At 49.9% G+C, this 115,343-nt stretch carries 92 protein-coding genes and 1 CRISPR repeat array (1 of these 93 running past the window's edge); of the genes, 61 read left to right on the top strand and 31 right to left on the bottom strand.

Going from position 1 to position 115,343, the window contains the following annotated elements; genetic code table 11:
• A protein-coding gene (locus tag GILYN3_RS09530) for an AGE family epimerase/isomerase (RefSeq protein WP_049722765.1) crosses the window boundary here: on the top strand, positions 1 to 182 show its 3' end. Its footprint begins 985 nt before the window's first position; 182 of the gene's 1,167 nt are visible here — the last part of the coding sequence; the start codon falls outside the window, past its left edge; it ends in the stop codon at positions 180 to 182.
• A 19-nt stretch (positions 183 to 201) separates the two neighbouring features.
• Here GILYN3_RS09530 and GILYN3_RS09525 read toward each other — a convergent pair whose 3' ends face one another.
• Complete coding sequence (locus GILYN3_RS09525; RefSeq protein WP_049723896.1) at positions 202 to 1,200, bottom strand: LacI family DNA-binding transcriptional regulator; 999 nt, start codon at positions 1,198 to 1,200, stop codon at positions 202 to 204.
• A 329-nt stretch (positions 1,201 to 1,529) separates the two neighbouring features.
• Between GILYN3_RS09525 and GILYN3_RS09520 the strand changes: the two genes are divergently transcribed.
• The 4 genes from GILYN3_RS09520 to GILYN3_RS09505 all read left to right on the top strand — a co-directional run bounded on the left by GILYN3_RS09520 (position 1,530) and on the right by GILYN3_RS09505 (position 7,397).
• Complete coding sequence (locus GILYN3_RS09520; RefSeq protein WP_049722764.1) at positions 1,530 to 3,383, top strand: sodium:solute symporter family protein; 1,854 nt, start codon at positions 1,530 to 1,532, stop codon at positions 3,381 to 3,383.
• Between the two features lie 101 nt (positions 3,384 to 3,484).
• Positions 3,485 to 4,666, top strand: a complete 1,182-nt coding sequence (gene mgp130 / locus GILYN3_RS09515) for a 4-O-beta-d-mannosyl-d-glucose phosphorylase Mgp130 (protein ID WP_049722763.1) — start codon at positions 3,485 to 3,487, stop codon at positions 4,664 to 4,666.
• Positions 4,663 to 5,916 (top strand): AGE family epimerase/isomerase, encoded by a 1,254-nt coding sequence (locus GILYN3_RS09510; protein ID WP_232305559.1) that lies wholly within the window; start codon positions 4,663 to 4,665, stop codon positions 5,914 to 5,916. The genes mgp130 and GILYN3_RS09510 overlap by 4 nt, the downstream gene beginning before the upstream one ends.
• 218 nt (positions 5,917 to 6,134) lie before the next feature.
• A complete protein-coding gene (locus tag GILYN3_RS09505; RefSeq protein WP_232305558.1) occupies positions 6,135 to 7,397 on the top strand; it encodes a glycoside hydrolase 5 family protein in 1,263 nt (420 codons plus the stop codon).
• 311 nt (positions 7,398 to 7,708) lie between these two features.
• Here GILYN3_RS09505 and GILYN3_RS09500 read toward each other — a convergent pair whose 3' ends face one another.
• Complete coding sequence (locus GILYN3_RS09500) at positions 7,709 to 9,094, bottom strand: polysaccharide lyase domain-containing protein (protein WP_198147341.1); 1,386 nt, start codon at positions 9,092 to 9,094, stop codon at positions 7,709 to 7,711.
• 536 nt (positions 9,095 to 9,630) lie between these two features.
• Between GILYN3_RS09500 and GILYN3_RS09495 the strand changes: the two genes are divergently transcribed.
• From GILYN3_RS09495 to GILYN3_RS09485, 3 genes are all read left to right on the top strand, one after another.
• The gene (locus GILYN3_RS09495; protein WP_049722760.1) at positions 9,631 to 11,373 is read left to right on the top strand and encodes a DUF1631 family protein; all 1,743 of its coding nucleotides are present in this window, start codon (positions 9,631 to 9,633) and stop codon (positions 11,371 to 11,373) included.
• Between the two features lie 19 nt (positions 11,374 to 11,392).
• A complete protein-coding gene (locus GILYN3_RS09490) occupies positions 11,393 to 11,758 on the top strand; it encodes a PilZ domain-containing protein (protein ID WP_049722759.1) in 366 nt (121 codons plus the stop codon).
• A 184-nt stretch (positions 11,759 to 11,942) separates the two neighbouring features.
• Positions 11,943 to 13,487: an MFS transporter gene (locus GILYN3_RS09485; protein WP_198147340.1), complete on the top strand. Its 1,545-nt coding sequence runs from the start codon at positions 11,943 to 11,945 to the stop codon at positions 13,485 to 13,487.
• A 98-nt stretch (positions 13,488 to 13,585) separates the two neighbouring features.
• Here the strand turns inward: GILYN3_RS09485 and GILYN3_RS09480 are convergent, their stop codons facing one another.
• Positions 13,586 to 14,113 carry a hypothetical protein gene (locus GILYN3_RS09480; protein ID WP_049722758.1) on the bottom strand — a complete coding sequence of 176 codons (528 nt, stop codon included), beginning with the start codon at positions 14,111 to 14,113 and terminating at the stop codon, positions 13,586 to 13,588.
• A 322-nt stretch (positions 14,114 to 14,435) separates the two neighbouring features.
• Here GILYN3_RS09480 and GILYN3_RS09475 point away from each other — a divergent pair, with 322 nt between their 5' ends.
• The 6 genes from GILYN3_RS09475 to GILYN3_RS09450 all read left to right on the top strand — a co-directional run bounded on the left by GILYN3_RS09475 (position 14,436) and on the right by GILYN3_RS09450 (position 22,220).
• Entirely contained in the window at positions 14,436 to 15,446 is a 1,011-nt protein-coding gene (locus tag GILYN3_RS09475; RefSeq protein WP_049722757.1) for a LacI family DNA-binding transcriptional regulator, read from the top strand.
• 248 nt (positions 15,447 to 15,694) lie between these two features.
• A complete protein-coding gene (manD, locus tag GILYN3_RS09470) occupies positions 15,695 to 16,912 on the top strand; it encodes a D-mannonate dehydratase ManD (protein WP_049722756.1) in 1,218 nt (405 codons plus the stop codon).
• A gap of 40 nt (positions 16,913 to 16,952) precedes the next feature.
• Positions 16,953 to 18,092 carry a Gfo/Idh/MocA family protein gene (locus GILYN3_RS09465; RefSeq protein ID WP_049722755.1) on the top strand — a complete coding sequence of 380 codons (1,140 nt, stop codon included), beginning with the start codon at positions 16,953 to 16,955 and terminating at the stop codon, positions 18,090 to 18,092.
• An 11-nt stretch (positions 18,093 to 18,103) separates the two neighbouring features.
• Positions 18,104 to 19,873, top strand: a complete 1,770-nt coding sequence (locus tag GILYN3_RS09460; RefSeq protein WP_049722754.1) for a sodium:solute symporter family transporter — start codon at positions 18,104 to 18,106, stop codon at positions 19,871 to 19,873.
• 136 nt (positions 19,874 to 20,009) lie between these two features.
• A complete protein-coding gene (locus GILYN3_RS09455) occupies positions 20,010 to 21,350 on the top strand; it encodes an MATE family efflux transporter (RefSeq protein WP_049722753.1) in 1,341 nt (446 codons plus the stop codon).
• A 27-nt stretch (positions 21,351 to 21,377) separates the two neighbouring features.
• Complete coding sequence (locus GILYN3_RS09450; protein WP_049722752.1) at positions 21,378 to 22,220, top strand: hypothetical protein; 843 nt, start codon at positions 21,378 to 21,380, stop codon at positions 22,218 to 22,220.
• Positions 22,221 to 22,274: 54 nt separating this feature from the next.
• Here GILYN3_RS09450 and GILYN3_RS09445 read toward each other — a convergent pair whose 3' ends face one another.
• The 5 genes from GILYN3_RS09445 to GILYN3_RS09425 all read right to left on the bottom strand — a co-directional run bounded on the left by GILYN3_RS09445 (position 22,275) and on the right by GILYN3_RS09425 (position 25,731).
• Entirely contained in the window at positions 22,275 to 22,859 is a 585-nt protein-coding gene (locus GILYN3_RS09445; protein WP_049722751.1) for a DUF1287 domain-containing protein, read from the bottom strand.
• 136 nt (positions 22,860 to 22,995) lie between these two features.
• Entirely contained in the window at positions 22,996 to 23,400 is a 405-nt protein-coding gene (locus GILYN3_RS09440; RefSeq protein WP_049722750.1) for a VOC family protein, read from the bottom strand.
• Between the two features lie 86 nt (positions 23,401 to 23,486).
• The gene (locus GILYN3_RS09435) at positions 23,487 to 24,461 is read right to left on the bottom strand and encodes a CobW family GTP-binding protein (protein ID WP_049722749.1); all 975 of its coding nucleotides are present in this window, start codon (positions 24,459 to 24,461) and stop codon (positions 23,487 to 23,489) included.
• A gap of 99 nt (positions 24,462 to 24,560) precedes the next feature.
• Positions 24,561 to 25,049, bottom strand: coding sequence for a rhodanese-like domain-containing protein (locus tag GILYN3_RS09430; protein ID WP_049722748.1), 489 nt, complete (start codon positions 25,047 to 25,049; stop codon positions 24,561 to 24,563).
• A gap of 133 nt (positions 25,050 to 25,182) precedes the next feature.
• The gene (locus GILYN3_RS09425) at positions 25,183 to 25,731 is read right to left on the bottom strand and encodes an RNA methyltransferase (protein ID WP_084005326.1); all 549 of its coding nucleotides are present in this window, start codon (positions 25,729 to 25,731) and stop codon (positions 25,183 to 25,185) included.
• Between the two features lie 485 nt (positions 25,732 to 26,216).
• Between GILYN3_RS09425 and GILYN3_RS09420 the strand changes: the two genes are divergently transcribed.
• From GILYN3_RS09420 to dnaB, 12 genes are all read left to right on the top strand, one after another.
• On the top strand, positions 26,217 to 28,547 hold the full coding sequence (locus GILYN3_RS09420; RefSeq protein WP_232305557.1) for a TonB-dependent receptor: 2,331 nt from the start codon (positions 26,217 to 26,219) through the stop codon (positions 28,545 to 28,547).
• Between the two features lie 27 nt (positions 28,548 to 28,574).
• Positions 28,575 to 29,933 (top strand): hypothetical protein, encoded by a 1,359-nt coding sequence (locus tag GILYN3_RS09415; protein WP_049722746.1) that lies wholly within the window; start codon positions 28,575 to 28,577, stop codon positions 29,931 to 29,933.
• A 318-nt stretch (positions 29,934 to 30,251) separates the two neighbouring features.
• A complete protein-coding gene (locus tag GILYN3_RS09410; RefSeq protein ID WP_049722745.1) occupies positions 30,252 to 32,021 on the top strand; it encodes a DUF1631 family protein in 1,770 nt (589 codons plus the stop codon).
• A gap of 85 nt (positions 32,022 to 32,106) precedes the next feature.
• Positions 32,107 to 32,601 (top strand): DUF4870 domain-containing protein, encoded by a 495-nt coding sequence (locus tag GILYN3_RS09405; protein WP_049722744.1) that lies wholly within the window; start codon positions 32,107 to 32,109, stop codon positions 32,599 to 32,601.
• Positions 32,602 to 32,856: 255 nt separating this feature from the next.
• Positions 32,857 to 34,122 (top strand): serine hydroxymethyltransferase, encoded by a 1,266-nt coding sequence (glyA, locus tag GILYN3_RS09400; RefSeq protein WP_049722743.1) that lies wholly within the window; start codon positions 32,857 to 32,859, stop codon positions 34,120 to 34,122.
• A gap of 311 nt (positions 34,123 to 34,433) precedes the next feature.
• Positions 34,434 to 35,504 (top strand): hypothetical protein, encoded by a 1,071-nt coding sequence (locus GILYN3_RS09395; protein ID WP_157484911.1) that lies wholly within the window; start codon positions 34,434 to 34,436, stop codon positions 35,502 to 35,504.
• Complete coding sequence (locus GILYN3_RS09390) at positions 35,501 to 37,264, top strand: hypothetical protein (protein ID WP_049722741.1); 1,764 nt, start codon at positions 35,501 to 35,503, stop codon at positions 37,262 to 37,264. Before GILYN3_RS09395 ends, GILYN3_RS09390 begins: the two co-directional genes overlap by 4 nt.
• Positions 37,265 to 37,476: 212 nt before the next feature.
• Positions 37,477 to 37,926 carry a 30S ribosomal protein S6 gene (gene rpsF / locus GILYN3_RS09385; protein WP_049722740.1) on the top strand — a complete coding sequence of 150 codons (450 nt, stop codon included), beginning with the start codon at positions 37,477 to 37,479 and terminating at the stop codon, positions 37,924 to 37,926.
• 3 nt (positions 37,927 to 37,929) lie between these two features.
• On the top strand, positions 37,930 to 38,157 hold the full coding sequence (gene rpsR / locus GILYN3_RS09380) for a 30S ribosomal protein S18 (protein WP_049722739.1): 228 nt from the start codon (positions 37,930 to 37,932) through the stop codon (positions 38,155 to 38,157).
• Positions 38,158 to 38,190: 33 nt separating this feature from the next.
• The gene (locus GILYN3_RS09375; RefSeq protein WP_049722738.1) at positions 38,191 to 39,012 is read left to right on the top strand and encodes a YybS family protein; all 822 of its coding nucleotides are present in this window, start codon (positions 38,191 to 38,193) and stop codon (positions 39,010 to 39,012) included.
• Positions 39,013 to 39,047: 35 nt separating this feature from the next.
• Positions 39,048 to 39,494, top strand: coding sequence for a 50S ribosomal protein L9 (gene rplI / locus GILYN3_RS09370; RefSeq protein ID WP_049722737.1), 447 nt, complete (start codon positions 39,048 to 39,050; stop codon positions 39,492 to 39,494).
• Positions 39,495 to 39,640: 146 nt separating this feature from the next.
• Positions 39,641 to 41,041, top strand: a complete 1,401-nt coding sequence (gene dnaB / locus GILYN3_RS09365) for a replicative DNA helicase (protein ID WP_049722736.1) — start codon at positions 39,641 to 39,643, stop codon at positions 41,039 to 41,041.
• 244 nt (positions 41,042 to 41,285) lie between these two features.
• On the opposite strand, the gene GILYN3_RS09360 is transcribed toward dnaB, so the two are convergent.
• Positions 41,286 to 42,632: a Fic family protein gene (locus tag GILYN3_RS09360; RefSeq protein WP_049722735.1), complete on the bottom strand. Its 1,347-nt coding sequence runs from the start codon at positions 42,630 to 42,632 to the stop codon at positions 41,286 to 41,288.
• Between the two features lie 302 nt (positions 42,633 to 42,934).
• Between GILYN3_RS09360 and GILYN3_RS09355 the strand changes: the two genes are divergently transcribed.
• From GILYN3_RS09355 to dmeF, 7 genes are all read left to right on the top strand, one after another.
• A complete protein-coding gene (locus GILYN3_RS09355; RefSeq protein WP_049722734.1) occupies positions 42,935 to 43,522 on the top strand; it encodes an MOSC domain-containing protein in 588 nt (195 codons plus the stop codon).
• A gap of 99 nt (positions 43,523 to 43,621) precedes the next feature.
• Positions 43,622 to 44,482, top strand: a complete 861-nt coding sequence (gene panC, locus GILYN3_RS09350) for a pantoate--beta-alanine ligase (RefSeq protein ID WP_049722733.1) — start codon at positions 43,622 to 43,624, stop codon at positions 44,480 to 44,482.
• Between the two features lie 58 nt (positions 44,483 to 44,540).
• The gene (gene panD / locus GILYN3_RS09345; RefSeq protein WP_049722732.1) at positions 44,541 to 44,921 is read left to right on the top strand and encodes an aspartate 1-decarboxylase; all 381 of its coding nucleotides are present in this window, start codon (positions 44,541 to 44,543) and stop codon (positions 44,919 to 44,921) included.
• Between the two features lie 236 nt (positions 44,922 to 45,157).
• The gene (gene acs / locus GILYN3_RS09340; RefSeq protein ID WP_049722731.1) at positions 45,158 to 47,092 is read left to right on the top strand and encodes an acetate--CoA ligase; all 1,935 of its coding nucleotides are present in this window, start codon (positions 45,158 to 45,160) and stop codon (positions 47,090 to 47,092) included.
• A 101-nt stretch (positions 47,093 to 47,193) separates the two neighbouring features.
• On the top strand, positions 47,194 to 47,766 hold the full coding sequence (gene smrA, locus GILYN3_RS09335) for a DNA endonuclease SmrA (protein ID WP_049722730.1): 573 nt from the start codon (positions 47,194 to 47,196) through the stop codon (positions 47,764 to 47,766).
• A gap of 56 nt (positions 47,767 to 47,822) precedes the next feature.
• On the top strand, positions 47,823 to 48,032 hold the full coding sequence (locus tag GILYN3_RS09330; protein ID WP_049722729.1) for a DUF1418 family protein: 210 nt from the start codon (positions 47,823 to 47,825) through the stop codon (positions 48,030 to 48,032).
• Positions 48,033 to 48,036: 4 nt separating this feature from the next.
• Positions 48,037 to 48,942 (top strand): CDF family Co(II)/Ni(II) efflux transporter DmeF, encoded by a 906-nt coding sequence (dmeF, locus tag GILYN3_RS09325; RefSeq protein WP_049722728.1) that lies wholly within the window; start codon positions 48,037 to 48,039, stop codon positions 48,940 to 48,942.
• A 71-nt stretch (positions 48,943 to 49,013) separates the two neighbouring features.
• On the opposite strand, the gene GILYN3_RS09320 is transcribed toward dmeF, so the two are convergent.
• Complete coding sequence (locus GILYN3_RS09320; protein WP_049722727.1) at positions 49,014 to 49,928, bottom strand: bile acid:sodium symporter family protein; 915 nt, start codon at positions 49,926 to 49,928, stop codon at positions 49,014 to 49,016.
• A 394-nt stretch (positions 49,929 to 50,322) separates the two neighbouring features.
• Here GILYN3_RS09320 and GILYN3_RS09315 point away from each other — a divergent pair, with 394 nt between their 5' ends.
• The 10 genes from GILYN3_RS09315 to cas2e all read left to right on the top strand — a co-directional run bounded on the left by GILYN3_RS09315 (position 50,323) and on the right by cas2e (position 60,705).
• Entirely contained in the window at positions 50,323 to 51,150 is an 828-nt protein-coding gene (locus GILYN3_RS09315) for a helix-turn-helix transcriptional regulator (RefSeq protein ID WP_049722726.1), read from the top strand.
• 129 nt (positions 51,151 to 51,279) lie between these two features.
• The gene (locus tag GILYN3_RS09310; RefSeq protein WP_049722725.1) at positions 51,280 to 53,961 is read left to right on the top strand and encodes a CRISPR-associated helicase/endonuclease Cas3; all 2,682 of its coding nucleotides are present in this window, start codon (positions 51,280 to 51,282) and stop codon (positions 53,959 to 53,961) included.
• Between the two features lie 13 nt (positions 53,962 to 53,974).
• Positions 53,975 to 55,570 (top strand): type I-E CRISPR-associated protein Cse1/CasA, encoded by a 1,596-nt coding sequence (casA, locus tag GILYN3_RS09305; RefSeq protein WP_198147339.1) that lies wholly within the window; start codon positions 53,975 to 53,977, stop codon positions 55,568 to 55,570.
• Positions 55,567 to 56,148, top strand: a complete 582-nt coding sequence (casB, locus tag GILYN3_RS09300; protein WP_049722723.1) for a type I-E CRISPR-associated protein Cse2/CasB — start codon at positions 55,567 to 55,569, stop codon at positions 56,146 to 56,148. The genes casA and casB overlap by 4 nt, the downstream gene beginning before the upstream one ends.
• A gap of 25 nt (positions 56,149 to 56,173) precedes the next feature.
• Positions 56,174 to 57,211, top strand: coding sequence for a type I-E CRISPR-associated protein Cas7/Cse4/CasC (cas7e, locus tag GILYN3_RS09295; RefSeq protein ID WP_049722722.1), 1,038 nt, complete (start codon positions 56,174 to 56,176; stop codon positions 57,209 to 57,211).
• An 8-nt stretch (positions 57,212 to 57,219) separates the two neighbouring features.
• On the top strand, positions 57,220 to 57,948 hold the full coding sequence (cas5e, locus tag GILYN3_RS09290) for a type I-E CRISPR-associated protein Cas5/CasD (RefSeq protein ID WP_049722721.1): 729 nt from the start codon (positions 57,220 to 57,222) through the stop codon (positions 57,946 to 57,948).
• On the top strand, positions 57,948 to 58,631 hold the full coding sequence (gene cas6e / locus GILYN3_RS09285) for a type I-E CRISPR-associated protein Cas6/Cse3/CasE (RefSeq protein WP_049722720.1): 684 nt from the start codon (positions 57,948 to 57,950) through the stop codon (positions 58,629 to 58,631). The genes cas5e and cas6e overlap by 1 nt, the downstream gene beginning before the upstream one ends.
• A 25-nt stretch (positions 58,632 to 58,656) precedes the next feature.
• Complete coding sequence (locus GILYN3_RS09280; protein ID WP_049722719.1) at positions 58,657 to 59,490, top strand: KilA-N domain-containing protein; 834 nt, start codon at positions 58,657 to 58,659, stop codon at positions 59,488 to 59,490.
• Positions 59,480 to 60,406 carry a type I-E CRISPR-associated endonuclease Cas1e gene (cas1e, locus tag GILYN3_RS09275; RefSeq protein ID WP_049722718.1) on the top strand — a complete coding sequence of 309 codons (927 nt, stop codon included), beginning with the start codon at positions 59,480 to 59,482 and terminating at the stop codon, positions 60,404 to 60,406. Before GILYN3_RS09280 ends, cas1e begins: the two co-directional genes overlap by 11 nt.
• A gap of 2 nt (positions 60,407 to 60,408) precedes the next feature.
• A complete protein-coding gene (cas2e, locus tag GILYN3_RS09270) occupies positions 60,409 to 60,705 on the top strand; it encodes a type I-E CRISPR-associated endoribonuclease Cas2e (RefSeq protein WP_049722717.1) in 297 nt (98 codons plus the stop codon).
• A gap of 57 nt (positions 60,706 to 60,762) precedes the next feature.
• A CRISPR array of direct repeats spans positions 60,763 to 62,744; the repeat unit is 29 nt; unit sequence CCGTTCCCCGCAGGCGCGGGGATTAACCG.
• A 328-nt stretch (positions 62,745 to 63,072) separates the two neighbouring features.
• Here the strand turns inward: cas2e and GILYN3_RS09265 are convergent.
• Positions 63,073 to 63,624 carry a hypothetical protein gene (locus GILYN3_RS09265; protein ID WP_049722716.1) on the bottom strand — a complete coding sequence of 184 codons (552 nt, stop codon included), beginning with the start codon at positions 63,622 to 63,624 and terminating at the stop codon, positions 63,073 to 63,075.
• Positions 63,625 to 63,846: 222 nt separating this feature from the next.
• On the opposite strand from GILYN3_RS09265, the gene GILYN3_RS09260 reads away from it, so the two are divergent.
• The gene (locus tag GILYN3_RS09260; RefSeq protein WP_049722715.1) at positions 63,847 to 64,380 is read left to right on the top strand and encodes a hypothetical protein; all 534 of its coding nucleotides are present in this window, start codon (positions 63,847 to 63,849) and stop codon (positions 64,378 to 64,380) included.
• A 71-nt stretch (positions 64,381 to 64,451) separates the two neighbouring features.
• Here the strand turns inward: GILYN3_RS09260 and GILYN3_RS09255 are convergent, their stop codons facing one another.
• The 7 genes from GILYN3_RS09255 to GILYN3_RS09225 form a co-directional block, all read right to left on the bottom strand.
• The gene (locus tag GILYN3_RS09255) at positions 64,452 to 65,504 is read right to left on the bottom strand and encodes an aldo/keto reductase (protein ID WP_049722714.1); all 1,053 of its coding nucleotides are present in this window, start codon (positions 65,502 to 65,504) and stop codon (positions 64,452 to 64,454) included.
• Positions 65,505 to 65,559: 55 nt separating this feature from the next.
• Entirely contained in the window at positions 65,560 to 65,868 is a 309-nt protein-coding gene (locus tag GILYN3_RS09250; protein WP_049722713.1) for a DUF2288 domain-containing protein, read from the bottom strand.
• Positions 65,869 to 65,884: 16 nt separating this feature from the next.
• On the bottom strand, positions 65,885 to 66,793 hold the full coding sequence (locus tag GILYN3_RS09245) for a hydroxymethylglutaryl-CoA lyase (protein WP_049722712.1): 909 nt from the start codon (positions 66,791 to 66,793) through the stop codon (positions 65,885 to 65,887).
• Entirely contained in the window at positions 66,793 to 67,398 is a 606-nt protein-coding gene (locus GILYN3_RS09240; RefSeq protein WP_269745933.1) for a flavin prenyltransferase UbiX, read from the bottom strand. Before GILYN3_RS09240 ends, GILYN3_RS09245 begins: the two co-directional genes overlap by 1 nt.
• Before the next feature lie 41 nt (positions 67,399 to 67,439).
• Positions 67,440 to 68,801, bottom strand: coding sequence for a UDP-N-acetylmuramate:L-alanyl-gamma-D-glutamyl-meso-diaminopimelate ligase (mpl, locus tag GILYN3_RS09235; protein WP_049722711.1), 1,362 nt, complete (start codon positions 68,799 to 68,801; stop codon positions 67,440 to 67,442).
• A gap of 119 nt (positions 68,802 to 68,920) precedes the next feature.
• Positions 68,921 to 70,636 (bottom strand): GNAT family N-acyltransferase, encoded by a 1,716-nt coding sequence (locus GILYN3_RS09230; RefSeq protein ID WP_049722710.1) that lies wholly within the window; start codon positions 70,634 to 70,636, stop codon positions 68,921 to 68,923.
• Between the two features lie 105 nt (positions 70,637 to 70,741).
• Positions 70,742 to 71,875: a hypothetical protein gene (locus tag GILYN3_RS09225; RefSeq protein WP_049722709.1), complete on the bottom strand. Its 1,134-nt coding sequence runs from the start codon at positions 71,873 to 71,875 to the stop codon at positions 70,742 to 70,744.
• Positions 71,876 to 71,976: 101 nt separating this feature from the next.
• Between GILYN3_RS09225 and serB the strand changes: the two genes are divergently transcribed.
• Positions 71,977 to 73,194, top strand: coding sequence for a phosphoserine phosphatase SerB (serB, locus tag GILYN3_RS09220; protein WP_049722708.1), 1,218 nt, complete (start codon positions 71,977 to 71,979; stop codon positions 73,192 to 73,194).
• 58 nt (positions 73,195 to 73,252) lie between these two features.
• Here serB and GILYN3_RS09215 read toward each other — a convergent pair whose 3' ends face one another.
• The 5 genes from GILYN3_RS09215 to ubiE form a co-directional block, all read right to left on the bottom strand.
• The gene (locus tag GILYN3_RS09215) at positions 73,253 to 73,663 is read right to left on the bottom strand and encodes a hypothetical protein (RefSeq protein ID WP_049722707.1); all 411 of its coding nucleotides are present in this window, start codon (positions 73,661 to 73,663) and stop codon (positions 73,253 to 73,255) included.
• 12 nt (positions 73,664 to 73,675) lie between these two features.
• On the bottom strand, positions 73,676 to 75,376 hold the full coding sequence (locus tag GILYN3_RS09210; RefSeq protein ID WP_084005322.1) for a S41 family peptidase: 1,701 nt from the start codon (positions 75,374 to 75,376) through the stop codon (positions 73,676 to 73,678).
• A gap of 85 nt (positions 75,377 to 75,461) precedes the next feature.
• Positions 75,462 to 77,111, bottom strand: a complete 1,650-nt coding sequence (ubiB, locus tag GILYN3_RS09205; protein ID WP_049722706.1) for a ubiquinone biosynthesis regulatory protein kinase UbiB — start codon at positions 77,109 to 77,111, stop codon at positions 75,462 to 75,464.
• The gene (locus tag GILYN3_RS09200) at positions 77,111 to 77,737 is read right to left on the bottom strand and encodes a ubiquinone biosynthesis accessory factor UbiJ (protein ID WP_049722705.1); all 627 of its coding nucleotides are present in this window, start codon (positions 77,735 to 77,737) and stop codon (positions 77,111 to 77,113) included. The genes ubiB and GILYN3_RS09200 overlap by 1 nt, the downstream gene beginning before the upstream one ends.
• The gene (gene ubiE, locus GILYN3_RS09195; protein ID WP_049722704.1) at positions 77,737 to 78,486 is read right to left on the bottom strand and encodes a bifunctional demethylmenaquinone methyltransferase/2-methoxy-6-polyprenyl-1,4-benzoquinol methylase UbiE; all 750 of its coding nucleotides are present in this window, start codon (positions 78,484 to 78,486) and stop codon (positions 77,737 to 77,739) included. The genes GILYN3_RS09200 and ubiE overlap by 1 nt, the downstream gene beginning before the upstream one ends.
• 335 nt (positions 78,487 to 78,821) lie before the next feature.
• Between ubiE and GILYN3_RS09190 the strand changes: the two genes are divergently transcribed.
• The 4 genes from GILYN3_RS09190 (at position 78,822) to GILYN3_RS09175 (ending at position 85,538) form a co-directional block, all read left to right on the top strand.
• Positions 78,822 to 79,667 (top strand): sugar phosphate isomerase/epimerase family protein, encoded by an 846-nt coding sequence (locus tag GILYN3_RS09190; RefSeq protein WP_049722703.1) that lies wholly within the window; start codon positions 78,822 to 78,824, stop codon positions 79,665 to 79,667.
• A gap of 120 nt (positions 79,668 to 79,787) precedes the next feature.
• Positions 79,788 to 81,518, top strand: coding sequence for an autotransporter assembly complex protein TamA (locus tag GILYN3_RS09185; protein WP_157484910.1), 1,731 nt, complete (start codon positions 79,788 to 79,790; stop codon positions 81,516 to 81,518).
• Positions 81,515 to 85,165 carry a translocation/assembly module TamB domain-containing protein gene (locus tag GILYN3_RS09180; RefSeq protein ID WP_049722701.1) on the top strand — a complete coding sequence of 1,217 codons (3,651 nt, stop codon included), beginning with the start codon at positions 81,515 to 81,517 and terminating at the stop codon, positions 85,163 to 85,165. The genes GILYN3_RS09185 and GILYN3_RS09180 overlap by 4 nt, the downstream gene beginning before the upstream one ends.
• A gap of 163 nt (positions 85,166 to 85,328) precedes the next feature.
• Positions 85,329 to 85,538 (top strand): DUF2061 domain-containing protein, encoded by a 210-nt coding sequence (locus GILYN3_RS09175; RefSeq protein ID WP_049722700.1) that lies wholly within the window; start codon positions 85,329 to 85,331, stop codon positions 85,536 to 85,538.
• 20 nt (positions 85,539 to 85,558) lie between these two features.
• Here the strand turns inward: GILYN3_RS09175 and tatC are convergent, their stop codons facing one another.
• From tatC to GILYN3_RS09140, 7 genes are read right to left on the bottom strand one after another with little or no spacing between them, the layout of a single operon-like run.
• Entirely contained in the window at positions 85,559 to 86,365 is an 807-nt protein-coding gene (gene tatC, locus GILYN3_RS09170; protein ID WP_049722699.1) for a twin-arginine translocase subunit TatC, read from the bottom strand.
• The gene (tatB, locus tag GILYN3_RS09165; protein WP_084005320.1) at positions 86,362 to 86,763 is read right to left on the bottom strand and encodes a Sec-independent protein translocase protein TatB; all 402 of its coding nucleotides are present in this window, start codon (positions 86,761 to 86,763) and stop codon (positions 86,362 to 86,364) included. The genes tatC and tatB overlap by 4 nt, the downstream gene beginning before the upstream one ends.
• Positions 86,764 to 86,777: 14 nt before the next feature.
• The gene (gene tatA, locus GILYN3_RS09160; protein ID WP_198147338.1) at positions 86,778 to 87,032 is read right to left on the bottom strand and encodes a twin-arginine translocase TatA/TatE family subunit; all 255 of its coding nucleotides are present in this window, start codon (positions 87,030 to 87,032) and stop codon (positions 86,778 to 86,780) included.
• A gap of 20 nt (positions 87,033 to 87,052) precedes the next feature.
• Positions 87,053 to 87,388, bottom strand: coding sequence for a phosphoribosyl-ATP diphosphatase (locus tag GILYN3_RS09155; protein WP_049722697.1), 336 nt, complete (start codon positions 87,386 to 87,388; stop codon positions 87,053 to 87,055).
• 47 nt (positions 87,389 to 87,435) lie between these two features.
• Complete coding sequence (gene hisI / locus GILYN3_RS09150; RefSeq protein WP_084005318.1) at positions 87,436 to 87,834, bottom strand: phosphoribosyl-AMP cyclohydrolase; 399 nt, start codon at positions 87,832 to 87,834, stop codon at positions 87,436 to 87,438.
• 2 nt (positions 87,835 to 87,836) lie between these two features.
• Complete coding sequence (locus GILYN3_RS09145; RefSeq protein ID WP_049722696.1) at positions 87,837 to 88,676, bottom strand: aldo/keto reductase; 840 nt, start codon at positions 88,674 to 88,676, stop codon at positions 87,837 to 87,839.
• Entirely contained in the window at positions 88,669 to 89,904 is a 1,236-nt protein-coding gene (locus tag GILYN3_RS09140) for an FAD-dependent oxidoreductase (protein WP_049722695.1), read from the bottom strand. The genes GILYN3_RS09145 and GILYN3_RS09140 overlap by 8 nt, the downstream gene beginning before the upstream one ends.
• Positions 89,905 to 90,118: 214 nt before the next feature.
• On the opposite strand from GILYN3_RS09140, the gene GILYN3_RS09135 reads away from it, so the two are divergent.
• From GILYN3_RS09135 to waaA, 4 genes are all read left to right on the top strand, one after another.
• Positions 90,119 to 91,825 (top strand): NHL repeat-containing protein, encoded by a 1,707-nt coding sequence (locus GILYN3_RS09135; protein WP_049722694.1) that lies wholly within the window; start codon positions 90,119 to 90,121, stop codon positions 91,823 to 91,825.
• A gap of 156 nt (positions 91,826 to 91,981) precedes the next feature.
• Positions 91,982 to 92,347 carry a hypothetical protein gene (locus tag GILYN3_RS09130; RefSeq protein ID WP_157484909.1) on the top strand — a complete coding sequence of 122 codons (366 nt, stop codon included), beginning with the start codon at positions 91,982 to 91,984 and terminating at the stop codon, positions 92,345 to 92,347.
• Positions 92,348 to 92,410: 63 nt separating this feature from the next.
• Positions 92,411 to 92,992, top strand: coding sequence for a CBS domain-containing protein (locus tag GILYN3_RS09125; protein WP_049722692.1), 582 nt, complete (start codon positions 92,411 to 92,413; stop codon positions 92,990 to 92,992).
• A 108-nt stretch (positions 92,993 to 93,100) separates the two neighbouring features.
• Positions 93,101 to 94,390, top strand: coding sequence for a lipid IV(A) 3-deoxy-D-manno-octulosonic acid transferase (waaA, locus tag GILYN3_RS09120; RefSeq protein ID WP_232305556.1), 1,290 nt, complete (start codon positions 93,101 to 93,103; stop codon positions 94,388 to 94,390).
• Between the two features lie 116 nt (positions 94,391 to 94,506).
• Here waaA and GILYN3_RS09115 read toward each other — a convergent pair whose 3' ends face one another.
• A complete protein-coding gene (locus tag GILYN3_RS09115; RefSeq protein WP_049722691.1) occupies positions 94,507 to 95,880 on the bottom strand; it encodes a TolC family outer membrane protein in 1,374 nt (457 codons plus the stop codon).
• A 588-nt stretch (positions 95,881 to 96,468) separates the two neighbouring features.
• Here GILYN3_RS09115 and GILYN3_RS09105 point away from each other — a divergent pair.
• From GILYN3_RS09105 to tnpB, 8 genes are all read left to right on the top strand, one after another.
• On the top strand, positions 96,469 to 97,143 hold the full coding sequence (locus tag GILYN3_RS09105; RefSeq protein ID WP_232305555.1) for an NUDIX domain-containing protein: 675 nt from the start codon (positions 96,469 to 96,471) through the stop codon (positions 97,141 to 97,143).
• Positions 97,143 to 97,607 carry a DUF1249 domain-containing protein gene (locus GILYN3_RS09100; protein WP_049722689.1) on the top strand — a complete coding sequence of 155 codons (465 nt, stop codon included), beginning with the start codon at positions 97,143 to 97,145 and terminating at the stop codon, positions 97,605 to 97,607. Before GILYN3_RS09105 ends, GILYN3_RS09100 begins: the two co-directional genes overlap by 1 nt.
• A 220-nt stretch (positions 97,608 to 97,827) precedes the next feature.
• Positions 97,828 to 98,652, top strand: a complete 825-nt coding sequence (gene cpdA / locus GILYN3_RS09095) for a 3',5'-cyclic-AMP phosphodiesterase (RefSeq protein WP_049722688.1) — start codon at positions 97,828 to 97,830, stop codon at positions 98,650 to 98,652.
• A 39-nt stretch (positions 98,653 to 98,691) separates the two neighbouring features.
• Positions 98,692 to 99,282 (top strand): YqiA/YcfP family alpha/beta fold hydrolase, encoded by a 591-nt coding sequence (locus GILYN3_RS09090; RefSeq protein ID WP_049722687.1) that lies wholly within the window; start codon positions 98,692 to 98,694, stop codon positions 99,280 to 99,282.
• A 72-nt stretch (positions 99,283 to 99,354) separates the two neighbouring features.
• Positions 99,355 to 101,244: a DNA topoisomerase IV subunit B gene (parE, locus tag GILYN3_RS09085; protein ID WP_049722686.1), complete on the top strand. Its 1,890-nt coding sequence runs from the start codon at positions 99,355 to 99,357 to the stop codon at positions 101,242 to 101,244.
• Positions 101,245 to 101,590: 346 nt separating this feature from the next.
• Positions 101,591 to 113,971, top strand: a complete 12,381-nt coding sequence (locus GILYN3_RS09080) for a choice-of-anchor A family protein (RefSeq protein WP_049722685.1) — start codon at positions 101,591 to 101,593, stop codon at positions 113,969 to 113,971.
• Between the two features lie 617 nt (positions 113,972 to 114,588).
• Positions 114,589 to 114,879: an IS66 family insertion sequence element accessory protein TnpA gene (gene tnpA, locus GILYN3_RS09070; protein ID WP_049721475.1), complete on the top strand. Its 291-nt coding sequence runs from the start codon at positions 114,589 to 114,591 to the stop codon at positions 114,877 to 114,879.
• Positions 114,876 to 115,232 carry an IS66 family insertion sequence element accessory protein TnpB gene (gene tnpB, locus GILYN3_RS09065; RefSeq protein WP_049721474.1) on the top strand — a complete coding sequence of 119 codons (357 nt, stop codon included), beginning with the start codon at positions 114,876 to 114,878 and terminating at the stop codon, positions 115,230 to 115,232. Before tnpA ends, tnpB begins: the two co-directional genes overlap by 4 nt.
• The last annotated feature ends 111 nt before the right edge of the window (positions 115,233 to 115,343 follow it).

The following is a 115,343-nucleotide window of genomic DNA, read 5'->3' as shown; positions in this document are numbered from 1 at the left end:
TGGATACATTGTTTCGTTATTATTTGTGTGCCACTACACTCGGCAGCTACGTTGATCAGCGGGGCAAGAGCGATGAAGTGGTGGTCGCTGAGGCGCCGGCTAGTACTTTGTACCATCTGATCGTCTTGGCGCAAGAGTTGTTGCGCTATTGCAATGAGCTACCTGAGCAAGCTGAGCAATAAACATTTCACTGTGCCGCGATTAGTCTCTGTGCGGCACAGCTGTACTTTTGCGAATAACAAACTCAGCCGGCAGTACATTCTCCTCTTGGGCGAGCTCTTCGCCTTCTATCAGTCGCAATAGCATATCCATGGCCAACTTGCCGATTTCTTCGGCGGGCTGGGTTACTGTGGTTAGACTTGGGTCGCAGTAACGGGCGTAACTAATATCGTCAAAGCCGGTAATCGAAATATCTTCTGGTACCCGTAGCCCGTGTTGTTTAAATGTTTGGATGGCGCCTATGGCCATTTCGTCATTCATGCAAAATATAGCGGTGGGTTTGTCTTGCATCGCACAAAACTGCTTAGCGCTGTTAAGGCCCGACCAAATGGTAAAGTCGCCCTCGGCCAGAAGAGACTTATCATATTTTATTCCTGCGTTTTCAAGACTTTCGAGATAACCTGCCAGCCGGTCGGTGGTGTGTGGGTTGTCTTTTAGGCCCGACATAACTCCGATACGGCGATGCCCTAAAGAGATTAAATAATCCACTACGGCTCGCGCGGCGCCGCGGTTGTCGATGCGCACTCTCGGCCCTCGGGTCGATTCACAGCCACAAGCATTAACGCAGACGACTCCAGTGGGCATCTCGTGATGTTTAATGGCGTCGTCGGGGCGTAACTGAATAACACCGTCTGCAAGGCGGGTTTCTACTCGGCGAACGTATTCTTTCTCGCGCTCAATCATGCCACGAGTATCGCCCAGCAACACCGCATAGCCTTTTTGTTGCGCGCGATCTTCTATACTGCGAATCACTTGCGCAAAAAATGGGTTGGTAATGTCCGGTACCAGTACGACAACGGTATAGCTTTTAGCCGAGCGAAAGCTGCGCGCTAGCATGTTAGGTCGATAGCCAACTTTGTTAATGGCTGTGTGAACCTTATTAAGGCTTGTTTGCGAGACTTTATCTGGGTCGCTGAGGGCGCGAGATACGGTGGCTACAGACACTCCCGCTTCGCGTGCTACATCTCTGATATTGGACATAAAAAGTAAGGCTTTTATAAAGGGTAAGGTTGTGTGAATAGTAGCATACCGTTGGTGGTCGCTTAAGGGCACCTTTAAGTGGCTTAATGTGCTGGTATTATTCTCTGTAATCGGTTACATTTGGCGCTACTTTGTGACAAAGTGATCGCAATGCCAAATTGCAGCACGTTCGGGCAGCCGGTTGTTGCGTTGATAACGCACTGGCAGTATCGATGTTAGGGCATGTTTATATGTCGGAGCCGGACCATCGGTGTCTCGCCCCAGAAGCTGTACAGCCTGAAACTACACGCGCAGAAGTATCATCAGCGCAATAATAATTGGACGCACTCATGCAGTTAGCAATCGTAGATGTGGTGGTGATCGCAGCATACCTGTTTGCCACAGTGTTTATCGGCTTTTGGATTTCCAGTCGTGCCTCAAAAAATATGCGCAGCTATTTTTTAGGTGGCAACAAGCTTAAGTGGTACACATTAGGGTTATCCAATGCCTCTGGCATGTTCGATATTAGCGGCACTATGTGGATGGTGTACCTACTGTTTGTATACGGCTTAAGCAGTATTTATATTCCTTGGCTTTGGCCAGTCTTTAATCAAATCTTTTTAATGGTGTTTTTGTCCGTGTGGCTGCGTCGCTCGGGGGTGATGACCGGTGCTGAGTGGATTACTTTCCGCTTTGGCGATACCACCGGCGCGCGCTTGTCGCACCTTATTGTAGTGTTGTTCGCATTGGTTAATGTCGTGGGCTTTTTGGCTTATGGTTTTATCGGCATTGGTAAATTTGCCTCGGTATTTTTACCTTGGCAGTTAGCCGCCGATCCTGATACCAATGATATTTACTATGGCTTAATTATTACCGCTTTAACGACGGTTTATGTGGTTAAAGGCGGTATGTTTAGCGTGGTGTTCACCGAGGTTTTGCAGTTTTTTATTATGACAGTGGCCTGTATTGCAGTGGGGATTATTGCAATGCAGCAGGTATCCCCCGAGATGTTGGCAAAGGTGGTACCAGATAACTGGGACAAAGTGACCTTTGGTTGGAATCTCGATATGGATTGGTCGGGTACGCTTGAGTCTGCCAATGCCAAAATTGCTGCCGACGGTTACGAGCCATTCACTATCTTTTTTATGTTGATGCTGCTCTCGGGCATAGCAAAAAGCTTAATGGGCCCGCCGCCTAACTATGATATGCAGCGGGTGCTGTCAGCACGTTCGCCTACTGACGCGGCAAAAATGAGTGGCTTTGTTAATGTGGCACTACTGTTTCCGCGCTATATGTTGATTGCTGGTTTAACCATATTGGCATTAGTGTTTTTTATGGATGACATGCGGGCGATGGGGCCAGATGTCGACTTTGAGCAAATCTTGCCGTTTGCGATGAAAGAGTTTGTTCCGTCGGGGCTGCTCGGATTGTTAATTGCCGGTTTGCTCGCCGCGTTTATGTCTACCTTTGCCGCCACAACTAATGCTGCACCAGCTTATGTGGTTAACGACATTTATAAACGTTACTTCAAACCTAATGGCAGTGACAAAAGCTACGTTAAAGTCAGCTATATAGTGTCGGTGTTGTTTGTCGCTCTTGGGGTTGTTATCGGATTGTTCGTGCCCTCACTTAACGCCATTATATTGTGGATAGTTAGCGCATTTTATGGTGCTTATACCGCGTCTAATTTACTTAAATGGTTTTGGTGGCGCTTTAACGGCGTTGGGTATTTTTGTGGCATGGCAATGGGTGTAGTTATTTTGCTGATTATTCAAATCCTACAATGGACGTTAGATTGGCAAGTCATGCAGGTATACGCCTTCCCGTTTATTTTTGTCGGTTGCTTTATTGCTTGTGTGGTGGGCTCTCTGCTGAGTCGGGCCGACGATATGGAGGTATTAAAAACCTTTTACATCAAGGTTCGGCCCTGGGGTGTGTGGGGGCCGGTTTATCGTGAAGCACTGAAAGATCATCCCGAACTACAGCGTAATACTGATCTGGCTCGTGATGTTGGCAATTTGATCGTTGGTATTGTTTGGCAAACCTCTATGGTTGCAGCATCGATATTTATGGTAATTCAACACTGGCCGGAGTTTAGCGTTTCGGTGGCTGTGTTTGCGACAACTAGTTTATGGTTGTGGCGTTTTTGGTGGTGCAAGTTGGAAGACTACCCTGCGGATACGCCAGCGAAATATATCGATTAAGGTTTGGTGTTGATCGATATTTTTAGGTAAATGTTGTAGCCGGTTATGCTCCTTGTGCCGTTGTTACAATAATAAATAGATTGAATTTTAGGATAGATATTATGAGTGACTTTCGTGTTCGCGCCCAACAACTGCTGCAAAAGCATGAAGCGCTAATTACGCGTGCCAATTGCGCGATAGAACCTGGTAACGGCGTGTACTCCCGCTACCAAAATCCCATTTTAACGGCGGAACACACACCTATTTTTTGGCGTTATGATCTAAATGAGGAGAGCAACCCACGTTTAATGGAGCGCCTAGGGGTTAATGCCGCGTTTAATTCTGGGGCGCTGTACTGGAACGGTAAGTACATTTTGGCGGTGCGTATCGAAGGCGATGATCGGAAAAGTTTTTTTGCTATAGCTGAGAGTGATAACGGCGTGGATGGCTTTCGTTTTTGGGACTATCCCATTACTCTGCCCGAAACCGATCGTCCCGATACCAATGTGTATGACATGCGTTTGACGCAGCACGAAGATGGTTATATTTATGGTTTATTTTGTACCGAACGAAAAGATGAAGATCAGCCCAATGACTTATCGGCGGCCGAAGCTCAGTGTGGTATCGCTCGCACCAAAGATTTAGTGACGTGGGAGCGGCTGCCGGATTTGATCACCTACTCTGGTCAGCAACGTAACGTGGTGTTGCACCCCGAGTTTGTCGATGGCAAATATGCCATGTATACCCGACCACAAGATGGTTTTATTAGTGTTGGTGCTGGTGGCGGTATTGGCTGGGGTTTGAGTGAGTCGATGGACGGCGCCGAGATTAAAGACGAGGTGATTGTTGACGGTAAGGCTTACCACACCATTAAAGAGGTTAAAAATGGCCAGGGTCCAGCGCCCATAAAAACCTCCCATGGTTGGTTGCATATGGCTCACGGCGTGCGCAATACGGCCGCAGGTTTACGTTATGTGTTGTATATGTTTATGACTGAGCTTGAGCGCCCTTGGGTCGTCACTCATCGTCCAGGCGGTCATTTCATTGCGCCAAAAGGTAATGAGCGTGTTGGTGATGTATCTAACGTGGTGTTTGCTAACGGCTGGATTGTTAATGAAAAAAATGAAGTATTTATATATTACGCCTCATCGGATACCCGTATGCATGTTGCCACGTCAAGTGTTGATAAGCTAATCGATTACTGTGTGAATACACCGGAGGACGGTTTTCGTTCGGCTGCCTCGGTGCAGACTAGAAATACATTGATTGCGGCTAATTTGAATATTCTGGATTCGCTTAAATGAGTCAAACCGTCGGCACGCATAACGAAACTCATATGGCCGTATCACCTGATCGGGATACGGCTGTTCATTCAGCGTTAGCTAAGGTATTTAATAAACAACTGGATGATATAGCTCAGTGGTGGTTGAGCTATGCACAAGATCAGGCCCAAGGAGGTTTTTACGGTGAAGTGAGTGATGACAACATTGCCCGTACTGATGCAGATAAAGGCATAGTGCTTAATACTCGAATTCTTTGGTTTTTTTCCGAGGCGGCAGTTTTTACTGGCAATATGGATTACCGAGCGATCGCCGATCGGGCGTATCAATATTTATGTGAATATTTTTTCGATCGAGAATATGGTGGGTTTTACTGGTCGTTGTCTCCTGGCGGTGAAGTTGAACAAAGTAAAAAGCAAGTGTATGCGCAAGCGTTTTCTATTTATGCTTTGTCGGCATATTACGAGTTAAGCAAAAATTCGTCGGCACTAAAGATGGCGCTAGATTGTTTTACTTTGATTGAAGAAAACTGTATCGATACTGAAGGTGAGGGTTATTATGAGGCCTACACTCGAGAGTGGGGCAAGATAGAAGATGTTCGCTTAAGTGAAAAAGATCTTAATTACCCTAAAACCATGAATACCCATCTTCATGTGCTTGAGGCCTATACCAAGCTTTACCAAGTGCACCCAGATAAAAAAGTGGCGCAGGCGCTCGCTTACGGCATTGATTTGTTTGATAAATATATGATCGATCACGACAGTTACCACTTGCATATGTTCTTAGATGACAGTTGGCAAGATCACTCTCCCGGAATAACCTATGGTCACGACATAGAGTGCAGTTGGTTGCTGTGTAAGGCGTTAAAAGTGTTGGATGATCCCTCGCGTAATGAGCGTTTACTTCCGGTTATCATAAAGCTCGCCAAAACCTGTCAGCGTGAAGCCATAGGTGAGCATGGCGAGGTTATCGATGCCTATAGCTGGGTCACGGAAAGCTATCATGAAGAGCGAGTTTGGTGGGTTCAGGCCGAGGCATTAGTGGGTTTTTTAAGTGCTTATAAACTCAGCGGCGATGAAAGTTTTTTAAATACAGCACAAGATATTTGGTCGTTTATAGATACTTATCAAATCGATCACGATAAAGGTGAATGGCGCTGGCGCTCGACACTGGATGCACCCGATGGATCTCGTAACTATAAGGCCGGTTTTTGGAAGGGCCCTTATCATAATGGTCGAGCGATGATAGAAGCTGCCAAACTGCTCGGCGGTTAATATGGGCTGGGTTGTCAATTAAAGTCATCAAAAAATATATTCACTAATATCCCACGCATAAATAACAATAGAAAATAATCTAACCAATACCAGCCGCTAGATTCAATAGCCGCTAAGTTTATAGAAAGGTACTTATGATGCAGAAAATAATACTGAAGCACTTGATGCTGTTGGCGGCTGCTCTGTTCTCCGTATTCGTCGCGAGCTGCTCGCAATCAGTGTCAAATAGTACACACGATAACGATGAGTTTGTCCGTGTTGATGGGCAGAATTTTTACCTGGGTGACAAACCCTATCGATATGTGGGTGCCAATATGTGGTATGGCGCGTATTTAGGTTCGCCGGGCGAAACAGGTGATCGTGAACGCTTGACACGTGAGCTAGATGTGTTGCTTGAGCATGGCATTACGAATTTACGTATCTTGGCCGCCTCAGAAACTAGCGATCTTATGCGGGCAGTGCGACCTGCCGTTGTCAAAAACACTCAAGGAGATCTTGATAGCGAGTTGCTGTTAGGATTGGATTTTTTGTTGGCTGAAATGGCTAAGCGCGATATGAAAGCGGTATTGTACTTAAATAATTTTTGGCAATGGTCTGGTGGTATGTCGCAATACGTTGCATGGTTTACCGGCACGGAAGTTCTGGACCCTGATGTGACAGGTAAGTGGAACCCTTTTATGGAAAACTCTGCTCGCTTTTATCGTATTGAGCAAGCGCAGCAGTTGTATCGTAAAGTGATTCGTTCGGTTATCACGCGAACTAATAGTATTACCGGGATGCCTTACAATGATGACCCGACCATTATGTCCTGGCAGTTGGCAAATGAGCCTCGGCCAGGTAGCGATGCCGACGGCCGAGTTAACTTTGAAGCATTTGAGCGTTGGGTTGATGTAACGGCCGGTTATGTTAAATCACTGGCGCCCCGTCAGTTGGTAAGTACAGGCAATGAAGGTGCAATGGGAACCCTCGGCGATGCAGAGCTGTTTGAGCGCTCACACTCCAGTCCCAATATCGATTATTTAACTTTTCATATGTGGATTAAAAACTGGAATTGGTTTGATATAACCAAACCAGAAGCAACTTATGATTCTGCAGTGGCTACCGCTAAGCATTATATGAGCCAGCATGTTGAGATCGCACAGCGTTTGGGTAAGCCGATAGTATTAGAGGAGTTTGGGGTTGAGCGCGATAACGGTGTGTTTGACCACAAAACTCCCGTTGCTTATCGCGATCGTTTTTATGCAATGGTTTATAGCGTTATAGAAGATAACACCGCGGCAGGTGGCCCCTTTGTAGGTTCAAATTTTTGGGCGTGGGGCGGCTTTGGTAAAACCGATCGTGCAGATTATATGTGGCAAAAAGGGGATGATTTTTTTGGCGATCCACCGCAAGAAGCACAGGGCTTAAACTCGGTATTTTCTGATGATGAAACCACGCTTAAAGTTATCGCTAAACATGCCGAGCGCTTACAGGCTCTGTAATTATGGTTATTAATAAACTATTAATCTGAGTATGTGGGTTGTTATACAATTAACAATTATGCATTGTTTAAAGAAATCGAGTCTGTTGGTTAAAAGTTTTAATAATATCGATTTTTCTTACAGTAATTTTGGATGTGTTTAACGTGGGTTTCAATTATCTATTTCGTCTTTAGGTTGCTGATATTAATTTTTTAGGTTGAAGGTTTCATGATTAAAATGTCGGGGGTCTTGTTTGAGCGAATGAGTTTCATTTTTTATTTGTCACAAAGCTGAGGTGAATATTAAATTCCTCAGCTTTGTTAGTTGTGTTTTTAGTAGGCCCGGATTTTTAATACATTGCAGTCATTATTGCTGTTAATGCTAAGTGAGCTACCTGAAAGGTTATTGGTAGAGGCGTAGTTTGAGGTGACCGTAAGATTTCCGTTGCCATCGATAGAGCTTACCGTGCCTCGAAAGTCACAGTGAGAATTCTCGTCACTATCCCATAGCTGCAAAGTATTGCCTTGTAGTGGTTGGTCAAAGCTAACACAGTGTCCAGAACCCAGAGTCACCTCTGTTCGGCTATCAAACGGTACAGTTACACAGTTATTATTACCATTACTTGCGCTTGAAGAGCTGCTACTGCTAGATGAGGAGGAACTGCTGGAGGGCGTACTGCTAGAGCTAGATGAACTGCTGCTAGATTGCGTTGGGGTTCCACCACAGCCGCCGTCGAGTTCGTCAAAGCATGGGTAGGGGCCTTCGTTGGGCTGTTCGATGGATTGGTTTAATGAGTAGTCAATATTACGGCTTTGGTACTCTTTCCAGACTAACGTTGAGCCACCATCGGCTCGGTAATTATTTGAGATATGAATCATCGGCTCTTGCGCACGAAAGGTTCCGGCGGAAAAAGGTAAGTTAAAGGTATTGTCGTACACATTAGATTGTTGGTGTTCACGAAAAGTGTAAATAGCGTGAGTGATGTTATTGTCGTTGCGGTAATCCATCTCATTATTGCGCACAATGACATCGGTGCCTTTTAAGTCGACAAAGCTGTCTGCATGAGGGAATGCCGAGGTGCCGACAATACCCCTAGCATCGACGTAGTTGTACTCTATAACGGTGCCCGTAGTGCCCGCTTTAATATCGAATGCTTCAGCGGTTACCTGTGGTCCAATGCTGCAGCCGCCAATACGGTTGTAATTACTGTTGTCAGGTGTGGTGGTTTCGTTGCCCTTGTTTGTTCCTATGTAAATTCCTTCGCCAGTGCCTGCTTTTCCTTCACGCTTGCCAGTATCGTGTATATAACAATTGCTCAATCGGTTGTAAGAACTGCTGATACGAAAATGAACAGCTTCTTGGCCTAGATTATACACCTCGATATTATCGATTTTATTGTGATTGGCTGACTCTAGTACGATCCCTTTTTGTGAGTTGCTAAATTTTAAATCTTTAATAATCCAGTGGTCGCCTTCTAGTAAAAAGACATAGCCATCGTTTATATCATTGCCTTTTAATATTTGCTTGTTGTTTTTGGTGGCGCTACGCAGTGTGATGGGATCGTTTTCGGTGCCGTTTTGACTGCTATAAAAGTGAGCTCGACTTTCACCGCTGGTACTTCTGTCGCCGGTATAGGTGCCAGGGTAAACAACAATTTCGTCACCTTGGTTCGCCGTCTTTAAAGCATTTTGTAGATCAGTGGCGTTATGAACTGACACTGTTGCCGCATAAGAGAAGCTTGTAGTTATAAAATAAAAGCCAGCGGCGGATATTAACTTAGAGGGTATTGTTCGTAGTGCTTTTGAAAAAGTCATAAAGTTATTCCTGTGTAAGGGCGTAAAGTGGACTCCACCGCCGTTGGCGGGAGTGTTGCAATCGGGGCGAAGCTTGAAGCTCACCTATGCTTTTCATTGTGTTGATCTGGTCATTTGGTAAGGCCATACGACCATTCCGGCTAAAATAATAGTCTTTAGGTGCAAAAATTCATAATTTTGGTAAGGAGGAAATACCAAAATGTGAGATTTTACAGAAAGAATTGTATAAAATGTGAACTGAGTCCGCGGTAATGCCTCATTCGGCCTATATTGCTGAAGGGTAGCGAATAGTTGCAGGCCAGTTAGAATTGAGTTTGTATTAAAGGCAATGGCTGTATGTTTACACGGGGAATGTGTGTATGTTTAAAGGTGCACTCACCCACTTAGAGTACAGGTTATGCTTTTACTGGGTGCGATGGTTATGAGGGTAGCTCGATAAAATGGAAAATGATGGACTTCAATTCAGTGCGGTTAGAAAGCTGTTTGGCCTTGATTCGCTAACAGTGCCGGCTACTGTGGCCGACATCAGTGCGCTGGGAGAGGAGTTTTATCGTGCCGATGATAGCTGGATAGTCTATAGAGAGTTACCTTTTGCAAAAAAAGCTGGGTTGTCGGGCTATTATGCGGCGTGGTTGTGGCGAGCATTGAGCGATAATGTTTTGTGCGATCCCAAGTTGGAAGACGCACGTATCGCCATAGTTGGCGCGATAGTTTCTTATGTCGCAAGCAACGATGCGCTGAGTCTTGCCGCAGTGCAAAAAAATCGTAAAGCGTTTGATCAGTGTTTTTTTCATTTGCGTACTTGGTATCCAGATTTAGGTCCCGTTGGGCGAAAATTTACCGAGCGGCTCGATGTTTTGGTTGACGCTTTACAGGGCGGTGTTGAACAGTGGGATGCCGCACTGGCAACATTTAACCTCGGGTGTGGTAAAGAACTTGATCGAGCCGCAATGCTGGCTAAGCGTATGCAGGCGTCAGAGCTGGGCGAAATAAAAATAGCTCATGCGGAGCAGCGCGTTACGCAGATATACAATGATGTGGTGGCATTGCACCCGCTGCCAGAGTCTACCTTAGACCTGATTGATAATATTGTGCTGCCTAATTTGCAGTACTTATTAATCAACGAATCTGAGCAGGCACCCGATTGGAGTTATTGGGTGCGTATTTTGCGCTTGATTGTTTGGTCCGTTAATCCCGATAAATCCTCCGAAGATCGTCAAGCCTTTTTTAATAAAGGGCCGGTGTTACTTGCCCAGCTAGAGGACGGCGCTGTTAATAAAGCGTGCTCAGACAATGTTTATCGCGATTACGTCGATGAATTTTCCTCTCATATTATTACCTTACTAAAAGGTCAGGCAATTGAAACCGTAACGGCACCCAAGAGGAGAGTGTCGGCAGAGGTAGAGTCCCTTAGCCAATTGCAAAGCGGTGGTGTCGAGCATCATTTCTCGGCTGGAGATTGGCTTGGGTTTGATAACGGTGACACGTTGATACGCTGTCAATTTCTAATGCAGGCGCCGGGTACCGATACTTTATTGTTTGTTAATCGTGCCGGCCATAAAGTATTGCAAAAAACGGTCGAGCAAATGTCGGCTTGCTTTGATGCGGGTATCGCCGAAGAAATCCCTAAAGTCCCTGCGTTATCGGCGGCTCTGTCGGCTGTTAATGCACGTATGGCCGCGCTGCAAGAGCGAGTGGCTACTCAAGCTCGTGCGCAACATGAAGAGCGTGAAAAACTAAGGCGTCACAAGCAGGCGTTAGCGCAGATCAAAAGCCGTGAATTACTGGCAAAGCAGGCTGCAGAAGCCAAGGCGCGTGCTGAAGTTGAGCGTTTGGCTGTTGAGCGCGCCGCTCGTGAGAAGTTAGCAAAAGTGCGCCAGATGACAGAGGCGCGCGAGGCACGCGAGCAACAAATGCGCGATACCTTAGACGGCCTTACTCTGGGTACTTGGGCAGATTTGCCTTTAAGCGAGGGTAAAACCGTACGCTGTAAATTGGCGGTTAGCATGCGCTCAACCAGCAAATATATATTTGTTGATCGAGTGGGGAGCAAAGTTGCCGAGTTATTGTACGATGATTTGCTTGGCTATCTTATGCGTGATGAGGCCGTATTTTATAAGCCAGAGCAAGGTTTTGAAAATCGGCTCGAAACGATTGTTCGCGGCCTGCGACGTACAGAATAATTAATCGTGGATACACAGAATGACTATTGAAGCTAATAACGAAGAGCAGCGCCAAGAGTATCGGTTGAGTGTCTCGGAGGCGGTTTATATCGAGCTTGAGGCTGGCCAGGATGACGCCACGGCGCGAATCTTGTTGAGTCGCTCGACAGATTTGTCTGCTAACGGCTTGCAGGTGGTGGTCGATCGGCCACTGCCCGAGGGAAACATCTATCCGCTTTGTATACAGCTGTACTCGCCACCGGCCCGCTATGTACTTACCGGCGAGGTTAAATGGTGCCGCCCCAGTGGTGGCCGTTATCTGATTGGTATCGCGTTATTTGAGTCTGATGATACTGCGATTGTTGGCTGGAAAGAAGAAATAGCTCGCCGGCTGACTCAGGCTTAATTCTCGCATCTGCTTGCTCTAATCCCCTTTTTAGCTAGCGGTTACTAGGGTGGTCTAAAGGTATCCTTTATCTTGTTGTTCACGGTATCGTTAACGGTGTATTAGGGCTGTACATTTGGCCTAGCGCCTCTTATGCTTTCGGTCAAAATGCCCCTACATATAATTACAAGACCTGAGGTGAACCGTGGCGACAAACCCTACTCATAAACTCTCGATATTAGAAAAAAGCGGCTACGCCATGGGCGATGCAGCAGCCAACTTGGTTTGGCGTGGCGCATTGGCCTATTTGGCTGTTTTTTACACAGATACATTAGGTATTTCGGCGGCGGCAGCAGCGATTTTGTTACTTATTGTACGAGTCTCGGACGGCATTACCGATATTGTTATGGGGATGATCGCTGACCGAACCACCTCGCGCCACGGTAAATTTCGTCCTTGGGTGTTATGGTCCGCCCCAGTGCTGGCGCTGTTTATGGTGCTGTCGTTCACCGCCCCCGATGTTAGTCTGCAAATGAAGTTGGTGTGGGCTTATTTTACCTATATTGGCCTTACGTTGGCCTATACCATTAATAATGTTCCCTATTCGGCCTTGATGGGTGTCATGACGCCAAGTCACGAAGAGCGCAGTGTGTTGTCGGGCTACCGCTTTGCTGGTGCCTTTTTAGGGGGCGCGCTGGTGATGGGTTTTACGCCAGATTTGGTCGCGTACTTTGGTCAGGGCGATGATGCTAAAGGCTATCAGCAGACCATGTATGTGTTTGCCGCACTGTTGGTGGTACTGTGCTTCATTACCTTTTTCACCACTAAAGAGCGTGTGCAGTCACCTGCGGCCAGTGGCTCACTCGGACGCGAGCTGCGTGACTTGCTGCGCAACCTTCCCTTTATTGTGGTGCCGCTGTTGTCGATATCGTTGTTCTTTTATTATCGAGGTTGGTACACGGGCATGCTCTTTGCCGTTGTAGTCGTGCTGAGCGGTTATGCCATCAAAAAACTAGTGAGTAAGCCTGAAAGTGAAACGACTCCCTCGCAGCGCGATTTAATTGATCTGCTAACCAATAAGCCCTGGTTAATGATTTTGGGTTTGGGCTTCTTAACCATGCTGTTTAATGGCATTAAATACGGTGTTATCGCCTATTACTTTAAACACTTTTTACACGAGCCCACACTTGCAGGTCGGTACTTTATTGCGTTGTTGTTGACCTCGATCATTGCCGCCTTTCTATGCGGTTATATCACCCGCAGGCTGGGTAAAAAGACATTGTTTGTTGTCTCTCTCATTGTCAGTGGTGTACTAACTGGCTGTATTTCACTATTAGGCAAAGACGATGTAACCGAGTTATTTATACTGGGTTGTGCAGCTGAGTTTTTTGCCGCTTTTATGCCGGTACTTATTTTTAGCATGCTGGGCGATGCGGCGGATTACTCTGAGTGGAAGCATCATCGTCGCGCTACGGGTTTGTTTTACTCGGCGGGCACGTTTATCCAAAAGACCGGTGGTGGCTTTGCCGGCGCTTTAGTGTTGGTGGTACTGGGCTCTTATGGGTATGTTGGCACCGATCCGGCTACCATCGCACAAACCACCGATGGCATGATTTTACTGATGAGTTGGATACCCGCGGTATTTGCTTTTGCGGCGGTGTTATTACTGGTCGTTTATCCGCTTAACACTAAGCGTATGGGGCAAATAGAGGCCGACCTAAATATACGGCGGGCAGAAGCCGAAGGTTAATTTTTTGCTCGGCCGAGGCGCTTAAACCGTAAGCACCTCGGCCGTTTTTTTGCTTATGTAACGTTATAGTTTACCCCTCGCGTTACATTTCCTAAAGATTAATGTTGCCACTCTTTTTCAAGCAGTATCGCCATATCTTCTTCTAGTTTTATTTCGCTTTTGCGTGTTTCACCATCTTGGCTAACAAAGTAAAACTCATAGATGACGGCGCCAGTCATTTGTTTACTTTCGATAATGCGCTGAGCCGGCTGCGATTCAAAGGTTTTGTTGTACAACTCGCGTACAGGGGTAGGGCAATCGGCTAGCTCTAGGTCGCGTTGAATTTCAACGATTTCCCATATTTTTTGTTTGTTCAGCAGCATGTCGAACTCTATCTCGGAGCCGTCCGCTGTTAAGCCTTCTAGATCAAGATACTGGTTGCCGTGCTTTGACTCTTGTTCGGCCTCTTGCAGTACAAAGCCTGGTTGTAGTTTCTGCACCGCTTCTAGCGCTTGGACGGGTACCTTGTCGCCAGAGATTGCTACTTTTTGGTATAAGTCCGAGCCGATGTCAGATGGCGCGGCCTGAGCCGAACAGCATATGCTAAATACTGCAACCAAAACCGATTGCGAGATAGGAGTATTCATAGTGGTGTCCTATTGTGGAGAGATGTGGATAGTATTTACGGTTCTCACACTGGAGGCTCTATTGATCTTAGGCATAGAGAAAGCTTGGTGTTTCAGCTCCTCTCACCTTTTATTGTTTTAATAAAACCAAAATCTGTACTCGGTAATCCGAGCTTTTAAATTGGCTTTTGTTAGTTTCTCAGATAACCCTTAAAATTGCTACGCGAGCGATTAGCGTGCTAAAGCTCATAGGTGCCGGTGACGATGGAACGGGATTTGCGGATAAGGTATTATCAACTCTAAATACCCGCCCCCAAACGCAGCAGCGCAAAGTGATTCGATAATGGCAAAGGTAAGATTGGTCGATGTGGCAGCGCACGCTGGCGTATCAAAAAGCACGGTATCGCAATTTTTAAGCGGACGCTTTGACTATATGTCAAAAGAAACCAAGGTGCGTGTCGAGGCGTCCATCGCTGCGTTAAATTACGTCCCCAACGCCATTGCCAGAAGCTTAAAAACCAACACAACCAAGACTATTGGCCTTGTTGTACGCGATGTGACGGGCTTTTACACCAGCCGTACAATCCGCGGTATAGACGATTTCTGCAAAAGTAGTCAATACAATGTGCTGATTTACAGCACCGATTTTGATCCTCAAAAAGAGGCTCAGGCTCTGCGCAACCTGAGCCAAATAAACGTCGACGGTATAGTGATAGCGCCTTCTGGTGCCAACACTGCCTTGATTGACAGTCTAATCGATCAGGGGTTGCCGATTGTCCAATTTCAGTTGGAGCACGAGGGCAACGAAAAGTACATCATTTTGTCGGATTACAAGCAGGCGGCTTACGAGGCGACCGACTATTTGCTTAAGCTCGGCCATCAAAAAATCTGTTTTGTTACCCAGGAGTTTGAGTCAGTTAAATCGCGCCGTGACCGCTACTTGGGTTATCGGCAGGCACTTGAGGCTCATGGCGTTGACTACTGTGATGAGCTTGTTTTGTCGTGGCAAAGGGAGCGGGGTTTTGCTCGCTCACCGTTGGCCATGCTGCATTCCGAGCTGGCGCCAACAGCGTTTTTCTCACAGCATTTGGCGATCACGGTGCAGCTGCTGGAGGAGTTTAACCGGCAGGGAGTGGCGGTTGGCGAGGACGTCTCATTGCTAGGCTTTGACGATATCCCCATGGTAGAGTTTTTTAAAACGCCGATAACGGTGATGATGCAGGAGCCTTATGATATCGGGCAGGAGGCGGCAAAGCTGCTCCTCGCGCTGGTTGATGACAGCACAATACCCACAAAACGTATCACCACCCCATGCACATTAGTTTTACGCGAGTCGTGCCGCAAGCTTAACTAACTGGCTCGCCCGTAGCGCCAGACGAAATCCCTTCAATTTTTATACACTACGCCCCCCTTAGCTGCCCTTGTGCGCGCCGGTAATGCAATCGCGAGAGCATCCGACCCACTGAGTGATTCGCTCATTCTTAACACATTATAAATCCTTATTTGACATTGCCGTGCAGTATGCTAAATTAACAACTAAACCGATTTAGTAAAACGTTTTACTCCATCGTTGTAAGGTAGAGCGTATTTAGGACTTATGTAATGAAAATTGACAAGATTGAAGTATTTGTAAGCTGTCCGGGAAGAAACTTTGTCACCGTCAAGGTGACCACGGCCGACGGCGTTACCGGTTTGGGCGATGCGACCGTTAATGGCCGCGAGCAAGCGGTGGTGGCCATGTTGGAGGAGCATGTTATTCCCTGCTTGATTGGTCGCGATGCACACAATATCGAAGACGTTTGGCAGTATTTGTACAAAGGTGTGTACTGGCGCAAAGGCCCAATCAATATGGCCGCTATCGCCGCGATTGATATGGCGCTATGGGATATTAAAGGCAAGGTGGCCGGTATGCCGGTGTACCAACTGTTGGGCGGTAAAAGCCGTAAGGCGGTTACTTTATATGCACACGCCAACGGCGAGACTATTACGCAAACGCTGGATAACGCCCAAGCCCACATCAAAAGCGGTTTTAAGGCAGTAAGACTGCAATCGTCGGTCCCGGGGTTGGATGTTACTTACGGAGTCTTGGGGGATAAAAAAGATTATTTTGAGCTGCAGGGCAATCGTCCACTGCCTCCCGAAGAGACTTGGTCGACGGCAAAATACTTCGAAATGATTGTCGATTTATTTGACCAAGCACGAAGCCGACTCGGCAACGGGGTGCAGCTATTGCACGATGTCCACAGCCGGTTAACGCCGATCGAGTCGGCCAAGCTGGGTAAATTGCTGGAGCCGTACAACCTGATGTTTTTAGAAGATGCGAGTATGGCCGAGAATCAAGACAACTATAAAATGATTCGCCAGCACACCACTACGCCGCTGGCTATTGGTGAAACCTACAACACTATCTGGGACTGCAAAGATTTAATTCAAAATCAGTTGATCGATTATATTCGGGTCGCGGCAACGCACGCCGGCGGAATCACGGCACTGCGTCGTATCACCGATTTTGCCAGTTTGTACAACGTTAAATTGGCACCGCACGGCGCGCCAGATTTGTCGCCGGTTTGTTTTGCCGCACATATGCACCTGGATGTGTGGGCCCCTAACTTTGGTGTGCAGGAGTTTGTCGGTTTGGGCAACGAACAGCTGCGGCAAGTTTTTCAGCATAACCATCAAGTGAAAGATGGTATGGCCTATGTCAGTGATGCCCCAGGCCTAGGGGTTGAGTTAAACGAAGAGGCTGCTCTCGCGTTGCCGTATAAGCGCTCTTATTTACCGGTGAGTCGCCTAGAAGACGGCACCATGTGGAACTGGTAAAGCTCAGCCAAGATATAAACCAAATAAGATAGGTGGAAAAATGTCTAAAAAAGTAAAAGTACTTGTTATGGGCACCGGTTTTGCCGGGCAGGGGCATACCGATGCGTTTCGGGCGGTTGGTGCCGAAGTGGTTGGCCTAGTGGGAAGAACCCCCGAAGTTGTGCGTGACGTGGCTGAGAAAATGGCCATTCCCTATGCCGGTACTGATTGGCAAAAAGCCTTGGATGAGTGTCAGCCAGACCTTGTGTCGATTGCAACACCCGGTGGCGCACACTACGAGCCGATTAAGCAAGCGATTGAGCATGGTTGCCATGTGTTTTGTGATAAGCCGCTGACCGATACTGGCGACAGTGCAGCTGAACTTAGTCAGTTAGCCCAGGAAAAAGGTGTGAAAACTGCGTTTGCCGCTAGCTTCCGTTATATGCCGGATATTATGCATGCCAAACGTCTGGTTGCCGAAGGCGCCATCGGTGAACCGCTAGAGGTTGAATGTATATCGCATTTTAATCTGGAGCGAGAAATTCCCTTTGGTTGGTCACATCGCAAAGAGCATGGAGGCGGTCGGCTCAATAATAATTTTACCCATAAACTGTCTATCGTAACTTCGGTTGTTGGCGAAAAAATATTATCTATTATTGGTGAAGTGCGCGACGACTTAGGTAAAGCGCCAATTGTAGAGGGCGTACGTAACTTCAAAACACGTCGTGATTTTATTCCTAAAGATTTAAACGATCCAGATTTACAGTGGGGCGAAAGTAACGTCGAATGGACCTATACCGTGCTCGCCAAATTAGAAAGTCCCTACGCGAATAAGCCGGTATCGGTGCTGTTTAAGCACGGCGGCTTGAATCCCCGGTTTAACGAAGATCATATTGTGTTTTACGGCACTAAAGGCGCTATTTATATTAAGGGTCATTATGGCAGCGGGCCGCTGTATTTATACGATGCAAACAAACAATGGCAGGAGCTGGCAGTGCCTCAGGATATTGCCGATGATGTTCCCAACGTTGCGGGCGATACCGAACGCAACTGGCAGTATCTGGCACGCGAGCTGGTTAAAGATATTCAGGGCGAGCAAGTTGCACCCTATCAAACCTTTAAAGAAGGCAGTCAGTATCAGCAACTGATTGATATTATCCGCAAAAATAATAATTGGACAGATGTGACGCATCTGCAATAAAGGTTTGTTTTATGGTTATTGACTATATCGTCATCGCCGGTTACTTCATTCTGGTTCTGGCCGTTGGTTTTTCTTTCACCAAAATGGCTAAGCATTCCACCAGCGATTATTTTCGCGGTGGCGGTCGTATGCTTTGGTGGATGGTGGGCTCGACGGCGTTTATGGCGCAGTTCTCGGCCTGGACCTTTACCGGCGGTGCGGGTAAAGCCTTCTCTGATGGGTTTGCCATTTGCCTGGTATTTTTTGCTAATACCGTTGCGTACTTTTGTGGTTGGGCGTTCTTTAGTCATCGTTTTCGCCAGATGCGAGTGGATACCCCATCGCAAGCGATTAAGCGACGTTTTGGCGACCAGAATGAGACGTTCTTTTCTTGGGCGCTGATTGTCTTTAGCTTTATTAACGCTGGTGTTTGGCTCAATGCCTTGGGGGTGTTTGCCAGTGCCGTATTCGAGGCTGATATCGCTATAACGATTATCGCCACTGGGCTTACAGTGTTGTTTATTTCGGTGCTGTCGGGTTCCTGGGGCGTGGTCGCTTCAGATTTTGTGCAGACGTTAATCGTCGCAGTGGTATCGGTTGCCTGTGCGGTGGTGGCTCTGGTCAAAGTGGGAGGGCCGGTGGAGCTGGTCAGCAACTTCCCTGGTGGTTTTTTGATGGGGCCGGATATGAACTACGGCCTTATTCTGGTGGGCACCTTTGTTTTCTTTCTTGCAAAACAATTAATTACCATCATGAATATGCATGACTCCTTTCGGTTTTTGAATGCCAAGGATTCAGACAATGCGCGTAAGGCCTCATTGCTTGCAATGGTCTTGATGGGGGTGGGTAGTATTATTTGGTTTATTCCCCCTTGGGCGGCCGCCATCCTCTACCCAGATGCCGCAACAGCTTACTCACAGCTTGGTGATAAAGCGGAAGATGCGGTGTACTTGGTGTTTACCCGCAATGCGATGCCTGTAGGTACCGTTGGCTTACTTATGGCGGGGCTGTTTGCAGCGTCTATGTCGTCAATGGATTCGGCTCTGAACAAAAATGCTGGTATTTTTGTGCGCAGTATCTATCAGCCGTTTCTTAAACGTCGCGGTCGTGTGTCCGAAGATAAAAAACTACTAAAAGTCAGCCGCTGGGTGAGTCTAGTCAACGGCATACTGGTTATTGCCGTGGCGCTTTATTTTAAGTCGTTGCAAGAGCTGAGTCTTTTCGAGCTGATGATGTCCGTCTCAACCATGATACAAGTACCACTGATGATTCCTTTGGTGTTGGGTTTGATTATCCGTAAAACTCCGCAATGGGCGCCCTGGGTAACGGTTGGTTTAGGGATGTGTGTCTCTTGGTTCGTGGCGAATCTTTTTACCGCACACGTTTTTGCCGACATGCTGGGAATGCCTGCGCTTACCGATCGCGAGGCAGTGGATATTAATCTGATGATCACGCTGGCCGGTCACATTGTGATTACCGCGGGCTTCTTTTGTGCGACAACCTTGTTCTACCGCGAAGAAACAGATCAATGCAAGGTGGAAACTGATAAGTTCTTTACCGACTTGGCAACGCCGGTCATCTCCGAACAAGGGCAGGATAACTACGATCGTCAGCAGCGCTTAAAGTTGGGTTTAATGATCAAAATTATGAGCGCCGGTATGTTGTTACTGGTGCTGATCCCCAACCCGCTGTGGGGACGGGTGATGTTTCTTGTCTGCGCTCTTATCATTTTTCTAATTGGCGTTATGTTACAAAAAAGCGCCAGCTCGCCACTAACCAACTCCAGTTCTGCTACGGCCTAAAGGTCGAGTAGAAAGTGCCTTGAGCAGGCTCTCTCTTGTGTTTGAGCCTGCTCCTTTTTATTTTCAATGATGGCAGTGTATGCCGCATTATAGTTTTCAATGCCTTTACCCTGATGCTAGGTGAACAGGATTTAACGTGAACAGCTCCGGTGATTACATAAAACAAAATCGCTCGCTGGCATGGCCATTGGCTTTTAATGCGCTCTTGGTACAGTCCATGCTGATGATTGACACCCTTTTGGTGGCATCGTTAGGGGAGTATTCGGTCGCCGCTATGGGTATTGCGACGACCATTATTACATTTGTACTGGGTGTTGAAATTGCTATAGGTAATGGCATTCAGATGTTAGTGGGCAAAGCCTATGGTTCGGGTAAAAAAACCGATTTAAAAGTTGCATTTTGGGCCGGATTATTAATTAACACGTTAACCGCACTGGTGTTTTTTATTGTGCTGCTATTGAGTAGTGCTGATTTGGTTAATTTGATTACAGACGACACCCACTTGGCGGATGCAACTCTAAGTTACTTAAATATTGCACAGTATGTGGTATTGGTGGCAGCTTATACACAAACCTGTACGGCATTTTACAACGGTGTGGGTAAGTCTAAGATTCCGTTAAACGGTTTTTTGCTTGAGATCCCTGTCAATATCGCTCTCAGCTACAGCCTAATTCACGGGCTGGGGGGATATTCCGGTATCGGGTTGCCGGGTGCGGCTTGGGGTAGTTTATTGGCGATTGTGGTTCGGGCGGTGTTTCTAACGGTGTCTTTGCGCTATGCAGCGTTTAGCGTGCGTTATCCACAGGGTCGTCCCTTTATGGCAGAGCTAAAGCCGCAGTTCGATGTGATTTACCCGATAGCGGCCAATTTTATTATTTTATCGATCGGGGCGACAGTCTATCAGTTGTTGTTCGCGCAGTTGTCTGTTTACTCCTTTGCTGCCATCACGTTAATTTTCCCCTGGTTGCGGGCAGGCACTCAGCTTACCAACGCCTGGGCGCAAGCGTCGGCTATTACCATCAGCCAAGCGTTGGGTAAGCGCCATGCGAGCGCGGTCAGAGATTTTATTCCAGCTTCGACCAAAGTGGGTATGAGTTTGTCAGTCGTTGTCGCGTTGCTGTTTTTGGTGCTTAGCCAGTGTTTGGGGTTTATCTACCCCAACGTTGCGCCGCAAACGCAGCAGGCTTTACTGCTTATTGCACCGCTCTATATTGTGCTGCCGGTGGTGCGTGCCTACAACACGCTAGCGGGTAATATGTTGCGAGCATTAGGGCACAGCTCGTGTGTTCTTAAAATTCATTTTTACACCCAGTGGATGGTCTCTTTACCGCTATGTGCGCTGCTTGTGATTGTGTTTGATATTTCGGTGTTCTGGGCTTTCGCTATTATTCCACTGGAGGAAGCACTAAAAATATTTCCCTTTTACCATTATAAAAAACGATCGACGGTGCAGTTGAGTAAGGCGCTGGCGTGTTAACTGTAAACTCTGCAAAAAGGACGAACGATGATTATATATAGAATGATAAAACACACACTGATCCTTGTTGCCGCATCTGTGTGTCTGGTCAGTTGTGTTAATAAACCGCAGCACGCCAGTGTCACTTTGATACACGGTGTGGATGAGTCTGCTGGAGGCCTGCCCGCCTATATCGTCAAGATTCGCAATGCGACCTTTTATTTAGAAAAAACCGGTGGCGGTTTGTCGAGTATGTTAGATAGCGATGGTGTCGATTGGATAGGCTTTAGTAATGAGGCCGGCTCTGGCTGGAAGGGCGAGTATAGGGGATTCCCCAACGCCATTCATAAGCAAGATGGAAATTACTTCCACGCTATGAATGCCAATACGGATAAATCATCGTCTATTGTTAAAATTAATACCGATGATCATGTTCGCATTGTTTTTACCTCGGCCAATGGCAAGTGGCAGGGGCGATGGGATTTTTACTCTGATCGTTGCGATTTCACCATGACCAAGGTAAGCCCCGGTCATAAGTATTGGATTCAGTACGAGGGTGTTCCTGGTGGCGAGATGGATGACGAAGATTATTGGTACAACTCGGCGAGTTCGGCTAAGCATTCGATTAACGAATCGTTTAAGGGTGATTTACCTGCGCCGGAGTGGTATGCCTTTGGCGATGCAAATAGCTCGCGGGTGCTCTTTATGTTGCATCATGAGGACGATAAGAATCCGGACGATTACGTCAGTCGTCCTGACATGACCGTTTTGGGCTTTGGTCGCAGAGATAAAAATAAATATATAACCGAACCGAATACTTTTTCCATAGGTTTTATAGAGACTATCGATTATTTAACAATAGACCGCTCAATAAAACAAATTGTCGAGTAATCATTTTTTCGCGAGTAATAATGAGGATTTAAGGTATAAAAAGTAACGTTGTATTTATAATTCTGGGGTGTATCTATAATGCCCCGTTATTTTGTAAGAGAACAGCATATCTTCTAATGTTGGGCCTGCGCCAATATTATGAACAATCAGTGGGTTGCCTGTGATGTCAGATACTTTATTGCTGACAACACCAATGTGCGGAAGATTTCCTGCAAGGCTCCATGTGACAATATCGCCGGCAAGGTAAGAATCTTTGTCCAGAGATATCTGCAGTGAATTTCCGTGTCTAGTGAAATAAGTTTGTAAGTTGGGAACCCGGCGATGATCGATGTTTTTATCTGTGGTGCTAAGCCCCCAAATCCGTTTTGACGGGTAGAGGGAGAAGTTTTTAGCCATATCCTCGTGGACAAGTGCCTGCAGGTCAACGCCAATAGCTCGGTAGGATCTGATAATAACGTCGGTACAAACTCCTATATTGGAAGGTACATCGCCATTGGGGTAGGAAATAGCGTGGTAAGATCCATCATATTCAACCTGGTGTCGGGTCCGCTCTATGGCGGCATTAACCAAGTCACTTGCGATACTTGAGCCAAATAAATTGTGAGAATAAAAAATAGTAAATATCAGTAAGAATTTCATTATTATCACTTATAAAAATGTAGTGTGTTTGTCGTTATTTACGGTAATAGGCGCAGTGTCGAATCTAGCCTTAAGTTATAACCATTAGCAACTTTATAGTCGCGTTAGGCTTAATGTGGCCATGATTCGGATTATGCTAGGTTCCGCAGTTTAACTTCCAGGGGACGCCAAACTGGTCAACAACGATTCCATAACATGAAGACCAAAATGTTTTTTGAGGAGGGAAAATAACATCGCCACCTACTTCGAGTGCGCTGAACGCCGATTTAACTTGTGCATCTGTTGTTAGACTAAGTAATACATAAAATCCTGTTGGTCGTTGATATTGCTCTGGAGCAAGATCCGCACCTGCCAGTTCAACACCGTGAATTGAAATATTGGCATGGATAATTTCGTCTTGTCGAGCCCCCGGAATGCTCGATGACGCTGGTGAATCCCTAAAGCTAAGCATAGTGCCAATATTGCCACCCAGGTGCTTTGAGTAAAATTCGAAAGCTTCCCGGCATTGCCCACAGAAATCTATATGAAAGGATAGGGACATTATTGTTCCTTAATGATGAGCGTTTTATAAGCCGGGCCAGAATTTGTTTATTCTACGTAAGTCGCTTTCAACTTTCTCTGCTTTATTTATTCTAAGCACTTTTTTAACTCATCACCTAAAGCATCCCAGTCCAGCGGTTGGTGGTGAATAATTTCTAACCGGCTGTCTTCGCACTCGTCCAGCTCCAGCATTTTAACCACACCATCGGCGAGGTTGAGGCCGATGATGCCTTGATCGGTAATCAGTACCGCTTTTAGGCGGTCGCAAGTTAAGCCGTTTACCCAATTGAATAGCGGCCCTAAGGCAAATACGTTGGCGGGATGAATGACCCAGCCGGCACTGAAGTACCCTTGCCCCTGATGTTGTTTACTGAGGATCGGCTGCTCGAGGGTTGGTGTAGGCAGCGTCGCTGCCGGGTAATTACTGCTGTGGTGATGGCTGGGCTCGGGTAACGGGCTGTGTTGTTGATGCGTGCCATCTAACCAGTGTGGCTGCAGCTGGCCTTGCTTAATTTGCACCAGTGGGCGCTGTTGCAGTTGCCACTGTTCAAGCTGTTGCTGCATGACGGTTAACTGCTCATCACTGGCCAAGTCCACTTTGCTAATGACCAGTACATCGGCAACCTCTAACTGTTGGCGAAAGGTTTCGTGTTCTAGGTGCCTGTTGCTCACAAAATGGCGGGGGTCGATAAGCGTTAAGCAGGCTTTTAGCTTGAGTGATTGTTGGAAGTGGTCGTTGAGTGTTTGCAGTATCTCGACTGGATGGCCTAGGCCGGTGGGTTCAATAATTAGCCGGTCAAAATCTTGACTGCGTAATAATTGAGTTAACCCTACTTGCATGGGCAAGCCTGCAACACAACACATACAGCCACCGGGAATCTCTTTAACGGCGGTGCCGTCATCGCGCAGTAAAGCGCCATCAATACCAATTTCGCCAAATTCGTTGACCAAGATGGCCCAGCGCTCGGCTTGTGGCTTTTGCTGTAATAGGTGCCGAATGACGGTGGTTTTACCTACACCGAGAAAGCCAGTGATGATATTGGTGGGTATTAGCGAAGACATAAGTAGTTAGGCTGCAAGTAGGTTAAAGGTTATGGCGCTGCGTACATAGTGTTGAATGGGTTGCGCCATTTGCTGGGGGCGGTGCTTTAATCGCAAACATTATATGGGCGGTGAAATTTCTAAAGATAAAGGGGATATTTTATTCGATAAGCTGGACTGAAGAATAAAAGTATTTTTATATCCGAGTTGTTTGATGGTTGGATCGGCTATGGTGGTCAAGGCGACTTTTCGGCTTAAAGAGAAATTATTGTCACAGTAGGTGACAACTCGACTCTCTTTAGACGGGATTACTTGCCTTAACGATTTTTCGGTAAGCTCTGTAGCAGGAATACTGATGGCGCCACTAATATGTGATTTCTCAAAATCGCTGCTAGAGCGTAAATCAATCAGGATGACAGTTTCCTCTTGCAGCCATTTAGAAACCAATTCGAAAGAGGCAATATTGGGTTGGTTGTTTAATGCAAAATCATAAAACTGTTTGGAATCTTGCGTTTTTTTTATACTTGCGTCTTCTTGTGCGTTTAGACCGTTTGTCAAAAACGTACAGGTTAAAAATATAATGGCTTCTCGAGAAATAGTCATTTTCATAAAGCTCCAAATAAACTGATAATAGTAATGGTTATCTTAGCGTTTGAGTGATTATTAAAAGCTAAGCTTACCGGCATCGGGTAGCTAATTAAATTTCAAGGGGCGTTAATCTAAAGCGTTGACTTAATCTCTGCTAGCGGACTTTCTCGTCGCTCGAGTCATCATTATTAAGTGTCGCACAATGGTTTTCGGTTTGATCTTTGTGTTTCTTTTTCTTTAATGATTCTTGATGATGAGAAAAATTATCCCCTTTAGCGAGGCGATCATAAAGTACTACATTAACGGTTGCCGCTAAGTTCATACAGCCTTCCGTTGGAATATAAACAATATCTTCACAGAAGTCGGTGATCTCTTTTTTTAAGGTTCCGTCTTCTGGGCCAAATATGTAGAAAGCTCTGGCTGGGTGTTTATAGCTGGTCAGTGATTTTGCTCCGGCGATTAAATCAACCGCAACGGGTACGCAACCTAAGGGAATAATATCTTTAAGTTCATTGACGCCAATGAGTGGTAATGTTTCGTAGATTTTTTGCGTATCGGTATAAAAAGGTTTGGCATGGTCATAACGTGTGCCCGTGTAGAACACGGAGTTAACGCCGTAGCATCCCGCGGCTCGCATAACTGAACCAACATTTTCGGGGGATTTTGGATTAAATAAGCCAATGCAGGCATAACTATTTGTCATAGAATTTATTTGCTGAGGTTAATGTATTGTTTAGAGGTTGCGAGTAATAAAAGCGTTTCTCTATCGGCTGCCTTAACGCTGAGCCTTATTCTCCAAAATCTAGAGGCTTGGTTTTATGTGCCCGCCCTCTGCTGATTATATCGCACCGCTAGAGCTTGGCTTTTTAATAAATTGTCATTTGTCATGCTGGGGCGGTGTTCTATTTAGGTTTGAAAAAAGAGCCACTCTTTTGCGATTTGTACAGTATTACGCCAGTGCGTGGAATGCAACCGACGGGTGTTACCTAGGTTGCTTCGTACTTAATGCCTTGGTTGTGCGGTGGTAGGCGCTCTTTGCTTGGCAGGCTTGGTAGCGATTTTAATGATGGTGTACCGCTTCACTCGGAGATACCTATTCGCTTGATGTCAGGATTGTTATGTTATAACATAATGCGATCTAGAATTGTCTTCGTTCATTTATCTAAGTTTATCTGTGGTTTGGGGGTTGTGTTGAAACGGTCTTTGTTGTTTGCGAGTTGTGTATTGCTGCCGTGCTGGGCGAGTGCCGCCACTATTCAAGGTGTGGTACTGAATGCGGATGGGGCGCCGGTAAGTGACGCCGCGGTTGAAGTGGTGGGCACGCGCACAAGCTCCACGACTAATACTCAAGGTGAGTTTGTGCTGGAGGATCTGTCCAGCCAAGACGTGGAGTTGCACGTAAAAGCGCCCAGGTTTATGCACAAGAATGTTCATGTGCACGGTGGGGATGATCCATTGCAGATCATTCTCGATGAAACCGTTATGGAAATTGTTGATGTGACCGGTATGCCCTGGCACATCTCACAGTTAGAGTCCGCTTCGCCAGTCTCGGTGCTCAGTGGTGACGCATTGCGCGATGCGCAATCGGCTACTTTAGGCGATACCCTTAATAAGCAGGTAGGGGTGCACTCGAGCTACTATGGTCCAGTGGCTGGCAGCCCAATCATTCGCGGCTTATCGGGGCCGCGCGTATTGGTGGCGCAAAACGGCTTAGACGTTGGCGATGTATCGCGCTCGGGCCCAGATCACGCGGTAACTGGTGAAGCGACAACAGCTCGTCAGGTGGAAATTATGCGCGGCCCGGCCACCTTGTTTTACGGTAATGGTGCCATTGGTGGTGTAGTTAACGTGGTTGATGATCGTGTTCCACAAGATGCCGAAACCTTCGGTCAGTGGCAATTAGAATACAACGGCGCTAACAACGAGCCGGTGATAGAAGGGAGCGCTAACGTCGCACTGAGCGATCAGTTTGCGGTGCACGTAGACGGTTTTTGGCGCGAGGCCGAGGATATAGATGTTCCCGGCTATGCCGAGCTAGAGCCTGACGGTGATGCCGCTTATGGCGTATTAGAAAACTCTGCTTACGACAGTCAAGGCGCGACTCTCGGTGGTAGCTACATTAGCGACATGGGTTTTACCGGTATTAGTGTCGGTCGTATCGAGCGCACCTACGGAATTCCCGGTCATAGCCATGACGGTGTGGCGGTACAGGCTGAGCTCGAGCAAGACCGGGTCCAGCTGGTGAGCGAGTATAGCTTTGACCACAGTGTTTTTTCTGAAGCACGTTTTCGCTACGGCTATACCGATTATCAGCATCAAGAGCTGGAAGGTGATGCGATTGGCACGACCTTTGAGAAAGAGCTGCACGAAGCACGTTTAGATGTGTTTCATCAGCCGTTTTCTGAGTGGCGCGGAGCTGTAAGCTTGCACTTTAAACAAGAAGACTCCCAGGCGCAGGGCGAAGAGGCCTTTACGCCTCCATCGGTAACAGACTCTTACGCACTGGCGGTGATGGAAGAAAAGCACTTTGGCGACTGGCTAGTGCAGTTGGGCGGTCGGATTGAGTGGATTGAGGTTGATGCCCAAGACGTGCGTTTAGACTCTGAGGGTGAGCGTGGTTTGTACCGCATCGAACAAGAGTTTATGCCTTACAGCGTCTCGCTGGGAACTGTGTGGGACTTTACCGAAGGGTATAACCTTGGCATTAACCTCACCCACGCTCAGCGCGCGCCATCGGCTACCGAGGCGTTTTCGTTTGGCCCTCATATCGGGGCTGGCAGCTATGAGGTGGGCTCTATGTTTGACATCGTCGCCAATGATCATGGCGATTGGGTCGTGAATTTTGCCGAAGAACCAGTGGAGCTTGAAACTTCGAATAACATTGATATTTCGCTGCGTAAATTCATTGGTAATATCGGCTTTGTCGTAGGCGCCTTCTACAATCAGGTAGACGATTTTTACTACGCTCGTGCCACCGGGCTTGAGGCAGATAGTGGCCACGATCATGACCATGAAGAAGAACATGATCATGACCATGAAGAAGAGCACGACGAGCATGAGGACGAGGAGTTGCTGCCGGCGTATCAGTTTACCGCTGCCGACGCCGAGCTCTACGGGTTTGAAGGTGAGTTGCATTGGCAAGTGAATGACCCACTGCTGTTACGCATTACCACCGACTACACTCGAGCCACTTTGCGCAGTGGCGGCAATTTGCCTCGTATCCCGCCTATGCGCGCAGGTTTTGTGGCCGAGTATGAAGTTGGTTCGTGGTACTTAAATGCCAGCGCTACTCACTACTTTGAGGCAGATAACACTGCCGAGTTGGAAACCACTACAGACGCTTACACCTGGGTTGATGCGGAAGTGCGTTACACCCTGCCAGTATTGGGCGGAGTGAACGTCTATCTGCGAGGCGACAACCTGCTGAATGAAACCGCCCGTGTTCATAGCTCCTTTATTAAAGACATCGCACCGCGTGCCGCACGTTCGGTATCCGCAGGTATTCGCGCTTCTTTCTAATTCAACGATTAAGTTAAGGACATCTCAATGCAAAAAATTTCAAAATTTAACCCGTTATTTGCTGCTTTTTTAGTGTTAGCTCTAACTGCCTGTGGTGATAACGAAACCAATATTTATGCACAAGATGTGGCCGAGCCGGGTCACGAAGATCACGATCATGAAGAAGATGAACATGATCACGATCATGAAGAAGATGAGCACGACCACGAAGAAGATGAACATGATCACGAGGACGAACTCAGCGCTGCGCGTTTGCTGTTGATAGAAGCCGGCACCGATACGGTTCATGTTTTTGAGGCGAGCGATGGCGATGAAGTGGCCGAGCTGACACTGCCAGCCGCCGTTAGTTATGTCTACCCGATGCAAGGCTATCGCTACGCGGCATTTATCCACCGCGATGACAACTGGGTAAGCTTTGTCGATGGCGGTGTTTGGGTTGAAGATCACGGCGATCACGACCACCCGTACGCCGAAGCGCCACAGCTAATGGATTTTGCTTTGGATGGCGTTAAACCTACGCACTTTACCCTTGGCGATGCCGGTGCTGCAGTATTTTACGACGGCAATGGTGATACCGCCGATGTTGCCGGCGTTGTGACCTTTAGCGATGCAACTATTGCTGAGAATGGTTTAGAAAATGCTCTGCAATTTACCACCCATATGCACGGTGCGGCGCAATTGCGTGGCGAGCATGTATTGGCCACCGAGCGCGATGCAGCCACCAGCAGTACATTGCCTGCCGCGGTAGGTTTGTATCACCTGCATGGAGGATTGTACGAGCACGAGCTTACCTTTGCTGAGCCTTGTCCTGGTTTGCACGGCAGCGCGCAAAGTGAAGATGCGATCTTTTTTGGCTGTGAAGACGGCGTGTTACTTATTGATGAGCCGAGCGATTTTAGCGCAACCAAAATAACCAATGCCGATGACTTTACCGATGGCATGCGAGTTGGCACTTTGCGTGCGCACCACCATGTCGCGCAAGCAGTAGCGATTGCCTCGGGTAAGTTTTATCTGGCCGACCCGTCCCAAGCTCAGTTGCAGCCACTGGGGGTGAGTATGCCGGAAGGTGTCAGCGCGGTTAGCTACGAGTTTGTATTGGGTGGCGAGGCGTTTGCTATTTTGCAGTCCGATGGCGCGTTAGTGCTGCTGGATGCGCACGACTGGTCCGAGCAGGCCCGAATTCAGGTGTTGACCAGCCCCGCTGCCGATGCACTAACGCTTATCGTACAACCCGAAGGTCATATGGCTTACGTGCTTAACAGCGCCGACCAGCAAGTGATACCGGTAGACTTAGAGGATGCTGTGAGCGCCGACGCCTGGTCGCTCGACTTTGCTCCGGCCGGTGGTGTTTGGTTGGGGGTAGCAACCGAGGAGCACGATCACTAACCTGTCGACTTTAATTAGTGGTCATACGCTTAGGCCCCCTGATTGATATTAGGGGGCTTTTTTATGTGCGCAACACTCGATCAGGTTTGTCGTTAAATTTAACGTTTGTTACACTAGCCACAAGCGCTTGGGGCGCTTTGCACCAGCCTCATAACATGGCGTCTTTTGCCGTTCGCACCACGCTGTGCGCTCACAGACTAACGGTCACCCCTGTAATAGCTAAATTCTACACGAGTAAACACACGCGAGACGCTTGGCTCTCTTGTTGTTTTGTGTGCTTTTGTCGGCGCAGCTTTCGCACTGAAAACGAGGATATTCATGAAGCACGTTAGCCGGCGGGATCCTAATCGCTTATCGCAACAGCTAGCCGATATCTGCCAGTGGACGGGGGCGAGTGAGCCCTTAACGCCGGCCGAGCTCTTGCCGTTATTGGAGTGGGATAAGCTTAGTTGGGATTCTTTTAAGGCTCAGTTTCCTCGCGCCGATGCACAGTCTTTAGTGGCTGTGTGGATCTTGCGCGCGCTGCAAGAAAATATTGATGTTGATCGTGCTCTCGGCGATCGGGTGCGCCGCTTACAAGCGGCGTTACTAACCACGTTAACCGCAGCAGATGCCGTGCGAGTTTGGTGCCTTGCCGAATGGTGCGAGCAGCTCGACCGTTTATGCTTTCATTGGCAGAGCTGGTATCCCGCGCTGGGGCGTTTGGGGGAGCGCTTTTTGGCGCGCACCGATGATTTGTTAACGGTATTGGAATCGCGCTCGGCAGATGAAGCTTTAGTGGCGCTGCAAGATTTTAATCGTCGTGCCGATAAAGATTTAGATCGCGCGGCTATGTTGGCGTGCCGTATTCGAGAATCCGAGCTGGGGCAGCAAAGTGTTGCCAATGCCCATCGCGAGGTGGTCGCCTACCTTAATAGTCATCTTGCTGGGTGCAGCTTGCCCGAGCCTATATATGAGTTTGTTATCGGCTCCATTCGGCCCGCATTACAGTACTACCTGATCAATGACGAGCGCGATTCGTGGCAGCTGTGGGCCGACAGTATTAGAGATTTAGTGGGTTGTTTAAAACCGGTTAAAACCGCCGAGCAGTGGCAACGTTTCCATCAAAATGCAGCTACTTTTGTCGCTCGTCTAAGCACCGAAAAACCACCGCATAATTGTATCTTTGAGCATTATCATCAGTTTGTCACCGATGTAACTATTTGCGTCGATCAACTCAGCTCCGATAAAGCCCCCGAGATGATTCTGGTTCCGCCGTTGTTTGCTGCTCGGAACTCAGAAAAATCGGCGGCTGTGCGGACCGAACCCCACCCCCGAGACTTAGAGCCGCACGGATTTGAATGTGGCGATTGGTTGGCCTATCGCACCCAGCGCGAAGGCGTACTGCGCTGTCAGTTTTTGCTGCAACCGCCTAATAGCCACGAGCTTTTGTTCGTCAATCGTGAGGGGCATCGGGTGCTCACCGCCCCAGTGGGACGTATCCTTGATTGTTTGGCGACGGGTGAAGCGCGCCGTATGTTACCAGTACACGCTTACACCACCGCGTTAAATACCGCGACGGCAAGATTGGAATATGCCTACTCGGAGCTTGCCTGCCAGCGCCGAGTCGAGGAGCAATTAGAGCAGCAGCGCCAAGAGCGCAATGAGCGTTTACGAGCAGCCCGTGAGCATGATCGCAAGCTGCGTAAAGCGGCGGATCGAGCCGATCGAATCAAGGCAATGTTAGAGCAAAAGCAGCGGCTCCAGCGTGAACAACTGGCCATTAAGCGCCAGCGCGAAGAGGCCGAACAAGCCTTAGCAGAACAGCGTTTACAAAGTGCGTTGACAGAAGTAGCAGCGTTAACCGTCGGCAGTTGGGCCGAGTTGCGTTTGGATGAGGGCACAAGCGTTAAGTGTGAATTGGCGATGCTATTGCAGTCGACGGATAAATACGTCTTTCACGATCATTTGGGAAGACCTATCACTACGCTGCCTCGCCAGCAGTTAGCACAAATGCTGGTGGCCGGGCACGCGGTTTTCTTTCAGCCCGCCTTGGGTTTTGATAGCCGTTTAGAAAGTATCGTACAAGGGCAGCGTCGATCTGGGTGAGTACTGGCTGCACTTACGATGAGTTTGGTGGTGGCGAGCAATCGCACTATACTGACCCCTTATACCTCCACGATAGGGTGAGAAAATGGATCTGGACAAGATTGAAAAACTCAACGAGTTAAAAGAAAAAGGCCTGATTAGCGAGCAAGAATACAACGAGGCTAAAGCCAAGGCGCTGGGCAGCAACTCGTCCACCGGCTCTGACATAATGGGCGACATGGATAACCGCACTTACAGTATGTTGTTGCATTTTTCTCAGCTGAGCGGTTATGTGCTACCCATGTTTGGCTGGATAGTACCGCTGGTTTTATGGATGTTGAAGCGCGACGATCCGTATATTGATCAGCAGGGCAAGGTGGTGTTTAACTGGATTATCAGCTCTTTTATCTATTTCATTATTTGTTTTATTTTACTCTTTGTCGTTATCGGCGCCTTTTTGATGGCGGCGCTGGCAATTGCCTCCATCGTCTTTATTGTGCTTGGCGCCATTCGCGCTAAAGATGGCGGGATACAAAACTATCCCATGAGCATCGGTTTTTTCCGCGTAGAGCCAACCCCGGTTACTAAAAAAGAACCATAAGTCTTGTTATAATAGTAGTGTCTTTATAGCGGCGCAGCGCCCGAGCGGTAACGCAGGTGTTGCGCCGTTAGTGGTTTCTCTGGGGGCAGAGCTAAGCCTGTAGTCGCAATAATTAACGTGGCACAGCGCTGGACGATTGGTGTACAATCGCGCCTTCTTTTTTCCCGATTTTATTAGTCTTGGTAGTTCCGCCTGCTCGACAATGCTGTGCCCTTGTCGTCTTTGGTGCTCTGCCGTTTAGCGTAGGAAGTGTCCATGTTTGATAAAGACCAGACCATTGCAAGCTTTGACCCGGAGATCTGGGCGTCTATCGAGAACGAAAGTCGCCGCCAGGAAGATCACATCGAGCTGATCGCCTCAGAAAACTACACCAGCCCCATGGTTATGGCCGCGCAGGGCACTAAGCTGACCAACAAGTACGCCGAAGGGTATCCGGGCAAGCGTTATTACGGTGGCTGTGAATACGTCGACCGCAGCGAGCAGCTGGCCATAGACCGTGCCTGTGAGTTGTTTGGCGCCGCTTACGCCAACGTTCAGCCGCACTCCGGCTCGCAAGCTAATACAGCCGTTTACGCCGCACTTTGTGCCCCTGGCGATACCGTGTTGGGCATGAGCTTGGCCCACGGTGGCCACTTAACCCACGGCGCTAAAGTGAGTTTTTCGGGCAAAATATACAACTCTGTACAGTACGGCATCAACACCGAAACCGGTCTGATCGATTTTGCCGAAGTCGAGCAGTTGGCGTTAGAGCACAAACCTAAGATGATCGTTGCTGGTTTCTCGGCTTACTCGCAAGTTATCGATTGGGCTAAGTTTCGCGAAATCGCCGATAAAGTAGGCGCTTACTTACTGGTTGATATGGCTCACGTAGCCGGTTTGGTTGCTGCAGGTGTTTACCCCAACCCAATGCCGCACGCCCATGTCGTCACCTCGACCACCCACAAAACCTTGCGCGGTCCACGCGGCGGCTTGATTTTGGCAGGTAGCGATGAAGACATTCAAAAGAAGCTTAACTCGGCCGTATTCCCAGGTGGCCAAGGTGGCCCATTAATGCATGTGATTGCCGCTAAAGCGATCAGCTTTAAAGAGGCCATGAGCGATGAGTACAAAGCCTACCAAAAGCAAGTGGTTAAAAACGCCAAGGCGATGGCCAAAGTGTTTATCGAACGCGGCCTAGATGTAGTCTCTGGCGGCACCGAGAACCACCTAATGTTGGTCAGCCTGATCGGTAAAGAGTACTCGGGTAAAGACGCCGATGCCGCACTGGGCGAAGCTAACATCACGGTTAACAAAAACGCCGTGCCTAACGATCCACGCTCGCCGTTTGTCACCAGTGGTTTGCGTGTTGGTACGCCGGCCATTACGACTCGCGGCTTTGGTGAGACCGAAAGCACCGATTTGGCACACTGGATGTGTGACGTATTGGACGGACTAGAAAACGGCAACGCTGAAGCGGTAATTGCCGAAGTTAAGCAAAAAGTATTAAACGTTTGTGCTAAGTTTCCAGTCTATGGCAGCTGAGTTTTAAACGAGTAACCATAAAAAAGGCAGCTTAAAGGCTGCCTTTTTTGTGTTTGGTTATTATGATTTAGTGGTCCATGGCTTGACAGGGAGACGGATTGAGCCAAACTTGTTGAGTATTTTTCATCAAAAGGAGTTTGAGTATGTACAACAAGGTTACGTGTTCTCAGTTTAAATTGGCACGGCGGTTATTAACGCTACTTATATTGCCTGCAGTAGCGCTCGCAGATACAACCCCAGCCCCAGCCCCTCCAATGCCAGTCCCACTTAGCTGTGCTTTGCCTGTTCAGGCACCGTCGCCGGATGGTTCTTTGACCGCTTTTTCTGATTTCTCATGGCTGCAATTTGTGGCGCTTAATTGGCCTGCAGGTGCACAGCGCGGTGTGCCGGATTGTACGGCGGCGTTTGGCTCTAGCGAAAAAACCGTCTGGCAAACCTACAAAACGACCGATCAATTATTTTTACCGAATGCCCTTGATCCCGGTCCGTGGGACGCGGGGGCCGTTATGCTGTTCACATTAGAACATCGCGCCAAGGCGCCGGCAGATTTGCCGGTGGAAGAGTCGGTGCGGCAGGCGGTGGGTGGCTGGCTAACCGACCAGCACGGCAATCCAACCTATTATTCGATTTCGGTAAACCGAGTCTCTTATGAGTATGTTGTTACCAACGGTTACTACAATGCTGACATTATAGCGGCGGCTGACAAGGTCAGCTTCCCGGAGGGGGCGCTGGAGGTAAAGGCTGCGTGGCGAATCCTGGTTGATAGCGATGATCACAGCCGATATCACACTATGACGGCGCAGGTCACGGAATACGACAGCGAGGGTAATAACACCGGTCGCACTCGTGAGGCGGTTGTGGGCATGGTGGGCATGCATGTTGTTTATCGGGCGCCAGGGTTTCCGCAGTGGACGTGGGCGACCTTTGAGCAAGTAGATAATACCGATGCCAGCCACGGCGTGCAGCCATCTTATTTCAACGAGAATTGTTCGGGGCCGCACTGTACCCCCAACGTTTCACCGTTAATTACCGGCGCACCTTTTACCGCGCCTAATCAGGTGACTCGGGTCACCGATTTGGACGATGAGGTGATAGCGGTTAATCAGGATTGGCAGGCGAGGGTCGAAGGAACGCCGTTTCAATATTACCGGCTAATTTCGCCCCAGTGGCCCACCGACCCTAGTGATCCTGGCAATCCACAGGGGTCGCCTTTTCCTAGTACCGTAGCCAATACTGTCTTAGAAAGTTATATCCAGCCGATTAGCAGCTGTATGGATTGTCATAGCACCGCAAGGGTGCCGGGTAATGCCACTAAATCCAACTACAGTTTTATTTTTCTGTTTGCGCAACAGCCGGCCAAAGCACAAGGAGAGTCGCAATGAGCTATTTAAACGGACCACGTATTAACTTCTACGGGGGCATTAGCATTAATGTCGATACCGCCAATAACGATCAGTACACAACCGATGGCAAGCCATTACTGGATTTGAATGACGCTTCGGTTTGCTCTGCGCAGTCGGACGACGACGTTATTGCCTACCTGCGAGAAGAGGTGAGTAACTCTAAAGGGCAGCCGTATTTTGTGCGCGGTGGTTGGAATTACTACGGTGATCACCAAGTGGTTTTACAGCAGGCTAAAGTCTCGTCCTCTGGTGCGCCGGGGGCTATGAATCAAACCGGCGGGCTGCAACATTTACCTGTGTATCTATTAGGTGGATTAGAGCCGGGAACCGGTAAAGGCCCATACGGTGGGGCGGTGATGGTGGATATCGATCCCACCAGTTCTGTCACCAGCCAAATTTATGCCGGTGGCTTTCAAATAGGCGGTGGCGATACACCGGCATTACTGGTGCAGGGTCACGCGGTTAGTCATTCGCGTTTGTTGGGGTTGCGTTATTCCACCAGTCGAGTGCAGCCACCTTATTTAACGCCGGGCTCGGCTTGGGCTAGTGGGACCTTTCAGCTGGCATTTCGTAAACAAGACATCGTCTCTTTTGACGACAGTGACCCAGTGTTAGCGGCGATCATCAATGATCCGCGCAGCCAAGGGTTGGTGGTTCGCTACAGCCTGTTTGAATGTTTTCCCGGTAACGATAGTGCCAGCGTACGCGCCGATTTAAAAGCAAATCAAAATAACGCTAACCCATCGTTGGGACGAGTCATCGGCAGTGTCGGTGCTTGGTATGCCGATGAGTTAGCAAGTGATCCTCTAGGACGATTACTGCCAAACGTTAAGCTAGGTGGTGCCCAGGGGTTGGCGTGGCTGGATGAGTCTGCGGCGCGATTGAGTTTAGATTTGGTGTCGGCACTTGAAGGCGACAATATTCGTAGCAACGGCCAGGCCAACACCGGCCCCATTGGCCCCAACCTTGATTATGGCAATTTAATAATCTCTGCCGGTGAGCGACAAATCGCCAGCGTGCCGTCAAACCCAGGCGGTTACTATGAGTGGGGCGGTTTGTACGATGTGGCGCTGAGTACCGAGGCGGTTGCGCTACTAAAAGCCCATCCGATACAAATCACTAGCGACAAAAATGATTTGCAGATTACGGAGTCACGCTTGCGCATCAGCAGCGATGCTCGAAACTTGTATACCGATCCAAGCGATACCCGTAAAGCTGTGACTGTGCGAGTACACGAGCTGGGCGGGCCGTTGCTGACACCCGTTGTGTTGCAACTTTCCACCTCATCGCCTGGCACTTTAGAGGATGGTCAGTTTTTGGAGTTCCCCGCTACGGTACAAGTGCCTGCTGGAGCTACAGAGGTGACTATTGATCTAGAATTTAATGCGGGTAGCGGCTTTTCGCTGCTGGAGTTTAAAGCCGTGTGCGCCAGCGATTATCATATGGCGTTTAGGCGCTACCCAGAGCACGATTACAGCGCCCTTATTAATGCCGGCAATATTGCTTGGGCTGATGTCTATGAGCACTGTTTACGCTTTTTTTATGTACTCTTTCCTGCCATGTCTAAGCGTATCCCCCTGAATGATGAGGCGACTATTCAGGCCGTGGCGGGCGAGTTATTAAAGCGCATTGATGAGAGTTATCGCCCGACGACTCTTTATATGCCTCTGACTCGCGCTTTGTCTCCAGGTAAGGTTGCCTTGTTGCGGGCGTATTTAAATCAACTTAACGGCGATTAAGACGGCTCGTTAACGCGATCGGTTGTGTGTGCTGTTTAAAATTTAACCTTGCAACCACAGAGTAAACTCCATAGAATAGCGCGCCCTTAGAGTACGTGCATTTTGTGCGGTTTCTAAGTAAACGGCTTTCGGCCTGCTTTGCAGAACCCCGAGAGCCACTCCTTGTCTTACCGACGTCTGGTCGGGAGGCTACAACCCGTAAGGAGCGATTAATGCGTCATTACGAGATTATCTTTATGGTTCACCCGGACCAGAGCGAACAGGTTCCGGGCATGATCGAGCGTTACACCGCGACGGTTACTAGCGGCGGTGGTCAGGTTCACCGTTTGGAAGATTGGGGCCGTCGTCAAATGGCTTACTCAATCAACAAAATCCACAAAGCGCACTATGTTCTGATGAACGTAGAGTGTAGCGAAGAAGCTCTAGAAGAGCTGACCACCAACTTCCGCTACAACGATGCTGTGCTGCGTAACTTGGTTATCCGCACTGATGAAGCGGTTACTGAAGAGTCACCGATTGCTAAGGCTGATAAAGAGAGCCGTGAGCGTAAGCCACGTGCACCTCGTCCAGAGCGTCGTGACGAGTCTGACGATCAAGCTTCTGATGAGTCAAACGACTCTGCAGAAACCGAAGATCAGACTACCGAAACAGAGGGGGAGTAACCAATGGCTCGATTTTTCCGCCGTCGTAAATTCTGTCGTTTCACCGCCGAAGGCACCAAGCAGATCGATTATAAAGATCTGGAAACCTTGAAAGCCTACGTCACTGAAACTGGCAAAATCGTACCTAGCCGTATCACAGGTACAAAAGCAAAATATCAGCGTCAGCTAGCTACTGCTGTTAAGCGCGCGCGTTATTTGGCTCTGCTGCCGTACACGGACAGCCACGAGTAAGACTGACCAGTGCGTGCGCTCGCAGAGTTCATTATGCGCGGCCGCACTCAGGCTGCAATCGTTGCATTAATAGGGCACTGGATTCCATTACTGGGGCCTGCCACTGTTGCATTAGTAACGCTTAGGCGCGGCCCGGCCAATGGTTTGCTGGTGTTGCTCTGGGCGATATTACCGGCGATTGCCTTGCTGCTAATGCAGCAGCAAAGTGCGTTGCTGGCAGTAACCGGTGTTATCAGTGTATGTGTGGCCGCAGCAGTGCTGCGCCGCTCGGCACTGTGGCAGTATGCCCTTATGGCCCTGGTGGCCTGCAATACATTAGGGGTTTTACTGCTGGCATTACTGATGCCAGAGGCCGTAGCCCATATGCTGGCGCTGTGTACGGAGCTGTTTGATCAGCTGCAAGCACAGTCCGATCAGCCGCTGGGTTTACCGGTGCCCGACACGACATTAGTGTTGGCACTGTTAGCCGCAATGACCACCTTAAGTGGTGTGTTGGGGTTAATACTGGGCCGCTGGTGGCAATCGCTGCTGTACAACCCCGGTGGGTTTGCCGCAGAGTTTCGCGCCTTACGCTTGGCGCCTTTACCGGCAACGGTATGCGCTTTAGCCGTAGCTTATTGCTACTGGCGCGGCGCTGGCACAGGCATGTGGGTATTGGTTTTTGCCCAGCCTTTGCTGTTTGCCGGTATTGCTTTAGTGCATGCATTTATTGCAGCGCGGGGCATGGGCGTCCAGTGGTTGGTGATGTTCTATATTGCAATGGTGGTGCTGCAGCCGTTAACAGCACTGTTGGTTATAGTCGCATTTTGCGACACGTGGTTGAATTTTCGCGGTCGGCTTAGGCCCAAGGCATAGCTGCCGCGCAGGTAATTAAACAGAGGGTAAACGAGATGGAAGTTATTCTGCTCGAAAAAGTGGGTAAACTGGGTGCCATTGGCGATAAAGTCAGTGTTAAAGCCGGCTTCGGTCGCAACTTCCTAGTGCCACAAGGCAAGGCTATTCCTGCCACTGCATCAAATGTTGCTGATTTTGAAGCGCGTCGCGCCGAGCTTGAAGCTGCAGCTGCAGCTAAAAAAGCTGAAGCACAAGTTCGTGCCGATAAGCTGGCTGAGCTGTCTGTCACCATCGAAGCTAACGCTGGCGATGAAGGCAAGCTGTTTGGTTCTATCGGTACTCGCGACCTCGCTGGCGCAATCACTGCGGCTGGCGTTGAAGTGGTTAAAGCTGAAGTACGTCTACCAGAAGGTGCGATTCGCGAGCTGGGCGAGTACGAGATTGACGTACAAGTTCACGCCGAAATCACCCAAGTGGTAAAAGTCGCTGTTATTGCTGAGTAATCGTTACCTTTAGGTAAACGCTTACGCACGCTGACAAAGCGATAAAAATCGGGCACTATCAACCACCTTAACCGGTTGTTGTAGTGCCCGTTTTTTTTGCGTGTTAAATAGCCGCCTTTATTTGTTAATGTTTGGATTTTTGTTTTATGCCTAGCGACGCCACCGCCCAATATCGCGAGCCCACTCAGCCCCAAGGTGCGCCGGTACTGCCTACCTCGGTCGAGGCCGAGCAGTCGGTGTTAGGCGGCTTGATGCTCGACAACAGTCGCTTAGATGCCGTGCTAGAGATTGCTTCCGAAGTCGATTTTTATCGCGAAGATCACCGCCTGATCTTAAAAATGATGATTGAGCTGCAAGAAGATGCTCAACCATTGGACCCGGTGACCCTATCCGAGGCGTTAGAGCGCCACGGTGAGCTAGAACATGCCGGAGGCTTAGGCTACTTGGTTGAATTGGCAGCCAACACCCCAAGCGCGGCCAATATCACCGCTTACGCGCGTATTGTGCGCGAGCGCTCGACCTTGCGGCAATTGATCGTCGCAGCACAAGAGATTAGCCAGTCGAGTTATAACCCCGCAGGGCTGGATTCCGACGACCTGCTGCAAATGGCCGAAAAGCGGGTCGCAAAAATTGCCGAAGATCGTCCTAAAGAAGGCGGCCTGCGCGAAGTTAACGGCTTGTTAAAAGAAACCGTCGAGCGTATTGACGAGCTGTTTCGCTCGGGCGACGACGTTACTGGGGTAACCACAGGGTTAACCGATTTAGACGCTAAAACCTCTGGTTGGCAGCCGGGCGAGCTAGTGATTCTCGCGGCACGTCCCTCGATGGGTAAAACCGCTCTAGCGCTTAACTTTGTTGAATCGGCTATTTTCACTCAGCCAAAACCGGTGCTAGTGTTTAGTATGGAGATGCCATCGGCAGCGCTGGTCATGCGGATGATGTCCTCTATTGGACGTATCGATCAAGGCCATATGCGCAATGGTAAACTCACCGAAGAAGATTGGCCTAAGCTCTCGACCGCCGTGAGTAAAATGAAAGATAAACTGCTGTTTATTGACGATACTCCAGGCCTAACCCCGCAAGAATTACGTGCCCGTACCCGCCGTATAGCTCGCGAGCACGGCAATCCTGGCATGATCATGATCGATTACCTGCAGCTGATGCAGGTTGCCGGTGCCAGCGAAGGGCGCACCCAAGAGATCTCCGAAATCTCGCGCTCGCTAAAAGCCTTGGCTAAAGAGTTTGAGTGCCCAGTAATTGCCCTGTCGCAGCTTAACCGGAGTGTAGAGCAGCGCCCCAACAAGCGCCCCATGAACTCGGACTTGCGTGAGTCGGGCGCCATCGAGCAGGACGCCGACGTTATTTTGTTTATCTACCGCGATGAATACTACAACGAAGACACCGCCGAAAAAGGTGTATCGGAATTGATTGTAGGTAAGCAGCGTAACGGTGAGGTGGGTACAGTACGCGCCGCCTTTATTGGTAAATACACTCGTTTTGATAACTTAGCGGCAGAGTATTTTAGTCAGCAAGATGATGGCTATTAATCTGCTGTCGTAAAAACACGTCCGTGTGTTTTTGCGACGTCGCCGGTTAAATCCGGCGCAATGGCGCCCCTCCGTGGGCGCGACCGTACATTTTACCTACCGCAATAAGTCTGGTGCAGGGGAGTGACTCTGCTGGATTCTTGCGGCTCGCATTGGCGTTGCCGATGGTACACCTCCTTGTGTGCGATCATCGAGTTGGATGGTTATTAAAGTGGAGCCTGTGCAGATGCATCCGGCCACTCGATTAGGCTTTACCGCTTTGCAGTTTTCGAAGAAGGTCTGAAGGAGCAATATATATAACTTTTCTGCCATCTTTAGTGGAAAGGAATAGTTTCATATCCACGAGCTTTGCAAGGTAGTTTCTCGATGTATTCTCTGATATAGAGTAAGACTTCGAAACCTCCTTTACATTAAATATCCTCCCGGGCTCTTTCACTGCTTTTTTAATTAAATCTTTTTGAATAAAATGAAGAATGTTGCCCCAGGAGGTTTTCTCTAGAGTTTCTGATATGCTTTTAAATTCCGAGACCTTCAAGTTGAGGTATTTTTTAAGCTCTTCAAAAGCTTTAGAAATAATCTCCAATTGAAAATAAATAAAGTAGGTTAAGTCGTTGTCGTCCTTTTCTGTATACATATAAGATAAGCCATAATCATTTGGTTTCTCTTTTAATAGTTTGCTGATGGAAATGTATTTAAACAAAGTGTAGTCACTTTTAAGCATAAACCAATAAAAAAGAGCTCTGGCGGTTCTACCGTTCCCGTCTCGAAATGGATGTTCATAGCCAATCATAAAGTGCAAAACTATAGCTTTAATTAACGGATGAACAAAATCGCAGCCGCCTAAGCCTGTATGATCTTTATTTGCGAATTCACATAAATCCCGTATTCTTTGCTCGATCAGTGAGAAGTCAGGAGGTTGATGGGCGATATTGCCATCTCCATCTTCGATATAAATATCGTTGTCTATTCTGAACTCTCCAGGTACAACGTTATTCTCAGTTGTACCTCTCGTTGCAATTCTATGAAACTCTAAAATCATATCTAAAGTAAGTTCGTTTTTACTGTTTTGTTCTGCATACTTTAGGAGAAGATAATTATTGAGGATCATTCTTTCATCTTCATCGACGGGATCCCTTTCGTCTTCCAGCATCTTCTTTGCAACTTCTCTGGTGGTTGAGGCCCCTTCCAGTTGAGCACTGGTAATCGCCTCCTCCATTATTAGAGACGAAACTAAGAACCTACTTTGCAAGCTCTCACTAGCTGCAGAGTCAGCGATGGCGCCTACATTGCCGCCAGTAACTTTAACCAATTGATAAAGGGTTGCCTCCATTGAATGGGGGGTGCAGTAGACGAAGGGCCTGCCATTTTCATCGTTCAAGCCAATTGGTTTATGTTGCGATATCCGCTTAAACTTAACTGCCTTCCATAAATTCTCAGCGTTATTTTTATCCACTCTCCACTTAAATTGACCCCAGTGGAGGTAGCGCCCTTCTGAATCCGTAACATCGCAATCGCCCAGTAAAGGGATAATCGCTTCAAAATCTTCCGAAAAGTTGAGTATTGGGGCTTTTTCTACTTTAGCTCTAGCCATGACTCACCCTGTATAAATTTACTTGTTGATAGCTTTATAATGATAGGTCGGCAAAGAAAACGCAAATTTAAAATTTTGAGATTTAGGGTTTTCATTGTGACAGGGTAAGACCGTCGTGTGGCGGCCATCCATTAGGTATCGTAGTTGAATATATTGCAAAAACTGTTGATTCTTGGAGGGTGCGACACTGTTGATTTATGGGTTTCCCCTGAAAAAGGGGTTGTGAGGCAACGCGTTGTTGACGACCCGACGGTCAGCGCCCACACTTTTGTTCTGCGCAGCCCCAATACTAGGTGATCACTATGCCCAACAGTACAGATCGTTCCAATGCTATACGTCCGGCATCAGGTGTCCGACGTTCTACGCAAGCTCGCTTTCTGGATCGGCTCGCGGCTAATATTCAGCCCGGTCGTTTGGAGTGGATCGGTTTGCGTACTGTGCGGCGTGGCGCGATTGCCGAGGTGGAGTCGGTACAGGCGCTGGCCGAGCAGGGGCTGGAGGGCGATCATCGCTGCCGCAAAACCCGTGGTTCGGGTCGGCAAGTAACGTTAATTAGCCGCGAGTTTATCGAGCAAATTTGCCGTCATATGGGGCAGGACAGTATCGACCCAGCACTGTTGCGGCGCAATTTGGTGGTGTCGGGTATGAACCTGAACTTGTTGCGCTATCAAACACTACAAATTGGCGATGCGATTATTGTGCCCGGCGCGCTGTGTCATCCTTGCTCGCGGATGAATGAGAACTTGGGGGAGGGTGGTGTGGCGGCGATGTACGGTTATGGCGGCTTGTGCGCCAAGATTGTTCGTTCGGGGGTGATTCGGGTGGGCGATCAGGTGACTCGTTTGCGGCTTGATAGCGAGTCTGTTGGCGATTCGCTCCCACTGTTTTGAATTGTGTCCAAAAAATGTACTTGTTTCTCATGAGCGTGTATTATTCTGCCCCCGTCAGCGCGCGTAGTGCTGTTGGGTAATAGGCGATAGAGGCTCCCCATGCAGGTATTCCACCATACTCGCTCGCTGCGCGAGGCGCTAGCAGAGGCCCGTCGTAACGGTAAACGTATTGGCTTTGTGCCCACCATGGGCAATTTACACGATGCCCATTTGGCGTTGGTAAAACAGGCGCAGCAAACCTGCGATTGTGTGGTCGTGAGTATCTTTGTTAACCGTTTGCAGTTTGGTTTAAATGAAGACTGGGATCGCTACCCGCGCACTCTAGCCGCCGATTCGGCCAAGCTTGAGGCGGTTAACTGCGATTTTTTGTTTTGCCCCGATGAAACCGAAATTTACCCCAACGGCATGGATGAGCAAACCCGCGTGATTGTGCCGGCTATGACCGACGTTCTGTGTGGCGCCAGCCGTCCAGGCCATTTTGAGGGGGTCACCACGGTAGTGTCTAAACTGTTTAATATCGTCCAGCCCGACGAGGCCGTATTTGGTATTAAAGATTACCAACAGCTGGCGGTGATTCGTCACATGGTTGAAGATTTATGTATCCCAGTGCAAATAAGCGCTGGTGAGATTTACCGCGAAGCCGATGGCTTAGCACTTAGCTCGCGCAACGGCTTTATTAGCAGCGCCGAGCGTCCTCGTGTAAACCAGTTGTATAGCACGCTTAACTGGGTGGCCGAGCAAATTAAAGCGGGCCAGCGAGACTTTATTGGGCTGGCTCAGACCGGTAAAATGCAAATCAGCGAGGCGGGTTTTAAGGTCGATTACTTAGAGATTTGTAATAGCCGTACACTTAAGCCCGCGGCACACGACGACACCGAAATTACCATATTGGGCGCCATGTACACTGAGGGCGCTCGGCTGATAGACAATCTCTCGCTAGAGCTTATCTCAGTAAAGTGACGTTCACCTTAACCACCGGCGCTACCGAGTAGTTATTAGACAAACACAGGAGGGGCACATGCTCTCTAACATGCTTAAAGGCAAACTCCACATGGCTGCAGTCACCCAGGCAGAGCTGTGGTACGACGGTTCTTGCGCTATCGACGCCGACTTAGTCGAGTTGGCGGGGCTACGTGAGTTTGAGCAAATTGACATTTACAACGTTAACAACGGCGAGCGCTTTACCACCTATATTATTTTGGCCGAGCCTGGCTCGGGCACTATTTCTATGAATGGTGCGGCCGCGCGTAAAGTGCAAGTGGGCGATCGGGTTATCATTGCCACCTTTGGCCAATACAGCCAAGCAGAGCTGGAAAACTATAAGCCTCGGTTAGTGTATTTAAATGAATCCAATCAAGTTGAGCGCAGCACCAATACCATTCCTATGCAAGTTGTCTAAGCACCTATCTGAGTAGCGCCCGGTCCGGTTGGGGCGGCGCGCGCAATAGCCGCCCAATGCGGGCGGTTTAGAACCAATACACATCCGCACAGTTTTTTTGGCTGGTGAATACCGGCTGGATTTTATCGGCCCTATTTTTTGCCGTAAAGACAACGTTGTCTATAGCGCAAATGGCCGATGGCTGTTAAGCTCTAAGAACAACTAGATAACAGTACTCACGCGCGGAGATTATGTGTATGACCGAGCAAGTTTACCCCGTATCGGCTGAGCTACAACGCGATGCTTTGATCGACAAAGATCGCTACCAAGAGCTCTATCGCCAATCGGTTGAAGACCCAGATACCTTTTGGGCTGAACAAGCCGAGCAGTTTTTAACGTGGCAAGAAAAATGGCACACCGTCTGTAAAAGTGATTTAAGCCAGGGCGAAGTCGCTTGGTTTTTGGGCGGCAAGCTTAACGTTAGCGTCAACTGCATCGATCGTCACCTAGCCACGCGCGCCGAGCAAACCGCGATTATTTGGGAGGGCGACGACCCCGCCGATGACCAGCTTATAAGCTACCAACAGCTGCACACCGAAGTATGCCGCCTAGCCAACGTCTTGCGTGAGCGTGGTGTTAAAAAAGGCGATCGTGTGTGCCTGTATATGCCGATGATCCCCGAAGCCTGTTACGCCATGCTTGCCTGCGCTCGGGTTGGTGCTGTGCACTCGGTTGTGTTTGGTGGGTTTTCACCCGATGCACTAAAAGATCGGATGCTGAATGCCGATTGCCAGGTGCTGATTACCGCCGACGAAGGTCTGCGCGGCGGCAAAAAAGTCCCCCTAAAAGCCAATGCCGATAAAGCCTTAGCCGGCTGCCCCGGCGTTCACACCTGTTTGGTGGTTAAGCGCACCGGCGGCGACATTGATTGGAGTGATGCCCGCGATATTTGGTACCGCGACGCGGTAGATGCGGCGCCCAATCAGTGCGAGCCTGAGTGGGTAGACGCCGAACACCCGTTGTTTATTCTTTATACCTCGGGCTCTACCGGTAAACCCAAGGGTGTACTGCACACCACTGGCGGCTATTTGCTACAAGCGGCCATGACCCACAAATATGTATTTGATTATCGCGATGGTGACATCTATTGGTGTACCGCCGATGTCGGCTGGGTAACTGGCCACAGCTACATCGTGTACGGGCCGCTGGCCAACGGTGCCACCACTTTAATGTTTGAAGGGGTGCCCACATACCCCGATGCCTCGCGCTGCTGGCAAGTGATCGATAAGCATGGCGTTAACAGCTTTTACACGGCACCAACCGCTGTGCGTGCGCTTATGGGCGCTGGCGATGAGTTTGTGACCCGTACCTCGCGTAAATCCCTGCGTATTTTGGGTAGTGTCGGCGAGCCGATTAACCCCGAGGCATGGCAATGGTACTACCGTGTGGTGGGCGATGAGCGCTGCCCAATTATGGACACTTGGTGGCAAACCGAGACGGGTGCGCACATGATGACACCATTACCCGGTGCCACCGACCTTAAGCCTGGCTCGTGTACCTTCCCGTTTTTTGGTGTTCAGCCGGTACTGCTCGATGCCGATGGCAATGAGGTCGACGGCGCGGGCGAGGGTAGCTTAGCCATTAAAGCTAGCTGGCCCAGCCAGTTGCGCACCGTATATGGCGATCATCAGCGCTGTATCGACACCTACTACTCCACCTACCCCGGTTATTATTTTACTGGCGATGGCGCACGCCGCGATGCCGATGGTTACTACTGGATTACCGGCCGAGTCGATGATGTGCTGAATGTCTCGGGCCATCGCATGGGTACCGCCGAAGTCGAAAGCGCCCTAGTGTTACACGAGCTTGTGGCCGAGGCCGCGGTTGTGGGTTATCCGCACGACATTAAAGGCCAAGGCATTTACGCCTATGTCACCTTAATGGAAGGCGCCGAGCCCAGTGACGAGCTTAAAAAAGCGTTGCTGCAACAGTGCGTAGAAGAGATTGGCGCCATTGCTAGGCCCGATATCATCCAGTGGGCACCGGGGTTACCTAAAACCCGCTCGGGTAAAATTATGCGTCGTATTTTACGTAAAATCGCCGCTAACGAGCTGGATACATTAGGCGATACCTCAACCTTGGCCGATCCCGGCGTGGTCGACGACCTGATCGAAAACCGCATTAACCGATAGCCCTGTCTAACGCCTTGCGGGCCACTGGCTCGCAAGGCGTTTTCCCCTGCTTACTCAAGCTGGCATAATAAGCGCTACACGACAACCATGTAACGGCCGCTATGAGTGACGACGATCTGTTCCGCCAACAAATGCAAGACGTTAAGCGCTTAAAGGCCAATCCCAAGGTTGCCCTTAAACGCCAGCCCGTTATTGCCGATACGCTTAAGCAACGGCGCGCTGCCGCCCAAGCTATTACCGAGCAAGACACCAACTTTTTAAGCGCCGACCATATCGACCCGGTAGGCCCGCTGGATATTCTCGATTTTCGCCGCGCAGGGGTGCAGCACGGCGTGTATAAAAACTTGCGCTTGGGCAAGTACGGTTTTGATGCCCGCTTAGATTTACACCGCATGACGGTAGAGCAAGCTCGCACAGCACTGTTTCAGTTTATTCGCGATTGTATGGAACACGATATTCGCTGCGCTCTAATTACCCACGGTAAAGGCGAGGGTCGCGAGCAACCGGCCCTGCTAAAAAGTTGTGTCGCCAATTGGCTGCCTTGCATTGATGAAGTGCTGGCATTTCACTCGGCACAAAAACATCATGGCGCCAGTGGTGCTACTTATGTACTGCTTAAAAAGAGCGAGAAAAAACGCCAAGAAAATTGGGAGCAACATTCAAAACATACCTAACATATGAATTATAAAAACCGCGTTATTAACGCCAAACATCAAAAAGGAATATCGTCGTGAAACTACCACTGCATTTACTTATTTTAGATATGATCGGCTGCCTATTCATCGGCCTTGGCATGACAATGCACTTTGCTGATGTTGATTTATTACCGGCAAACCTACGCTTTGAAAACGACGGAATCGTATATATTTTAATAGGCGTAGCCTGCATGATTCCGGCGATAATTTTTATGATTAACGGCCTGCGTAACCGTCACCGGTAAAGCTATGACAAGCCAGTGCTCCCAGCCTGAACCGCTAAACCCAAATCATAACCGCGCCGAAACTCGTACCCGCATTGTGGTATTGCTTACGGCAGTAATGATGGTGATCGAAATTGCCGCCGGTATTTTATATGGCTCGATGGCACTGCTAGCCGACGGCTGGCATATGGCAACCCATGTAGGCGCGTTTGGTATTACCTTGTTTGCCTACTCGTACGCGCGGCGTCATGCTAATAACCCACGCTTTAGTTACGGCACCGGCAAAGTCAGTGTGCTGGGCGGTTTTGCCAGCGCCGTTGCCTTGGGGGTGGTCGCGGCGGTGATGATTGTCGAATCCGTCATGCGTTTTTTTCAACCGCATCAAATTGCCTACTCGCAAGCGATGCTGGTCGCCGTGATTGGTTTAGTGGTTAACTTGGTGAGCGGCTGGTTGTTGCACCAGGGGCATAATCATCACGACCACGATCATCACGGCCATACCCATCACCACGATCATAATCTGCGCGCCGCCTATATGCATGTGCTGGCCGATGCACTTACCTCAGTGCTCGCCATTATTGCGTTGTTTTTTGGCCGCAAATTGGGTTGGATCTGGATGGACGCCCTGATGGGAATTGTCGGTGCTGTCGTCATCTTGCGTTGGGCTTACGGTTTGATCAAAGATACCAGCGGTATTCTGCTTGATAGCACCGAGCACGATCACACCGCCGCCGAGATACGCGCGGCGCTTACAGACCAGTACACCCAAATCACCGACTTACACGTCTGGCCTTTGGCACCGGGGCGCAATGCGGCCAGCGTGTGCGTCGTGGCATCCAAGCCGCTTAGCCCAACACAATATAAAGCCCAGTTGTCGGACGTAGGTCATTTAAGCCATGTAGTTATTGAGGTGAGTGTGGCTGAACCATAAGTTCCAGCTCGATCCTAAGCGCGCGACAGCCTTGGTTAATATGCTTAATTAAGGCTGCCAATGGCTTTATGTTACTCACTGCGTCTTCGCCACCAGCTTGCCAATAACGATCCAGACACATTATGCCAAACAGAAAATAGGGCGCCGGGTAATGCCGCGCTGGCGGTAAAAAACTGCTGCGCTAACGCCACGGCCAAACCGGAATTTTGCATACCGACTTCAATGGCGATGGTGCGGCAGGTCGCCTTGTCAAACTTAAACAAACACGCCATTCCGTAGCCCGCCGTTAATCCAATACCGTTGTGCAGTACCACGGCCATTAGTACTAATGGCCCAATGCTGGCTAACCGCCCAGCGTTTAGCGCTACTACAATAGCAATAATCACGCTTATTAAAATCACCGCTATACTGGCCAAGGCCGGTTCGACCCGTTTGATTGTGGCGGCAAACCAGTGGTGCAGTAATACGCCCATTAATATTGGTGCCAATACAATTTTGGCGATACCCCAAAGCATTCCTAGAATATCAATCTCTACGCTGTTGCTCAGTAATAACCACGTTAGCAACGGCGTTAAAACAACCGATGCCAGCGTGGCCGTTAACGTCATAGATACCGACAGTGCGACTCGCCCACCGGCCAGCCAGGTAATTACATTTGATGCTGTACCGCCGGCAACTGTGCCCACCAGTACCATGCCGGTAGTCAGTTCGGCGTTTAACCCTAAAACGCGAGATACAGCCAAGGCCGCCAACGGCATCAATGTAAATTGCAGTGCTAGGCCAAGCAGAATTGGTTTAGGCTCGCGCGCTACGCGATAAAAATCGGCCTGAGATAACGTCAGCCCCATGGCAAACATTACCAGCGCCAACAACCATGTAATAGTAGCGGCCAACGGTGTAAATGCTCCCGGCAAGTAAAAACCAATAATGCCAAGCGCAATAGCCCAAAGGGGAAACAGCCGATTAAAGTGGTGGAGTGGACGCATATAGGCGGTAGACCATTTTGGTTATTGTTTTTAAGCGCTGATACTGCTTAAGCGTCGCACTTTATCTGTTTAAGTAATTATAACAATTAATCAGCGGCTTCTAGTATAAATGCTGGTGTTAAAGTATTTTTATCTGACATCTCAACTTTACTAAGCCTTTGGGGTAATAATTGAGTAGTGCGCCAACGAAACACTCAAAAAGAACAATAAGAGTAAGTAATTTAATGAGCGCTGCTTGTGTCGTTCGCCCCAGTTTAAGGTTCACTTTTGGGGGTTTGTCTGGCCGTTACCTTGGGTTTTCTCATAATCGTTTTAACTACCGGATAGTTATGGCAATATTGACTGTTGATGTGCACGATAGGATAGCGCCCCACAAACAATAAGGATTCGCTACATGGAACTTGGCGACGCGCAAAAGCTGCGTTTAACAACCCTAGAGCTAGTGGCTTATTGGGAAGGGGCGGTAAACGCCAGTGTCTTGGTAAAGCATTTTGGCATCTCCCGCCAGCAGGCCAGCACCGATATAAAACGCTACCGCGAGCTGGCCCCACATAATTTGCAGTACGATGAAGCAGCAAAAGCATTCTTACCGCTTAGCGCGTTTACGCCGTATTTTATTTCGGCCCAAGCCGAGCAATACCTCGCTTGGCTCGGTCAGCCAGACCTAGCGCACAACACCGCCCGGCTACCCATCCATAACCTCGCGTTATCCGTCAGGCCCATAGCGCCACAGCTTATGCGCGCGGTGGCGCAAGCCATACGCCACAATCAGCGGTTAGAGGTCGATTACGTCTCCCTCACCAACCCCAGTCGGCAGGGCCGGGTCATCGCACCCCACGCGCTTATTCAAACTGGCCTGCGCTGGCACCTACGCGCTTGGTGCGAACATAAAAAGCAATTTCGCGACTTCGTCTTAAGCCGCTTTCGCGGTGATGCAACTTTGTCTGGCCCCGCCACCCACACAGCCGCACAAGACACAGTGTGGAATACCCAAGTCACGCTAACCTTCGAGCCCGACCCACGCCTAAACGCCGCGCAACGCGAAGTGATCGAGGTGGACTACCAAATGCAAAACGGCCAACTCAACATTCAAACCCGCGCCTGCCTAGCGCAATATTTACTGCAAGAGATGCGCATCAACCCCAAGGTGCTAGACGGCATCCCCGAAGCTCAGCAATTAGTGCTCGTCAATTTATCTGACATAAAGCAGTGGTTGTTTTGATAAAACGGCCGAATACAGGTGAGTTTTAAGGTGGGTTGTCAGAAGTTTATACGGGTTATTTTTACAGTATTGCGTGTTATGGGCGAGTTGGTAAGTTAAGTACAAATAATTGTCGAGGTGACAGTATTAATGCAGTCATATTATCAATACATAGGTAAAGCGCAGAACCCCGAGGGGATGACGGCTTCGTGCCACCTGTTGCCTTATCACTTTATGGATGTGGCGGCGGTTGGGAGCCGGGTACTGGATAGTTGTCCCACGCTAGAGGCCGACTTGGCGGGTTTTCTCAATATTGAGCCAGTGCAGTTTCGCGCTTTGTTTTTGTTTGGTTTGCTGTTGCATGATCTAGGAAAAATGACCGCTTCTTTTCAGAGTGTTTTTGCGTCCTCGGGTCTCGTGAAAATCGATCTGCCTAATGGTGTGAGCTACGATGGCAAGCGAGGTCGTCATGATCAGCTAGGGTATGACGTCTGGAAGAAAGTGCAAAAAACTGCTCAACTAACAGGCAGTACCCTGAGAGAAAAACAACGATTGCAGTTCTTCCTCGGGATTTTTTGGGGCCATCACGGCAGGCCGGTACGTCAAGAAACAACCATCAAAGATACGCTCAAGTTAACCTCGCAAGATGTTGCCGCCGCTGAGGCTTGGGTTAAAGATTGTCAAAGTCTGATGGGTGCTGAACTCCCCACAAGCTGTTGGGCCGACGACGTATTCTCAGATCGTTTAAAACAAGTTAGCTGGTTGTTGGCGGGGCTGGGGACTTATTGTGATTGGGTGGGCTCTGATAGCGATATTTTCACTTATCACGATCAGCCCATTGCACTTGAAGAGTATTGGCATCAAGTGGCCTTGCCAGCGGCTAGTCGAGCACTCACCAAAACCGAAGTGTTTGAGCCGGTAACCGTACAGCCATTTAATGGTTTTCAATCGCTGTTTCCTTTTGCCCCCTCGCCCTTGCAATCTTATGCAGAGAAAGTGTCCGTGAACGCATCGCCGCAGTTATTTATTTTGGAAGACCTTACAGGCTCGGGTAAAACCGAGGCCGCGTTAACATTGGCGCACCGACTGTTGGCTTCGGGCGCTGGTCGAGGCTTATATTTTGGTTTGCCTACTATGGCGACCTCTAATGCCATGTTTGATCGAGTAGCGAAGCATTATCAAGAAATGTTGGCAGGGTCAGAGAACGCTGTGCCGAGTATTGTTTTGGCCCATGGCGCGCGGAATATGAACGACCGGTTTCGGGAGGCAATGCTGGGTGAAAGTAGTACTGATCAACCCTACGAAAAAGGTGAAGCCACCGCCTCACTGCATTGCAGCCAGTGGCTGGCCGACAGTCGCAAGAAGGCCTTGTTGGCCCCGGTAGGGGTAGGAACCATTGATCAGGTATTGCTCGCCATTTTACCCAAACGACACCAATCGCTGCGGGTTTTGGGTTTGTACAGAAAAGTGTTGATACTTGATGAAGTGCACGCCGCCGATGAATACATGCTGGCTTTGTTGGAGCATGTAATGCGGCTGCATGCGAGCCAAGGGGGCAGCATCATTATGCTAACGGCCACCTTACCCCAAGCGCGACGTCAACGGTTGGTTAATGCTTGGCAGCAAACGTTGGGTCAGTCACCGGCGCTATTGCAACATACAGCGCCCGACGATTTTCCATTAGCCACTCGGGTTAGTGGTGACGATGCTGTCCAAGAGGCGCGCCTGCCTTGCCGGGAGGGGACGGAAAAGAGAGTTGCCGTTGATTTTATTCACAGTGAAGCCGAGTGCGTGGAGCATTTGTTGGCGGCGGTAGAGCGCGGGCAATGTGCCGTCTGGATTCGCAACTCGGTGGATGAAGCCATATCGGCTTACCGTCAGCTTCGCGACCGTTTGCCGAACCCGAAAGATTGTCAGTTGTTTCACAGTCGGTTTGTACTACAGCATCGCAAAGATCGTGAGGCATGGGTGATGCAACACTTTGGCAAATCCTCAACGCAAGAACAGCGAGCGGGCCGGGTGTTAATAGCGACTCAAGTATTTCAAGAAAGTCTCGACGCGGACGCAGATGTAATGATCAGCGATTTGTGCCTGATTGATGATTTGGTTCAACGTTCCGGGCGGCTACACCGTCACGCCCGAGATCAATATGGGGCACCTGTATCCGACCAGCCCGACGGTCGCGCACGTCCCAAACTACTGATCCATGCGCCGCAATGGGATTCGGCCCCAAAAGCCGACTGGCTAAAGTGTCATTCCCCCAACACCCAGTATGTCTATAAACGTCCAGGCCGTATCTGGCGCACCATGGAGTATTTACGGGGCGCAGCAGAGATACGATTGCCGGAAGAGTCACGCACCATGATCGAGTCGGTTTATGGCGAGGATGTAACCGTCCCCGAAGCGTTTGATGAGGCCGGGCTGGAATACAGCGGCCTGGTCCGGGCCAGCAGCAATCAAGGACAGTTTAATCGTCTAGTATTGGAACAAGGTTACACCTACGAGAGCAATCGGGCGTGGGGAGAAGATAATGTAGATATCGGTACACGCCTTGGCGATGAGTCAGAAGAGGTAGTCTTAGTTCGCCGCACCAAAGAGGGCTACGAGCCCTATATCGAGGCTCCCAGTCATTCGGTGGAGTTGAGTGTGGTCAAGTTGTCCAGTAAGAAGCTCAGTCAGCTGCACATGTTGGCCGAAGATGAAAGGGAGGCGTTTGTATTGCGCCACCGACGGGCGAAATACGCCCGGGTGGCGGATGTCGAGGCCACTCCTTATTCGGAGCAAGAGGGGTGGGGCAGCACCAGCACGAACGGTGTACAAAATAATGATTGATAAGGAGGTATCAGTGAATCTAAACCTATGTATTGATCCTTGGCTCAAGTTTCGGCTTGCGTCCGGTGAGATTGTGGCTTTGCCATTAAAAGAGCTTGGGCGAGAGGATCTTCGGGATATCGTCTTACCCCGCCAGGATTTTTACGGCGCTGGTTGGCAGTTTCTGGTCGGTATATTGCAAACGGCTTTTGCGCCAGCTGATGAGAGCGAATGGTTGGAGTGGTATGAAGGCTCGCCCTCTTCTGAAGCGCTGGCCACAGCACTTGGCAAAATTGAGCACGCCTTCGAGCTGTTTGGTGATGGCCCTTGTTTTATGCAAGATTTAGAGCCATTGGATGACGGAACAAACGTCGATGTATCGAGTCTGCTGATCGATGCTCCCGGAGGTAATACCCTTAAGTTAAATACCGATCACTTTATTAAGCGGGGGCAGGTCAAGGCCTTGTCGCCCGTTATGGCGGCTATGGCGTTATTTACACTACAAATCAATGCGCCCGCAGGAGGGCAGGGCCATCGGACCGGGTTGCGCGGCGGAGGCCCATTGACTACCTTGGTAGTTTCTAGCGACTCATCACTAAGCCTGTTTCGCCGTTTGTGGCTCAATGTGGCGCCCACCGATAGCGACCTACCTCGCCCCCTTAAATACGACGAAAGCGTTTTTCCTTGGCTGGCACCTACTCGCACCAGTAAAGAAAAAGGCACCGAAGTGTATCTGAACGATGAAGGCGTACATACCTTGCAACAGTATTGGGCTATGCCGCGCCGAATCCGCCTAGAACCGAGCGAGGCGGGGCGCTGTGACCTGACCCATGAGCACACCGAGATTACGGTAGCGAGCTACCGGACCAAAAACTACGGCGCTAATTACGGCGGCACTTGGGCTCACCCGCTGACGCCTTATCGCTACGACCCTAAAAAGCCAGAGTTAGAGCACTTTTCTAGTAAAGGTCAGCCCGGCGGTATTGGTTACCGGCAGTGGCATCAGTTTTTATTTGAGGACAGCGGAGAGGGGCACCTTCCGGCTAAGGTGGTCGCCCGTATGACCAAGAATCAAGAGCTTCTGGAGGAAGAGCTGGAGCTGGAAGATCAACTGAGCGTGTGGGTGTTTGGTTTTGATATGGACAACATGAAAGCGCGTTCTTGGCACGAAGCCAGAATGCCATTTCTATCAATGTCGGCGGAGCTTATCCCTCTGTTTGTACAAGAGGTCGGTGGTCAGGTAGAAGTCGCCAACGATCACAGGAAAGCGCTTCGTCGGGCCTGCAAAAACGCTTGGCTGGGGGATGGCGATAGTAATGGCGACTTGGGTTTTATCGACGAACAGTTCTGGACGGCTACTGAGCAAGATTTTTATGCAATGGTCGACCAGCTCAAAAAAGATATTGAATCCGGCCAGCAAAAACTGAATGCTCAAAATTGCCAGCATTGGGTGGGGGTGTTAAAGCAACGCGCTCTGTCATTATTTGATGCCTTGGTGCTGAGTGATGCGAGCCAGACTGAACATATAGAGCGCAAGTTGCGTGCACGCCGCTCGCTTGAGTGGACCAAATTAAACAAAGCGTATTTGCAAAAACATGGGCTCGATAAAAGGGGAGTGATTAGCGTATGAGTACGGAAGAAGATCAATCACAAGGTGCCGATAAAAAACTGGGATTATACGCACGATGGTGGCATCGCCTAGTAAACAGCGATACCTGTCAGCGTAATAAGTTACAGGCGCTGCCAACAGCACACAAAGCTATACTGAAACGCTGTAAAAGCTTGGATGAAGTAATGTTGTCTGAGCCGTTTCAGGCGCTGTGGCAATTTATGCCGGAAGAAAAACGCTCACCACCCTACATGGAGGTTGCCGCCTTGATTACGTGGGTGCTGGCGTCAGTTCGTAAAGATTCGGAGTTGAGCCTAGCCAAAGCCATGGCGCGTAAAGCCGGTGAAGGTAGTGACCGCCCTCGGGTGTCGACGTTGCGTTTTCAGCAGCTAATCAAATCCCGAGACACTGCTGAATTTGCCCGACGCTTACGTCGTATTTTGCACCAAATTGACGATACTGTTTCCGTACAGGCGCTGGCGCAGGAGGTCGAGCACTGGTATTGGCAAAGCCGATCCTCTGTGCCAGAAGTTAACCCGGCAAAGCGCCAAGTGCTGCGCTGGGCCATGGACTATTACGCAACTGCTAAAACTTCTTAATATAAAAGACAATAAGGATCTTGTTATGTCACGTTTTATTCAAATTCATACATTAACATCATACCCGCCTGCCAACCTAAACCGAGACGATCTTGGGCGGCCCAAAACCGCCATGATGGGCGGTGTTGAGCGCTTGCGGGTCAGTTCGCAGTCGCTAAAAAGGCATTGGCGCACCTCCGATGTATTTCAAGAGGCGCTGCGCAATCACCTAGGTACGCGTACCAAAGATATCGGTAAACATGTACAAAAATCGTTGCTGGACAAAGGCGTTAATGAAAAAAAAGCTGAAGATTGGGCATTTGCCATTGCTGGGATTTTTGGCAAAGTAGAAAAAGGCAAAGTAACGACGCAACAGTTGGTTTTTTTCAGCCCAGAGGAGTGGCAGGCGGTTGACGATCTAGTGGCTACACTAGCCGATGAAAATCGCAAACCTGAAGAGGCCGAGTTAAAAGGTCTACTAAAAAAGAGTGCTGCAGTGGATATCGCACTGTTTGGCCGAATGCTAGCGGACTCTGCCAATTTTAATGTCGAGGCAGCTTGCCAAGTAGCTCACGCGCTGAGTGTTCACGGCGTGACGGTTGAAGACGACTATTTTACCGCTGTCGATGACCTGAATGCTGACCATGATGATCGAGGCGCAGCACATATTGGCGAGACTGGATTCGCTGCAGCCGTTTTTTACAGCTACGTGTGCATCGAGCGTGAAGCTCTGCTAACAGCACTCAATGGTGATGAAGAGCTCGTTAACAAAGCGGTCGCCGCCATGATTGAGGCAATTGCCACCGTCTCACCCAAAGGCAAGCAAAACAGCTTTGGCTCACACGCTTACGCCTCTTACATGATGCTGGAAACGGGCAAAAAACAGCCCCGTAGCCTGTCGGCCGCTTTTCTTGCACCGGTAAAAGGCGATGACTATTTGCCATCGGCGATTGCGGCGCTCGAAACACAAGCCAAGCACTTTGATACCGTGTATGGCCCCTGCGCCGATCAGCGCGTTAGCTTTAATGCGTCAACCGGTGAGGGCAGTTTACCATCGGTTATTCAAGTGGCCACTCAGGCCTAGGGGGCGCTATGCAGTGCTTAACTTTTCGTCTTTATGGCGCCATGGCCAGCTGGGGAGGTACCGCCGTGGGCGGTGTTCGATCTACCAGGCCTGCACCTTCACGCTCGGCGGTTATTGGGCTTTTGAGTGCCGCCTTGGGTTTGCGTCGTGAACAGGAAGATGAAATTGCTCGGTTGAATAGCAGCATCGGCATGATGATCAAATCCGAGTCGGATGGTCGCTTGCTTCGCGACTATCACACAACCCAAGTGCCGAGCGCCGACAAAAAAGCCATTTGGCCGCATCGTAAAGCAGAGTTGGAAAATACCCCGCGCAATGTTAATACAATATTGTCCACGCGGGATTATCGAGTCGATGGGCATTGGCTTGTGGCGCTGACACTTCGAGACGACTCGCATTACACTTTGGAGGCAATTCGGGATGCTTTGAGCGAGCCGGTATTTCCACTTTATTTAGGACGAAAGTCCTGCCCACTGGCCACGCCGATTTATCCGTTACTACTAGATGCAGGCGATGTCCACCAAGCGCTTGAGAGTTATCAGTTTCCTATTTCCCCCGTGGCTCGATCCGAATCAGTTTTGTATGGCCAGACGATACACTATGAGTGGGATGATGGGCTAGAAACTGACTTGCCGCCATCGGAAACAAGCGAGCGCTGGGATAACCCCGCGTCCCGGTTGCGCTGGCAATTTGAAAAGCGGTTGGTTCACAGCGCCCGACAGAAAAGGAGTGAGTAATGTTTTTAACGAGAGTCCTGCCGACTAAAGGCTTATTGATTGCTCATCTAACCGAGAGAGCCAATAAAGGCGATGCTTATGCCCAACATCAACTCCTGTGGCAATTATTCCCCGATCAGCTAAACCGAAATTTTCTTTTCCGTTACGAGCAAGGAAAAAGTGGCCCATGCTACTACCTTTTGTCTGCGTCTGAGCCAATCGCTGAGTTTGAGGGTGTTCAAGTTTTATCCAAGCCCTTTCAGCCCAAGTTAAAAACGGGTGATCAACTAGGCTATACACTGCGAGCCAACCCAACCCGTATGTTAAAACACGACAAACCTGGCCAGCGCGGGCGGCGAGTCGATGTATTGATGCACGCTAAAATGCAAGCGCGGGGAATGCCCGACGTCGATGTCGCACAAGTCCAGTATCAGGCTGCTCAAGATTGGCTGATGGAGCCGGCGCGACAAGCGCGTATGGGGGTGGCGTTTGCCACCGCTCCCGAGGTGACTGAACACCAGCAGCATCAAGTTTATAAATCAGCTCGTAACAGTGGCCGAGCAAAACCCATTCAGTTTGCCTCAGTTAATTACGAGGGAACGTTAACCGTGACTGACCCTGAGTGTTTTTTACGGCAGTTGACGCAGGGCGTTGGCCGCGCTAAAGCCTTTGGCTGCGGACTGATGATGATTAGGAGGATTTAAAGGTTAACAATTACACGGAGGTACCATGAAAGCAAAGCTTGAGGTGCTCGAACAAGATATCGCGACCAGCGTTAAAGATGGGCTGGAGTATATCTGTATTACGGATATTGCTCGGTACAAAAATGCGGAACGAACAGACGATTTAATCCGTAATTGGCTCAGAAATCGTAATACTATTGAATTTTTGGGTATTTGGGAGCAGTTAAATAACCCGAATTTTAAACCCGTCGAATTCGACGGGTTTAAAAAACAGGCAGGGCTTAATAGCTTTACCCTTACCCCAAAGCAGTGGATCGAGGCGACGGGTGCCGTTGGGTTGATATCCAAGGCCGGGCGCTATGGCGGCACCTATGCGCAAAAGGATATTGCCTTTGAGTTTGCCAGTTGGATCTCGGTCGAGTTTAAACTGTACCTGATCAAGGAGTTTCAGCGGCTTAAAGAGCAAGAGTTCTCGCAGCTAGGCTGGGATATTCGTCGCAACCTTGCCAAAGTTAATTACCTCATCCACACCGATGCCATCAAAGAAAATTTGGTGCCAGATACGCTGACTGCGCAACAGGTTAGTTTGGTTTATGCGACTGAGGCTGACCTGTTGAATATGGCGCTGTTTGGCATGACAGCAAAGCAATGGCGGGATCAAAACCCAGACGTAAAAGGCAATATTCGCGACCACGCCAACATTCATCAGTTGGTGTGTTTGGCCAACCTTGAGTCCATGAATGCTCACTATATTGCTGAGGGTATGCTGCAGAACAAGCGCCTGCAAAAGCTGAACACACTGGCCATTAGTCAGATGAGCGTTTTGACCAGAGCATATTCTCAGCGGCAGTTGGAGGGCGACAAACCTAATGGCCAATGAGACGTTTGTACCCCTTAAGCCTATACCCATAAAAGATCGTAACTCCATGATTTTTGTTGAGCACGGTCAGATTGACGTACTCGATGGTGCCTTTGTCGTGATCGACAAAAATGGCGTGCGTATGCATATTCCCGTGGGGTCCGTTACTTGCATCATGCTAGAGCCGGGTACGCGCGTATCTCATGCCGCAATAAAATTGGCGGCACAAGTGGGTACATTGTTAATTTGGGTGGGCGAGGCGGGGGTTCGGCTATACGCTTCGGGCCAGCCTGGCGGTGCTCGGTCAGACAAACTGTTGTATCAGGCTAAACTTGCCTTGGATGAAAACTTGCGATTAAAAGTGGTACGCAAAATGTTTGAGTTGCGCTTTGGCGAGCCTGCTCCAGTCAAGCGGAGTATTGACCAGCTGCGTGGTATTGAAGGTGCGCGAGTACGTAAAACCTATCAGTTACTGGCTCAACAATACGGTGTTAAATGGCAGGGTCGACGCTACGACCCAAAGGACTGGGAAAAAGGCGATGTGGTAAACCAGTGCCTGAGCGCAGCGACCTCTTGCCTCTATGGCGTAACCGAAGCGGCGGTGCTGGCGGCAGGGTATGCACCAGCAATTGGCTTTGTTCACTCGGGTAAGCCATTATCGTTTGTGTACGATATGGCCGATATTGTTAAATTTGAAACGGTCGTACCCACGGCGTTTCAGGTAGCGTCCAAGTCACCCCATGCTCCTGATCGTCAAGTGCGTATTGCTTGTCGTGAGTTGTTCCGCTCGTCAAGCCTTTTGAGGCGCATGATTCCATTAATTGAGGAGGTGCTGGCCGCTGGAGAAATCGTGCCCCCACCACCGCCTGACGATGCTCAGCCGCCTGCGATTCCCGAGCCTGACAGTATTGGTGATAGCGGACACAGGAGCGGTTGATTATGGCAATGCTGGTTGTTGTAACAGAGACAGTCCCCCCTCGTCTGAGAGGACGTTTGGCAATTTGGCTGCTAGAGGTGAGAGCTGGTGTTTATATTGGCGACGTTTCAAAACGAGTACGAGAAATGATCTGGCACCAGGTGAGTGCCATGGCCGCAGATGGCAACGTGGTCATGAGCTGGGCAACCAATACAGAATCCGGTTTTGACTTTGTCACCTACGGGGCCAATCGTCGTGAGCCTATCGAGTTAGAGGGTATGCGCCTAGTTCGATTTTTGCCAGAAAACCCGCTCCAATAAATCCGTAGAATTTTCACTATGTGATTTGCTCTTTAAAAACAAGTGGTTACAATTAGTCCGTTCCCCGCAGGCGCGGGGATTAACCGCGGCCAACTTAATCCGCGATTCGGCAAAGCAACCGTTCCCCGCAGGCGCGGGGATTAACCGGCACGCAACTCTATGCAATCGACCCCACCGATCCGTTCCCCGCAGGCGCGGGGATTAACCGAAATATCGATGGGCTACACTGCCGAGATCGTGCCGTTCCCCGCAGGCGCGGGGATTAACCGTTTTAGCCCAACATTTACAAACGCTTGCGATTCCGTTCCCCGCAGGCGCGGGGATTAACCGCAATTCCCGACGATTTAATCCCTACCGCGTGGCCGTTCCCCGCAGGCGCGGGGATTAACCGCGGCAAAAAAACACTGGCTACGCGTGCAGGACCCGTTCCCCGCAGGCGCGGGGATTAACCGTGTTACCGTCGTGTCACCGCCGTTAAAACTTACCGTTCCCCGCAGGCGCGGGGATTAACCGCACCTGCCCCACCGTAATACCCCTGTGCTGCACCGTTCCCCGCAGGCGCGGGGATTAACCGAAGAAGACCTAGCCTGTATAACTAACGTGTCACCGTTCCCCGCAGGCGCGGGGATTAACCGGCGATGGACGAGGTCGCTATGTGCGCCCCAGACCGTTCCCCGCAGGCGCGGGGATTAACCTGTGGCTGCTGTGGAGCTGGCGACGATTCGCCCCCGTTCCCCGCAGGCGCGGGGATTAACCGCCAGTTGAGTGCGGCCCCGCGCCACCAGTTTTCCGTTCCCCGCAGGCGCGGGGATTAACCGCAATCACGGAGACGATAACGAGCAACCATTCGCCGTTCCCCGCAGGCGCGGGGATTAACCGACGGATTTATCTTAATACAGAGGGCAGGGCAACCGTTCCCCGCAGGCGCGGGGATTAACCGGGCTAATGTACATCGGCGATACAGTCGATATTCCGTTCCCCGCAGGCGCGGGGATTAACCGCTGATTGCGCGCTCTGGCCAGCGCGATAGGCGCCGTTCCCCGCAGGCGCGGGGATTAACCGCAACACACTGCGACGAGCGGTTAGCGTACCCGCCGTTCCCCGCAGGCGCGGGGATTAACCGGGTGCAACGTGGACATTCCACCCACCTATGCGCCGTTCCCCGCAGGCGCGGGGATTAACCGATTGGACGGAAGTTCCGTTTATCGGCTATTACCCGTTCCCCGCAGGCGCGGGGATTAACCGTGTAAAGATTAAAAATAAACCCTGTACTTTAACCGTTCCCCGCAGGCGCGGGGATTAACCGCGAGAAAAACAGCGATAGGAGCAAAAATAAGACCGTTCCCCGCAGGCGCGGGGATTAACCGTTTGGGAGATGGACACAGCAGACGGCAAAAAACCGTTCCCCGCAGGCGCGGGGATTAACCGGTAGCGGCGATCCCTACACCGCCTTTGGCCGGCCGTTCCCCGCAGGCGCGGGGATTAACCGGTTGAGCTGCTAGAGACGATACATGTTAGCCACCGTTCCCCGCAGGCGCGGGGATTAACCGTACAGCTCCCACGCAGCTAGGGGCATTTTACGCCCGTTCCCCGCAGGCGCGGGGATTAACCGATTTCTGAACGCCGCGTATTAAATTTGGTGAACCGTTCCCCGCAGGCGCGGGGATTAACCGTCGTTCGCATCTACAACGGATATTGCGTTTAGCCGTTCCCCGCAGGCGCGGGGATTAACCGCATCAGGCAATCTATAGTCACATGAATATTGACCGTTCCCCGCAGGCGCGGGGATTAACCGTGATTAACTTTCTGCAATTGATCCGAAGTAAACCGTTCCCCGCAGGCGCGGGGATTAACCGTTTAGGCCTCCGAAATTGTTGTTTATGTTTGTCCGTTCCCCGCAGGCGCGGGGATTAACCGCCGAATCAATACGGGTCGAACACCTAGAGCTGCCGTTCCCCGCAGGCGCGGGGATTAACCGATGCAAGCATTTTCGCGTTACGTAACGCAAAACCGTTCCCCGCAGGTGCGGGGATTATTAGCCGTTCAGGCAGTGGCTTTACTATATAGACAACATTCGGTTAGTGGAAAAATAAAATATCGTTGATAAAAAACCCGCTTCGGCGGGTTTTTTATTTGAATCTTATTAAAATAAAATTCTTCTTGCCTCTTCTTAGTGTAATGTCATCAAAATCAAAAGAGTCACGCCTTTAACATAAAAATAAGAGGTTGTTTTAGCCTGTATTATTCCTGTCTAAGCCGGATTTTTGTTAGAGCAAAAATCAAGATTTTACCCTAATTGATGTTTGTCTAGAGCGAGGCATGTTTTTAACATGCGCCCCAATGTTTAGGGCGCACATTCCGCATGTTTTAGTTTCTAATGCGGCTAACTTTGTCGTCTTTAAAGTATACGATCATGGTGTTAAAGCGACTGTTCCAGTACTTCCACTCATTATCATCGGTTGAGTGAGTTTCGTGGGCGGGCGGATAGCCACGCGCTAATAATACGGCTTTTTTACTCATACCTTTTTTAACTTCGCCGCGCTCGATTGCTTTGCGTTCTGCGCTGCTAAAACCTTGTAGGTCAACTTTTTTCTTACCAAAGTAGCGGAAGAATATTTCACCCATTTCTTGATGGGTGTATTTCTCGGTGTTAATTAATACCCGCTCTGCGCCATTATCGCTTAAGGTAAATTCTACTACCTTCGCGTTAATGTCGTTAATGTTTACTTGGGTGTTGACGGGAATAAAGCGGTTTACGCCATAGTTGACGGTTTCGTGTTGATTTTTGTAAGTCCAAAAACCCACTTGGGTGTAAAGTTGCTGCCCTACACTGGACTCTAAACCTTTGGGTGGCGTGGATGAACAGCCAATGATGAGACTGGTTGCCAGTAGTAAAATAAGGGCCGTAATACGTTTCATTCTATCCTCCATAATGTGCGATATGGGTTAATGTTTTGTGATGTTGATGCGAGGTTGTTGCAACACTAGAGCAAAATTGCCGTTAACCTGCTATCGGCAATAGCATGCCGAAGATGATGGTTAGGCACAAGTGTTAGAGCCTGTAATTGAGGGCCATTAAGCTTACGGGCGTATTTTTGTATGTGCTAGGCTTATGGCAAAACGTTTGATTAGGGTGATGCTGTGATTGCGTGCTGCAAGTGGTTTGTCTTGGGTGGGTTGTTGTTGCTGCCAACGGCTTACGGTTTTGAGGTTCAGGGCGAAGGCGAGGTGGTGTGGGTGGCCGATGGTGATTCGTTTTATTTTAAGCCCGACGACACCTTGATGTGGGAAAAGCTAAAGCGGCGTGCGCGTGACAAACAGGTAGAGACGGGGCGTTGGCTGCGGGTAGGGGATAGGTTTAAGTACGAGGATAAATCGTTTTTAGTGCGCGTTGGCAATGTGAATACGGCTGAGTCTGCACCTTTAGGGCAAGGTAATAGTACCGCTGCGGGGCAGCTGGCTACGGCGTTTGCTAAACAGGTGTTGATGGGGACTCGTGGTACGTTGTTTTGTTGGGATATAGGTTATTACGGTCGGCCTATTTGTTCTTTTTGGACCCATGACTGGGAGTATGGCCAGCGGTTGATTGCAAATGACCATTCGGATTATGTGACAAAATATGGTCGGCATCCGCGTTTTCATAAAAAGTATGTGGGTGCGATGCAAGCGCGTTAGCGGTATAACAATAATTTTGCCCAGCCCGGTTTGCTTTTATAAGCGCCGGGCGTGAGCGTAAAGCCGCCGGTTTAAAACGGCGATGGATATTGTTTGTGCACCTCGGCAATATCCTGCAGGACATTGTCGCTTAGGGTTAGCTCAAACGCGTTAATATTTTCTTTAAGCTGGGCAAGGTTAGTGGCACCAATAATAGTAGAGGTAACGCCGTCTACTTGGTTGCACCAAGCCAGCGCGAGTTGCGCGGGGGTTAGGCCGTGCTTTTGGGCAACCTCACAGTAAGCGGCGACGGCGGCGTTGCTTTGTTCGGTATCGCGAAATAAGCCGTTGCGTTGGATAAAGTTCCAGCGGCTGTCGCTAGGGCGTGCACCGTTTAAGTATTTGCCGGTTAGTGCGCCGGTAGCAAGGGGTGACCAAGGTAGATACGCCACTTGTTGGTGTACGCAGTTTTCGATTAGGTATGGCCAGTCTTTGCTGTGCAGTAAGTTAAATTCATTTTGAATGGCGGTTACGCGCGTGAGGTTGTGTTGCTCGCTTAAGCGTATGTATTCGTTAATGCCCCAAGGGGTATCGTCTGATAAACCAAAGTGACGAATCTTGCCGGCTTTTACGCAGGCATCTAACGCTTGCAAAATATCTAACATTTGGGCGGACTGTTCGGCGCTGTTGACCTGACTAAAGTTGACGCGCCCCGGAGCGTGTTTGCCAAAATGTGGCGAGGTGCGGTTGGGCCAATGCAGTTGGTAAAGATCGATGTAATTGGTTTGTAATCGGGCCAGAGAATCGTCCACGGCTTGTAAAATGCTCTCACCTGTTATGTCGCTACCGCCACGAATATAGGGCAAGCCGTTTCCGGCAATTTTACTGGCCAGAATAAATTCACTGCGCCGCGTAGGGTTGGCCGCTAGCCAGTTGCCAATAATAGTTTCGGTGGTGCCATAGGTTTCGGCCGTGGGAGGCACGGCGTACATTTCGGCGGTGTCGATAAAATTAACGCCTTGCGCTAGTGCGTACTCTATTTGTGCATTGGCGTCGCTCTGGCTGTTTTGTTTGCCCCAGGTCATGGTGCCCAGGCAAACCCGAGAAACGTTAATGCCGCTGTGGCCGAGTGTGCTGTAGTGCATGTTAAAACTCCGGTTAGTCGTTGGTGCCCGTTGTCGCAATCCAAGGCTGGCGTAATTAGACGTTAGTGGGCGATTTTTCTTGCACCACCACCCAGGGTTTTATGACTACGGCCCAAACGGTGGTGTTAGTGTCAAACCACTGTTTGGCTTGCGCGTCTGTTACGGGTTGAACCTGATCAGCTCGCATCCACTGTTCTATTTGTGCTGCATTATCGTCGGCCATGGCGGTGGCAACGGCGGTTAGATCTAGCCCTGGGGCAACGTAAATGGCTGCGCCGCTGGCAAAAAAACGCTGTAGTTCGTGCCAGGGGATTTGGGCGGTTTCTAGGTTTACTTTGGCTTTGAGTAGGTTGTCGTCGGTCATAGGCGGTTAACGTTTTTTAGGTTGAGGTACGAGCGTTGTGAGCTAACGTCACTTTGCTGTTGTTGCGTTTGCCTAGTTTATCGCAAATGCGCTGGCCTGCGGCCATCAGCTGATGCAGGTTAATACCGTGGCTGATGCCTAGGCCATCGAGTAAATAAATGACGTCTTCGGTGGCAACGTTGCCGGTAGCGCCTTGTGCGTAAGGGCAGCCGCCTAAGCCGGCCACTGAGCTGTCGATAACAGTAATGCCCATTTGCAGTGCGGCAAAAATATTGCTGAGTGCCTGACCGTAAGTGTCATGCATATGCACGGCGAGTTTGTCGGCGGGAATTTCGGTGAGCAAACAATTTAACAGGTGCTGAGTATCGGCGGCCGTGCCTGCGCCAATCGTGTCGCCTAACGAAATCTCATAGCAGCCCATGGCAAGTAGCTCGTGGGCAATGGCTAGACAAGTTTGCGGCGCAACTTTACCCGAATAGGGGCAGCCTAAGACGCAAGAAATATAGCCGCGCACGGGTATATTTTGCGCGTGTGCGGCGGCGGCCACTTCGGCAAAGCGCTCTAAGCTGGTGTTAATGTCGCAGTTGAGATTTTTTTGGCTAAACGCTTCTGAGGCGGCGGCAAAAATCGCGACTTCATCGGCCCCAGCGGCAAGTGCCCGATCAAAGCCTTTAATGTTTGGCGTAAGAGCGCTGTAGGTAACCCCTGGCAGGCGGCTGATGCCAGCAAACACCTCGGCACTGTCGGCCATTTGCGGCACCCAGTTGGGATTGACAAATGCGCCGGCCTCGATGCGCTGTACGCCAGCGGTGGCCAAAGCGTTAATTAAGGCAATTTTGTCTTCTAGGGCGATGGTTGCGGGTTCATTTTGCAGGCCGTCGCGGGGCCCCACCTCTACGATACTGACCCGTTGAGTTAACGGCATTAGTCTTCGCCCCAGCGTGGCATTAGGTCTTGCTCTAACCCCAGCTGGTCTAAAATTCGTGCGACTACAAAATCGACTAGATCTTCTACCCGATCGGGCTGCATATAAAAACCGGGGCTGGCGGGCAGCACCATGGCGCCTAACTGGGTGATTTTAAGCATGTTTTCTAAGTGAATAGCCGAGTAAGGCGTCTCGCGTGGCACCACGATTAATTGCCGGCGCTCTTTAAGGGCGACGTCGGCGGCGCGCTCGATAAGGTTATTGCTGGCGCCACTGGCAATGCTGGATAAGGTGCCGCCACTGGCGGGGCAAATAACCATGGATGTCGGCGAGCTGGAGCCAGACGCAACGGGCGAGAACCAGTCGTCGCGGCCAAATAATATTAACTGTTCGTCATCGGCGCTGTAACGTTGGCTTAAAAACAATTGTTGTTGTTCGAGGTTTGCGGGTAGGTCTAAATTCGTTTCGGTACGAATCACGACCTCGGCAGCACTGGATAACAATAAGTACACTCGGCAGTCGGCGGCCAATAAACATTGCAATAAACGCAGGCCGTATTGCGCGCCCGAGGCGCCGGTCATGGCGAGGGTAATGGTGCGTGGCACAGTAGCAACTCCTGTCGTTTAGATAATGTATAGGGCTGAGATTACATCGCGTGTTTTGTCAGTTGTTGCACCAGCTTTTGGTGCAAGCCGTCAAAGCTGCCGTTGCTCATAATCACGATGTGGGTATTGGCCTCGGCCAGTGCCAAGGTGTCGTGAATCAGTGAGTCGAGCGAGTGGTACAGCTTAGCGGGTATAGGCGAGCTGTTAACCACCTCTTGCATATCCCAATCGGTGTGCGGTGGTTGATACCACAGTACATCATCGGCATGGACACAGGCGGGGGCTAACGATTTTTTGTGCGTACCCAAGCGCATGGTGTTAGAGCGCGGCTCGATAATGGCAATAATTTTATCGTCGCCGACTTGTGCGCGTAAACCTTTAAGGGTGGTGTGAATGGCGGTCGGGTGATGAGCAAAATCGTCGTAGACTTTAACGCTGTGAATATCGGCAATGCATTCGAGCCGGCGTTTTACGCCTTTAAATTCGGCCAGTGCTTGGGCGCTAATCTCGGGTGTAACGCCTACGTGGCGGGCGGCAAGCATCGCGCCAATGGCGTTGCTAACGTTGTGCTGGCCACTCATAGACCAGTGTACCTCGGCCACTTGGGTGTCACCGTCATAAAGGACAAACTGTGAGCCATCGGCTTTGAGGTTTTTACTTTGCCAGCGGCCCTCGGGGCCAAAGGTTTGTGCTTCGCTCCACAGGCCTTGTTGTATCACCGATGTTAAGGCCGCCTCTTGCGCGGGGTAAATCACACAGCCTTCACTGGGTACGGTGCGCAGCAAGTGGTGAAATTGTTTTTGAATGTCGGCCAGCGAGGCAAAAATATCGGCGTGATCAAACTCTAGATTGTTTAATACCAGTGTACGCGGTTGGTAGTGGACAAACTTAGAGCGTTTGTCAAAAAAGGCGCTGTCATATTCATCGGCTTCGATTACAAAAAAGGGTGTGTCGCCCAAGCGTGCCGATTGCGGAAAGTTTTGCGTTACGCCGCCAATTAAAAACCCCGGTGCCATACCGGCGTACTCTAAAATCCAGGCGAGTAAGCTGGCGGTGGTGGTTTTTCCGTGGGTGCCGGCTACCGCTAATACCCACTTACCGGGCAGTACATGCTCGCGCAGCCACTGGGGCCCCGAAGTGTAGGGTAAACCTTGGTTTAGCACCGCCTCTACCGCTGGGTTACCGCGGCTTAAGGCGTTGCCAATAATGACTAGATCGGGCGCGGGCGTTAGTTGCGCGGCATCGTAACCTTGCACCAGCTCGATACCTGCCGCCTCCAGTTGGTTGCTCATGGGCGGATACACGTTTTGGTCTGAGCCGGTTACTCGGTGTCCAAGGGCTTTGGCCAGCTGCGCCAAGCTGCCCATAAATGTGCCGCAAATGCCAAGAATATGTATGTGCATAGAAGAATGTGCCCCGCAATAGTGCTGCGAGCTTAACACGAGCGATTGCGCGGCAAAAGTGGGAGCTAGGCTCAGTGGCTAAGCGGCACAACAGCGCCACTTTGGCCCGAGCGATAAGCTTAGCTGGTTTCTAGGTAGCGTTTCTTTTTGGCCGCTTTCATCTGGGTTAAGTCGCCCATAAACAAACCGTCTAGGCAGTTGCCAAAATCTGAGTCGATACTAAACGATAGCAGTTGGTAGCCACCGGGCTCGTATAGGGCGGCATACTGCTTGTACAGTGTGGGCACTTTGTAGCCGGCTGCGCTAAAGCACTGCTGTAAATGCCGAAATCCATCGGCAACCTCAAGGCCACTAAAGGCGTGCTCGAGCTCGGTGTGGGTAGCCGCGTCGATAATATGGGGATGGTGTGCAATGGCTAGCGCGGGCGCCGCCTGATAGTAATGTTGGTAAAAGTAGACGCACAAGTCTCGCAGCGCTTTGGGGTAGTTGGCGCTCATGCTCACCGGCCCCAATACATAGCGAATACTGGGGTCGTGTTGTAAGTAGGCCCCGAGGCCCTGCCATAAATAATCTAAGCTGGCTTTGCCCCAGTAATCGGGGTGAACAAAGCTGCGGCCCAGCTCTACGGCCTGTTGCAGGTGTATATTTATGGTGGGCTGATAATCAAATAGCTCGTTAGTGTATAGTCCGGAGGCTCCGTGCTCGCGCAAAATGCGCGCGCAGTCACCAATGCGATAGGCCCCCGCAATGCACAAGCGGTGTTCGTCCCAGAGTACTAAGTGCCGGTAGTGCTGGTCGTATTTATCTAAATCGCGCCGGCTACCGGTGCCTTCACCGACTAACCTAAATGTTAGCTCACGCAGACGCCCGATCTCGCGCAATACGGTGGGGTGGGTGTGATAGTCACACAAAAATATGTTGTTGTTATCTGCCGTAACCCCGATTTTTGTAGCGCTTGCCAGCTCGGCTTTCAGTGCCGCGCGATCTTCTGGGTGGGCAATGGTGCGCTCGGTAATAAATTGTGGTTTATTTTTTTTTCGCAGTTTGTACAGGTGCTTTTTTAAGCGCTGAATCAATGCTTTGTCGGCGAGTTTATCGTTGCGTAGCTCGGTGTGTGGGATCGCCTCGCCCACCCGAAACCGAATCTCGCTCGAGTGTTTTTTAAACATCTCATGGGCAAGCAGTGCGGTGCCAAAAGGTTTGTAGAGCATTGAGGCGCTGTAAAACAAGAGTGAATTTTTCGCCTCGATAAAAATGGGCAAGACGGGGGCGGATGTTTTGCGCGCAAAATGTAAAAAGCCTGCGTGCCATGCGCCATCGCGAATGCCTTTGGGGCTGGCGCGTGAGACTTCGCCGGCCGGGAAAATAATCACTGCTTCGTCGTTATTGAGGGCGCCTAAGATGTCTTTATAGCTTTTCCGGTAGGCGCTGCGGGTCATATTGTCGAGCGGTAAAAAAACGTTGTGTAGCGGTTTAAAGGCCATCAGCATATCGTTGGCCACAATCCGCACATCTTTGCGCACTTCGCTGACCATACGCAGCAGTGCCAAGCCGTCTAGCGAGCCTATGGGGTGGTTGGCAACAATAACGACACGGCCTTGCGCTGGGATGTTATTGCGGTCGCGGCTGCTGACGTTGTAGTTAAAGTTAAAGTATTCAAACATCTGGTCAATAAAGTCGATGCCGCGCAGGCCGCTGTGGTTGTGTAGAAATTGGTTGATCTCTTGCTCGTGGGTGAGCTTGCGCAGTAATGATAGCGTTGTGCCGCGAATGACCGGGCCGCTGTTGGCAAAGCGGGGGAATTTCTCGGTTACAGATTGTTCGATATTTAGCATAGTTCTCGCCCATAGCAATAAGCCGCACCGGATAACACAAGCCAGCAGGGCTTGTGGCGGTATGGGCTTACGCTAGGAGCAAAGCGTGACAGATGTGTGATGCTTTTATGACGTTGAGGTGACGGCGCGTGCTTGCGCGAGCTGAGTTAGCTGTTGCTCTTGGCGTTGCAGTAGTGACTCGTATGGCGGCTTAATGTGTTCTAACTGGTTATCGCTGCTGATTTGCACGTGCTCGGCCAGTTGCTCGCATTGCAGTGCGGGATCGACCCAGACGGCGGGAGTTTGGTGCTCGGGTGGCATTTGGAGTGGCTGCTGGTAGCTGGCCAGCAGCGAATTTGGAGCGTCCTCGTCCAGTGTGGAAAGCACGTTGGCAGCCAGTTTTAACGGTGGGCTTGGCCCGTTTAAGCTAAGCCTAAGTGCCAGCTGGCAAATGCACAGTGCGTAAAAGCTGGCATCGGCTAAGGTGTCGCCGGTGACTTGTAGCTGCATACGATGGCCGCGCAGGGGCTGTTTGCGACCGGTGTAGAGTGCAAGTATGCCGCTAAGGTTGTGGTCAAAGCATTGCAGCCGCTCTTGAAAACCGGTGTGCGACAGCTGTTGCTGCAAGGTTTGCAAGTTAAGAAACACCAATTCAATAACAACCGCGTGTTGTGGTGTGTCGGGGTTTGTTGTCTGTGCTGGCGCGACTTCTTGCTCGGCGCTAAGCGCCGCTGTGAAGCGGGGCTGTTGGCCGGTGTGGCGCAGCCAGAGTGCGTATAGCAGCCAAAGCGCGATAATAGCTGTTAGTACGGCAGCGGCCCAAAGCCATAAAAATAAACGGTACTGCGATATTACCGGTGGCTCTTGCAGGGTAATGGTTAGGTGTCCGACAAAGTGAGTATCAAGAGTGATGGGGGCGTTAAAATGTGGTTGTTGGTAGCCGCGCGGAGCTGTGCTGGTGCCGCTCTCGACTAATAAGCGGTTTTCTACATCGTGAATGTTGGCGCGCAGCACGGCGGGCTGCTCGGCTAGCGATTGCACAATAACCTGTAGGCTGATCATATCTTGTGCCAGTGCGGGCTCTACCGCCTGTGCGGCGCCACGGTCGGCCAGCGCTTGGCCGTATTGCTCGGTGTACGCGGCCTGCTGTAACCCGGCAAAATGCAGCACCAATGCCGCCCCCAGCACGCCCAACAACAGCATGATAATAGTGCAAAGCCCAAGCTCTGGGTGCTGTTTTAGGTGTTGGTGTAAAGACATGAAGAATCCGGTGAGTAAAGTTTGTCGCGGCATTTTAGCGCAATTAGTATCGGGCCGACTATAAACGCTATAATAGCGCTTTTGAGATGTGATCTGGTAACGTGAAACAAATCCTTTTGATTAACGCCGCCGGTGCTGACCGGCCGGGCGTCACCTCTGTGATAACTCAGGTATTGGGTCGCTACGATGCGGCTATCCTAGATATTGGTCAGGCGGTTATCCACGATAACCTAGCTTTAGGGCTGTTGGTGGCGATTGATACCGATCGCATTGCTGAGCCTGCGCTGCTGACCGAGCTGCAAGGTGCCACGGTTAAACTTGGCATTGATGTGCGCTTTACCAGCATTAGCAATGACAACTACGAGCACTGGGTTGCGCAACAGGGTAAGGCTCGCTATATCGTCACGCTGTTGGCGCGCGAGGTGACTGCTCACCAAATTGCCGACTTGACCGAGGTTACCGTTCAGCACGGTTTGAATATCGATAATATCAATCGCCTGTCGGGACGCATTGGACTTGCCAGCATTGATACTCGTGCGAGCGCCTGTGTCGAGTTCTCGGTGCGCGGTGAACCGGCCGACCGCGAGGCCCTGCGCGCTGACTTTATGGAGCTATCCACTCGCCACGAAATAGATATCGCCTTTCAGCGCGATACGGTGTATCGCCGCAACCGTCGCTTAGTGTGCTTTGATATGGACTCAACCCTGATTGAAGCCGAAGTGATCGACGAGTTAGCTAAAGCCGCCGGAGTGGGTGAGCAAGTGGCTGAGATTACCGAGCTTGCTATGCGTGGCGAGCTAGATTTTAACGAGAGCTTTGCGCGCCGTATGGCACTGCTTAAAGGTTTAGATGAGAGTGTGTTAGCCGGTATTGCTGCTAATTTACGTATTACCGAAGGCGCCGAAAAACTGATTAGCAGCTTAAAAAAGTTGGGTTATAAAACGGCGATACTATCGGGCGGGTTTCAGTACTTTGGCGAGTACCTGCAAAATAAGCTGGGTATTGATTACGTTTATGCTAACACCTTGGATATTGTTGATGGCAAAGTCACCGGCGAGGTAAAAGGTCAGGTGGTCAACGGCGAGCGCAAAGCCGAGCTGTTAACAATGTTGGCCGAGCGCGAAGGCATTACCACCGAGCAAACCATCGCGGTAGGCGATGGCGCTAACGATTTACCCATGTTGGGCGCAGCCGGTTTGGGTATTGCCTTTAGGGCGAAGCCTTTAGTGAAGGCCTCGGCCGAGCAATCCATATCGACGTTAGGGTTAGATGCAATTCTTTATTTGATGGGATTTCGCGAGCGCGATCAAATCTTGTAGCCATAATAATTAAACGGTAAGCGGTGGCAGGTAACATTTACCGCTTACCGCTTACCGCTTACCGCTTACCGCTTACCGCTTTGCAAGTGGCCTCTGGCATAAACCACTCTTGCTCACTTTGGCGATGTTTTAGCAGGCACTTACCTTTTGTTAGATACAGCTCAAAGTGATCGGGTCGGCCGAGCCATGAGTCCTGCGCGCCGGCCGAGCTTAGGCTGCGTGGTCGGCGGCTAGTGTCGATCATTAGCACTGGATCATTGGTTAAGGCTTGGGCCGATAGTGTTACTTTGGTGTTAAGAGCGGCACTGATGATGCTTGTTAGTTGCGTTTGTGTCGCCTCGTTTGGCGCAACCAGCAATGCCGGTACGGGTTCCGGCATTGCTGTGCTTTGACAGGCGCCGAGTGCGCTGGTTAATAGTAGCCCAGCGCAAATACGGGCGATTGAGTTGAAGCTAATCGTTAATGTCATACTTATATTCTCTTAGCGGCGCAAAATCATATCGCCGAGTCCTGGCGGTTGAAAAATCACCCCGTCATCGGTGCCAACCGTGCGCGCTTTTTGCAGCCTTGCTTGGCCTTTGTTTGAGCTTGCGGCTGGGCAGCTACCGGTTGTTCGGTAGTGCAGTGCAGCGGCTAGACGGGCCTCGGCTACGTCGCCCAGCAGGTGGTTGTAATCATCGCTAACGACGCAACCGGGCAATTCGGCCGGATTACTGCTATTGGCGGCTCCGGGGAAAAACCCGTCGCTGTACTCGCCGTAACCTTTAGCGTTGGCCGATTTAAATTGAACCGTAAAGTAACTACTTCCGCAGTTATCCAGTACGTAAGCCCCGTAAGGCTTGCCACAGGTGGCGGCGCCAATTTGCACAACCTCAACATCAATACCTGTAAGCCCGTTAATGATAGCCTCGGAGGCGGAGCAGGTGTTGGGTCCGGTTAAAACATAAAGACGATTTAAATTTAGTGCAGGTAGTGCCTTACCGGCAGGGCCAAAAAAACCTGGTGTGGTGTTGTGAAAAGCCAAAGGCTCGAGAGGGTCGCCGGTAAAAGGATCAAAGTTTGGGTGCTGATCGTTAAACTCCATGCGATTGAAGGTTTTGTTGGCGGTGTTGCTGCCGGCAATCATGTAGGCCAGCTCGTTGGCGATATCTAGGTAGCCGCCGCCGTTGTAGCGTAAATCTAACACTAAGTCGCTGACACTATCATCGCGAAATTGCTCGATGGCATTAATTAATGCGGCTTCGGCGGTGGCGATGTGGGAGTTAAACAAGATGTAACCTACGTTTCCCGTTCCGGTATTAATTGTTTTTACTGTGTGGGTCGGGGCAATGGTGATTTCTGTGGATGTTAACTCGATCGTGCGACTGGTATTGGCGTTCAAGTCGCGTACTTTAAAGGTGTGGCTTTGATTTAAACCGGATGGAAACAATCCGGCGTTGAGCGTATCAATACCGGCTTGAGTATTATCATTAACAAAATCAACACCGTCGATTTCTAACACGCGTGCACCGCGACTCAGGCCTACCAGAGCGGCGGGTGAGTTGGGTTGTACATAAGAGACTACCGCCTCGCGTGGAGATGTCGCTTTTAGCAGCGCCCAAACGGCACCGTAGCCTGCCTCGACCCCAGCTTGTGTACGCTGGCGATATTCGTCTGTGGGGGTGCTCCAGTGAAACTGATCTTTGTCGTTGCCGGTGGGCGTGGTGGCTGTGGTTTTCATTAACTGAAAATAGTTGGCGGTGCTGTAAAGCGCGGGGTTTAGGTCTTCGACCTCGTCGTACCACAGGTAGGTGTAGTGGGTTAGCGAGCGTAAAAAGAAGTTTTCTTCGGTGCTGCTACCGGCTTGGTCAGGATAAGGTAAGTCGTTATAGGGGGCGATGCCAGTGCGCGGGTTTTCACACTTGTCCCAATAGTTACTCACAGGGCCATAAACGCCTTTGGTCCAAGTTAACTCGACGCTGCTTGATGAGCTACTCGAACTAATTGATGAACTGCTAGAGCTGATGGACGAACTGCTACTAACGCTGGCAACCGAGCTTGAGCTTGATTGGGAGAACTTGGGATCGGGGCCACCACCGCCGCCACCACCGCATGCGGTGAGTGTTAGTAGACTAACGGCAATTAGCGCCGCGGGTATAGCGCTTTGGCGCTGGGTCAAATATTGCCAAGTATTAAAGGCCATAATATGCACTTATCCTTGTACTTAATGGGTGTCTGTTCATGCGTGGCATGAGCAGGTTAGGCCCGCTTAATGGGCTCTGTATTGCTTAACGTCCCGCTATTATGGCGATACCTGCCGTTGCTAACAACACCCAAACGACCAGCGGAAGTTGTGATGGGTCAAAGTTTTGCAACGCAGGATTGTTTGCCCCAAAAGCGAAAACCCCTGCGCTGACTAGACTAAGCAGCGCGGCTATATGGCCATAGCGACGCCGTTGTTGAGTTTTTTCTTGGCGAGCGAGTTGCTCGCGCGTCAATGCCAGCTCGCGGCTCCACTGGCCGATATTCTGTACTTGTTGCAGGCCGTTAAACATTAAGTGGGGCACCTCGGGAAACTTTTCCAGCCACTCGGGGGCATAGCGTTTAAGCTCGCCCCACAGCGTGCGAGGGGCAAACCGATTCTTTAACCAGCGCTCTAAAAATGGGTGGGCGGTGCTCCATAGGTCTAACTCTGGATAGAGTTGGCGGCCTAGCCCTTCAATATTAAGTAAGGTTTTTTGCAGTAATACCAGTTGTGGCTGCACCTCCATATTAAAACGCTGGGCGGTACGAAACAGGCTAAGCAGGACGTGACCAAACGAGATGTCTTTGAGCGGCCTTTCAAAAATAGGCTCGCATACGGTGCGTACGGCGGCCTCTAACTCTTCTATGCGGGTGTGCTCGGGCACCCAGCCGCTTTGTACATGTAGTTCGGCAACTTGGCGGTAGTCGCGGCGAAACATCGCCAGCATATTGCGCGCTAAATAGTACTGATCGGCCCGTGTCAGCGAGCCGACAATAGCCATATCGACAGCGATGTATTGGGGTTGCTCGGGGTGTTCGCGCGAGACAAAAATATTGCCCGGATGCATATCGGCATGAAAAAAGTTGTGCTCAAATACTTGGGTAAAAAAGATCTCGACACCGCGCTCGGCCAGCTTTTTCATATCGGTCTTTTGCGCATTCAGTGCCTCTAGCTGAGTGACTGGAATACCTGATATACGCTCCATTACCAATACGTTGTTGCGGGTGTAATCCCACATGATTTCGGGAATATACAGCAGCGGTGAGTGTAAAAAGTTGCGCCGTAACTGCGAGGCGTTGGCGGCTTCACGCTGTAGGTCTAGCTCGTCAAAAATAGTGGTGCGGTAATCATCGACGATCTCTACCGGGCGCAGACGTTTACCGTCGGCGCTGTAGTGTTCAAGCGCTTGGGCTAATAGGTGTAGCAGGCGGGTGTCTTGGCTAATAACGCGCTCGATGCCGGGGCGCACCACTTTTACCACTACCTCGCGGCCGTCGTGCAGCACGGCGGCGTGTACTTGTGCCACGGATGCCGAGGCCAACGGCTCGCGGTCAAACTGAGCAAAAATAGCGTCGACGCTATCGCCCAATGATTTTTCCACCAGTGCGCAAAAAGTTTCTTTGGCAAACGGTGGGACATTGTCTTGCAGGCCGCTTAAAGCTTCGACGATATCGGCGGGAATAAGGTCGGGGCGAGTGGATAACAGTTGGCCGAATTTGACAAAAATTGGGCCCAATTGCTCGCAGGCTAAACGCAGCCGATCGCCGCGACTAAGTTTACCCACCGGTATTAAATGCAGCGGGCTAAGCAGCAGCCTAAGCCACCACGGCAAACTGTGGCGCGGCAGCAATAAGTCGAGCCGGTAGCGGGCAAAGGTAAATATTATCCGGCACAGGCGAAGCAGAGCAAACATCAGTGATCCTTGTGATCTTGGCGCGCTCGGAGGCGGGCAATGCGGGCGCCAAGTCGGTCTAGCGCCAAACGGGTGTTGTCGATATCGTCGACAAACAATGCAAACTCGGAGCGGCCTAAAACAGCGGAGGATTCCTCGGCTAAGTACTCGCGAACTAAGCGCTCGGCACCTTGGGCGCGCTCGCGGCCCCAACCGCTGGCGGTGCGTAATGAGTTGGCTAAGGTGTGGGCCGGCAAGGTGCCAATAAGATCGGCCAGTGCCATTTCCCAGTCGATATCCAGCTGTCCGGCAAGCCCTTGCAGCTGCGCTAGTACGCCGGCATTACCGCTAATACTAACGCCGCTGCCGTACAGACTGTGTTGGTCGCCAAACAGCAGTTTGGCGATATCGGCGCCACTGCCACTTAATGTGGCCGATACGTCGTCCTCGTAGTGGCCAGCTAATGTAATATCGGCGGCGCCAAACTGAATATACATTTTTTGCGCAGGCCGGCTACAGTCAATCAGTAGTGTTTGACCTGCCAGTTTGGCCAGTTGCGCTTGGGTGCCTGGATCGTACCGCAGCGCGGTAGTTACGGCTTTTTCTAGCACAATAAACAGGGCGGTAATGGCGCTGGGGTTGCTCATTAAGGTTTAACGCCCATATGCAGTGCGACAATACCGCCGGTCATGTTTTGAAACTCAGTCATGACAAAGCCGGCACTGTCCATCATGCCCTGCAAGGTTTTTTGGTCGGGGTGCATGCGGATCGACTCGGCCAAATAACGGTAGCTGTCAGAATCGTTGGTGATCAGTTTGCCCATTAATGGCAGCAACTTGAACGAGTAAGTGTCGTAGGCTTTTTCGAGCAGCGGGTTGCCGGGCTTGGAAAATTCTAAAATGAGCAGGCGGCCACCGGGCTTAAGCACTCGTAGCATCGCCTCCAGCGCCATGTCTTTATCGGTGACATTGCGCAAGCCAAAAGCAATGGTGATGCAGTCAAAGGTGTTGTCGGGAAAGGGCAAGTACTGAGCGTCGGCTTGTGCAAACGTTAGGTTGCCAGCAGCGCCGCGATCGAGCAGACGGTCGCGGCCGACATTGAGCATCGAGGCGTTGATGTCGGCTAACACTACCAGCCCATCGGGGCCGACTTTACGGGAGAACTGGTAAGACAAATCGCCCGTGCCACCGGCAATATCTAATACTTTGTGGCCGGCGCGAACGGCGGATTTCTCGATGGTGTAGCGTTTCCATAATCGGTGTACGCCCCCCGACATTAAGTCGTTCATTAGATCGTACTTGCCGGCGACCGAGTGAAATACATCGGCGACGCGCTCGGCTTTTTTGTCGGTCTCGACTTGCTCAAAGCCGAAGTGGGTGGTTTTTTTCTCGCTCATGGCACACCTTGCTATCGCCGGTTTTCGGGTCGTCATTGTAACCGAGCCGGCTCTGGGACGCGACAAGTAGGCGCTATAGATGGCTGACAGATGGCGGCATGCAATACGGCCAATGCGGCAAGCGGGCGGATATGCTGGCGGTATCAACAGGTGGCTTGCTTTTGGCGACGCTAAGGTATCAGTATCGTGTTTACGACTGCAAGTAAGGGTAAAGTTGCCACGCCTGAGCAGGCGGAGTCGCTATACTGAGCGCTGCTTGAGTTTAATTCGCCGTGTTGGGGCCAACCCATACGCTGCGACTTTGCAGTACAACCAATAACAAATGGAGTGCCTTTATGAGTATTTTTAAACGATTTTTAGCATCATGCTTGCTTGCTGTGACGGCCCTGAGTGGCGCCGTAAGCGCGGCCGAGCCCGAGCTTAGCGTGCAGTTGTGGTCGGTAAAAGATGATTTGAGCCAAGATTTTAAAGGCACCTTAGAATCTTTGGCTGATATGGGCTTTGATGCAGTGGAGTTTGCCGGTAATTTTGGCCCCTACGCCAACGACCCTACTGGCTTAAAAGCGTATTTAGCTGAAATTGGCCTTGAAGCCTCGGGCGCCCACGTGGGGTTTGATCAGCTTAGCGATGATAAATTTTATCAAACCGTAGCATTTTATCTGGCGCTTGGTGCCGATTACCTAGTTGTCCCTTGGGATGAGCGTGCGTTTAGCCCTGATGGTGTTGCCGATGTAGCGGCTCAGCTAAACGATGTGGCTGGCAAGCTGGCTGCCTATGGTTTGCTTTTTGGTTATCACAACCATGCGCAAGAGTTAGCGCCTTATAAAAACACGACTTTTTGGGACTATATCGCCACCCATACCGATGACCGAGTGGTATTACAGCTTGATGCTGGCTGGGCAACGGTAGCGGGTAAAGATGCGGCCGCTTATATTCGCAAGTATCCGGGCCGCACTATCGCCACCCATATTAAGGCGGGCTTGCCCGAAGGTACCACTGGCAAGCAAACCATTTTAGGACAAGATGTTGCCGACTGGGCTGCGGTAATCACTGCGGCTCGTGAGGTGGGTGGCACTCAGTGGTTGGTGGTTGAGCAAGAAGAGTATCCAGAGGGAATGACGCCATTGCAGTCGGTTGCGGCATCGGTTGATGGTTTGCGTGATATTATGGCGAATATGTAAATTCGCCGGGCTTCCCGGCGCCAGCCGGTAGCGCCCATCTGGCAGCAAAATGTTAAGCTGGCGGTGCAACTTACGGGCGGATGAGCCGTCTGAGTGGCTGTTAACTTAACTTTGGATTTTATGCCAGTAAACATTGTGCGCCTGCTACTGGTGGGCGCCCTTAGTCAAGCACTCCCCGCACTTGCCCTTGAGCCCCAACTTGATCTTGTGGGTGGCTCCGATGACCTGCGCGACAATATCCGTGCCTACTTAAATGTCGAGAAACAATCGTGCCGTTTGGCCCGTTGGCACATGCGAGCATTAGAGCGCGAATTTGACGTTAAAGTCGATGAGGCCGCACGCGCATTGGGTTATTACCAGTTAGTCACACAAAAAGACTTTTCGCGAGACAGCGATTGCTGGCGTTTAACGCTCACGCTTCCCCCTGGCCCCGCCGTTGTCTACGAAGAGGTTAATGTTTATGTCACGGGGGATGGCAAAGATAACCGGCGCCTGCTTAACGCTCGCTCCAACAAACCATTACAAGTTGGTAGTCGGCTTAATCATGGTCGCTATGAGGCTTACAAAAATAATTTGTTAGCGGCGGCAAACGCTCAGGGTTATTTTGATGCCAGCTTTAAACGTGCCGAGGTTTTGGTGAGCCAAGCGCAAAATACCGCACGTGTGAATTTAGAGCTGGATACAGGTCGCCGATACCATTTGGGCGATATAAAAATAACCCAAAATATACTCAACGACGATCTGATTAATCGCTACGTGACCCTTAAAAAAGGTGACGAATACAACGCCGATGATTTAGTTAAACTAAAAAGCGAACTGCAAGCGAGTCATTATTTTGATGTGGTTCATGTTGTGCCGCAAATACAATCGCTGCAAGACGGTGAGGTGCCGGTCAATATTGATTTAAATGCCGGGCCTAAGCACAGTTATTCGACGGGTATCGGTTACGCCTCGGACACCGGCCCGCGAATTTTGCTGGGTTATCAAAATCGTTATCTTAATGATCGTGGTCATAGCGTAGATGTTAATGTTAACGCCGCCGAAACCATCACCACGTATATGCTCAGCTACTCTATCCCGATGGCGCGTCCTGCGTATCAGGTGTTGCGCGGTTATACCGGCTTTACCCAAGAAAAAATTAACGACTCGACCAGTGATCGATTGGTAACCGGTGTAAATTATTCTAGCTGGGAGAACAGCGCTTGGCTTAATAATTTTGGTTTGAGTTACGAGCAAGAAGATTACTCGTTTGGCGACGACCCGGCGCGTAGTTCGGAGCTGATTATTCCACTGTTTAGCACCTCTTACTCCAGCGCCAAAGATGTCAACTACCCGCGCCGCGGTTGGAACGTCACAATGCGCCTTAAAGGCGCGGGCGAGACGTTGGGCTCGTCGACTGATTTTTTACAAGCCTACGGTCGGTTAAAAATGATTCTGCCGTTGGGCGACGAAGGTCGTCTGCTGTTGCGCGGCGAGGCGGGCATTACCGAAGTGGACGACTTTAATAAACTGCCTATCTCACAGCGTTTTTTTGCCGGTGGCGATGCAAGTGTTCGCGGCTACGGCTATAAAACGTTGGGCCCCACAAATAGCGATGACATAGTGATTGGCGGCTCGCGTTTATTGACCGCTAGTGTCGAATACGATCGTCGAGTGTACGGCGATTTTAGTGTGGCGACTTTTTACGATGAAGGCACCGCCTATAACGGCGGTTACCTCGATCGGTATCGTGGTGTGGGTGTAGGGGTTCGCTGGATCTCGCCGGTGGGCCCGGTGCGCGCCGATATCGCCCGCGCGCTAGATGGCGACCATGGCTGGCGTTTGCATTTAAGTGTGGGGCCAGATCTGTGATCAAGCGTTTATTTTTACGTGGTTTGTTGTCGCTCGCGATTACCCTGATGACAATTGTCAGCGTGGCGACTTTAGTGTTGGCCACCGAGCCCGGCACGCGTTGGCTGCTAGATCAAGTTCGCGGTGCAACGGCACTTAACTATCAAACGCTTAATGGCAATTTACTGACAGGAATGAACCTACAGCATGTGCAGTACAGCATGCTTGGTGGCGAATACCGCGCCGATAGTATTGAGCTAAGTTGGCACCCCGCTGGAGTTATATGGGGCGCCTTGGTGATCGACCAACTTGCGGTTAGTGGTCTTGATATTCGCATTGCGACACAAGCGGATACCAACGAACCTAAAGCCGCGCCGCGCTGGCCAGAGCTAAGTTTACCTATTGCAATTGTGGTGCGTGATTTAATTCTTGAGCGTGGTTATGTCGCTATTAATGATCGCGCTTATTATTTAGAGGCTGCACATGCCAGTGCCCGTTACGGCCCCAGTAATATTGTTGTTGATGGCCTTAGCGTACGCACGGCAGCCAGTACGGCTAACTTAAGTGGTAGCGCGGCTCTGAGTTATCCCTATGCATTTGAGGCTCAACTGGGGTGGGATTTACAACCCTTAGCCGCCGATACGCACGAGAATGACGTGTTGCGTTTAGTGCCTCCTGTAGTGCTTGAGAATACGCTGAGGGGACATTTGAGCCTGAGCGGTGACCTAGCCAGTATAAAAGTGAATGCTACGTTAGCGCGCCCAGCTAAGTTATCGCTTGCGGGGCAATACCTTACCGGTATTGATGATCGGCCAGCTAATATTGAGGCCGAAGTGTCTTGGCCGCAGCAATCGCTCGCGGCGCTAGGTATAAAAGTTGACGCACTGTTAAATAGCGAGGTGGCCGGCCGCTTAAGTGTGAATGGCTGGCTGGACGATTATCAGGCTAATCTTGCGGGAAGTTTTATTCACCCTAAGTATCCACCGTTAGCGCTTAATGTCGATCTTAACGGCGACACGCAGCACCTCATATTGCAAGACTCAACGATTCAAGTTGCAGGCGCAAACTTGCAAACACAGGGTCGGTTGGATTGGGCTGACGGCTTAGATTGGGATGTGGCGGTTAATGCGAAACATATCGACCCACAAGTTGTACTCGAGGGTTGGCCGGGTGACCTTCAGGCCCAATTGATCAGCACAGGTAGGCAAAATAATGGCGCGCTCAATGTGGCCGTCAATATTAAATCATTGACCGGTCGGCTGCGGGCGTTAGCGCTTAATGGCCGAGGCGCCGTAACTTATAACATGGACGGTTGGCAGTTTACCGATGTTGTGACGACACTTGGGGCTAATCGGGTGGCTGTTAACGGCAGCTTGAGCGAACTGTACGATATCGCTTGGGATATACAAGCACCGATTTTAGCGCAGATCGATCCATCCTTGGGTGGCAGCTTAACGGCTCATGGTCAGTTAAGCGGCACGATTGCTAACCCTAAAATAAAGTTAAGTGCCGAGGGCCAAGAACTGCACTGGCAAGATTACCAAGTGGCTAGCATTAACGTGCAATCAAACTCGGATGATATTAAAAAGGGCCGTTTAGGATTAATCGCCGAAGCTCGCGATTTACGTGTAGGCGATATTGAACTGGCCGCCCTAAGTACGGTAATAGATGGCTCGGCCGAGCAGCACACGTTGTCTTTAAGCTTGGTGCAAGATGCGCAAAACGATGTGCAACTGGCACTGGCCGGCGGTTGGAATGGTGAACGTTGGCAAGGTTATTTAGAGCAGCTGCAGTTGCGCTCGATGTATGCTCAAACTGTTACGTTACGCGAAAGTGCGGCATTGGTGTTGGCGACTGATCAGGCCAAGCTTGAACAAATGTGTTTAATCAATAAACGCAATGCTAAAGCTGTCGTGGCCGATTTAGGTGTAGCGATAGACAACGCGGCCGCTGCCACGCCAGACGCAATAGAAGCTAAAGCCAACCGTGTGGGTGTGGAGCGTCGCTCGGCACAAACTATTCTTCCATTTAATGCCAGCACCGACTTATGCTTGGCAGCCAATTGGCAGGCACAAGGTTTAACCGAAGCGAGCTTAACCATCAACCGCTTGCCTTTAGCGCTGTTGCGCCGCTGGTTAAAAGATGAGGTAGATATCGAAGGGTTTGTGCGCGGCAACGGTTCGTTGTATTGGCCTGTGGGCGAGTCATTAAACGCTAACTTAACTCTGGCGGCACAAGATACGGTATTGGTTTACGGTTATGGCGAAGACACCCCAGAGCGTTACCCTGTTGATAATTTGCAACTCAGTGCAACGGCTAAAGCGCAACAGCTGAATGCCGATGTAGGCCTAACCTTTGTCAATTACGGTGTGCTACAAGGCACGTTTAATGCCGATACTAAAGAGCGAGAGTTAAGCGGTAACGTTGCGGTTAACCTAGACAATCTATCGCCGCTAGAGGCCTTGTTACCCTCGGTGAGTAATATTCATGGCTCGTTAAACGGTGCGTTAAATATTGCCGGCACGTTAGATGCGCCGAGTGCATCGGTAGATTTAACCTTGGCTAATGCCGAGCTGGAGTTGCCAGCGTTAGGCGTTAATATCACCGCACTGAATGCCACGGTAGCCGGCGATCAACAAAATTTATTGCTAGAGGCACATGCCAGTGCCGGTGACGGCACACTGCAAGCTACCGCCCAAGCGCACGACTTGTTATTACCTAGCTGGCGGGTTGAGGCAAACGTAACGGGCGAGCGAGCTAAGCTAATGGCAACCAGCGCCTTAACCTTACTGCTAACACCCGAGATTGCGATTAAAGTGGATGCCGATACCTTCGATGTGTCGGGGAGCGCTAAAGTCCCCGAGGCATATGCGGTAATTAGCACGCTGCCGGTATCGGCTACTAAAGTATCCGACGATGTTATTGTCATTGACAGCGATAACAGTGTTAAAAAAACTCCTGGTATGGCACTGCACTTAAATTTAGATGTGGCTCTTGGCGATAAAGTTAACTTAGATGCCGCTGGTTTTAAGGCGCGCATTGGCGGTAATTTATCGCTTAACAAAGTACCCGCACGGGCCATGTATGCGGTGGGGAATATTAATATTATCGATGGCAGCTATAAATCATTAGGCCAAGATCTTAGTATCGAAAAAGGCACGTTATCGTTTCAGGGGCCGATGGATGATCCGGGTTTAAACGTGACGGCAACCCGCGCAATCGAAGATGTGACAGTGGGGTTGATTATTGGCGGAACCTTGCAGCGTCCGGTCACTGAGATTTTCTCGCGCCCGCAAGTAAGTGACAGTAATGCTATGTCACTGTTATTTACCGGTAAACCGCTCGATGGTGCTTCGTCGGGTGAGGGGGCGGGCTTAATTAGCGCCATTGCTAAGTTGGGCATTAAGCGCGGACAGTTTTTGGCCGATGATATCGCCGGTCGCTTTGGTTTGGATGAGCTGACAATTAAAGCTGACGACGATGTAAAAGATAGTCGGTTGTGGCTGGGTAAATACATTACCGAAGATCTTTATGTGCACTACGCTATTGGTTTATTTGATAGCTTGTCGAGCGTGGGCCTAACGTATTTTTTAAATGACAATTTTCGCATTGAAGCTGAATCAGGCGAGGTGCAAAGCGCCGATTTAATGTTTAGGATGGAGCGTTAAGTGACTCCGAGATTTAATGAATTATGGTGAAGGTATAGCACTGCTTAAGGAAATTCGGGTATAGAGGTTTGCTATTAAAGATATTGGCTCAATTGTTTGGCGCTAAAATTTGGGAGTGATTATTATTTACCGGTAGTTAGGTAATCATAAGCCGGAGGCGACCATGTTAAAAACGATATCTTTTGCTGTATTGCACTTCACCGTCGCGTTCACCGTGACTTACTTATTAACGGGTGATCTTTTGATTGGCGGTGCCGTAGCTTTAGTGGAGCCGGCGGTTAACACGGTGGTGTTTTACTTCCACGAGCTGGGCTGGAATCGTCTGAAAGATCATCAAAATGTTTTGTTAGAGCTGTTCGCTGAGCGTGCTTAGGTTTGAATCATCCACCTGGATTAAATCCCTGATGAGTCGGTGGATTTAGTCGTGGCTTCTTTCTCTGCCGTGTCAGTTTGATCTTGTGGCTCGGCTGCTTTGCGCCGCCGATACAGAATGCGGCCAAAAAAGATTCCCACCTCAAACAGCAACCACATAGGCAGAGCCAGCAAGGTTTGCGAGATAACATCGGGTGGCGTTAATAACATACCGATAACAAAGCAGCCGACAACCACGTAGGGACGTTTTTTGGCCATGCCGTCGGGTGTTATAACACCGCTGAGTATTAATAAAATAGCAGCGATGGGGATCTCAAACGCCACGCCAAAGGCAAAAAATAGCTTTAGGACAAAGTCTAAGTAGCGACTAATGTCGGTCATAATTGCGACGTTGGTCGGCCCCACCGAGGTAAAAAAACCAAACACCAGCGGGAACACAACAAAGTAGGCGAACGCCATGCCGGCATAGAACAGTACGATACTAGAGGCAAGCAGTGGCAGGGCCAGTTGTTTTTCGTGGCGGTACAAGCCCGGCGCGATAAACGCCCACAGCTGATACAAAATATAAGGCGCACTTAAAATAAAGGCGACAAATAGGGTGAGTTTAAACGGGGTTAAAAACGGTGAGGCCACATCGGTGGCGATCATGGTGCTAGATTCTGGCAGGTACACTTGCAGCGGCGCCGAAGCCAACTCGTAAATCTCGGCGCTAAACCCCAGCAGCGCGGCACACACCAGGCCAACCACCAATAGTGCGCGCAACAAGCGGTTGCGCAGCTCGATCAGGTGTTGCACTAAAGGCAATTCTTTGTCGTTTGATTCGCTCATGATTTACGGTTGTCGGTTGCGTCGGCATCGGCCGCAGGAGTGTCGGATTCGGCGCTATGGGCGTGGTCTGGCAGCTCCTCGACTTGATCGTAGCGGGCGCTGTCGAGCCGGCGCGCCCGATCTGGATCCATGATCTCGCCTACCTCTGCTTTGACGTCGTCTAGCTCACGGCGAGTGGCCTCTAGGTTGCGCATGATTTGCTCATTGTGCAGTTGGCGACGAATGTCATCGGCCCCTATTTGGCGTTCGATCTCGCTACGGGTTTCACGCAGGCTGCGTTTTACTCGGCCCACCCATAAGCTTACCGAGCGCACTGTATCGGGCAGCCGCTCGGGGCCGATCACCAACAGTGCAACCACGGCGATCAGTAATAGCTCAAAAAAGCCCATATCAAACATAAAGTAAGCTGCGCTTAGTGAGTTTCAGTTTTGTTTTGGTCGGCGCTGGCCGTTTGATTGGCGTCGTTCGGTTCGGCTTTGTTGGGGTCGATAGCTTTAGGTTCTGCGGCATTTTTATCGGCATCGGTGGGTTCGTCGCCTGTGACAGACTTTTTAAAGCCTTTAATGGCCTCGCCTAAATCTGAGCCCATACCGCGTAAGCGTTTGGTGCCAAACAACATAATGACAATGGCCAGAACAATCAGTAACTGCCAGGGACTTGGGCCCATGATGAATACCTCGTGATAAATTAGTTGCGGGTGCGGGATGCTTTTTCGTCGTGACCCGAGATGTTAAAGCGTCGAGCTAGCTCGGCCAGTACGCTGTCGGCATTTTCGCCTAGGTGCGAGAGCATTACCAGCGAGTGGAACCACAGATCGGCAGTTTCGCCAATGAGTTCGGCATTGTCACCACTGACGGCGGCGTCTTTGGCGGCGATGATGGTCTCGGTACATTCTTCGCCGACTTTCTCTAAGATCTTGTTTAGCCCCTTTTGGTGCAGGCTGGCGACGTAAGAGCTGTCGGCATCAGCAGCGTTTTTACGCGCTAGCAGTATGGTGTTTAATTCGCTGAGTATATCGCTCATAGTTGTACTCTTTACTGGGTGTTCGGTAACGGTAGGGCGCTGATGCCTCAGCCGTAAATATCTTTTGGGTCTTTAATGACCGGCTCAACACTGTGCCATTGGCCATCTTTTAACACGCGATAAAAGCAGCTTGCTCGGCCGGTATGACAGGCTATGCCGCCGAGTTGTTCGACGCTGAGGATGATGACATCGGCATCGCAGTCGAGGCGGATCTCGTGCACTTTTTGTACGTGCCCCGAGCTTTCACCTTTGGGCCATAGCTTTGCACGCGAGCGTGAGTAGTATACCGCAGTGTGTTGTTGCGCGGTCAGTGCCAATGCTTCCCGGTTCATCCATGCCATCATTAAAATGCGGCCGGTTTGATAATCCTGGGCGATGGCGGGCACTAGGCCGGTCGCATCCCACTTTACGTCGTCGAGCCAAGTCAGCTCAGGGGTGTTTGTCATGGTTAGTCTCCTGCCAGTGCGGTCAGAGCCGCCCGAGCTTGATGTACATTGTCGTCTAGGTGAGCGGGGTTAATGGTGCCAATAATGGCAGCGCTTACGCCCGGGTGAGCAAAGGCAAACTCTAAGCTTGCGCGCACAGGGTTGCTATGGCCGCCAGTTTGGCACAAATGGCCGCTGGCGAGGGCTTTTTTAAGCAGCGCCCCACGCCCCAGTCGTAGACATTCGTCGAGTACCGGTTTTTCATCAATTTGTGCGGGGTTGTAGGTGACCATGACACAATCGGACTCGCGTGCAGCCAGTATCCCACCGGCCACAGTTTTGCTGGACATACCAAAGGCGCGAATCTTGCCATCGCGTTTAAACTGCTGCAGTACCGAGAACACTTCGGTGTTTTCGATAATATCGACATCATTGCCGTCGGAGTGAACCAGCACAAGATCGATGTGGTCGGTTTTTAGCCGTTTTAAACTGCGTTCAATGCTGCTGCGGGTGTGCGCTGCCGAGAAATCAAAGTGGCTAACGCCATCGTTAAACTCCTCGCCGACTTTAGAGCAAATAACCCAGTCATCGCGCTGAGCGGTGAGGAGCGAGCCTAAGCGCTGTTCGCTAATGCCATAGGCGGGGGCGGTATCGATTAGGTTAATGCCCAGCTCGCGGGCGCGGTTGATCAGTGTTTGGGCTTCGGCATCGTTTGGCAGCTGAAACCCTTGGGGGTATTTAACCCCTTGGTTGCGCCCGAGTTTAACCGTCCCTAGCCCCAAGGCGCTGATGCTAATACCGGTGTTGCCGAGTGGCCGCTGAGTAAATGAATAGCCAGATGTTACAGGTGTAGAGTCAGTCACGCAGGGCCTCCCAGGGCAGTGGTGCAACCACGGGTGTGGGCAGTTGCTGTGCTAGGTCGTTGATGGCGTTATTGGTGGCAATGGCGGTATCGGGCTTGGGCAGTTGCGCTAGAATTTGGTTAGCCAAATTGGGCGCCAGTGTCAGCTTGGTGGGCCAACCTACCAGAACATTGGCGACATCGCTGGCGGGTTTGGCAAAAGCGTTATCGGGCCGGGCAAAGTTTTGCTGTAAAGGCTCTGCGCGTTCAATGGGCAACGTCGAGAAATCGGCGTCAGAAAAATCTAGCCACGGAAACAGCTCGGTTAGCTCTAGCCGGCCGGCTGCTATCAGTTCGGCGGCACTCATGCTGGCGCCTTTTTCAGCCAGCGAACCACCTAAGTACCACACGGTATCGCCATTGTTTGATGGGTGGCTGCTGATCGTCAATCGTGGGGTTTTATCGGCGCCTAGGCAGTGGCCGTAAAACGGGTATGGGTAGCGGTGACGCACGACTAACTGCTGCAGCGGCCGCAGTTGCATGGCTGGCTGCTGGCAACCGAGAGCGGCTAATAAGTCGGCGTTGCCTTTACCTGCGGTAAAAATCCAACGTTTGGCCTTTAGGGTAATGGGCTCGCCGGTATTGTTTAGCTTGAGGTAGGCGTTATTGGTGGCATCTTTATGCAACCGTTGAGCGATTTGATCTAACTGATATATATGGCCTTGGTTGTTGGCCGCTAAGTTAGCCAGCAGCGAAGGGACATCCAGTACACGGTCAACCAAGCGGTAGAGACTGCCTTTAAACTGCCGGTTTTGCAGTAGTGCAGGGCGCTCGCTGGCGGGTACTTTATCAACCCGACCGCGCACGGCGCGGCTGGCAAAAAAACTGGTTAGTTTTCCTAGGGTCGAGTTAGACCACATGTAAAAATGGTCGCTGAGGCAGTGGGTTTGAGATAGGTCGACATCGCCCGTGCCGTTTAAGCAGCGTTGCCAGTAGTCGGGCATATCGGCTATTGTCTCCGATGCTTGATTCAGTGCGCCACTTAACGTGTACTTAATGCCGCCGTGAATCATCCCCTGTGAGGCGAGGGTTTGGCCTTCGCCCAATGCTCTATCGGTGAGTAGCACGACTTTATAGCCAGCTGTACGCAGGCGATCGAGCGTCCACAATCCGGCAATGCCACCGCCGACAATAATAGCGTCAAAGGTTAGGCTGGAGTTGCTGGCCGCAGGGGCGCTTGCGTTATTCATAACTCACTCGTTGTGGGCAACCACTGGTTTTGGTGTTTTTAGCGGGTGCTTAGTATATCGGTTCTCGTTGGGGTTTTGCGCATTGTGAGTAGATATTTCTATCATCCGCCTTGCGGTTGTAAGTCGCTACGCTTTGCTGGCACTTTGATAAGCAATAGGTCGATCTCAATAATAACGACATTAAAATACAAAAATCTAAAAGTAAGGGCTGTTTATGAAAGGTAAGTCTCGGGTTGCGGCAATGGTTATTGTCGTATTTTTTGTCTTATCTATCGGGCTTTATTTTTGGGCCGGAGCCCAGCGTAGCCTTTTGCCCTCGTACGGGTTTATGCATCCCAGTGGTGAGCAGCTGGTAGTAAATTTTGGCTCGCAGTTTATTTGGTTGGATGCAGCGGGACGCGAGCAAAGTACACTTGATTTAACCGAGCTTAGTATGACACCGGTGGGCGATTTTGGTTTTTTTGCCGATGGTGATTTGTTGGTGTATCACCGCGTTGAACGTTTATCGTTATTAGAGAATCTCGCTGCATTTTTGCGCTTGCGCTCAAACAGGGTGGTTGGTGTTAGCTTGGATGATGGTTTTTATCGCTGCAGTTTAGAGCTAGAGCAGTGCCGGCCATTGGCGCATAGTCAGCGCCATCCTGCGCGCAGTTTTCGTCTGTTACTTGAGCCGCAAAGCGATGTTATTTACTTGGCCGATACTGCCGCTCATACGCTCTACAAGTTAACGGCCGAAGGGCAGGTGCTTGCCAAAAACGATGGCGATTTTAAGTTTCCTAATCAGTTGTTGATACGCGCTGGAGATTTGTGGCTGGCGGATACCAATCATCATCGGGTGGTACGCGTCGCCACTGCGACAGAGAATTTTGCTCAAGAGCTACAGGCGTTTGCTGTACAGCTAGGTGGTCAGTATCGCTGGCCTCATCAACTGGCTGGCGGCGATGAAGGCTTGTGGGTTTTGGTGGGCAATAATGCTATGGCTGACGGTCGCTTACAGTTGTACTCGTGGGCGGGTGAATCGCTAAGGCCGCTGACCCCAGCCGAGCATGGCGACCCTTTAGCCATTTACCGTTGGCAGGATCGTTTGTGGCTGAATGACTTTAGTCATCCGAGCCTCGTGATGATTGACCCGAGTACTGGAGTAACTGCGCCGGTTGACTCGCCAACACTAGCGGGCTTAACAGATCAGACTTTAAAAGCCGAGGACGGTTTCCGTCGACTGGAGTGGTTGGCGTTGGGGGTGTTGGCGCTGGTGTTAATCGGTGGCTTTAGTGCCGCGTGGGTGCTGGAGAAAGATCAGACTCGCGCGCACTTAAGCGGCTTAAAGAGAGCCTCTGGTAGCGTTGTGGCAGCAGGTGTAATAGAGCCGACCGGGCAGCAAGAGGTGCTGTGGATTGCCAGCCGTATAAAGTGGTATCACTGGTGGTTGGCACGCTCTTACTGGGTGGTAACCTTGTCGTTTGTGATCTTTATGGCGTGGGATTATCAGAGCTTGGTTAAAATGCCCGCTATGTTGTGGCTGGTCTGTGGTTCGGCGGTGTTTATGGCTTTGGTTGGAATAATGGCGAATCAATTGCTGACCAATGCGAGCCGAACAAAACTTGGGGTGATTGGTGAGTCATTGGTATTAGTTTCGGCCGATGGTGTGCAAAGTATCGCCCGCGGTAAAGAGGTGGCCTATAGCTCACAATTTATTTTTGTCGATGATGTGACCGTGGCATTAGGTGGCCCGCAATTGCGTTTTTATGACGAGCAGGAGTTAAAGCGCTGGGTGTATCCACGTTTAGCTGAGGCGCAAAAATTAAATAATCAGGAGCAAACCAAACGTTTGTGGCAACGGCGTCACCCGCAACTGATTTGGCCGCTTGTGCTGGTATTGATGATAGGTGTTGCCGCGCTGGCGGTGCAGCTCTATAGCTGATAACTCGTATGCATTGCTAGCGCGAGGCCGCCATACAAATAGACGCAATAAAATAAAGTTGTTATGCACTTGTTTTGTTTTGGGTTCGGCCTAATATAGAGCTTAGTCGTAGAAAAACTGATTGTGTTTTGGTTTATCACCCGAGATGTATAAAACTTGATGAATATCGCATACGCGCAACTTAACCATACAGTGACCACCGGGGCCTTGGCCCGGGCGTGGCGTTGGTTGTGTTTGCCGCTGTTATTGACTGCGGTAGTGTCTGCTGGGCATCAGAGTCGAACGAGTGATAATCAGGCGGCTTTGTCTCAGTTTATTGTTGATATCAGTGTTATTAATCATGCGGCTGGTGTCGCAGGTGGCGACAACCCAGATGATGGCGCTCTGGCGGCTATCCTTACCGTTGTTACTGCCATTCCTGCTTTTGAACTTCCGCCCGCGGCCATCCGTGCTGCGGTAGCCCGTACACAGCTTGCCTTTGCGCCTCGTGCGCCACCTACCTCTCTGCGCATATTTAGTTAATATTTTTTTACTAACGTGTGTTGTTTGTCTCGGCCAAAAAGCGCCGCGATGAAGGAGAGTGTTATGAAACCTGTACCCAGTATTTCTTTGTCTCGTTTAAACCATAGTCCAATGTTAAGCAATATCGAGGCGCCAGAGCTGAGCATGTCTAGCCCTGCCGAGAAAGTGTTGATTGATTTTGATGTGCGTCAACCCATGGTGCTTGATCAGGGCGTAAGCGTTGATGATGCCGCTTACTTAATGCGTATTACCCACGCTAAAATTAAATTGGTTATGGATGCTAATAAGCAGTTTCGCGGGGTTGTTAGTCAGCGCGATATTGATAGCGTTAAGGTTCTTGCTACAGCTACGTCCATGGGTATTGCCCGTGCAGATCTGACCGTGAAAGACATAATGACGCCAACAGTGCAGCTGCAAGGCATTAAACGCAATGTGCTAGCCCGCGCCCAAATAGCCGATTTGGTTGAGGCGCTGGAGTTTGCCGGGCAGTATTTTTTGTTAGTGTTGGATGATAACGAGTGCATCTGTGGCCTGATTAGCGCCGATGAAATATCCTATCGGCTTGACCGCCATTTGGACATCGAGCCATTTGCCCACAGCTTTAATGAGGTTTTTAATGCATTGCGGGTGGGGGCCGCTCACTAACGACTAAAACAGCCCAAGACCGATGGGTCTTGGGCTGTTTTATCTTAAAACCACATCGCGGTCTTTATCTTAATCGCCGGTGTGGTTATCCTGACGGCCTACTCAACGATGGCCATTAGCTACATGCGCGCACTTTACTGTCTTATTCTTTACCTGCTATTACCCTTTATCCTTTTACGTGTATTTTGGCGTGCGCGGCATAACCGTGGCCATTTAAAACGCTTGAATGAGCGCTTTGGTTATGTGGCGCCTATTACTGGCCAGCGTACACGGATTTGGATTCACACGGTGTCGGTCGGTGAGTTTTTGGGTGCGTTGCCGCTTATTCGTGAGTTGCTAGCGCGGCAAAATACGGAGCTAATTATTACCTGTACTACTTTAACGGGTTCTGAGCGGATCGAGCAAACCCTAGGTGGCAAGGTGCATCATTACTATATGCCCTATGATCTTCCCGGCGCTTTGCGACGTTTTATTAAAATCGTTGATCCCGACTTGCTTATTATAATGGAGACCGAGCTGTGGCCTAATACATTGGCTGCTTGTAAAGCCCGTGGTGTGCCTACGGTGCTAATTAATGCTCGCTTATCCGAGCGCTCGGCGCGCGGTTACCGACGTATTGGTGGCTTAACTCGCGCTATGCTTATGCGCTTAAGCGCGGCGGTGGTGCAGCACCGGGCCGATGCCGAGCGTTTTATCGAGCTGGGTTTGGCAGAAAATAGACTCACCGTATCCGGTAATATTAAGTTTGATATCACCTTTGATGCCGAGCAAAACGAGTTGGCGACACGTTTAAAAAATGCATGGTCAAACAGCGGCCCGCGATTGGTGTGGATCGCCGCCAGCACTCACAATGGTGAAGATGAGATTGTGTTGCAAGCGCTACAGCAATTGCGCGATCGGGGACTGAGTACCGAGCAGCTTTTATTGGTATTAATACCGCGTCATCCCGAGCGTTTTGATAACGTTTACAATTTATGTAAAAAATCAGGTTTTACTGTTGTTAGACGCAGTGCCGATACTACTCCAACATTGGCTACCGATATCTTGCTGGGCGATACCATGGGTGAACAGGCCCTGATGCTTGGTGCCGCCGATATAGTATTTATGGGTGGCTCACTGGTGGATGTAGGCGGTCATAATTTTATTGAGGCGGCAGCGTGGGGGCAGCCATTAATTAGCGGCGCCGCATTGTATAACTTTGCTGAGGTATCGCGTTTGTTGCGTGAAGCGGGGGCGCTAGAGATTGTAAAAGATGCCGGAGAAATGGCGGCCGCAGTACAGCGCTTGGCCGAGGATGAAGATTTACGCTCATTGGTTGGAGCCAAAGCACAAGCCGTGGCCGAGGAAAATCGTGGTGCGTTAGCCCGTACCCGAGAAGTTATTGAAAAATTACTTTAGGAGTAAAGTGGCTCTTTGTTGGGTTCTGTCGCAACCTCAAGAGAGTCAGATATTACCGCACAATAAAAAAGCAGCCCGAGGGCTGCTTTTTTATTGTCATGCGTTGAGCGATAAAATTAAATACCGTAATCGCTGCGGCGCACCATTTCGTCTTGCTTCAAAAAATCATCAATGCGAACCACATCATCTGGCGTCAGCATACCCGCCGCTTGGCGCAAGCGAATATTCTGAATAATGTAATCGTACAGAGCGTTGGAGTAGTCTCGTTGGGCTTGATACAGCGAGCGCTGCGCTAACAACACTTCCACCAAGTTACGGGTGCCTACTTCAAATCCCGATTGCGTGGCTTTAACCGCACTTTGGTTAGAAATAATAGCTTGGTAGCGAGCTTTTACCCGAGCGACCCCAGTTTGTACCGACAAGTGCAGTGAGCGGGTGTCTTGAATAACGTTGCGTTGCAAAAGGTTAAATTGCTCTTTTGCTTGCATCGATTGTGCGTAAGCTTGGCGGCGTACACCTGAGGTGCGCAGACCACTAAACAGTGGTACGCGCAACTCAATACTGGCCGAGTAGCCTTCGCGTTCGTAGTCGCTGGTTAAGATATTTGCGCCATCTTTATTTTCAGCGTCGGTTTCAGAGTATCCAGCACTTGCGCTTAACGTTGGGTAGTGTCCAGCTTTGGCCGCTGCTGCGCGCCGTTCGGCTGCCACTGCACCATTACTGGCCGCTTTTAATGAAAAGTTATTCTCCAGGGCAAATTCTACCCACGAGTGGCGATCGGCGGGTACCGGCGCTACGACTGGAAAGTCTTCATTTAGTGGGGCGATGGCATCGTGTGCTTGCCCGGTGAGGACCTCTAGCGCTTCATAGCTAATACCTAACTGGCCGCGACCTTCTAAGGTGGCGGCAGTGGCGCTGTCATAAGCGGCTTGAGCATCGTGCACGTCAGTGATGGGGGTTAAGCCCACTTCAAAGCGTTGCTTGGTTTGCTCTAATTGTTGCTCAAGGGCTTTTTCTTCGGCGGTATTAGCCTGCAAGTTATCAACCGCACGCAATACATTAAAATACGCCTCGGCGACTCGTACGATTAGGCTTTGCTCATCGGCAGAGTATTGCGCAACGGCTTGCTCGCTCAGTGCGGCACCTTGCTTGTAGGTGTACCAAGCGTTCAGGTCGATGAGTGCTTGGCTAAGATTAAGCCCCCAACTGGTTTGCTCGCCGTCGTCAACACCGGCATCGTCTAACGGTTGGCCGCCGTAGGTGGTGTCGGTGTTAGATCGGGTGTAGCTACCGGTGGCGCTGATTTGCGGCAATAAGCCCGCACGGTTAATCGTGCGGCTTTCGAGCCCTGCCTGATAGGCCGCATAATCGGCTTTAAGCTGTGGATCGTTATCCGCGGCCATTTGATAAATTTCTAAGATTGAGTTTGCTTGCGCACTGGCGCTACAAGCGATCAGGGCGGCTAAGAGATAGCGTTTCGTCTTCTTCATTTGTTATTCCAGTTCGTCATGCTTCCGTAAAAAGAGCGAGTGGTTTGCCACATATTCTGCGCTCTGAAAATGGCTGCCAGTGGTAAACACAGCGCAAATTGCATTTGCAGATCGTAGTGAGACGCGCCAACGGCTGCGTTGGATGCAGTGTCGGGCAAAGCCGATGTTGTACATCGTTATTTCAGGCCTGAGTTTAGCGGTTTGTCTGCATAAGGTACAGATGAATAATCGTTCATTTTGCTTTCGGCGGGTAAAAAACCGTAAAATTAACGGCTTTACAGGCCATCGCGTGCGCTTTAACCTGCGTGCCTATCTTCTCGAGTTACTAGGTTGCTCCAATAAAAGAGCCTTCGCCGTGCCGTTAAGCTGGCTCGTAACATGGAACAATTCAGCCGTGACGCTCTGCGTTTATATCGCCAAGTTAATGGTGGCTTAAGGTGTATTAAGTGTGAGCTTCTCTTGGTCGAATTCGGGCTTGTGAGGTTAACGTTAGGCCTGTGTTGTGCGTATCGGGTTTAATGTTGTCCTATTAAAGTGTTGTTAAGTTAATGGGTTAGAGCAAAAGCTCAGCCGTATAAGGAAGAGCTAATGAGTCGAACGCGTCCCCCCGCTACTGCCGCTAATGTTTTGACTGCCGCCCCGATGTTTGATCGCGACGATGTGGATGTGGTGGCGCAGCAAGACTTGTATCGTGGTTTTTTTCGGGCCGAAGCTGTGCAGCTGCGTCACCGCTTGTTTCGCACAGGTGAGTGGTCGGAGCCGATGCAGCGAGAAATTTTATACCGTGGTGAGGCCGTGGGGGTCGTGCTATATGATCCGGTGCGCGATGAGGTGGCTCTGATCGAGCAGTTTCGGCTTGGCGCGCTAGATGAGCCAAAAGGCCCGTGGCGGTTAGAGCTGGTGGCGGGTATGCTTGAGGTAGGTGAAACCCCAGAGGCCGTTGCCAGACGTGAGCTGGTTGAAGAGGCGGGTATCGAACAGGTCGAGTTAAGCTATATTACCAGTCTGCTGACAAGCCCCGGTAGCAGCGATGAAAAGCTGCACCTTTATTGTGGCCTATGCGACTTAACTGACGCAGGTGGTATTTTTGGTTTACCAGAAGAGCACGAAGACATAAAGGTATACGTCGTGGCCGCAGACGATGCTTTTGCCGAGCTTTACACTGGCCGTTATAACAACCCTGCGGCGCTGATAGGTTTGCAGTGGTTACAGCTAAATCGTGAGCACTTGCGGGCGACGCTTAATTTACAGGCAGGCCGCTGATGAACAACAGTCTTAAAAAAGACCGTTACAAAGTTAATTTTCCTTTGCAAATGGCTCAGTGTGAAACAAATTATGTTCTGCTCAGTAAGCTTACCCCCGAGTTGGCGGTGCGCGATGCATGGCCTTTTGCCGTCGAGCGTGCGGATAAAAGTTGGGAGATGCTGATCGAGGTGACCGAGCGTATGCGCTACACCACCACAGTGCGTGTGGCGCGACAAGACGCGCGCGATAACAGTTGGTTGCAATTGCCGCAGTTGACGGTTCGCTTGTATCACGATGCGGAGGTGGCCGAGGTGCTAGCTTGGGAGAAGCATCGCCGCTTACAGGTGCGCTATAACTACCCTAACAGGGATATGTATCAGGTGGACGAAAAAGCTCAATTTAACCGTTTTTTAGGCGAGTGGCTTACTCACTGTTTGCAGTATGGTCGTGCGTTGCACGATGTTTCGCAGCAGGTTAGGTAATACCGCCGCTGGTTTTTTGGGGGGGATCATAATAATGGCGCTTTAAATCTCACATTGGCGCCTCAGTTTGCAATTATATTTGGTAAGTTTTCTGTAAAAAATGGGCTAACGGTCAAACTTTGCCCAGATGATGCGGCTTAGGGGCTAGCGTCTGCAGGCATAAGTCGTTATCTTTATTGGCAAGATGACGGATGCCCAAATTTAAGGATTTGCCAACGCTATGGTGCCGACAGCGTCACCCACAAAAGCCCCAGATATTCCTGCGCGGCTTATCCAAATTACCGATACCCACCTTGGTCCTGCCATTGGCGAGACTTTGTTGGGCTTGGATACCGACCAGAGCTTAGTCGATGTACTTGAGCTCATTGAGTCGGAGCAGGATTCGGTCGATGCCGTTGTTTGCACCGGTGACGTTGCCAGCAATCCCGACCCCAGCTGTTATGTACGTTACCTTGACACCATGCGGCGTTATTTTGATTGTCCGCTAGGTTGGTTGCCGGGCAATCACGATATCACCGCTATGATGCAGCAAGTTATCCACCCGTATTTACCCGCGATGCGTACCATGAAGGTCGGCGAATGGCTGTTAGTGCTGCTCGATTCAAGTGTTATCGGTCATGTGCACGGCGATTTTAGTGCCGCCGAGCTCGAGTTTTTAGAGTGCACGCTCGCCGCGCACCCTAATACCCCGACGTTAGTGTTACTGCATCACCAGCCAGTTAAGGTCGGCAGCGACTGGATCGACCAGTATCAAGTGCGTAGTCACGAAGCCTTTTTTGCCATATTGGATGCACAGCCGCAAGTAAAAGCGGTTAGTTGGGGGCACGTTCATCAAGCCTTTGAAGTAACCCGAGGTAAGCAAAGACTGTTTGCCACCCCCTCGACTTGTGTACAATTTAAGCCCGAGTGTGACGACTTTGCTGTGGATACCTCGATGCCGGGTTATCGCTGGTTTGATTTATACCCCGATGGCCACTTGGCGACGGGTGTATCCCGCGTCACCGACAAAGACTATCAAATCGACTATCGTTCGGCTGGTTACTAACCCATCACAGTTGCCGGCCGGTAGCTAGGATGGGGTAATATGACAGCTCTCATTTATATACATGGCTTTTTAAGCTCTCCGGACTCGCATAAAGCGCAAGTCTTAAAACGCTGGGTGGCCCAGCATGCGCCAGATGTGAGTTTTCATTGTCCACAGCTAACCCCATACCCCGCACAAACCCGCCGCGATCTAGATACTTTGATGGAATTTCTGCAGCCGGAGCCGGTTTGGTTAATCGGCAGCTCGTTGGGTGGCTTTTGGGCGACATGGTTAGCCGAGCATTACGATCTGCCAGCGGTGCTGGTTAACCCATCGGTGCGGCCTTGGGCGTCTATGGTACAGTACTTGGGAGTTGACCTTGTTTCGTATCACACCGATGATAGCTACCGTTTAGAGGCCGCCCATATTGACGAGATGCAAGCTGCCGATTGCACGCCTATTCGACGGCCGCACAATTACTGGCTGATGGCGCAAACCGGCGATGAGGTATTAGATTATCGCCACGCAATTGCAAAGTATCACGGCTGTAAACAGCTGATTGAACCTGCGGGTGATCACAGTTTTGTCGGCTTTGAAAACCATGTTGCCGATATTATGACTTTTTTTCGCGCGTTCTCCGCTATGCGGTAAACGACTGTCCTGCGCCCTTTGCGCAGGGTAACCCTTACAACAGATAATCGTGCATTACACATAAGATATTCTATGGCTAATTATACTGCGGAAGATATTGAAGTTCTTACGGGGCTAGATCCGGTTAAAAAACGTCCGGGCATGTACACCGACACCACACGCCCCAATCACCTAGCGCAAGAGATCATTGATAACAGTGTCGATGAAGCGCTCGCTGGGCACGCAAAACAAATCGATGTCATTTTACACAAAGACCAGTCCATCACCGTGACCGACGATGGTCGTGGTATGCCGGTGGATATTCACCCCGAGCAAGGCAAGCCTGGGGTCGAGGTTATTTTATCAACGCTGCATGCTGGGGGTAAATTCTCTAATAAAAACTACCAGTTCTCTGGTGGTTTACACGGGGTGGGGGTGTCGGTAGTAAACGCCTTATCCGAGCGCTTAGAGGTAACCATTCGGCGCGATGGAGCAGTGCACCGCATTGTATTTTCCAACGGCGATAAAATATCTGACTTAGAGGTGATAGACACTTGCGGTAAACGCAACACTGGCACCAGTGCGCACTTTTGGCCTAATGCCTCTTACTTTGATAGTGCGAAATTTTCGGTCAGTAAGTTGCGCCATGTTTTGCGCGCTAAAGCAGTGTTGTGCCCCGGCTTAACCGTTACTTTTAAAGATGAAACCTCGGGCGAAAAAGACAGCTGGTTTTATGAAGATGGTTTAAAAGATTATTTACGTGGCAACACACATGGTTGGGATGTGTTGCCCGAAGCGCCATTTGTGGGGGATTTTACGGGTAAAACCGCGGGCGTAAGCTGGGCGGTACAATGGCTGCCCGAGGGCGGTGAATTGACCCAAGAGAGCTACGTCAATTTAATTCCTACCGCGCAAGGCGGAACCCACGTTAATGGTTTGCGCACTGGCTTGTTGGATGCGTTGCGCGATTACTGCGAGTTTCGCAATTTAGTGCCGCGCGGTGTAAAACTGGCCCCAGAAGATGTGTGGAGTCAGTGCTGTTATGTACTTTCCTCTAAATTAGCCGATCCGCAATTCTCGGGTCAAACCAAAGAGCGCTTAAGCTCTCGCGAGGCCGCTGCATTTGTGTCGGGGGTTGCTAAAGACGCCTTTGCTTTATGGCTTAATCAGCACACAGAGGAGGGCGACAAACTTGCCGAGCTGTGTGTTAATAATGCGCAATCTCGGGTGCGTTCTAGTAAAAAAGTCGCGCGTAAAAAAATTACTCAAGGCCCAGCCTTACCCGGTAAATTAGCCGACTGTTCTAGTAACGACCCAGCCAATAGTGAGATTTTTTTAGTCGAGGGCGATTCCGCTGGTGGCTCGGCCAAGCAAGCGCGCGATCGCGAATGCCAAGCTATCATGCCGTTGCGTGGAAAAATTCTAAACACTTGGGAAGTCGACTCTAACCAAATTCTTGCTAGCCAGGAAGTGCACGATATTTCGGTAGCGTTAGGCATAGATCCGGCCACGGATGACTTAAGTGGTTTACGTTATAACAAAGTATGTATCCTAGCCGATGCCGACTCCGACGGCCTACACATCGCCACTTTGCTGTGCGCATTGTTTGTACGTCACTTTCGGCCCTTGGTGGCTCAAGGTCATGTCTACGTTGCCATGCCGCCACTGTACCGTATTGATGTGGGCAAAGAGGTTTATTACGCCCTAGACGACAGCGAAAAAGCCGGCGTGCTAGATCGTATTGCCGCCGAAAATAAGAAAGGCCAGGTTAACGTACAGCGCTTTAAAGGCTTGGGTGAAATGAATCCACTGCAACTGCGCGAGACCACCATGGCACGCGACACCCGTCGGTTAGTACAGCTACGTATAGAAGATGGTGATGACACTGTGCAAATTATGGATATGTTACTCGCTAAAAAACGCGCATCCGATAGAAAGGCCTGGCTGGAAGAAAAAGGTAACTTGGCGGAGATTGTTATTTAATTGAACATTTAGTTATAAATTTAAACCATACACATAAGCTTGAGCAAACCTACAGGTTTGTTCAAGTTGGTCATGTCAAATATATAGTGTTGCATTAGACTAATCTCAGCTATTTGACGAGTTCGGTGCTATTTATATCAAATTCTTCATGTCCAAATTAGTATCAGAGCGTTTAATGTGAGGTGGTTATAAGTTCTGTCTAAATTAACTTCTTAATTGTTGACTAAGTTCAAAAAGGTAAGTAGTTTGCGCCGCATTATTTTCATCCTTTATAAATTTTTATACTAATTATTTGGCAAGGACAGGCCGCTTGAGGGTTTTGTGTTGCCTCAATGGAGCGATACGGATGTCCAGCCTTGCTGTTGCTAAACGCGTACTTGCGTTTATTTCAAGCCCTCGGTGTTATCAAACTCTTTTTAGTGCACGCCTATATTCATTGATATATCGCATCAGCAAGCACTGCGTTAGATTATTTATTCCGTTTTTACTTCTAAGCTTTTTAAGTGCTTGTGATAACGGTAAGTCAGCGGTTAATTCAAGCAATCCCTATCAAAATAGTAGTCAAAGCAGCACAAGTACTGCCAGCAGTTCACTGGCAGCATCTTCAGTAAGTTCGTCTACGCCCCAAGAGAATATTAACCTTGGCCCCGCCGAGGGCTACAGCGCTTTTATTTTAAAAGATCTTACTGCCATCTCGTCCAATGTAGGCGGACGCGTGGCTGTGGGCGGTAATGGCAATGTCAAAAATTTCTCTGTAGGTGAAAAACTTAACCCAATAACAGCAGGTGATGTCCTGGTGGTGGGCGGTGATCTTACCCTCCCAAGTGGTCGGGTGTATTACGGCAATGTGCTGGTAGGCGGCTCTTCGGCAGGAGTAGGTACAAGTGTTCGTAATAAAATGGAAGGCGCCTTGGTCGATAACGCCGAAGTTGGCATCGACTTCGAGCAAGCTGGGGTATATTTTCGAGGTTTATCGCAGCAGATCAGCACCGCAGAGCCTAGCTCCACTGTTACCTACCAAGAAGGTGGAGTGCATTTGCATGGGGACTGTGAAAGCCCGCTGCAGGTGTTTCGGTTAGACGGCGCCCAGCTTTTGGCCGTTCACACTTTGGAAATTAGCTGTATCCCCGAAGACGCTTATCTGGTTTTCAATATATCGGGTGAGGATATAGGTTTAGAAAACCTGAAGATGAACGATATGGTTCCACATCGTTCACGCACCTTGTATAACTTTTACGAGGCCGAGCGTCTTACGTTTAAAACCATTGAAATCGAAGGGTCAATATTGGCACCTTGGGCGCATATTTCCCAGTCCGCGGGCTCAGTTAAAGGCCAAATAATTGCTAAGTCTTGGGGTGGCACCATGCAATTGCATTTGCCGGGCTTTGACAATCTTGGCTCTGCCTGGGGCGCGCCAGTAATCGCTGAAGACTTCGGCGTTAATACCATTGCAGGAAGGGCGGTAGAGGCGACCTTAAAGGGCAGTGATCAAGATGGCGATTTACTAACTTTTGTAATCGTGGACGCTCCCCAAAATGGCCAGCTTAGCGGTGATCTACCCAATTTAACTTATACGCCCAATGCAGGCTTCTTAGGGGTAGACACGTTTACCTATCTTGCGAGCGATGGTGAATCGGACTCAGTGTTAGCGACGGTTATCATTACCGTAAAAACTACTAACGATGCTCCTACCGCCAACAGCGCCAACGTAACCGCAGTGCAGGGTGAAGCCCAAGCGATCACCTTGGTGGGCAGTGACATTAATGGCGATACATTAAGTTTCTCCGTCGTTCAGGAATCGTCCCACGGCAGCCTGAGTGGGACAGGGGGAAATCTAATCTACACTCCTAATGTAGGTTTTGTCGGCGATGACAGCTTTACTTTTGTCAGCAATGACGGTTTGGTAGATTCCGCAATTGCCACTATTAATATCACAGTAACAGATGGCCCTAAGGCACCTGTTATTACCTCAATGCCCACGCTTCACGCCGCCACACAAACTACATACCGTTATACGGTAAACGCTACCGACCCAGACGCGGGCGATATACTGACTTACAGCCTCACCGAAGCACCTAGCGGCATGACGGTTAAAGCTACAACCGGCCAAATTCTTTGGGACATAGGGAACCTTACCGAAAGAGACTATCCGGTCACTGTTCAGGTGACAGATAGCACGGGTCTTAGTGATAGCCAGGCGTTTGTTATCAGCATTAATCGTGTTAATTACGCCCCAGTGATTAGCAGTACGCCGATAAACGAAGTGAAAGAAGGCGCCCCATACTCCTACCAAGTAATTGCTAGCGACCTTAATGACGACCAATTGACTTACGGTTTAGTGCAAGCGCCCGAAGGTATGAGTGTTGATTCGCAAACTGGCGTGATCAGCTGGGTCGGTTCGCATGAATGGGTCAATAGTAATCTTGCACCTAATAAATATTGTGAGTTGCCTGTCTCTAGACAGAATCAAGTGCCAGAGGCCATGGATGCTGTAATGTTGTTGGACGGTTCGGGCTCCAATACACCGTTCTGGCCTTTAGTGTCAGATGCATTGGCGCAATTAAACGCAGAGGTCAAGCTTGAGGGGGTAGGCGTTGGCAACTCTCCTAATCTTTTTGGTGTGTCAGGCTTCGGTCGCCCGCAAAAATTTGGTGACGACGAATCATTATTAACTTCCATCAGCGAGGTCTTTAATCGAACGTGGGGCGGTAGAAACGCCTATGGCTCTGAGTACGCGAACTTGGCGCTTGAAGAGACGATTGAGGATTATCCTTTTCGCTCAGAGTTGCCCAGTAACATTATCTGGGTTGCAGATGAACCTGCCCAGGGTTCTCCTTATACCGCTGCTAATTTGCAAAACAACCCCGAAGTTCTTACGAATCACCAATTGGCGGTTCAGGCTTCAGGCGTGGCAGTTCATGGCATTGTGTACACGCTCATGGAGTGTACCAACGGCGATAAATTTATGGGGTTAAATGCCAAGGGGCATGTTTACTCACTGAGCCCAGAAGGGCGTCTATCAACTTGTGAGATTGACAAAACTTTAGAAGATATATTTGACCCGTTAATTTCTAGTAATTTTTCTTATAGCAAGCCTTACCTTGAAACTGCTTTAATGTCGGGTGGCTCGGTATGGGATTGGAAATTTGTAAATAAAGGCACTGATTTTGAACGGGAGATGTTGTTCGGTGCATTGGTCCGCGAACTGTTTGAAGGTGTAACGCAACAAACAGGGCCTTTCGAACAGTTTGATTTAGTCGTTGAGTCGGCTTTAGTGGTAGAGCAAGAGAGTGCCAAAAGCTTGCAGGTGACGGTGGCAAACCGCGGGTTAACTGAGTCTCCTGAGTCTATGGAAGTTCATGTTTTATCTGTGGCCGATGACACATTAATTGCGTCGTACACATCGACATTAGCGTTGACCTCATCTTCGAATCAAACACTACAAATACCGCTGCCTGAGGGCGAATTACCCGATCTGCTTCGGGTAGAGCTGATTCATAGCAGTGATAACGAATGCGATCAAACAAATAATAATTTGTTGCTTCCAATTGCGCAGATAGTTGTCTCCGATGAGTTTGGCGCTTCTGCGCGGCAGTATGTGAGTGTCGTGAGTCAGGACGTCAATGAGCTTCCGGTACCTATAACGGAAGACGATTACTTATTAGCCATCAACCAAACTACAGAATTAAAGCTAGAGTTTTCAGACGCAGACATAGGTGATGCGCATTTTATCTCTGCCAGCTCGGCTCTGCCTTTTGAGTTAGACCCACTTACCGGCACCATTAAGATAACGCCGCCACCAGAAACTGAAGGGCTCTGGCCATTAACGGTTTCTGTAGAAGATCTGGTGGGTGAGCCTCAAGTATTTACCGTTAATTTAAATGTCGAAGGACGCTATCAGACTCCGACGATGGAGTTGATGCCAGTCACTTTGCCGTGGGAACGCGCTGTTTCGGGAGCAAACAACGTTATCGATTTGAATTTAGCGTTTGATCCGGCGGCTGAGATAGAGTATATCTTGCTCGAATCGCCAGAAGGCATGAGCTTTGATGCGTTGACTCACCAACTGCATTGGGATCTGAGTGACTCAGGTGAGTTGGATTATACGCGATCCAATCTGGTGACCTTGGCTGTGATAGATCAGTTTGGTTACTCTCAGGCATTTTCATTTGGTGTAATGTATGACACACCTAACCTCCCCCCGGTCATTACGACTACGCCACCGACAGTGGCGGATACAAATAATCGATACTCTTACAGTTTTAAAGCGGAAGACTCAAATCTAAACGACTTGATCAGCTGGGCTGTTGAAAGTGCGCTAATAGGTTTTGATTTAACCGTAAATGGAGGGTTTGGCAAGAGTGGGCGGCTGTCTGCCAAAACCACTCCCGCTAATTTAGACTCATACGAAGCAGGGCTTCCAGTTTACCCTCATTTTTCTGCAGCAGGGGCGGACGCACCTGTGCTAGCGGCGAAGCGAACCTTACGTAATAAAAATTATATATACGGTAGTCAAGGGCAGTATCTGATTGGGCCGATGCGAGATGATAACGGAAACGGCACGCTGGATCACGATGACGACATGTTGCTTGTTTATCAATCTTACTCTCCACACGTAATAAAAGCTTACGATCTCTATAGCGATACTCTTGCATGGCAGTATCAAGGCGTGGAGTTTCTTTCGGATTATGTATCGCCGGCAATGGCTGACCTAGACGGCGCCGGCGAATCGAGTTTGATATATGTAGATAATGAGTATCGTATTACCGCCGTAGACGGATACGGTAATTTCAAATGGCAGAGTCGTGATGCTGTATCACAGCATAGCTACAGCGGTACAGGTATCGTGCTTAGTGATCTGGAGCGCGACGGGAAAACCGACATTCTATTTGGTGATTCTGTTTTCAATTTTGATGGCAGTTTAAAATGGAGATTTTTTCCTTCTATTAATTTATTTGACCGGGCGTACTCTGGCGCACCTCACGCTCTAGATTTAAATGGCGATGGGCAGTTGGAGGTGGCGTATCTTGATCAAGTTCGTCGTCAGGATGGTAGTTTGCTTTGGTTTATCCCAGGCTTAGAAGGGCTCACAATTTACGATTCTTATATAACGAGCGCCGATATTACCGGCAATGGCTTGCCAGAACTTATAGTGCTGAGTAAAACAAGCTTTAACAGTAATGTGCTCAATATTGTAGACGCGCAAGGGAATCTCGTGAAAACCTTGAGGGGCACTAAGGCCCCTTCGAATTTTGGCCCATTACTGATAGATGACTTTTTAGGCGACGGCACACAATCTATTTTTTCAGCGGCCGATGTGGCCCTTTATGATCTAGATGGCAATGTTATTTGGGATAACGACCTATTAACTGATTATACTCAGCGGCGTGCGTTGGTTGCGGATTTAGATCAAGATGGTCGGCGTGACATACTGATTACTGGAGAGGGACATAAAGATTTACGTTTGTTGTCGGCTATAAACGGTGGAGTAACGTCAGCCTTTCCGGTTAGAAATGCTCGCGATGGGGTGTCTTGGGGCCTGTTAGATCCGTTTGGTGATCAAGTTGGCCGTATTTTTGTTGGAGACGGCGCACAAGCGGTTGAGTTAACTACAGCTGATGGTGGGCCATGGAAGACCGAGTGGGTATCGCTTAATCATATAGATCAACGTCACGGTGAGTTTGGTGTTGATCAACGTTGGCAGTATTCTGGCTCACAAGTCGGTGTTCATGAAACGAGTTATCCTCTGCGTGATATTACTCAACTAGCTGATCTACATATCAGTTATCCCCGCGGAGAATCGCGTACTAACGACGGTTTAATCGACTTGTCTGTGACTATAACAAACGTTAGTCAAGGAGGATTACCTTCTGGCGGAGTCGTCGCTTTATATCGTGGTGAAATCTCTACAGAAACCTTGTTGGCACAGCAGAACCTAACCGCGTTTTCTGCCTTTGAACAGCGTGAAATAATTTTTACGGGGTTAGAAATTACGGAGTTGGGAGATGTGGTCACCGCTGTGGTTGAGCCCGTTGTCGCAAGTGAAGAGATGGAGCGCAACAACAATACAGCGTCAGCGTATACCGCTGAGTTAACCGCGCGCGATATGTCTGATGAGACCGCGACTCAAAATTTCACATTGGGTTTCCATGATGTCGCCAAATCGCAGTCTATGACTTTTTATCTCCCTTCACAGGTAACCGTTGGTGAACCGATATCTGTAGTTGGTGACATTAGCTTAATTGCTAAAGATACGGTTATTTATGCTTACCTTTTGGATGCTCCCGAAGGTATGACGCTCGACCCAGTAACCTATGAATTGAATTGGACACCGAAACCAAGTCAGCTTGGTCGTCATTCGATACAGATAGGCGCGTACTGGAATGATGTGACGCCTCAAATCTCTTATACTCGCTCGATAGACGTGGTTGCATCATCAAGTAATTCTACACCTATTATTACCACAACACCTCCTGCGGCAACATCTGACACAGGTGCTGTAAGCTACCGCGTGCAAGCCTCGGACCCTGACGGTGATGCAATTACTTATGAACTGCTGGATGCCCCTGAAGGTGCTCGGATTCATCCTCGAACAGGTTACTTGCAGTGGATTGCGACGGTTGGTGCACCCAGTGTTGCCTCTTTTACAGTTAAAGCAAGCGATCCATACGGAGAGTCTAACGAGCAAGTGTTTCCAGTTGATGTTACTGAAGTTCGTACTAACCTTGCACCGCAGTTTTTGACCTCTCCAAGTGTTCAGGGGCTGGTTGGCGAGCTTTACCGCTATGAGGTTGCGGCAGTTGACCCCGATGGTGATGTGGTGAGTTTATCTTTGGGCGAATCACCAACTGCTATGACCCTTAATGCTGGTGTCGTGAGTTGGGTGCCGCAGCCAGATCAAACGGGCGAGCAAGTGTACGCTGTTAAAGCTGATGATGGGCGTGGCGCATCTGTAACGCAAACCGTGACGGTCTACGTTAATAACCCGCTAGAGAATCAAGCGCCAGCTATTACCTCCGTGCCTGTAACACAGATGCAGTTAGGCTCGACTTTGGGATACAGCATCGTGGCAAACGATGCCGATGGCGATGCTTTAACGTATCAGTTAGATCAAGCGCCACCAGGGGCCAGCATCTTAGGGAATACATTAACATTTAGCCCGTCTCAGATTGGAACGTTTAACTTTGCGCTAAGCGTTACGGATGGTCGTGGCGGTCGAGCTACACAAACTTTTGTTGTGAACGTGGCAAACCAAGCGACCGGAAACCAAACGCCAGTATGGATCACAGCCCCTGCAGTGGGTACAAAAGTCGGTTTTACCTACCAGTACGCTTTTGCTGCGTCTGATGCCGACGGTGACACGCTTTCTTACTCTTTGCTGGACGCCCCAGAGGGCATGACATTAAGCGGCCAGACTCTCAGTTGGACACCCACAGCCGAAGGCAATGCTAATGTTCGATTGTTGGTATCCGATGGTAGCTTTACAGCGTCGCAAATTTGGACCGTGATTGTGGCCAGTGCAGACGCCCCCTTGACACTGGCTATGAACATCACACCAGCTTTCGTCGACCAAGGTGAAATGGTCAGTGTCCAGCTGGTGGCCGATGGCGCCGTGGGCACGGTGCAGGCGACGCTAAGCGTAGATGGCACCCCTTTAACGGTAAACCCGAACTTAACCGCGACGGTACCTGCTAGCACATTAGGCTTACACCTTTTAGAGGCGACAGTCACCGATGGCGTAAGCTCTGCGTCCGCCATTGGCGAGTTCTTTGTGCGTGATCCAAACAGTACAGAGGATGCACCAACGGTTAGCTTTACCTTCCCAGATTTTGACGCGACAGTGACTGAGCCTATAAAAATTAAAGGCAGCGTATTGGGCGATGATGTGTCGAGTTGGAAGTTGTATTACCGTGAAAAAGGCACAACCAGTCTGATTGAGCTTAATCAAGGCTCTGAGCCAGTAATCAACGGTGTTGTCGGGCAGTTTGACCCCACCATGCTCAAAAACGGTCAGTACCAGCTAGTGCTGCGTGCTTGGAATACCCAAGGTAAAGAAGCTGTGGAGTCTTTGTCTCTCGCGGTAGATGGAGAAATGAAAGTAGGTCATTTCTCCATCACCTTTGAAGACGCTCATGTGCCCCTTGCCGGTATTCCTATTCGCGTGACTCGTACCTACGATTCGCGCCAAGCGCAAGAGTCGCTAGATTTTGGCTACGGCTGGAGCGTGGATTATCAAAATGTGCGTGTGCATACATCGCGTACGGTGGGCCTGGGCTGGCAGTTTCAAAAAGAAGGCTCGGGGCTTAACACCCGTTTTTGCGTAAAACCAATGGGGAACCCTATAATTAGTGTTCGCCTGCCTAACGGTGATTTAGAGAAATTTAAGGCGAAAGCTAGCCCTGAATGTACGCATTTTGTTCCTACCATTGATGTCAGTTTGGTGATGGAGCCACTTGACGGTACACACTCCACTTTGGTGCAGACCGATTACGGTTTACTAAGAGCCATAAATGACAACCTTGTTGATATTGGGGATATAACCAATGCGGTCGATCCCAAAAACTACATCCTGACCACCCAAGATGGTATGCGGTATGTCATCAATCGCGACTTTGGTTTGCATGCCGTTAAAGACACCGCTGACAACCAGCTGACATTCAGCGATACCGGTATTGTTCATTCAAGTGGCGAACAAATTTTCTTTGACCGAGATATTCAAGGCCGTATCGTTGCGTTAGAACTACCCAATGGCAAAAAAGTTAATTACGATTATTCCATAGCGGGGGATCTGGCTGCGGTGGCCAATGCGGAAGCTGAAGTGATGCAGTTTGATTACCTAAGCCCTAAAAACCCGCACTACCTCACGGATATTATTGATCCTCGCGGCATTACCGTGGCACGGAATGAATACGACGATGATGGTCGTTTAGTCGCTCGCATAGACGCCAACGGCAATCGCATTGAATTCGACCATGACATTGATGCGAAAACCGAGACGATCACTAACCGCTTGGGGCATGAGACAACTTATGTTTATAACAAACGCGGTGATGTTACCGCCGAAATCAATGCGTTAGGGCATACAACTCATCGTACTTACGATGAGTTTGGCAATATGCTGACCGAGCGCAACCCTCTAGGATTAACCAAATCCTGGACTTACGACAGCCGCGGCTTACAAATTTCAGAGACCGACGAACTCGGCAATACCACCTATTACACCTACAATAACCGTGGTGATGTTACTCGCATCGAAGAGGCCGACGGATCAACTGCCGCCGTCGCCAGCTACGATGGCCGCAACTGGCTGACGAGCATGCAAGATGCCGCCGGCAACGTTTCGTCTTTAACGTATCACCCGGATGGTAGGGTCCGAAGTGTCTCAGACGCTGAGGGTAATGAGACCCTTCAACTTTACTCAGTTCGAGGCCTTACGTATGAAGAAGAACCCGATGGTACTGTTAAACGTTACACGCTGGACAGTATGGGCAATCGGTTATCGGAAACAGAAACTATTGTGTTAGATGACGGTAGTACCGAAACGATCGTTACCACTTATGAGTACGATGCTGAAAACCGTTTGATTAAAACGACCGATCCGTTAAATAACGTCTCCGAGACCGAGTACGATGCAGCGGGCCTAGAGGTTGCGCGGATTGATGCGCTGGGGCGGCGTACCGAATTCGTATACTCAGACCGGGGCGATTTACTGCAAACCCTTTATGCGGATGGTACGAGTGAGCAGAGTGCGTACGACGCTGAAGGGCAGCGCACCCAATCAACTGACCGGATGGGGCGCACCACTCAGTACGAGTACGATGCTATTGGTCAGCTCGTTAAAACAGTTTATCCAGACGATACAGCCGATACCAGCGATAATCCCACCACTCGTACAAGTTACGACAGAAATGGACGTGTTCAAAACGAATACAATGAACGGAATCATCGTCAGATAAACTTCAATTACGATTATGCTGGGCGAGTCAAGTACCAGATTGACCCGTACAGCCGTTATACGCACTTCACTTACAACCAAAAAGGCTGGCGTACCTCGGTTAAAGACCCAAAATCAAATATTACCAGCTTTGATTACGATGCGACGGGTCGTTTAATCAGTACCATCCACCCTGATGGCACAGAGGATAGTGTCACATACGATGCTCTGGGTCGCGAAACCTCCCGTACGGATCAGGGGGGTAAGACAACGCAATTTGAGTACACTTCAGCGGGTTTGCTGAGCGCTGTAATTGACGCTCACGGTAACCGCACAGAGTACAGCTACGACAGCCGAGGCTTAAAGCTAAGCCAAGCCGACGCAGAAAATAAAGTAACGCGCTGGACGTACGACAAACTGGGCCGCGAGATCAGCCGCACCTTGCCCGAAGGCCAAACGGAAACCTTTCGCTACGATGCTGTAGGCAACCGTACATCGCACACAGACTTTAACGGCGACACTCAGCGATATTACTACGACATTAATGATCGTTTAACTCGGGCAGAGTTTTCCGACGGACGCTCTCATCACTTTACCTATGATGCAGTAGGCAACCGTCTAAGCGCCACCCAAGACGATGGCGAGGGTAATACCCGCGTGACAGCCTACACATTTGATGCCCGCAACCGGTTGATTGAGGAGCGGAAGCCCAATGGGAGCGTGTTGGCTTATGAGTACGATAAAGCCGGTAACCGCACCAATATAACCTTGACGGAGCCGGACAACACTCAGTCCGAAATGGATTTTGCGTTTGATAATGGCAGCAGGCTTTCGTGGGCACAGACAGACGATGGCCGCAGTTACTATTACTACGATGAAAACGGCAACCTTAGGCAGGTGCGCTATCCGAACAGCGTGGCGACTAATTATGCTTACAATGCGCTCAATCGTTTAACACAGGTCGATATTAACAAAAGCTCGACCACGTTAGGTGCGTTTACCTACACCCTAGACCCAACAGGGCGCCGTACCGCCATCGAAGAGCTGAACGGCATCACCCACAGCTACAGCTTTGATGATCTGTATCGATTGGTAAGCGAAACTCAAACCGCCACCGATACTAGCACCCTGCATCAGGCCAGCTACGCCTATGACAAGGTTGGTAATCGCACCCAACAAACCGTCAACGGCATTACCACGGGCTACACCTACAACGCCAACGATTGGTTGCTGCAAGCAGGGGGCATTCACTACGCTTATGACAACAACGGTAATACATTAACGGAAACGGAAGATGGTAGTGTTATTGCCCGCTATGCCTATAACAGCCAAAACAAAATGGTCGAGGCTGTTAAAGGCGGAATAACAACAACCTATTCCTATAACGCTGATGGGATTCGTACCCGTAAAACCAGTAACGGCATTGCCACCCACTTTACGGTGGACAGTAATCGCGACTACGCACAAGTAATATTAGAAAACAGCGCCAACGATAAGCGCTATTACCATTACGGCGATGACCTAATCAGCCAATATACCGCGCAAGACGGTTATCATTACTACGGTTACGATGGCTTGGGCAGCACAAGGTTATTAACAGACGAGCGCGGTGCGGAAACTGCAAGCTATCGTTATGATGCTTGGGGTGATCTGTTAGGCAGTACTGGAGATGTTGAAAATGCCTACTTGTTTACCGGTGAGCAGTATGATGCTGGGTTGGATCAGTATTACCTAAGAGCGAGGTATTACGACCAGAATGTGGGTCGTTTTACGCAGATGGATACGTGGATGGGGCGTTCTCAAGATCCGGTTACACTACACAAGTATTTATATGCCAACACAGATCCCGTAAATTTTACTGATCCATCTGGGAGATTTGGAATAGGTGGTTTTTCGGCATCATCGACTATTCAGGGAGTTCTCACGACGATTAATGTGGCAGGATCGGTTTACGACATATTCTCATTGGCTACTAGCGATGAAGAAATGTCAGCAAGAGATATAGGAACAAATGTTCTACTATCCCTTTTGCCAACTAAACATGTAAAGAGATTTTTCGACAAAATTTGTAAATTAAACAGCTTTGAGGGGGACTCTTTAGTTTCTACGGAAGATGGATTGCGACCAATTTCTGAAATTAGCATTGGAGATAAAGTTTGGTCTTTTGATATCCAATCTGACGAGCTTAAGCTCGAAGAGGTTATTCATGTTATTGTTGGAGAGGGTGAAAAGGAGATGGTTGACTTAATTTTTGACGATGGCTCAAAAGTTGTTTCAACTGCGGATCATCCATACTACTCACCCTCAACAGAAACATGGGTAGTCGCACAAAACTTAAAGGGCGGAGATTATCTCTATAATATCAATGGAGATTTGATTGAAATTATAGAGAGTAAGGCATATACAAAATATACCAAAGTATATAATCTGACGGTGGATAATCACCATGTGTACTTTGTTGGTGCTTTAGCAGTACTTAATCACAATTCCAGCTGTTTTAAACTTAACTCAAGATTAAAGGAGAATCCACGCCTGGCAAAAGAAGCTCAAAAAGCTGCTAAAGACCAAAAAATACAAAGAGATCTTGATGATTTAACAGGCAAGCTAAGTGAAGGAAATTTGAATCCAGGGATAGGTACACGCCCCATAGGGAAGGGAATATCCGAGGCAAGATCAAGAGATGGTGCGAGGGTCTATTTTCGAGTAATCGAAGGTGAGATTCAAATCCTCGGAAAGTCCGGCAAGGCTAATCAGGACATTGTTATTGATGAGATATTGAAGACCTTCAAGTAGGGTGGCTATGATGAAAATAAGATGTGATTCGATTAACTATAGGAAAGGATTTCTGGAGGTCTGTGAAGTTCATAAAGGACGTATAAATTTGGAAGTTTGGGGGGTTCACCCAGATGTGTCAGTTTCTTCTTTTGATGAGCTGAGTGATGAAGATATAATCGGAAATGTTGAGTTGGAGTTAAGCGTTGACAATGCGCAGGAGCTTGTAAAAAGACTAAAGGGTCTACTGTCTGATTTGGAAGCGAAGGCGGAGTCTTGAGATGTTTATGGGTTAAAAAATTTCTGGAAAAGTGGGGTCGTAAGAAACTTCTGACGCGAATTTAAACCAATAGAAGCTGAGCAGCTACTCAAGTGGTAAAGGGTTCCGTATAAGTTGGGAGATCTTTTACGCCATCGCTATGCCAAGTTAGGTGTAGTGATTATCTATCTTCGAGTCTAGATGGTGCCTCACATCCCCCAAGTCAACGACGTGGCCGGCGAGCATAGAGACTGTAAATTAAACTGTGTAACTGCCAGTTTATAAATAGTCCTTTAATCGTAAGCGCCAAACCAACCACCCACTATACGAATCAATCCTAGGCCAGTAACCTCCCAGCTTTCATCAATAGGAGGTTCACATGAAAAAGCATCGCAGCCAATCCGACTGGCTGACTCTGATCGAGGAGTTCGAGCAAAGCGGATTAACTCAAGCCAAGTTCTGTGCCGAACGTGGGCTCAACGCTAAATACTTCAGCCTGCGACGGACAAAGCTTAAAGCTCGTCCTGAACCAAGTAGGTTTTCCCGAACCGTACTGGCCGAGCCTAAGCCGTCCGGTGAGGCAACGATACACTACGGCTCTGTCGCGGTGAAGCTTCCCGCCGGCGATGTGGACACTATCGCACAACTGGTCAAGGCTTTGGCTGCATGATCCAGTGGCCGGCAGATATTAAGGTCTACCTACACCGCGAGCCGGTAGACTTTCGCAAAGCGATTAACGGATTAAGCGTTATCGTTCAGGATGAGATGGCGATTTCGCCTTTTGATCCTGCGCTGTTTGTCTTCTGCAACAAAAAGCGCAGTCAACTTAAGGTGTTGTACTGGGATGAGACGGGTTTTGCTCTGTGGCAAAAGCGCTTAGAGCGCGATAAGTTTAAGTGGCCCAAGCGCTTGCCGGAAGATCCTGTGGTACTGGATCACGAACAGTGGCAATGGCTCTTGCGCGGGTTTGATATCGCTCAATTAAAACCGCATGAAACGCTGTTTTACCGAGACGTTCGTTGATGAGTTTTGGTAAAATAGCGGCATGTCAGAAATCGCACCGCTTGAACACAAAATCAAAGAGCTTGAAGCGCAACTTGAAGAACAAGAAACGCTTTTAAAAAGCCGTGCGAG

The organism is Gilvimarinus polysaccharolyticus, assembly GCF_001187555.1.
GTDB lineage: Bacteria > Pseudomonadota > Gammaproteobacteria > Pseudomonadales > Cellvibrionaceae > Gilvimarinus > Gilvimarinus polysaccharolyticus.
The sequence above is the reverse complement of the archived record's forward strand: the minus strand, read 5'-3'. Positions and strand labels throughout refer to the sequence as shown.

What these genes read in the sequence shown, in the direction of transcription:
- GILYN3_RS09375 (WP_049722738.1), top strand. Translation starts at nt 38,191, where the DNA reads ATGCGCGGCCGCACTCAGGCTGCAATCGTTGCATTAATAGGGCACTGG.
- cas7e (WP_049722722.1), top strand. Translation starts at nt 56,174, where the DNA reads ATGTCACGTTTTATTCAAATTCATACATTAACATCATACCCGCCTGCC.
- tatA (WP_198147338.1), bottom strand. Translation starts at nt 87,032, where the DNA reads ATGGGCCCAAGTCCCTGGCAGTTACTGATTGTTCTGGCCATTGTCATT.
- GILYN3_RS09490 (WP_049722759.1), top strand. Translation starts at nt 11,393, where the DNA reads ATGACTATTGAAGCTAATAACGAAGAGCAGCGCCAAGAGTATCGGTTG.
- GILYN3_RS09090 (WP_049722687.1), top strand. Translation starts at nt 98,692, where the DNA reads ATGACAGCTCTCATTTATATACATGGCTTTTTAAGCTCTCCGGACTCG.
- GILYN3_RS09185 (WP_157484910.1), top strand. Translation starts at nt 79,788, where the DNA reads ATGCCAGTAAACATTGTGCGCCTGCTACTGGTGGGCGCCCTTAGTCAA.
- GILYN3_RS09125 (WP_049722692.1), top strand. Translation starts at nt 92,411, where the DNA reads ATGAAACCTGTACCCAGTATTTCTTTGTCTCGTTTAAACCATAGTCCA.
- GILYN3_RS09425 (WP_084005326.1), bottom strand. Translation starts at nt 25,731, where the DNA reads ATGACAAATAGTTATGCCTGCATTGGCTTATTTAATCCAAAATCCCCC.
- cas5e (WP_049722721.1), top strand. Translation starts at nt 57,220, where the DNA reads ATGCAGTGCTTAACTTTTCGTCTTTATGGCGCCATGGCCAGCTGGGGA.
- panD (WP_049722732.1), top strand. Translation starts at nt 44,541, where the DNA reads ATGCTCTCTAACATGCTTAAAGGCAAACTCCACATGGCTGCAGTCACC.
- rplI (WP_049722737.1), top strand. Translation starts at nt 39,048, where the DNA reads ATGGAAGTTATTCTGCTCGAAAAAGTGGGTAAACTGGGTGCCATTGGC.
- GILYN3_RS09200 (WP_049722705.1), bottom strand. Translation starts at nt 77,737, where the DNA reads ATGAGCAACCCCAGCGCCATTACCGCCCTGTTTATTGTGCTAGAAAAA.
- GILYN3_RS09140 (WP_049722695.1), bottom strand. Translation starts at nt 89,904, where the DNA reads ATGAATAACGCAAGCGCCCCTGCGGCCAGCAACTCCAGCCTAACCTTT.
- GILYN3_RS09280 (WP_049722719.1), top strand. Translation starts at nt 58,657, where the DNA reads ATGAAAGCAAAGCTTGAGGTGCTCGAACAAGATATCGCGACCAGCGTT.
- GILYN3_RS09105 (WP_232305555.1), top strand. Translation starts at nt 96,469, where the DNA reads ATGAGTCGAACGCGTCCCCCCGCTACTGCCGCTAATGTTTTGACTGCC.
- GILYN3_RS09190 (WP_049722703.1), top strand. Translation starts at nt 78,822, where the DNA reads ATGAGTATTTTTAAACGATTTTTAGCATCATGCTTGCTTGCTGTGACG.
- cas6e (WP_049722720.1), top strand. Translation starts at nt 57,948, where the DNA reads ATGTTTTTAACGAGAGTCCTGCCGACTAAAGGCTTATTGATTGCTCAT.
- GILYN3_RS09480 (WP_049722758.1), bottom strand. Translation starts at nt 14,113, where the DNA reads ATGAATACTCCTATCTCGCAATCGGTTTTGGTTGCAGTATTTAGCATA.
- GILYN3_RS09155 (WP_049722697.1), bottom strand. Translation starts at nt 87,388, where the DNA reads ATGAGCGATATACTCAGCGAATTAAACACCATACTGCTAGCGCGTAAA.
- GILYN3_RS09415 (WP_049722746.1), top strand. Translation starts at nt 28,575, where the DNA reads ATGCAAAAAATTTCAAAATTTAACCCGTTATTTGCTGCTTTTTTAGTG.
- tnpA (WP_049721475.1), top strand. Translation starts at nt 114,589, where the DNA reads ATGAAAAAGCATCGCAGCCAATCCGACTGGCTGACTCTGATCGAGGAG.
- parE (WP_049722686.1), top strand. Translation starts at nt 99,355, where the DNA reads ATGGCTAATTATACTGCGGAAGATATTGAAGTTCTTACGGGGCTAGAT.
- GILYN3_RS09135 (WP_049722694.1), top strand. Translation starts at nt 90,119, where the DNA reads ATGAAAGGTAAGTCTCGGGTTGCGGCAATGGTTATTGTCGTATTTTTT.
- dnaB (WP_049722736.1), top strand. Translation starts at nt 39,641, where the DNA reads ATGCCTAGCGACGCCACCGCCCAATATCGCGAGCCCACTCAGCCCCAA.
- GILYN3_RS09310 (WP_049722725.1), top strand. Translation starts at nt 51,280, where the DNA reads ATGCAGTCATATTATCAATACATAGGTAAAGCGCAGAACCCCGAGGGG.
- GILYN3_RS09355 (WP_049722734.1), top strand. Translation starts at nt 42,935, where the DNA reads ATGCCCAACAGTACAGATCGTTCCAATGCTATACGTCCGGCATCAGGT.
- GILYN3_RS09210 (WP_084005322.1), bottom strand. Translation starts at nt 75,376, where the DNA reads ATGGCCTTTAATACTTGGCAATATTTGACCCAGCGCCAAAGCGCTATA.
- GILYN3_RS09510 (WP_232305559.1), top strand. Translation starts at nt 4,663, where the DNA reads ATGAGTCAAACCGTCGGCACGCATAACGAAACTCATATGGCCGTATCA.
- casB (WP_049722723.1), top strand. Translation starts at nt 55,567, where the DNA reads ATGAGTACGGAAGAAGATCAATCACAAGGTGCCGATAAAAAACTGGGA.
- GILYN3_RS09080 (WP_049722685.1), top strand. Translation starts at nt 101,591, where the DNA reads ATGTCCAGCCTTGCTGTTGCTAAACGCGTACTTGCGTTTATTTCAAGC.
- GILYN3_RS09315 (WP_049722726.1), top strand. Translation starts at nt 50,323, where the DNA reads ATGGAACTTGGCGACGCGCAAAAGCTGCGTTTAACAACCCTAGAGCTA.
- cas2e (WP_049722717.1), top strand. Translation starts at nt 60,409, where the DNA reads ATGGCAATGCTGGTTGTTGTAACAGAGACAGTCCCCCCTCGTCTGAGA.
- GILYN3_RS09320 (WP_049722727.1), bottom strand. Translation starts at nt 49,928, where the DNA reads ATGCGTCCACTCCACCACTTTAATCGGCTGTTTCCCCTTTGGGCTATT.
- acs (WP_049722731.1), top strand. Translation starts at nt 45,158, where the DNA reads ATGACCGAGCAAGTTTACCCCGTATCGGCTGAGCTACAACGCGATGCT.
- GILYN3_RS09430 (WP_049722748.1), bottom strand. Translation starts at nt 25,049, where the DNA reads ATGAAAATGACTATTTCTCGAGAAGCCATTATATTTTTAACCTGTACG.
- GILYN3_RS09460 (WP_049722754.1), top strand. Translation starts at nt 18,104, where the DNA reads ATGGTTATTGACTATATCGTCATCGCCGGTTACTTCATTCTGGTTCTG.
- GILYN3_RS09265 (WP_049722716.1), bottom strand. Translation starts at nt 63,624, where the DNA reads ATGAAACGTATTACGGCCCTTATTTTACTACTGGCAACCAGTCTCATC.
- GILYN3_RS09525 (WP_049723896.1), bottom strand. Translation starts at nt 1,200, where the DNA reads ATGTCCAATATCAGAGATGTAGCACGCGAAGCGGGAGTGTCTGTAGCC.
- GILYN3_RS09520 (WP_049722764.1), top strand. Translation starts at nt 1,530, where the DNA reads ATGCAGTTAGCAATCGTAGATGTGGTGGTGATCGCAGCATACCTGTTT.
- ubiE (WP_049722704.1), bottom strand. Translation starts at nt 78,486, where the DNA reads ATGAGCGAGAAAAAAACCACCCACTTCGGCTTTGAGCAAGTCGAGACC.
- GILYN3_RS09450 (WP_049722752.1), top strand. Translation starts at nt 21,378, where the DNA reads ATGATTATATATAGAATGATAAAACACACACTGATCCTTGTTGCCGCA.
- GILYN3_RS09245 (WP_049722712.1), bottom strand. Translation starts at nt 66,793, where the DNA reads ATGCCGTTAACTCAACGGGTCAGTATCGTAGAGGTGGGGCCCCGCGAC.
- smrA (WP_049722730.1), top strand. Translation starts at nt 47,194, where the DNA reads ATGAGTGACGACGATCTGTTCCGCCAACAAATGCAAGACGTTAAGCGC.
- rpsF (WP_049722740.1), top strand. Translation starts at nt 37,477, where the DNA reads ATGCGTCATTACGAGATTATCTTTATGGTTCACCCGGACCAGAGCGAA.
- GILYN3_RS09115 (WP_049722691.1), bottom strand. Translation starts at nt 95,880, where the DNA reads ATGAAGAAGACGAAACGCTATCTCTTAGCCGCCCTGATCGCTTGTAGC.
- panC (WP_049722733.1), top strand. Translation starts at nt 43,622, where the DNA reads ATGCAGGTATTCCACCATACTCGCTCGCTGCGCGAGGCGCTAGCAGAG.
- rpsR (WP_049722739.1), top strand. Translation starts at nt 37,930, where the DNA reads ATGGCTCGATTTTTCCGCCGTCGTAAATTCTGTCGTTTCACCGCCGAA.
- GILYN3_RS09405 (WP_049722744.1), top strand. Translation starts at nt 32,107, where the DNA reads ATGGATCTGGACAAGATTGAAAAACTCAACGAGTTAAAAGAAAAAGGC.
- cas1e (WP_049722718.1), top strand. Translation starts at nt 59,480, where the DNA reads ATGGCCAATGAGACGTTTGTACCCCTTAAGCCTATACCCATAAAAGAT.
- GILYN3_RS09435 (WP_049722749.1), bottom strand. Translation starts at nt 24,461, where the DNA reads ATGTCTTCGCTAATACCCACCAATATCATCACTGGCTTTCTCGGTGTA.
- GILYN3_RS09390 (WP_049722741.1), top strand. Translation starts at nt 35,501, where the DNA reads ATGAGCTATTTAAACGGACCACGTATTAACTTCTACGGGGGCATTAGC.
- tnpB (WP_049721474.1), top strand. Translation starts at nt 114,876, where the DNA reads ATGATCCAGTGGCCGGCAGATATTAAGGTCTACCTACACCGCGAGCCG.
- cpdA (WP_049722688.1), top strand. Translation starts at nt 97,828, where the DNA reads ATGGTGCCGACAGCGTCACCCACAAAAGCCCCAGATATTCCTGCGCGG.
- GILYN3_RS09360 (WP_049722735.1), bottom strand. Translation starts at nt 42,632, where the DNA reads ATGGCTAGAGCTAAAGTAGAAAAAGCCCCAATACTCAACTTTTCGGAA.
- glyA (WP_049722743.1), top strand. Translation starts at nt 32,857, where the DNA reads ATGTTTGATAAAGACCAGACCATTGCAAGCTTTGACCCGGAGATCTGG.
- GILYN3_RS09215 (WP_049722707.1), bottom strand. Translation starts at nt 73,663, where the DNA reads ATGACATTAACGATTAGCTTCAACTCAATCGCCCGTATTTGCGCTGGG.
- GILYN3_RS09225 (WP_049722709.1), bottom strand. Translation starts at nt 71,875, where the DNA reads ATGTCTTTACACCAACACCTAAAACAGCACCCAGAGCTTGGGCTTTGC.
- GILYN3_RS09445 (WP_049722751.1), bottom strand. Translation starts at nt 22,859, where the DNA reads ATGAAATTCTTACTGATATTTACTATTTTTTATTCTCACAATTTATTT.
- GILYN3_RS09175 (WP_049722700.1), top strand. Translation starts at nt 85,329, where the DNA reads ATGTTAAAAACGATATCTTTTGCTGTATTGCACTTCACCGTCGCGTTC.
- GILYN3_RS09255 (WP_049722714.1), bottom strand. Translation starts at nt 65,504, where the DNA reads ATGCACTACAGCACACTCGGCCACAGCGGCATTAACGTTTCTCGGGTT.
- waaA (WP_232305556.1), top strand. Translation starts at nt 93,101, where the DNA reads ATGGCCATTAGCTACATGCGCGCACTTTACTGTCTTATTCTTTACCTG.
- tatB (WP_084005320.1), bottom strand. Translation starts at nt 86,763, where the DNA reads ATGTTTGATATGGGCTTTTTTGAGCTATTACTGATCGCCGTGGTTGCA.
- GILYN3_RS09250 (WP_049722713.1), bottom strand. Translation starts at nt 65,868, where the DNA reads ATGACCGACGACAACCTACTCAAAGCCAAAGTAAACCTAGAAACCGCC.
- mgp130 (WP_049722763.1), top strand. Translation starts at nt 3,485, where the DNA reads ATGAGTGACTTTCGTGTTCGCGCCCAACAACTGCTGCAAAAGCATGAA.
- ubiB (WP_049722706.1), bottom strand. Translation starts at nt 77,111, where the DNA reads ATGTTTGCTCTGCTTCGCCTGTGCCGGATAATATTTACCTTTGCCCGC.
- hisI (WP_084005318.1), bottom strand. Translation starts at nt 87,834, where the DNA reads ATGACAAACACCCCTGAGCTGACTTGGCTCGACGACGTAAAGTGGGAT.
- GILYN3_RS09440 (WP_049722750.1), bottom strand. Translation starts at nt 23,400, where the DNA reads ATGTCCCTATCCTTTCATATAGATTTCTGTGGGCAATGCCGGGAAGCT.
- manD (WP_049722756.1), top strand. Translation starts at nt 15,695, where the DNA reads ATGAAAATTGACAAGATTGAAGTATTTGTAAGCTGTCCGGGAAGAAAC.
- dmeF (WP_049722728.1), top strand. Translation starts at nt 48,037, where the DNA reads ATGACAAGCCAGTGCTCCCAGCCTGAACCGCTAAACCCAAATCATAAC.
- GILYN3_RS09475 (WP_049722757.1), top strand. Translation starts at nt 14,436, where the DNA reads ATGGCAAAGGTAAGATTGGTCGATGTGGCAGCGCACGCTGGCGTATCA.
- mpl (WP_049722711.1), bottom strand. Translation starts at nt 68,801, where the DNA reads ATGCACATACATATTCTTGGCATTTGCGGCACATTTATGGGCAGCTTG.
- tatC (WP_049722699.1), bottom strand. Translation starts at nt 86,365, where the DNA reads ATGAGCGAATCAAACGACAAAGAATTGCCTTTAGTGCAACACCTGATC.
- GILYN3_RS09465 (WP_049722755.1), top strand. Translation starts at nt 16,953, where the DNA reads ATGTCTAAAAAAGTAAAAGTACTTGTTATGGGCACCGGTTTTGCCGGG.
- GILYN3_RS09230 (WP_049722710.1), bottom strand. Translation starts at nt 70,636, where the DNA reads ATGCTAAATATCGAACAATCTGTAACCGAGAAATTCCCCCGCTTTGCC.
- GILYN3_RS09410 (WP_049722745.1), top strand. Translation starts at nt 30,252, where the DNA reads ATGAAGCACGTTAGCCGGCGGGATCCTAATCGCTTATCGCAACAGCTA.
- GILYN3_RS09495 (WP_049722760.1), top strand. Translation starts at nt 9,631, where the DNA reads ATGGAAAATGATGGACTTCAATTCAGTGCGGTTAGAAAGCTGTTTGGC.
- GILYN3_RS09100 (WP_049722689.1), top strand. Translation starts at nt 97,143, where the DNA reads ATGAACAACAGTCTTAAAAAAGACCGTTACAAAGTTAATTTTCCTTTG.